This window comes from Piscinibacter sp. PDB1-1 (genome assembly GCF_056675995.1).
In genome coordinates this window covers 169606-281533 of sequence record NZ_JBWVZJ010000003.1, presented here as the reverse complement: position 1 = coordinate 281533, position 111928 = coordinate 169606, and the positions used below count along the sequence as shown (strand labels likewise).

At 66.5% G+C, this 111928-nt stretch carries 98 protein-coding genes and 2 tRNA genes (2 of these 100 running past the window's edge); 47 read left to right on the top strand and 53 right to left on the bottom strand.

Features of this window, described 5'->3' with window-relative positions; genetic code table 11:
* Positions 1-997: the 5' portion of a glycosyltransferase gene (locus tag AC1KAR_RS17250; protein ID WP_480319921.1), read on the bottom strand. Its footprint begins 266 nt before the window's first position; only the first 997 of its 1263 coding nucleotides appear in the window; it begins with the start codon at positions 995-997; the stop codon falls past the left edge of the window.
* 96 nt (positions 998-1093) lie between these two features.
* Between AC1KAR_RS17250 and AC1KAR_RS17245 the strand changes: the two genes are divergently transcribed.
* A complete protein-coding gene (locus AC1KAR_RS17245; RefSeq protein WP_480319919.1) occupies positions 1094-1630 on the top strand; it encodes a TetR/AcrR family transcriptional regulator in 537 nt (178 codons plus the stop codon).
* A gap of 8 nt (positions 1631-1638) precedes the next feature.
* On the opposite strand, the gene AC1KAR_RS17240 is transcribed toward AC1KAR_RS17245, so the two are convergent.
* Positions 1639-2565 carry an AAA family ATPase gene (locus AC1KAR_RS17240; RefSeq protein ID WP_480319917.1) on the bottom strand — a complete coding sequence of 309 codons (927 nt, stop codon included), beginning with the start codon at positions 2563-2565 and terminating at the stop codon, positions 1639-1641.
* Positions 2566-2604: 39 nt separating this feature from the next.
* Between AC1KAR_RS17240 and AC1KAR_RS17235 the strand changes: the two genes are divergently transcribed.
* Together AC1KAR_RS17235 and AC1KAR_RS17230 are read left to right on the top strand one after the other, a co-directional pair.
* A complete protein-coding gene (locus AC1KAR_RS17235; protein ID WP_480319915.1) occupies positions 2605-3540 on the top strand; it encodes a histone deacetylase family protein in 936 nt (311 codons plus the stop codon).
* 82 nt (positions 3541-3622) lie between these two features.
* Positions 3623-4963, top strand: a complete 1341-nt coding sequence (locus tag AC1KAR_RS17230; protein ID WP_480319913.1) for a mechanosensitive ion channel family protein — start codon at positions 3623-3625, stop codon at positions 4961-4963.
* Here AC1KAR_RS17230 and AC1KAR_RS17225 read toward each other — a convergent pair.
* Together AC1KAR_RS17225 and AC1KAR_RS17220 are read right to left on the bottom strand one after the other, a co-directional pair.
* A complete protein-coding gene (locus AC1KAR_RS17225) occupies positions 4960-5706 on the bottom strand; it encodes a phytochelatin synthase family protein (RefSeq protein ID WP_480319911.1) in 747 nt (248 codons plus the stop codon). The two genes, AC1KAR_RS17230 and AC1KAR_RS17225, sit on opposite strands and share 4 nt — an antisense overlap.
* 16 nt (positions 5707-5722) lie before the next feature.
* Positions 5723-7246, bottom strand: coding sequence for a fumarate hydratase (locus AC1KAR_RS17220; RefSeq protein WP_480319909.1), 1524 nt, complete (start codon positions 7244-7246; stop codon positions 5723-5725).
* 47 nt (positions 7247-7293) lie between these two features.
* Between AC1KAR_RS17220 and nhaA the strand changes: the two genes are divergently transcribed.
* Complete coding sequence (nhaA, locus tag AC1KAR_RS17215; RefSeq protein WP_480319907.1) at positions 7294-8499, top strand: Na+/H+ antiporter NhaA; 1206 nt, start codon at positions 7294-7296, stop codon at positions 8497-8499.
* Here the strand turns inward: nhaA and AC1KAR_RS17210 are convergent.
* Positions 8493-9101, bottom strand: a complete 609-nt coding sequence (locus AC1KAR_RS17210) for a TIGR00645 family protein (RefSeq protein WP_480319905.1) — start codon at positions 9099-9101, stop codon at positions 8493-8495. The genes nhaA and AC1KAR_RS17210 overlap by 7 nt on opposite strands.
* A 151-nt stretch (positions 9102-9252) precedes the next feature.
* On the opposite strand from AC1KAR_RS17210, the gene acs reads away from it, so the two are divergent.
* Positions 9253-11220 (top strand): acetate--CoA ligase, encoded by a 1968-nt coding sequence (gene acs / locus AC1KAR_RS17205; RefSeq protein WP_480319903.1) that lies wholly within the window; start codon positions 9253-9255, stop codon positions 11218-11220.
* A gap of 6 nt (positions 11221-11226) precedes the next feature.
* On the opposite strand, the gene AC1KAR_RS17200 is transcribed toward acs, so the two are convergent.
* Together AC1KAR_RS17200 and AC1KAR_RS17195 are read right to left on the bottom strand one after the other, a co-directional pair.
* A complete protein-coding gene (locus AC1KAR_RS17200) occupies positions 11227-11994 on the bottom strand; it encodes a metallophosphoesterase family protein (protein WP_480319901.1) in 768 nt (255 codons plus the stop codon).
* A 108-nt stretch (positions 11995-12102) separates the two neighbouring features.
* Positions 12103-12411 carry a c-type cytochrome gene (locus AC1KAR_RS17195; RefSeq protein ID WP_480319899.1) on the bottom strand — a complete coding sequence of 103 codons (309 nt, stop codon included), beginning with the start codon at positions 12409-12411 and terminating at the stop codon, positions 12103-12105.
* Between the two features lie 126 nt (positions 12412-12537).
* Here AC1KAR_RS17195 and AC1KAR_RS17190 point away from each other — a divergent pair, with 126 nt between their 5' ends.
* Positions 12538-12795: a TIGR04438 family Trp-rich protein gene (locus AC1KAR_RS17190; protein WP_480319897.1), complete on the top strand. Its 258-nt coding sequence runs from the start codon at positions 12538-12540 to the stop codon at positions 12793-12795.
* A 63-nt stretch (positions 12796-12858) separates the two neighbouring features.
* Here AC1KAR_RS17190 and ilvD read toward each other — a convergent pair whose 3' ends face one another.
* Complete coding sequence (ilvD, locus tag AC1KAR_RS17185; protein WP_480319895.1) at positions 12859-14541, bottom strand: dihydroxy-acid dehydratase; 1683 nt, start codon at positions 14539-14541, stop codon at positions 12859-12861.
* 96 nt (positions 14542-14637) lie between these two features.
* On the opposite strand from ilvD, the gene AC1KAR_RS17180 reads away from it, so the two are divergent.
* The 5 genes from AC1KAR_RS17180 to AC1KAR_RS17160 all read left to right on the top strand — a co-directional run bounded on the left by AC1KAR_RS17180 (position 14638) and on the right by AC1KAR_RS17160 (position 20415).
* Entirely contained in the window at positions 14638-15576 is a 939-nt protein-coding gene (locus tag AC1KAR_RS17180; protein WP_480319893.1) for a LysR family transcriptional regulator, read from the top strand.
* A gap of 73 nt (positions 15577-15649) precedes the next feature.
* Entirely contained in the window at positions 15650-16459 is an 810-nt protein-coding gene (gene lgt, locus AC1KAR_RS17175) for a prolipoprotein diacylglyceryl transferase (protein WP_480319891.1), read from the top strand.
* Positions 16456-17160: a DNA polymerase III subunit epsilon gene (gene dnaQ / locus AC1KAR_RS17170; RefSeq protein WP_480319889.1), complete on the top strand. Its 705-nt coding sequence runs from the start codon at positions 16456-16458 to the stop codon at positions 17158-17160. Before lgt ends, dnaQ begins: the two co-directional genes overlap by 4 nt.
* Before the next feature lie 22 nt (positions 17161-17182).
* Positions 17183-17257 (top strand) — tRNA-Val (locus AC1KAR_RS17165).
* A 341-nt stretch (positions 17258-17598) separates the two neighbouring features.
* Positions 17599-20415, top strand: a complete 2817-nt coding sequence (locus tag AC1KAR_RS17160) for a hypothetical protein (protein WP_480319887.1) — start codon at positions 17599-17601, stop codon at positions 20413-20415.
* A 17-nt stretch (positions 20416-20432) separates the two neighbouring features.
* Here the strand turns inward: AC1KAR_RS17160 and AC1KAR_RS17155 are convergent, their stop codons facing one another.
* The gene (locus AC1KAR_RS17155; RefSeq protein WP_480319885.1) at positions 20433-20735 is read right to left on the bottom strand and encodes a hypothetical protein; all 303 of its coding nucleotides are present in this window, start codon (positions 20733-20735) and stop codon (positions 20433-20435) included.
* 101 nt (positions 20736-20836) lie between these two features.
* On the opposite strand from AC1KAR_RS17155, the gene AC1KAR_RS17150 reads away from it, so the two are divergent.
* Positions 20837-21961: an NAD(P)/FAD-dependent oxidoreductase gene (locus AC1KAR_RS17150; RefSeq protein ID WP_480319883.1), complete on the top strand. Its 1125-nt coding sequence runs from the start codon at positions 20837-20839 to the stop codon at positions 21959-21961.
* A gap of 26 nt (positions 21962-21987) precedes the next feature.
* Here the strand turns inward: AC1KAR_RS17150 and AC1KAR_RS17145 are convergent, their stop codons facing one another.
* From AC1KAR_RS17145 to AC1KAR_RS17125, 5 genes are all read right to left on the bottom strand, one after another.
* Positions 21988-24753: a carboxypeptidase regulatory-like domain-containing protein gene (locus AC1KAR_RS17145; protein WP_480319881.1), complete on the bottom strand. Its 2766-nt coding sequence runs from the start codon at positions 24751-24753 to the stop codon at positions 21988-21990.
* A gap of 38 nt (positions 24754-24791) precedes the next feature.
* On the bottom strand, positions 24792-25190 hold the full coding sequence (locus tag AC1KAR_RS17140) for a hypothetical protein (protein ID WP_480319879.1): 399 nt from the start codon (positions 25188-25190) through the stop codon (positions 24792-24794).
* A 38-nt stretch (positions 25191-25228) separates the two neighbouring features.
* On the bottom strand, positions 25229-26134 hold the full coding sequence (locus tag AC1KAR_RS17135; protein ID WP_480319877.1) for a c-type cytochrome: 906 nt from the start codon (positions 26132-26134) through the stop codon (positions 25229-25231).
* 31 nt (positions 26135-26165) lie between these two features.
* Positions 26166-26930, bottom strand: a complete 765-nt coding sequence (locus AC1KAR_RS17130) for a hemerythrin domain-containing protein (RefSeq protein WP_480319875.1) — start codon at positions 26928-26930, stop codon at positions 26166-26168.
* A gap of 179 nt (positions 26931-27109) precedes the next feature.
* Complete coding sequence (locus AC1KAR_RS17125; RefSeq protein WP_480319874.1) at positions 27110-27448, bottom strand: cupin domain-containing protein; 339 nt, start codon at positions 27446-27448, stop codon at positions 27110-27112.
* Positions 27449-27560: 112 nt separating this feature from the next.
* On the opposite strand from AC1KAR_RS17125, the gene AC1KAR_RS17120 reads away from it, so the two are divergent.
* From AC1KAR_RS17120 to AC1KAR_RS17110, 3 genes are all read left to right on the top strand, one after another.
* Positions 27561-28094, top strand: coding sequence for a sigma-70 family RNA polymerase sigma factor (locus AC1KAR_RS17120; RefSeq protein ID WP_480319873.1), 534 nt, complete (start codon positions 27561-27563; stop codon positions 28092-28094).
* Positions 28067-29083, top strand: coding sequence for a FecR family protein (locus tag AC1KAR_RS17115; protein WP_480319871.1), 1017 nt, complete (start codon positions 28067-28069; stop codon positions 29081-29083). The genes AC1KAR_RS17120 and AC1KAR_RS17115 overlap by 28 nt, the downstream gene beginning before the upstream one ends.
* Positions 29084-29165: 82 nt before the next feature.
* A complete protein-coding gene (locus AC1KAR_RS17110; protein WP_480319869.1) occupies positions 29166-31577 on the top strand; it encodes a TonB-dependent siderophore receptor in 2412 nt (803 codons plus the stop codon).
* 9 nt (positions 31578-31586) lie between these two features.
* Here AC1KAR_RS17110 and AC1KAR_RS17105 read toward each other — a convergent pair whose 3' ends face one another.
* On the bottom strand, positions 31587-34238 hold the full coding sequence (locus tag AC1KAR_RS17105; protein WP_480319867.1) for a helix-turn-helix transcriptional regulator: 2652 nt from the start codon (positions 34236-34238) through the stop codon (positions 31587-31589).
* Positions 34239-34280: 42 nt separating this feature from the next.
* Between AC1KAR_RS17105 and AC1KAR_RS17100 the strand changes: the two genes are divergently transcribed.
* Positions 34281-36956 carry a winged helix-turn-helix domain-containing protein gene (locus tag AC1KAR_RS17100; protein ID WP_480319866.1) on the top strand — a complete coding sequence of 892 codons (2676 nt, stop codon included), beginning with the start codon at positions 34281-34283 and terminating at the stop codon, positions 36954-36956.
* A 45-nt stretch (positions 36957-37001) separates the two neighbouring features.
* Here AC1KAR_RS17100 and AC1KAR_RS17095 read toward each other — a convergent pair whose 3' ends face one another.
* Positions 37002-37976, bottom strand: coding sequence for an inositol monophosphatase family protein (locus tag AC1KAR_RS17095; RefSeq protein WP_480319865.1), 975 nt, complete (start codon positions 37974-37976; stop codon positions 37002-37004).
* A gap of 93 nt (positions 37977-38069) precedes the next feature.
* On the opposite strand from AC1KAR_RS17095, the gene AC1KAR_RS17090 reads away from it, so the two are divergent.
* Together AC1KAR_RS17090 and cysE are read left to right on the top strand one after the other, a co-directional pair.
* Positions 38070-38804 (top strand): RNA methyltransferase, encoded by a 735-nt coding sequence (locus tag AC1KAR_RS17090; RefSeq protein WP_480319863.1) that lies wholly within the window; start codon positions 38070-38072, stop codon positions 38802-38804.
* Positions 38805-38859: 55 nt separating this feature from the next.
* Positions 38860-39627, top strand: a complete 768-nt coding sequence (gene cysE / locus AC1KAR_RS17085) for a serine O-acetyltransferase (protein WP_480319861.1) — start codon at positions 38860-38862, stop codon at positions 39625-39627.
* 17 nt (positions 39628-39644) lie between these two features.
* Here cysE and mog read toward each other — a convergent pair whose 3' ends face one another.
* Together mog and yjgA are read right to left on the bottom strand one after the other, a co-directional pair.
* On the bottom strand, positions 39645-40244 hold the full coding sequence (gene mog, locus AC1KAR_RS17080; RefSeq protein WP_480319860.1) for a molybdopterin adenylyltransferase: 600 nt from the start codon (positions 40242-40244) through the stop codon (positions 39645-39647).
* Positions 40237-40776 (bottom strand): ribosome biogenesis factor YjgA, encoded by a 540-nt coding sequence (yjgA, locus tag AC1KAR_RS17075; RefSeq protein WP_480319858.1) that lies wholly within the window; start codon positions 40774-40776, stop codon positions 40237-40239. Before yjgA ends, mog begins: the two co-directional genes overlap by 8 nt.
* 91 nt (positions 40777-40867) lie before the next feature.
* Here yjgA and pmbA point away from each other — a divergent pair, with 91 nt between their 5' ends.
* The 3 genes from pmbA (at position 40868) to AC1KAR_RS17060 (ending at position 44854) form a co-directional block, all read left to right on the top strand.
* Positions 40868-42256: a metalloprotease PmbA gene (gene pmbA, locus AC1KAR_RS17070; protein WP_480319856.1), complete on the top strand. Its 1389-nt coding sequence runs from the start codon at positions 40868-40870 to the stop codon at positions 42254-42256.
* 147 nt (positions 42257-42403) lie between these two features.
* The gene (locus tag AC1KAR_RS17065; protein ID WP_480319854.1) at positions 42404-43486 is read left to right on the top strand and encodes a TRAP transporter substrate-binding protein; all 1083 of its coding nucleotides are present in this window, start codon (positions 42404-42406) and stop codon (positions 43484-43486) included.
* A gap of 108 nt (positions 43487-43594) precedes the next feature.
* Positions 43595-44854 carry a putative Na+/H+ antiporter gene (locus tag AC1KAR_RS17060; RefSeq protein ID WP_480319852.1) on the top strand — a complete coding sequence of 420 codons (1260 nt, stop codon included), beginning with the start codon at positions 43595-43597 and terminating at the stop codon, positions 44852-44854.
* Positions 44855-44983: 129 nt separating this feature from the next.
* On the opposite strand, the gene AC1KAR_RS17055 is transcribed toward AC1KAR_RS17060, so the two are convergent.
* From AC1KAR_RS17055 to AC1KAR_RS17010, 10 genes are all read right to left on the bottom strand, one after another.
* Complete coding sequence (locus AC1KAR_RS17055) at positions 44984-46756, bottom strand: TRAP transporter large permease (protein ID WP_480319851.1); 1773 nt, start codon at positions 46754-46756, stop codon at positions 44984-44986.
* Entirely contained in the window at positions 46753-47367 is a 615-nt protein-coding gene (locus tag AC1KAR_RS17050; protein ID WP_480319849.1) for a TRAP transporter small permease subunit, read from the bottom strand. Before AC1KAR_RS17050 ends, AC1KAR_RS17055 begins: the two co-directional genes overlap by 4 nt.
* A gap of 183 nt (positions 47368-47550) precedes the next feature.
* The gene (locus tag AC1KAR_RS17045; RefSeq protein ID WP_480319847.1) at positions 47551-47898 is read right to left on the bottom strand and encodes a protein tyrosine phosphatase family protein; all 348 of its coding nucleotides are present in this window, start codon (positions 47896-47898) and stop codon (positions 47551-47553) included.
* Positions 47899-47907: 9 nt separating this feature from the next.
* Complete coding sequence (locus tag AC1KAR_RS17040; RefSeq protein WP_480319845.1) at positions 47908-48354, bottom strand: GatB/YqeY domain-containing protein; 447 nt, start codon at positions 48352-48354, stop codon at positions 47908-47910.
* Positions 48355-48428: 74 nt separating this feature from the next.
* Positions 48429-48641 carry a 30S ribosomal protein S21 gene (gene rpsU, locus AC1KAR_RS17035; RefSeq protein ID WP_047503026.1) on the bottom strand — a complete coding sequence of 71 codons (213 nt, stop codon included), beginning with the start codon at positions 48639-48641 and terminating at the stop codon, positions 48429-48431.
* A gap of 175 nt (positions 48642-48816) precedes the next feature.
* Positions 48817-50031: a BaiN/RdsA family NAD(P)/FAD-dependent oxidoreductase gene (locus tag AC1KAR_RS17030; RefSeq protein WP_480319843.1), complete on the bottom strand. Its 1215-nt coding sequence runs from the start codon at positions 50029-50031 to the stop codon at positions 48817-48819.
* A gap of 20 nt (positions 50032-50051) precedes the next feature.
* Positions 50052-51032, bottom strand: coding sequence for an NAD(P)H-dependent flavin oxidoreductase (locus tag AC1KAR_RS17025; RefSeq protein WP_480319841.1), 981 nt, complete (start codon positions 51030-51032; stop codon positions 50052-50054).
* A complete protein-coding gene (locus tag AC1KAR_RS17020) occupies positions 51029-52720 on the bottom strand; it encodes a class I adenylate-forming enzyme family protein (RefSeq protein ID WP_480319839.1) in 1692 nt (563 codons plus the stop codon). The genes AC1KAR_RS17025 and AC1KAR_RS17020 overlap by 4 nt, the downstream gene beginning before the upstream one ends.
* 4 nt (positions 52721-52724) lie before the next feature.
* Entirely contained in the window at positions 52725-53549 is an 825-nt protein-coding gene (locus tag AC1KAR_RS17015; protein WP_480319837.1) for an enoyl-CoA hydratase, read from the bottom strand.
* Positions 53550-53566: 17 nt separating this feature from the next.
* Entirely contained in the window at positions 53567-54517 is a 951-nt protein-coding gene (locus tag AC1KAR_RS17010; protein WP_480319835.1) for a hypothetical protein, read from the bottom strand.
* A 136-nt stretch (positions 54518-54653) separates the two neighbouring features.
* Here AC1KAR_RS17010 and AC1KAR_RS17005 point away from each other — a divergent pair, with 136 nt between their 5' ends.
* On the top strand, positions 54654-55472 hold the full coding sequence (locus tag AC1KAR_RS17005) for a crotonase/enoyl-CoA hydratase family protein (protein ID WP_480319834.1): 819 nt from the start codon (positions 54654-54656) through the stop codon (positions 55470-55472).
* 18 nt (positions 55473-55490) lie between these two features.
* Here the strand turns inward: AC1KAR_RS17005 and nadC are convergent, their stop codons facing one another.
* The 3 genes from nadC to AC1KAR_RS16990 all read right to left on the bottom strand — a co-directional run bounded on the left by nadC (position 55491) and on the right by AC1KAR_RS16990 (position 58864).
* Positions 55491-56357 (bottom strand): carboxylating nicotinate-nucleotide diphosphorylase, encoded by an 867-nt coding sequence (gene nadC / locus AC1KAR_RS17000; protein ID WP_480319832.1) that lies wholly within the window; start codon positions 56355-56357, stop codon positions 55491-55493.
* 15 nt (positions 56358-56372) lie between these two features.
* The gene (nadA, locus tag AC1KAR_RS16995) at positions 56373-57479 is read right to left on the bottom strand and encodes a quinolinate synthase NadA (protein ID WP_480319830.1); all 1107 of its coding nucleotides are present in this window, start codon (positions 57477-57479) and stop codon (positions 56373-56375) included.
* Positions 57480-57580: 101 nt separating this feature from the next.
* Positions 57581-58864 carry a roadblock/LC7 domain-containing protein gene (locus AC1KAR_RS16990; RefSeq protein WP_480319828.1) on the bottom strand — a complete coding sequence of 428 codons (1284 nt, stop codon included), beginning with the start codon at positions 58862-58864 and terminating at the stop codon, positions 57581-57583.
* Between the two features lie 642 nt (positions 58865-59506).
* Here AC1KAR_RS16990 and AC1KAR_RS16985 point away from each other — a divergent pair.
* Positions 59507-59956, top strand: coding sequence for a cache domain-containing protein (locus AC1KAR_RS16985; protein WP_480319826.1), 450 nt, complete (start codon positions 59507-59509; stop codon positions 59954-59956).
* A gap of 44 nt (positions 59957-60000) precedes the next feature.
* Here the strand turns inward: AC1KAR_RS16985 and AC1KAR_RS16980 are convergent, their stop codons facing one another.
* Both AC1KAR_RS16980 and AC1KAR_RS16975 read right to left on the bottom strand, forming a co-directional pair.
* Complete coding sequence (locus tag AC1KAR_RS16980; protein ID WP_480319824.1) at positions 60001-61827, bottom strand: bifunctional helix-turn-helix transcriptional regulator/alpha/beta hydrolase; 1827 nt, start codon at positions 61825-61827, stop codon at positions 60001-60003.
* Positions 61824-62933 (bottom strand): helix-turn-helix transcriptional regulator, encoded by a 1110-nt coding sequence (locus AC1KAR_RS16975; RefSeq protein ID WP_480319822.1) that lies wholly within the window; start codon positions 62931-62933, stop codon positions 61824-61826. Before AC1KAR_RS16975 ends, AC1KAR_RS16980 begins: the two co-directional genes overlap by 4 nt.
* A gap of 177 nt (positions 62934-63110) precedes the next feature.
* Between AC1KAR_RS16975 and AC1KAR_RS16970 the strand changes: the two genes are divergently transcribed.
* Positions 63111-64091: a hypothetical protein gene (locus tag AC1KAR_RS16970; RefSeq protein ID WP_480319820.1), complete on the top strand. Its 981-nt coding sequence runs from the start codon at positions 63111-63113 to the stop codon at positions 64089-64091.
* A gap of 16 nt (positions 64092-64107) precedes the next feature.
* On the opposite strand, the gene AC1KAR_RS16965 is transcribed toward AC1KAR_RS16970, so the two are convergent.
* Positions 64108-64962, bottom strand: a complete 855-nt coding sequence (locus AC1KAR_RS16965) for an AraC family transcriptional regulator (RefSeq protein WP_480319818.1) — start codon at positions 64960-64962, stop codon at positions 64108-64110.
* 102 nt (positions 64963-65064) lie between these two features.
* Between AC1KAR_RS16965 and AC1KAR_RS16960 the strand changes: the two genes are divergently transcribed.
* Positions 65065-66321 carry an MFS transporter gene (locus AC1KAR_RS16960; RefSeq protein ID WP_480319816.1) on the top strand — a complete coding sequence of 419 codons (1257 nt, stop codon included), beginning with the start codon at positions 65065-65067 and terminating at the stop codon, positions 66319-66321.
* 90 nt (positions 66322-66411) lie between these two features.
* Positions 66412-68145 (top strand): thiamine pyrophosphate-binding protein, encoded by a 1734-nt coding sequence (locus tag AC1KAR_RS16955; protein WP_480319814.1) that lies wholly within the window; start codon positions 66412-66414, stop codon positions 68143-68145.
* Here the strand turns inward: AC1KAR_RS16955 and sorU are convergent, their stop codons facing one another.
* On the bottom strand, positions 68146-68466 hold the full coding sequence (sorU, locus tag AC1KAR_RS16950) for a SorU family sulfite dehydrogenase c-type cytochrome subunit (protein ID WP_480319812.1): 321 nt from the start codon (positions 68464-68466) through the stop codon (positions 68146-68148).
* Positions 68463-69701 (bottom strand): SorT family sulfite dehydrogenase catalytic subunit, encoded by a 1239-nt coding sequence (gene sorT / locus AC1KAR_RS16945; protein WP_480319810.1) that lies wholly within the window; start codon positions 69699-69701, stop codon positions 68463-68465. Before sorT ends, sorU begins: the two co-directional genes overlap by 4 nt.
* A gap of 244 nt (positions 69702-69945) precedes the next feature.
* Here sorT and AC1KAR_RS16940 point away from each other — a divergent pair, with 244 nt between their 5' ends.
* The 3 genes from AC1KAR_RS16940 to pcp all read left to right on the top strand — a co-directional run bounded on the left by AC1KAR_RS16940 (position 69946) and on the right by pcp (position 72362).
* The gene (locus tag AC1KAR_RS16940; protein ID WP_480319808.1) at positions 69946-71103 is read left to right on the top strand and encodes a rhodanese-like domain-containing protein; all 1158 of its coding nucleotides are present in this window, start codon (positions 69946-69948) and stop codon (positions 71101-71103) included.
* Positions 71104-71198: 95 nt separating this feature from the next.
* Positions 71199-71702: a ribonuclease E activity regulator RraA gene (gene rraA, locus AC1KAR_RS16935; protein ID WP_480319806.1), complete on the top strand. Its 504-nt coding sequence runs from the start codon at positions 71199-71201 to the stop codon at positions 71700-71702.
* Between the two features lie 30 nt (positions 71703-71732).
* Positions 71733-72362 (top strand): pyroglutamyl-peptidase I, encoded by a 630-nt coding sequence (gene pcp / locus AC1KAR_RS16930; RefSeq protein ID WP_480319804.1) that lies wholly within the window; start codon positions 71733-71735, stop codon positions 72360-72362.
* A 21-nt stretch (positions 72363-72383) separates the two neighbouring features.
* Here the strand turns inward: pcp and serB are convergent, their stop codons facing one another.
* A complete protein-coding gene (serB, locus tag AC1KAR_RS16925) occupies positions 72384-73082 on the bottom strand; it encodes a phosphoserine phosphatase SerB (RefSeq protein ID WP_480319802.1) in 699 nt (232 codons plus the stop codon).
* A gap of 2 nt (positions 73083-73084) precedes the next feature.
* The gene (gene mfd / locus AC1KAR_RS16920; RefSeq protein WP_480319800.1) at positions 73085-76540 is read right to left on the bottom strand and encodes a transcription-repair coupling factor; all 3456 of its coding nucleotides are present in this window, start codon (positions 76538-76540) and stop codon (positions 73085-73087) included.
* 109 nt (positions 76541-76649) lie between these two features.
* Between mfd and ispD the strand changes: the two genes are divergently transcribed.
* A complete protein-coding gene (ispD, locus tag AC1KAR_RS16915; RefSeq protein ID WP_480319798.1) occupies positions 76650-77345 on the top strand; it encodes a 2-C-methyl-D-erythritol 4-phosphate cytidylyltransferase in 696 nt (231 codons plus the stop codon).
* Positions 77342-77842 carry a 2-C-methyl-D-erythritol 2,4-cyclodiphosphate synthase gene (gene ispF / locus AC1KAR_RS16910; protein WP_480319796.1) on the top strand — a complete coding sequence of 167 codons (501 nt, stop codon included), beginning with the start codon at positions 77342-77344 and terminating at the stop codon, positions 77840-77842. Before ispD ends, ispF begins: the two co-directional genes overlap by 4 nt.
* Positions 77843-77916: 74 nt before the next feature.
* Here ispF and AC1KAR_RS16905 read toward each other — a convergent pair whose 3' ends face one another.
* The gene (locus tag AC1KAR_RS16905; RefSeq protein ID WP_480319794.1) at positions 77917-79272 is read right to left on the bottom strand and encodes a sensor histidine kinase; all 1356 of its coding nucleotides are present in this window, start codon (positions 79270-79272) and stop codon (positions 77917-77919) included.
* Positions 79273-79324: 52 nt separating this feature from the next.
* Complete coding sequence (gene ompR / locus AC1KAR_RS16900) at positions 79325-80059, bottom strand: osmolarity response regulator transcription factor OmpR (RefSeq protein ID WP_480319792.1); 735 nt, start codon at positions 80057-80059, stop codon at positions 79325-79327.
* Between the two features lie 202 nt (positions 80060-80261).
* Here ompR and AC1KAR_RS16895 point away from each other — a divergent pair, with 202 nt between their 5' ends.
* Positions 80262-80960: an SIMPL domain-containing protein gene (locus AC1KAR_RS16895; RefSeq protein ID WP_480319791.1), complete on the top strand. Its 699-nt coding sequence runs from the start codon at positions 80262-80264 to the stop codon at positions 80958-80960.
* Between the two features lie 15 nt (positions 80961-80975).
* On the opposite strand, the gene AC1KAR_RS16890 is transcribed toward AC1KAR_RS16895, so the two are convergent.
* Positions 80976-81746, bottom strand: a complete 771-nt coding sequence (locus AC1KAR_RS16890) for a 3-hydroxybutyrate dehydrogenase (protein WP_480319789.1) — start codon at positions 81744-81746, stop codon at positions 80976-80978.
* 49 nt (positions 81747-81795) lie between these two features.
* On the opposite strand from AC1KAR_RS16890, the gene AC1KAR_RS16885 reads away from it, so the two are divergent.
* From AC1KAR_RS16885 to phaR, 5 genes are all read left to right on the top strand, one after another.
* Positions 81796-82662, top strand: coding sequence for an alpha/beta fold hydrolase (locus AC1KAR_RS16885; protein WP_480319787.1), 867 nt, complete (start codon positions 81796-81798; stop codon positions 82660-82662).
* Complete coding sequence (locus tag AC1KAR_RS16880; protein WP_480319785.1) at positions 82659-84914, top strand: RelA/SpoT family protein; 2256 nt, start codon at positions 82659-82661, stop codon at positions 84912-84914. The genes AC1KAR_RS16885 and AC1KAR_RS16880 overlap by 4 nt, the downstream gene beginning before the upstream one ends.
* Before the next feature lie 37 nt (positions 84915-84951).
* Positions 84952-85026: transfer RNA gene (locus tag AC1KAR_RS16875), tRNA-Val, on the top strand.
* A gap of 121 nt (positions 85027-85147) precedes the next feature.
* Entirely contained in the window at positions 85148-85441 is a 294-nt protein-coding gene (locus AC1KAR_RS16870; RefSeq protein ID WP_480319783.1) for a hypothetical protein, read from the top strand.
* Between the two features lie 85 nt (positions 85442-85526).
* Entirely contained in the window at positions 85527-86111 is a 585-nt protein-coding gene (gene phaR / locus AC1KAR_RS16865; RefSeq protein WP_480319781.1) for a polyhydroxyalkanoate synthesis repressor PhaR, read from the top strand.
* 53 nt (positions 86112-86164) lie between these two features.
* Here phaR and AC1KAR_RS16860 read toward each other — a convergent pair whose 3' ends face one another.
* The 4 genes from AC1KAR_RS16860 to AC1KAR_RS16845 all read right to left on the bottom strand — a co-directional run bounded on the left by AC1KAR_RS16860 (position 86165) and on the right by AC1KAR_RS16845 (position 93459).
* Positions 86165-87163: a Bug family tripartite tricarboxylate transporter substrate binding protein gene (locus AC1KAR_RS16860; RefSeq protein ID WP_480319778.1), complete on the bottom strand. Its 999-nt coding sequence runs from the start codon at positions 87161-87163 to the stop codon at positions 86165-86167.
* Positions 87160-89604: a CaiB/BaiF CoA transferase family protein gene (locus AC1KAR_RS16855; RefSeq protein ID WP_480319776.1), complete on the bottom strand. Its 2445-nt coding sequence runs from the start codon at positions 89602-89604 to the stop codon at positions 87160-87162. Before AC1KAR_RS16855 ends, AC1KAR_RS16860 begins: the two co-directional genes overlap by 4 nt.
* A 10-nt stretch (positions 89605-89614) precedes the next feature.
* Positions 89615-92932, bottom strand: a complete 3318-nt coding sequence (locus tag AC1KAR_RS16850; protein WP_480319775.1) for a carboxyl transferase domain-containing protein — start codon at positions 92930-92932, stop codon at positions 89615-89617.
* A 101-nt stretch (positions 92933-93033) separates the two neighbouring features.
* Positions 93034-93459, bottom strand: coding sequence for a PaaI family thioesterase (locus AC1KAR_RS16845; protein ID WP_480319774.1), 426 nt, complete (start codon positions 93457-93459; stop codon positions 93034-93036).
* 102 nt (positions 93460-93561) lie between these two features.
* Here AC1KAR_RS16845 and AC1KAR_RS16840 point away from each other — a divergent pair, with 102 nt between their 5' ends.
* The 3 genes from AC1KAR_RS16840 to AC1KAR_RS16830 are packed head-to-tail and all read left to right on the top strand — an operon-like array spanning position 93562 to position 97836.
* A complete protein-coding gene (locus AC1KAR_RS16840; protein WP_480319773.1) occupies positions 93562-95205 on the top strand; it encodes a sigma-54 interaction domain-containing protein in 1644 nt (547 codons plus the stop codon).
* A 52-nt stretch (positions 95206-95257) separates the two neighbouring features.
* A complete protein-coding gene (gene rimO / locus AC1KAR_RS16835) occupies positions 95258-96637 on the top strand; it encodes a 30S ribosomal protein S12 methylthiotransferase RimO (protein ID WP_480319771.1) in 1380 nt (459 codons plus the stop codon).
* A complete protein-coding gene (locus AC1KAR_RS16830) occupies positions 96634-97836 on the top strand; it encodes a PLP-dependent transferase (RefSeq protein ID WP_480319769.1) in 1203 nt (400 codons plus the stop codon). The genes rimO and AC1KAR_RS16830 overlap by 4 nt, the downstream gene beginning before the upstream one ends.
* 35 nt (positions 97837-97871) lie before the next feature.
* Here the strand turns inward: AC1KAR_RS16830 and smpB are convergent, their stop codons facing one another.
* Positions 97872-98336, bottom strand: a complete 465-nt coding sequence (smpB, locus tag AC1KAR_RS16825) for an SsrA-binding protein SmpB (protein WP_480319767.1) — start codon at positions 98334-98336, stop codon at positions 97872-97874.
* 46 nt (positions 98337-98382) lie between these two features.
* On the opposite strand from smpB, the gene AC1KAR_RS16820 reads away from it, so the two are divergent.
* Together AC1KAR_RS16820 and AC1KAR_RS16815 are read left to right on the top strand one after the other, a co-directional pair.
* The gene (locus AC1KAR_RS16820) at positions 98383-98832 is read left to right on the top strand and encodes a type II toxin-antitoxin system RatA family toxin (protein ID WP_480319765.1); all 450 of its coding nucleotides are present in this window, start codon (positions 98383-98385) and stop codon (positions 98830-98832) included.
* On the top strand, positions 98819-99112 hold the full coding sequence (locus AC1KAR_RS16815; protein WP_480319763.1) for an RnfH family protein: 294 nt from the start codon (positions 98819-98821) through the stop codon (positions 99110-99112). Before AC1KAR_RS16820 ends, AC1KAR_RS16815 begins: the two co-directional genes overlap by 14 nt.
* A 12-nt stretch (positions 99113-99124) precedes the next feature.
* On the opposite strand, the gene AC1KAR_RS16810 is transcribed toward AC1KAR_RS16815, so the two are convergent.
* A complete protein-coding gene (locus AC1KAR_RS16810; RefSeq protein ID WP_480319761.1) occupies positions 99125-99679 on the bottom strand; it encodes a DUF4124 domain-containing protein in 555 nt (184 codons plus the stop codon).
* 209 nt (positions 99680-99888) lie between these two features.
* Here AC1KAR_RS16810 and guaB point away from each other — a divergent pair, with 209 nt between their 5' ends.
* The 5 genes from guaB (at position 99889) to AC1KAR_RS16785 (ending at position 106228) form a co-directional block, all read left to right on the top strand.
* Positions 99889-101358: an IMP dehydrogenase gene (gene guaB, locus AC1KAR_RS16805; protein ID WP_480319759.1), complete on the top strand. Its 1470-nt coding sequence runs from the start codon at positions 99889-99891 to the stop codon at positions 101356-101358.
* A 188-nt stretch (positions 101359-101546) separates the two neighbouring features.
* Entirely contained in the window at positions 101547-102758 is a 1212-nt protein-coding gene (locus AC1KAR_RS16800; protein WP_480319757.1) for an MFS transporter, read from the top strand.
* Positions 102759-102780: 22 nt separating this feature from the next.
* The gene (gene guaA / locus AC1KAR_RS16795; RefSeq protein ID WP_480319755.1) at positions 102781-104397 is read left to right on the top strand and encodes a glutamine-hydrolyzing GMP synthase; all 1617 of its coding nucleotides are present in this window, start codon (positions 102781-102783) and stop codon (positions 104395-104397) included.
* A 91-nt stretch (positions 104398-104488) separates the two neighbouring features.
* Positions 104489-105049 (top strand): 2'-5' RNA ligase family protein, encoded by a 561-nt coding sequence (locus AC1KAR_RS16790; RefSeq protein WP_480319753.1) that lies wholly within the window; start codon positions 104489-104491, stop codon positions 105047-105049.
* A gap of 216 nt (positions 105050-105265) precedes the next feature.
* Positions 105266-106228, top strand: a complete 963-nt coding sequence (locus tag AC1KAR_RS16785) for an SDR family oxidoreductase (protein ID WP_480320764.1) — start codon at positions 105266-105268, stop codon at positions 106226-106228.
* Positions 106229-106249: 21 nt separating this feature from the next.
* Here the strand turns inward: AC1KAR_RS16785 and AC1KAR_RS16780 are convergent, their stop codons facing one another.
* The 6 genes from AC1KAR_RS16780 to cyoD form a co-directional block, all read right to left on the bottom strand.
* Positions 106250-108307 (bottom strand): TonB-dependent receptor family protein, encoded by a 2058-nt coding sequence (locus AC1KAR_RS16780; protein WP_480319751.1) that lies wholly within the window; start codon positions 108305-108307, stop codon positions 106250-106252.
* Between the two features lie 156 nt (positions 108308-108463).
* A complete protein-coding gene (locus AC1KAR_RS16775) occupies positions 108464-108871 on the bottom strand; it encodes a hypothetical protein (RefSeq protein WP_480319749.1) in 408 nt (135 codons plus the stop codon).
* A 74-nt stretch (positions 108872-108945) separates the two neighbouring features.
* Positions 108946-109482: a response regulator transcription factor gene (locus AC1KAR_RS16770; protein WP_480319747.1), complete on the bottom strand. Its 537-nt coding sequence runs from the start codon at positions 109480-109482 to the stop codon at positions 108946-108948.
* Positions 109472-110809, bottom strand: a complete 1338-nt coding sequence (locus AC1KAR_RS16765) for an ATP-binding protein (protein ID WP_480319745.1) — start codon at positions 110807-110809, stop codon at positions 109472-109474. Before AC1KAR_RS16765 ends, AC1KAR_RS16770 begins: the two co-directional genes overlap by 11 nt.
* Positions 110793-111551, bottom strand: coding sequence for an SURF1 family protein (locus AC1KAR_RS16760; RefSeq protein ID WP_480319743.1), 759 nt, complete (start codon positions 111549-111551; stop codon positions 110793-110795). Before AC1KAR_RS16760 ends, AC1KAR_RS16765 begins: the two co-directional genes overlap by 17 nt.
* A 7-nt stretch (positions 111552-111558) precedes the next feature.
* Positions 111559-111928 carry the 3' portion of a cytochrome o ubiquinol oxidase subunit IV gene (cyoD, locus tag AC1KAR_RS16755; protein WP_480319741.1) on the bottom strand. 47 nt of this gene lie beyond the right edge of the window, so 370 of the gene's 417 nt are visible here — the last part of the coding sequence; its start codon lies beyond the right edge, outside the window — the gene reads right to left on this strand; its stop codon occupies positions 111559-111561.

Genomic DNA, 111928 nt, shown 5'->3' with positions numbered 1-111928 from the left:
CCAGCAGCGCCTGGCTGGTGGTACCGATGCCGCCGTGATGCACGAACGCCGCCAGCCGCGGCAGCAGGGCCTTGAACGGCACGTAGCTGACATGCGCTACACCCGGCGGGAGCGAAGCGGGTAGTTGCCGTGCATCCTGGGTGATCAGCAGGCCGCGCCGGCCGCTCAGCGCGCAGGCACGCGCCGAGGCTTCGAAGAAGGCATGCGACGAGGTGTTGGCGGTACCGGCCGTAAAGGCCACCGGCGCCTCGCCCGCACGCAGAAAGCTCTCGACCGCCGGTGGCAACGCGTCGTCCTGCCCATGGTCGTAGAGCGGGAAACCGGTGAGCGGAACACTCGGTGGCCAGTCGGGTTGCGGAGCCGCGAACCACTCCGGGAACATGCCCAGCGTCAGCGCGGCTTCGTGGATCCATGCGTGGTACATGCGCTGCACCGGCGGCAGGCCCAGTTCGGCGCGCAGTTCGTTGAACGGCTTGGTGAAGAGCGGGTCCAGGAAGCGGTGGTCCATCAGCTTCCACAACCAATGCTTCACGAAGCGCGGCGCATGCTCCAGGTGACCGAGCGGCCCGAAGGCCGGCGCAAGGTAGTCAGACCTGAACCACGTGGGCGCGAGATGCACGGTAGCAACCGGTGTTCGCTCCAGTTCGCCCAGCAGGCGTGTGGCCCAGGCCAGCGACGAACCGACGACAAGCGTGCGCCCCGGCTCGAACTCGCGCCGCAGGGCCTCGAGGCAGGGGCGCAGCGCGCCCGTCACCGCGCGCGCCAACAGCGGGATTCCCTTGATGGGGTCGGTGGCGTCGCTGTCGGCCAGGAAGCTCGTGTACTCCGCGGCCGGAATCACCTCGACGAAGGGCACGCCTGCCTCGGCCGCGAGGGTCGAGAAGCTGCCACTCGCAAAGAGCACAGGCGGATGCCCGCGGCGCTGGAACTCGCGTGCCAGCGCCACGAAGGGCAGCACGTCGCCGTGCGTTCCGGCTGCGGTGATCAAGATCTTCATGGCTCCCTCATCTATGTGAACACTGTTTACTTCAAAGGATAGCAGACAATGTGAACGGTGAAAACATCAAGGCGCAACACCTATCACCACGGAGACTTGCGTGCCGCTCTGCTGGCCTGTGCACACGAACTGCTCGACGAGGGCGGTGTGCCAGCCGTGAGCGTGCGCGAGACGGCGCGCCGGGCGGGCGTCACACCCGCGGCAACCTACCGCCATTTCGCTGATAAGGACGCGCTTCTCGTCGCCCTTGCCGTGAGTGGTTTCGACGACTTTGCCGAGGCGATGCGTCAAGCAGCTGCCGGATCGAGCGAGCCCTTCGCTGCGATGGGGGCTGCCTATGTACGCTTCGCGGTGGCGCGACCAGGCATGTTCCGCTTGATGTTCGGCCCTTCAGTGGCCGACCGCGGCAAGAGTCCCGAGCTGTTGGCCGCGATCGCCAAGGCGACGCAGCTTTTCGATCAAGGCATGAAGACACGCACCGACGTGACCGGCGACGCCGGTGCAGCCGGCTTGCGTTCGTGGGCGCTGGTACATGGCCTGTCGATGCTGATCCTCGACGACATGCTGCCCGGCTACGACCCTGAGGAGTTGGCCTGGGCGGTCACCAAGTTGCCCAAGTCGCGCGCAAGCTGAGAGTTTTCTCAGACCAGCGGCACGGCGGCCACCATGGCGCGCACCTGCTCGCGCGCGCCACGGCCGGCGCCGGCCACCGGCACCAGGCGGTGGGCGACGGTCTGCACGAGGATGGCCTGCACGTCGTCGGGCGCCACATAGTCGCGTTGGTCGAGCAGCGCGTGCGCTTTCGCGGCGCGCAAGACGCCGATGCCCGCGCGCGGGCTGAGCCCGTCGACGAACCAGGCGCCACTGCGGGTGGCAGCGATCAAGGCCTGCAGGTAGTCGAGCAAGGCATCCGATGCATGCACCTTCAGTACCTCCTGCTGCGCCGCCAGCAGGTCGTCCGGTGTCATCACGGCGCTCAGCCCGGCAATGGCTTCACGGCGGTCGACACCCGCCAGCAGCGCGCGCTCGCTGGCCTTGTCGGGATAGCCAAGGGTCAGGCACATCAAGAAGCGATCGAGCTGCGATTCCGGCAGCGGGTAGGTGCCGAGCTGGTCGGTCGGGTTCTGCGTGGCGATCACGAAGAAGGGGCGCGGCAGGGCGCGGGTTTCGCCTTCTACCGTGACCTGATGTTCTTCCATCGCTTCGAGCAGCGCGCTTTGCGTCTTGGGGCCGGCGCGATTGATCTCGTCGGCCAGCAGCACTTGTGCGAAAACGGGGCCCGGGTGAAAGACGAAGGCCTCTTTGCTGCGCTCGTAGACGCTGACGCCGATGAGGTCGGTGGGCATCAGGTCGGCAGTGAATTGGGTGCGTGAAAAGCGCAGCCCGAGCGAAACGGCCAAGGCGTGTGACAGCGTGGTTTTCCCGACGCCAGGGACGTCTTCGATCAGCAGGTGACCGCCGGCCAGCAGGCAGGCGACACAGTCTCGAACCTGCGGTCGTTTGCCGACGATGATCGTGCTAATCTGGTCAATCAAGCGGGTGAGCTGCGACGCAAGGCTTTGATTCATGCGAAACACGATACCCGAAACGCCGTCGCGCAGCCTGCCATGCCAACCGCCATCTACACCCACCCTGACTGCCACGCCCACGACATGGGCGCAGGGCACCCCGAATGCCCGCAGCGGCTCGACGCGATTCACGATCACCTCATCGCACAAGGGCTCGACGCTGCTCTGGTGCAGCGTGAAGCACCCTTGGTCGACCTGCGCGACGTGGCGCTTGCCCACACGAGCGCTTATGTCGCTTCTTTGAAGAGCCGCCTGGAAGAGATCGCCGTGAGCGGGCAGCCGGCGGCCTTCGACCCCGACACCAGCGCCAACGCCGGCACCTGGAAGGCTGCGCAGCGCGCGGCGGGTGCGGCCGTCGCGGCCACCGATGCCGTGATCGACGGCGAGGTCGACAACGCCTTCTGTGCCATCCGCCCGCCTGGCCATCACGCCACGCGCGACGAGACCATGGGCTTTTGCTTCTTCAACAATGTGGCCATCGCGGCGCGTCACGCGCTCGACGTGCGCGGCCTGAAGCGCGTGGCCATCGTCGATTTCGATGTGCATCACGGCAATGGCACCGAAGACATCGTGGCCGGCGACGACCGCATCCTGATGGTGAGCTTCTTCCAGCATCCGCTGTACCCCTACAGCGGCGGCGTGCCCAAGGGCAGCAACATGATCAACCTTCCGATCCCGCCGTACACCCGCGGCATGGAGATCCGCGAGATGGTCGAGGCGATGTGGATGCCGCGGCTCGAAGAGTTCAAACCGCAGATGGTGTTCTTCTCTGCCGGCTTCGACGCCCACCGCGAAGACGAACTGGGCCAGCTCGGCCTGATCGAGGCCGACTACGAATGGATCACCATGCGCGTGAAGCAGGTGGCCGATCGCCATGCCCAGGGCCGCATCGTCTCGTGCCTCGAAGGCGGCTACGCGTTGAGCGCCCTCGCGCGCAGCGTGGCCGCGCACCTGCGCGTGCTGGCCGACATCTGAGCTGCCCTGACACTGATCGGCCCTGACGCCCGGCTGAGCGTCGGCTGCCCATTGGCCTGACCTGCCATTCGAATCATCAGAAATGAAACCGACGTTCGACATCAAGGAACTCCAGGTCCTCTTGCACAACCTGGGCTCGCCGAGTGCGCTGACCGAACTGGGCCTCCTGCTGGCCTGCCTGGGTGTCTCGTGGCTCGTGACGGCTGCGCTGCGGCGCGCCTTCAAGATGCCAGGGTCGATCCTCTTCGGCGACCGGGTCTACGACGGCGTGCTGTTCCCCGTGCTGGCTCTGCTGCTCGCGCTGCTTGCGCGACACGTGCTGATCGATGACGGCAAGGTGGCGGTGTTCAAGCTGGCCATCCCGATCCTCACGTCGCTGGTGCTGATTCGCCTCGCCGTGCGGGTTCTCTCGGCGTCGTTCCCGGAGAGCAAGTGGGTGAGGGCGATCGAGCGCACGGTGTCGTGGCTCGCATGGATCGCGGCCATCCTGTGGATCACGGGGGTGCTTCCGGTCGTGATGCAAGGGCTCGACGAAGTGAGCTGGCAGATCGGCAAGGCGCACATCTCCGCGCGCACCTTTGTGGAGGGGAGTATCACCACGGCGCTCGTGATGGTGCTTGCGTTGTGGCTCTCGGCAGCGCTCGAACGCAAGATCATCCATGGCACCGGCAATGACCTGTCGATGCGCAAGATGGTGGCCAACATCCTGCGCGCCGTGCTGCTTTTCATCGGCATGCTGGTGGCGATGTCGGCGCTGGGCATCGACCTCACGGCGCTGAGCGTGCTCGGTGGCGCACTGGGTGTCGGCCTGGGCTTCGGCCTGCAGAAGATCGCCGCCAACTACGTGAGCGGCTTCGTCGTGCTCGCCGAGCGTTCACTTCGGATCGGCGACATCGTGAAGGTCGACAACTTCGAGGGCCGCGTGATCGACATCCGCACGCGCTACACCGTGATTCGCGCACTGGGTGGCCGCGAGGCCATTGTGCCGAACGAAATGCTGATCACCCAGCGCGTGGAGAACCTGTCTCTCGACAGCTCGCGGATCGTGGTGTCGAGCATGGTGCAGGTGGCCTACGGCACGGACGTGCGCGCCTTGCAGCCGAAGCTGATCGCCGCCATGGCAGCGGTGCCGCGCGTGCTTCAGGATCCCGGGCCGAGCGCCAATCTCTCCGCCTTCGCCGCGGATGGCATGAACATTTCGCTCTCGTTCTGGATTGCGGACCCGGAGAACGGGCAAGGCGGCGTGACGTCAGAGGTGCATCTGGCCGTGCTCGACGTGCTCCAGGCCGAAGGCATCGAGATACCGTTCCCGCAGCGTGTCATGCACAGCAAGGCCGGGAACGACGAGGCACCGGCAGAGCCGTCAAAACCCCAGCGTGAAGAACCAAGCCGTGGCCAGTCGAGCCCGGCCAGCGATACCTAGCGCTGCGACACCAGCACGTAGCCCCGCGTGCGCCCTTCGTTGGAGGCGTCGGGGGTATTCATCGCGGCGAACAGGTCGGCAGCCTGGACCCACACCGGCGGGTACTTGTAGCGCGCCACGTCCATCAGCAGAAAGCGGTCGCTGCGAGCGTCGTAGGCCGCCAGCGGTGAGATGTGTCCGCCGCGCTCCTGCCCGAGTGTGCGTCTCAGGTAGTTCACGACGACATGGTGGCCCGCCGTGCCCAGCGCCTTGGCGGCAGCGGTGCGAAAGCCATCGAGGCTGCTGTCGGCCGCGTGCGTGACCGACACCTGTACGCCATGGCTCGCGACGAGCTGACCGAACTGGTCGAGCGTCATGCCTTGCTTGAGCAGCACGGCCTGCGGCAGGATGCGTTCGGTGCCTGCATTGAGCGCGTTGTCTTGCGTGAACATCGCGTAGGCATCTATGCCCGGGACGGCCGGCGCCGGCACGGCCAGCGCGTTGAGCACCATGACCATCGAGGCGACACCGCAATAACTTTGCGTGGCCTGCGTGACGAAGTGGATGCTGAGCGGCCAGTAGGCCTCGCGCGCTGCGCTCTCGAGAAAGAGCCGCGTGCCCGCAGCTTCGTCTAGCCGTATAAGTTCGACAGCGGACTGCTGGGCTGATGCAGGCCGGGTGTCGGCGGGCGGCAACCCGCACGACACCCCCGAGAGCCCGGCCAGCAGCGACAGTGTCGCAATTGCGAGTCGGCCGGGCTTCATGGGGAGGTGGCGCCGGTCAGGCCACGGCCACGGGGATCTTCCCGATCTTGGCCTGCCATTCCTTCGGGCCGGTCTCGTGAACGGAGGTGCCGTTCGCATCGACCGCCACGGTGACGGGCATGTCCTGCACCTCGAACTCGTAGATGGCTTCCATGCCCAGGTCGGCAAAGCCCAGCACCTTCGATTTCTTGATCGCCTTGGACACCAGGTAGGCCGCACCCCCGACCGCCATCAGGTACGCCACCTTGTGTTTCTTGATGGCTTCGATGCCGCTCGGGCCACGCTCGCTCTTGCCGATCATGCCGATCAGGCCGGTGTTGGCCAGCATCATCTCGGTGAACTTGTCCATGCGCGTGGCGGTGGTGGGGCCGGCGGGGCCGACCACTTCGTCTCGCACCGGGTCGACCGGGCCCACGTAGTAGATGACGCGGTCGGTGAAGTCGACCGGCAGCTTCTCGCCCTTGGCCAGCATGTCCTGGATGCGTTTGTGCGCTGCGTCGCGGCCGGTCAGCATCTTGCCGCTGAGCAGCAGCGTGTCGCCGGGCTTCCAGCTCTGCACTTCTGCGCGGGTGAGGGTGTCGAGGTTGACCTTCTTGCTCTTGTTGTAGTCGGGGGCCCAGTGCACGTCGGGCCACAGGTCGAGGCTCGGCGGGTCGATGTAGGCGGGGCCCGAGCCGTCCATCACGAAGTGGGCGTGGCGGGTGGCGGCGCAGTTGGGGATCATGGCGATCGCCTTCCCGGCCGCGTGCGACGGGTACATCGAGATCTTCACGTCGAGCACGGTGGTCAGGCCGCCCAGGCCCTGCGCGCCGATGCCCAGCGCATTGATCTTGTCGCACAGCTCGATGCGCAGCTCTTCGGTCTTGTTCTGCGGGCCGCGCTGCTTGAGTTCGTACATGTCGATGGGCTCCATCAACACTTCCTTGGCCATGAGCATGGCCTTCTCGGCGGTGCCGCCGATGCCGATGCCCAGCATGCCGGGCGGGCACCAGCCGGCACCCATGGTGGGCACAGTCTTCATGATCCAGTCGACCACCGAGTCGCTCGGGTTGAGCATCGCGAACTTGCTCTTGTTTTCGCTGCCACCCCCCTTGGCGGCCACTTGCACGTCGAGCGTATTGCCGGGCACCACGGTCATGTGGATCACCGCCGGCGTGTTGTCGTTGGTGTTCTTGCGCTCGAATTGCGGGTCGGCCACGATGGAGGCGCGCAGCACGTTGTCGGGGTGGAGGTAGCCCTTGCGCACGCCTTCGTTCACGGCATCTTCGATGCTGCCGGGGAAGCCCTCGAATCGCACGTCCATGCCGATCTTCAGGAACACATTGACGATGCCCGTGTCCTGACAGATCGGGCGGCGCCCTTCGGCGCACATCTTCGAGTTGGTCAGGATCTGCGCAATCGCGTCCTTGGCGGCTGGGCTTTGCTCCGACGCGTAGGCGCGTGCGAGATGGGAAATATAGTCGGCAGGGTGGTAGTAGCTGATGTACTGCAATGCTGCGGCGACGCTCTCGACGAGGTCTGCGTGGCGGATGGTGGTCATGGCGGCTCTCTCAGGCGGAAAGGCAAATTTTACTCAAGGGGTAGCCAGTGATCAGTGCGGCATTCAAGCGGTTTTTCGCGGCGGGTTCGGCAGGTGGGGTCGTGCTCGCGCTTGCGACCGTATTGGCCCTGGTCATCAGCAATTCCCCGTTCGGGGCCGACTACGAGGCCTTTCGCAACATCCCGGGCCAGGTACGCATCGGCGAAGACTGGCTCGAACTGTCCAAGCCGCTGATCCTGTGGGTGAACGACCTCTGGATGGCGGTGTTCTTTCTGCTGGTCGGGTTGGAGATCAAGCGAGAACTGATCAAAGGTGAACTCTCGACGCCCCGCCAGGCCATGCTGCCGGCCGTGGCCGCCCTGGGTGGCATGGTGGTGCCGGCCTGCATCTACGCCGCCATCAACATGAACGACCCGGTGGCCCTGCGCGGCTGGGCGATCCCCGCGGCGACCGACATTGCGTTTGCGCTGGGCATCCTGCTGCTGCTGGGCTCGCGGGTGCCGGCGTCGCTCAAGGTGTTCCTCACGGCGGTGGCGATCATCGACGACCTGGGGGCGATCGTCGTCATCGCGCTCTTCTACACGGCCAACCTGTCGCCCGCCATGCTGGGCATTGCGGCAGTCGGCCTGGTCGCCTTGTTCGCGCTCAACCGCATCGGAGTTCGCAGCGTGCTGCCGTACCTCTTCGTCGGCGTGATCATCTGGGTGTGCGTGCTGAAGTCGGGCGTGCATGCCACCCTGGCTGGCGTGGCGACGGCGTTTGCCATCCCGCTGGGCGACGAAGACGATTCGCCCCTCGAGACGCTCGAGCACGCGCTGCACCCCTGGGTGGCGTTCCTGGTGCTGCCCGTGTTCGCCTTCTCGAACGCCGGCGTGGCGTTGCAGGGCATCACGCTGCAGACCCTGGCCGAGCCCGTGCCGCTGGGCATTGCCTGCGGCCTGCTGTTCGGCAAGGCCATCGGCGTGTTCGGATCGTCCTTGCTGCTGACGCGTCTGGCGGGCGCGCAACTGCCCGACGGCGCCAACCGATGGCAGTTCTTCGGCGTGTGCGTGCTCTGCGGTGTCGGCTTCACGATGAGCCTGTTCATCGGCGGGCTGGCCTTCGAAGGCCAGGGAGCGGGCTATGACACGGCCGTCAAGCTGGGCGTGCTGGGCGGCTCACTGATCGCCGGAGTGCTCGGCACCGCGATCCTGCTGCTCGCCGAGCGGCGCGGTCCGTCGCGCCGCCGCAAGCAGCACATCGAGATTCAGTGATCGGCGCCGGCGTGGTTGCCGGTCAGGATGCGATCGGTCCACGCAATGGCCAGTGCCGAAAGCAAGAAGGTCAGGTGAATGAGCGTCTGCGCAATCAATACCCGGTCGGTCAGCGCACCGGCGTTGATGAAGGTCTTGAGCAGGTGGATCGATGAGATCCCGATGATCGCCATCGCTAGCTTCACCTTGAGCACCGACGCATTCACGTGGCTCAGCCACTCCGGCTGATCGGGGTGGCCTTCGAGGTCCATGCGCGAGACGAACGTCTCGTAGCCGCCAACGATGACCATGATCAGGAGGTTGGAGATCATCACCACGTCGATCAGGCCGAGCACGACCAGCATGATGATGGTTTCGGTCAGCTTGCCGTTCTGGACCTCCACCGGGGTCGCTCCGACGGCGGCAAAGATGGCCTTCAAGGCCGGTTCGCTGCCCAAGGCGGCCTGGATCAGGTGGGTCAGTTCCACCCAGAAGTGAAACACGTACACCGCCTGGGCGAGGATCAAGCCGAGATACAGCGGCAATTGCAGCCAGCGGCTTGCAAAGATCAGGGTCGGCAGGGGGCGCAGTTTGCGCGCTGGGGGGGTGAGGGGCGTCGTCATGACGAGGGTCAGGGTTCAGGGATTGTCCGATTGCCCGCGATCTTAATTGGCTCAAGCTGCTGGTTCATGACTTGCTGCGTGAAGTAAGCCGTTCGTAAGAGCTCCCGCATATGGTGCGGGCCAGTGAACACAACCACGCCAGGAGACGCCAATGACCGAAGCCGCCAAGCTTTATCCGCCCCCCGCCGAACTCGCCCGGGCAGCGCATGTCAGCGGCATGGCCGCCTACGACAGGCTGTGCGCTGAGGCCGAGGCGGACTACGAAGGCTACTGGTCGCGCCTCGCACGCGAATTCGTCACCTGGAAGACGCCCTTCACCAAGGCGCTCGACAGCAGTGATGCGCCGTTCTTCAAGTGGTTCGAGGACGGCACGCTGAACGTCTCGTACAACTGCCTGGACAAGCAGGTCGAGGCGGGCCTGGGCGACAAGGTCGCGCTGATCTTCGAGGCCGACGATGGCCAATCCACCCGGGTGACCTACAGCGAGTTGCTCGCCAAGACCTGCCGCATGGCCAATGCGCTGAAGGCGCAGGGCGTCAAGAAGGGCGACCGTGTCGTTATCTACATGTCGATGTCTGTCGAGGGCGTGGTGGCCATGCAGGCTTGCGCGCGCGTCGGTGCGACCCACTCGGTGGTGTTCGGCGGCTTCTCGGCCCAAAGCCTGCGCGACCGCATTCAGGATGCCGGCGCCGTCATGGTCATCACGGCCGACGAACAACTGCGCGGCGGCAAGCAGCTGGCGCTGAAAGCGATCGTCGACGAAGCCTTCGGGCTCGGCGGTTGCGAGACGGTCGAAAGCGTGATCGTCTACAAGCGGACTGGCGGCAGCATCGCCTGGGAGCCCTCGCGCGACAAGTGGATGCACGAGCTCACCGCGAGCCAGCCCGAGACCTGCGAGCCCGAATGGGTGGGCGCGGAACACCCGCTCTTCCTGCTGTACACCTCGGGCTCCACCGGCAAGCCCAAAGGCGTGCAGCATTCGACGGGCGGCTACCTGCTGCACGCGGCGCTCACCACCAAGTGGACTTTCGACCTCAAGCCCGACGACATCTTCTGGTGCACCGCCGACATTGGCTGGGTGACCGGCCACACGTACATCGCCTATGGGCCCCTGGCGCTCGGCGGCACGCAGATCGTCTTCGAGGGCGTGCCGACCTACCCTGACGCCGGGCGCTTCTGGAAGGTCATCGAGACGCACAAGGTCAACATCTTCTACACGGCGCCCACGGCGATCCGCTCGCTGATCAAGGCGGCCGAGAGCAATGAAGCCGTGCACCCGAAGAAGTACGACCTGAGCAGCCTGCGCATCCTCGGCTCGGTGGGCGAGCCGATCAACCCGGCCGCCTGGGAGTGGTACCACCAACACGTGGGTGGCGGCCGCTGCCCGATCGTCGACACCTTCTGGCAGACCGAGACCGGCGGCCATGTGATCACGCCGCTGCCGGGTGCTACGCCCTTGGTGCCCGGCTCGTGCACGCTGCCTTTCCCGGGCATCCAGGCGGCCGTCGTCGACGAGACCGGCAAGGACGTTCCCAACGGCCAGGGCGGCATCCTCGTGATCAAGAAGCCGTGGCCGTCGATGATCCGCACGATCTACGGCGACCCCGAGCGCTTCAAGAAGAGCTACTACCCCGAGGACTTCAAGGGCAAGTACTACCTGGCCGGCGACGGCGCGATCCGCGACGAAAGGACGGGCTACTTCACGATCACCGGCCGCATCGACGACGTGCTGAACGTCAGCGGCCATCGCATGGGCACGATGGAGATCGAATCGGCGCTCGTCTCCTGCACCGAGCTGGTGGCTGAGGCCGCCGTGGTCGGCCGGCCGGATGAGACCACCGGCGAGGCGATCTGCGCCTTCGTGGTGCTCAAGCGGCCCCGCCCCACGGGCGACGAGGCCAAGGCCATAGCCAAGCAGTTGCGAGATTGGGTCGGCAAGGAGATCGGCCCTATCGCCAAGCCCAAGGACATCCGCTTCGGCGACAACCTGCCCAAGACCCGCAGCGGCAAGATCATGCGCCGCCTGCTGCGCTCGGTGGCCAAGGGCGAGGCCGTGACGCAGGACACCTCGACGCTCGAGAACCCGGCCATCCTGGAGCAGTTGGGCCAGGCCTACTGAAGCGACTCAAGCGTTCGTCTCGTACACGCACACCAGCTCCTTGGCGGTGATGCGTGTCTCGTGCGGGTAACCGAAGGCGTTGTTGATGTACCAGGTGCCGTCGAGTTGGACCCGGCGGTTCACGTGGCTGTGCCCATACACGTGCACCTTCGGACGCAGCGCGCGCACCTGCTCGCCGAGGGCCGTGCTGCCGAGGATCGGGTAGATGAAGCGCCGATCCAGCGGGATGCGCTCGGGCATCACGTCGATTCGCGGCAGAAAGTGCGAGTACGACACGATCACTTCTGATTCCGAACGGCGGCGGTAGGTGTTCATCGCGAGAAATCGATCGGTGATCTCGCGCTGGCCGAAGCCCGGTGGCCAGCGGCACGCCCGGTAGTCGACCCAGGCGGCGCGCAGGTCTGCGCCCGGTGTGCCGAACGAGTCGTCGTACCAGCCCAGCAAAGGCACGATGCTCAGGTTGCCGTGATGGACGACCTCGGTGCTCGCGCCGGCCGAGCGGGCCAGAGCCTGAACCCGTTCGAACTTTCCGAATGAATCGAGCTCCGCCTCGTCGCGCCGCACCCAGAGGTCGTGATTGCCTGGCACAAACAAGACCTGGCGAAAGCAGCGTGCGAGCGCCTCCAGGCAGATGCGGACCCGGTCCGCCACATCGGACACATCGCCCGCGACGATGAGCACGTCGTCCACATACTCGCTGCGCGAAAGCTGCTGCACCCAGAGCGCATTGGGCTCGTAGTCGACGTGCAGGTCAGAGATGGCGAAGACGCGCATGGCGGGTGATTTGGCGAGCTGCCTGGTAGAAAAAGAGCGGGAAGAAGAAGAGCCAAAAACGAGAAGGCCCCGCAGGGGCGGGGCCTCAGGTGCCGGAGATCGCTGCGATCACTTGATCGTCAGGATCCACTGCACGAGCTGCTTGGCTTCGGCATCGCTCACGGCCGTGTTGGCCGGCATCGGGACCGGGCCCCAGACGCCTGCGCCGCCCTTGATGACCTTTTGCGACAGCTTGTCCACGGCGTCCTTCTGGCCGGCGTACTTGGCTGCCACGTCCTTGTACGAGGGGCCGACCAGCTTCTTGTCGGTGGCATGGCAGGCCATGCAGTTCTTCTTCTGCGCCAACTCGGCGTTGGCGAAGGCCGGGCCTGCGACCAGTGCGGATGCGGCAAAAATCAGTGAAAGCGACGACTTCATGGGTTCCTTTCGGTGCCTGACCGTGTACTGTGAATTACATTGCAGCACAGTTGCTTCAACGCATTCTATGGCCCGGGGTTGACCCAGGGCTTCTAGCGAGGCAACGTGTTTGAGGCTTTCTGCACCATGTACTTCGTCATCCTGGGTGTCTTGTTGCTGGTCATGAAGATGGCCGAGTTCGGGCCGGTGGCCTTGTGGTCGTGGCCTGCGGTGCTGTGGCCCTTCCTGGCGGCCGTGGTCTGGTGGGCGTGGGCCGACGGCACCGGTTACACCAAGCGCCGCGAAATGGACAAGATGGACGACCGCGTCGCCAAACGTCGCGAAGAAAATCTCGCGAACCTGGGCATGGACGTCAAGGGGCGGCGTTTCAAGCGCAAGCGTTGAATCGCGGCAAGCGCCAAAGAAAAAGCGGCCCGCGGGCCGCTTTTTTCATGGGTGCAGCAGAAATCACTCGAACTTGTCGAGCACCGCGCCCGAGCTGGCGCTCGCCGCATTGCGCATGAACTTGGCCAGCACGCCACGTGTGTAGCGGGGCGGGGGGGCCTTCCACTCGGCGCGGCGCTTCGCCAGGTCGGCATCGCTCACGTTGAGTTGCAGGGTCAGCGAGTGGGCGTCGATGGTGATCGAGTCGCCCTCGTGCACGAGCGCAATGTTGCCGCCCGCGTACGCCTCGGGTGCGACGTGGCCGACGACCATGCCCCAGGTGCCGCCGGAAAAGCGGCCATCAGTGATCAGGCCCACCGATTCGCCCAGACCCTGGCCGATCAGCGCACCCGTGGGGGCCAGCATCTCGGGCATGCCGGGGCCGCCCTTGGGGCCGAGGTAGCGCAGCACCATCACGTCGCCGGCCTTGATCTTCTGCGCCATGATCGCTTCGAGCGCCGATTGCTCGTCGTCAAAGACGCGCGCCGGCCCGGTGATCACCGGGTTCTTCAGGCCGGTGATCTTGGCCACGCAGCCTTCGGGCGAGAGGTTGCCCTTCAGGATGGCCAGGTGGCCCTGCTCGTACATCGGCTTGTCGATCGGGCGGATGACGCTCTGCTCGGTGCTGGGCACATCGGCGATCTCGGCGAGGTTCTCGGCAACGGTCTTGCCGGTGATGGTCATGCAGTCGCCGTGCAGCAGCCCGGCTTTCAGCAGCGTCTTCATCACCTGCGGGATGCCGCCGGCGCGGTGCAGATCGACGGCGAGGAACTGGCCCGAGGGCTTTAGGTCGCACAGCACGGGGATCCTCTTGCGAACGCGCTCGAAGTCATCGATCGTCCATTCGACCTCGGCCGCATGGGCGATCGCCAGGAAATGCAGCACCGCGTTGGTCGAGCCGCCGGTTGCCATGATCACGGCCACCGCGTTCTCGATCGACTTGCGCGTGACGATGTCGCGCGGCTTGAGGTCCTTCTTGACCGCTTCGACCAGCACGGCGGCGGCCTTCTTGGTGCTCTCGACGATCTCGTCGTGCACGTTGGCCATGGTGCTGGAGAAAGGCAGGCTCATGCCCAGCGCCTCGAACGACGAGCTCATCGTGTTGGCGGTGTACATGCCGCCGCAGGAGCCCGTGCCCGGGATGGCACGCCGCTCGATCTGGCAGAAGTCTTCTTCGTTCATGTTGCCGGCGCTGAACTGGCCGACCGCTTCGAAGACGCTGACGATGTTGAGGTCCTGGCCCTTGTACTTGCCCGGCAGGATGGTGCCGCCGTACACGTAGATTGCGGGCACGTTGGCGCGCAGCATGCCCATCATGCCGCCCGGCATGTTCTTGTCGCAGCCGCCGACGACCAGAACGCCGTCCATCCACTGGCCGCCCACGCAGGTCTCGATGCAGTCGGAAATGACTTCGCGCGACACCAGGCTGTACTTCATGCCTTCGGTGCCCATGGCCATGCCATCGCTGATGGTGGGCGTGCCGAAGATCTGGGCATTGCCGCCGGCAGCCTCGATGCCGGCCACGGCGGCATCGGCCAGCTTTTGCAGGCCGGCATTGCAAGGCGTGATCGTCGAGTGCCCGTTGGCCACGCCGATCATCGGCTTCTTGAAGTCGCCCTCTTCGTAGCCCAGGGCGTAGTACATCGAGCGGTTGGGGGCGCGGGCAACGCCTTCGGTGATGTTCTTGGAGCGGCGGTTGGAGCTCATGTCGGTTCCTGGCGGTTTGCGGGGAGGGCGCCAGTATTCCGCGGCGGGCTACTTGCGTCCAATATATCTACCTGTTGGCATTAATATGTGCGGCGTATGAGCGATGTGACTTTGCAGATCGAGTTGCGGGTATGGCGGCAGTTTCTGGTGCTGGCCGAGACGCTGCATTTCGGGCGCGCCGCGCAGAAGCTGCACATCACGCAGCCGCCGCTGACGCTGGCGATCCAGCAGCTCGAATCCCGCCTGGGCGTACCCCTGTTCGAGCGCACGCGGCGCCAGGTGGCGCTCACGCCGGCCGGGCGGGCGCTCGTCGAGCCGGTGCGCCAGTTGCTTCTGCAGGCCGCGTCGCTCCCGGGGATTGCCCTGTCGGCCGGTCACGGGGCGGTGGGGCGGCTTCGCCTTGGGTTCGTGTCGACCGTGGGCTTCGGGCCGCTTCCGGGGTGGCTGCGCGGGTTCCGGGAGGCCGAGCCCGGCGTGGAGATCGTTCTGCGCGAAGCCACCACCGACGTTCAATTGCGCGCCTTCGAGCAAGGCGAGGCCGATGCGGGCTTCGTGCTGCACGCGCCCAACATGGCCCCCGAGGGCGCGGCTCAACCGCTGTCGCGCCTGTCGGTGAGCGTCGAGCCCATGGTGCTGGCCGTGCCCGAGGCGTCCGCCTTGAACAGCGCCCGCCGGTTGACCTTGGCGCAGATCCTGTCTGAGCCGCTCATCATCTTTCCTCGCGGCATCGCGCCTTCGCTGTATGACGCTGTGCTGGCGTTCTATCACCGCCACAGCGCATCGCTGGTCATTGCGCAAGAGGCGATCCAGATGCAGACGATCGTCAACCTGGTGTCTGCCGGCCTCGGCCTCGCCTGGGTGCCGGAATCGGTGACCACGCTCCAGCGCCCCGGCGTGGTGTACCGGCGCCTGCCCACCGCGCTGGTGGCCGCGGCGCCGCGGGCCGAGACCAGCCTGGTGTGGCCTGCCGACGCCGGTCCGGTGGTGGCGCGCTTCGTGGAGTACGTCAAGCGTTCGACGACCGAGCTGGAGTGACGCTCAGCCGCTTGCGGGGGGTAAGCAGGGCGGTGCGGTATCGTTCGCGCTGCTCACGATTGCCCCCTTGCCCATGCTTGTTCATCCCCAGTTCAACCCCATCGCCCTGCAGGTCGGCCCCGTGGCCATCCACTGGTATGGGCTGACCTATCTGGTGGCCTTCGGCCTCTTCCTGTGGCTGGCGTCAATCCGGGTCAAGAAGCCGTGGTTCGCCGAGGCCGGCTGGACGCGCCGCGATATCGAAGACATGCTCTTCTACGGCGTGCTGGGCGTGGTGATCGGCGGCCGTCTGGGCTTCGTGCTGTTCTACAACCTTGATCACTACCTGCGCAATCCGCTCGAAGTGTTCGCCGTCTGGAAAGGCGGCATGTCGTTCCACGGGGGCTTGTTGGGCGTGATGGTGGCTATCGGCCTGTTTGCCCGCTTGCGCAAGCGCCCGGTGTTGCAGGCGCTCGATCTCGTGGCCCCGTGCGTGCCGCTGGGCCTTGCGTCCGGGCGCATCGGCAACTTCATCAATGGCGAACTCTACGGGCGCTTCGCCGACCCGAGCCTGCCCTGGGCGATGGTGTTCCCGCAATCGGGCAGTGACGAGCCGCGCCACCCGTCGCAGCTCTATCAGTTCGGCCTTGAAGGTGTGCTGCTCTTCGTGCTGTTGTGGATCTACGCGCGCAAGGAGCGCCCGATTGGCCAGGTGGGTGCGGCCTTCGTGTTCGGCTATGGGGTGTGCCGCTTCACGGCCGAGTACTTCCGCCAACCCGACAAGGGCCTGGAGCACCTGCCGCTGGGCCTGAGCATGGGGCAGTGGCTGTGCATCCCGATGATCCTGGGCGGCATCGGCCTGTGGTTGTGGGCGGGGCGCCGTCAGGCCAAGGTGGGCGCATGAGGCAGATCTTCTTCGATACCGAAACAACGGGCCTGAGCCCCGAGTCGGGCGACCGCATCATCGAGATCGGTTGCGTGGAGATGGTGAACCGTCGCCTTACCGGCAACAACAAGCACTTCTATCTCAACCCCGAGCGGCCGAACCACGAAGACGCGGTGCGGATCCACGGCCTGACCGACGAGTTCCTGGCCGACAAGCCGCTGTTCGCGGCCGTGGCCGAGGAACTGCTCGAGTACCTGGCCGGGGCGGAAGTCATTGCGCACAACGCGAGCTTCGACGTTGGCTTCTTCAACGAAGAGCTTCGCCGCCTGGGCAAGCCCAAGTTCCCGAGCTTCGTCAGCCAGGTCACCGACACCCTGGTGATGGCGCGCGAGATGTTCCCGGGCAAGTCGAACTCGCTCGATGCGCTGTGCAAGCGCCTGGAGGTCGACAACTCCAACCGCACGCTGCATGGCGCCTTGCTCGACGCGGGCCTGCTGGCGGAGGTCTATATCCGGCTGACCCGAGGTCAGGACTCGCTCGTCATCGACGCCAGCGAGGCGGCAGGCGGTGAAGTGGTTCTGGCGGTGGTCGATTTCAGCCAGTTCGAGCTGCAGGTGGTCGCCGCGAACGAGGCCGAGCTCGCGGCCCACGAGGGCGTGCTGGCCGAACTGGACAAGGCTTCAGGCGGCAAGACGACTTGGCGCGAGCTTGTGGCATAATCTGCGGCTTCCCGAATATTTCGGGCGGTTAGCTCAGTGGTAGAGCACTGCCTTCACACGGCAGGGGTCGCAGGTTCGAACCCTGCACCGCCCACCAAGCACAAGGCCTTGCAGGTTTGAACACCTGCAAGGCTTTTTTGCTTGTGCGGGGTACGAAGGGGCGCGCCGCAGCGTGCCCATGCAACTCAGGCTTGCTCTTCGTGCCAACTCCTCCTCGCTCTGGCGAACCGCACGCTGCGCGCCTGCCCCTGCCGCCATCTGGCGGTGGATGATCGCGCGCGCCGATGCGCAGGTTTGCCTGCGGGCGCTCCATAGCGCACCCGTTCGCGACAACCTGCGGGTTTTCAAGGGTGCAGCTGCTTCTATTTGTTGCAGGTGCAACTGGCATGCTCCTGTACGCTTGCGGCCCTCTTTGTCCGCCGTTCCCCGCCGTTCCTCATGCTGTCGATCCGGACCCTGGTTTTCCTCACGTGTTGTTGGCTTGCAGGCGCGGCATCGGCGCAGAGCATCGAACCCGCTTCCGATTGGCAGTCCGCCGAGACGGCACACTTTCGCGTCAACTACCGCTCCGCATGGCGCTCGCAGGCCGAGCGCGTGGCGCAGGCTGCGGAGCGGGCCTATCCGCGGATCACGCGGGCACTGGAGTGGGAGCCGCGCGGGCGCACCGAGATCCTGCTGATCAACCAGTTCGACCTGCCGAACGGCTACTCCACGCCGATCCCATACAACGTGATCGGCGTCTACCTGTCGCCCCCCGACGATGGCGAACTGCTCGACAACAGCGACTGGCTCGATCTGCTGCTCACACACGAGCTCACTCACACGGTGCATCTCGACAAGGTGCGCGGATCGCAGGGCGTGCTGCAACACATCTTCGGGCGCATTCCCTTGTTCTTCCCCAACCTCTACGAGCCGGGCTGGGCGATCGAGGGGTTGGCCGTCTATCAGGAAAGCGACCCCTCGCGCGGGCGAGGGCGCCTGCGTGGCGAGTCGTTCGAGGCCTGGCTGCGCGCGGAGTCGCAGACCGGGTTCCTGTCCTTGCGCGAGATCAATGCGGACGGCCGCGCCTTGCCGGTCTCCAAGATGTACCTCTACGGTGCCTACTTCTACGAGTACCTGGCGCGCGTGTACGGCACGCAGTCCATCTACAAACTTGTCGATGGCTACAGCGGCAACCCGCCGCTCTGGCCGCGCCTGCATTCCAACCCCGTGCAGGCCACCGGCAAGACGATGGATGTGTTGTGGGAGGAGTTCCTGGCCGACCTGAAGCAACAGGTCGCGCAGCGCGCCGAACCCCTGGCGCGCGCGCCCCAGGCGGTGGGTGACTCCCTGCTCGGCCCGGTCTTCGGCCTGGGCTCGGTTGCCGGCCTCCCAGGCGGCGCCGCGCTGGCCGTGGTGGACAACGGCCTCAACCATCCCAAGCTCGTGAAGCTCGCGGTTGACGGAAGCCGCACCGAACTGGCCGATGTGCACCGCGAGGCTCGTCTCGATGTGTCGGCCAACGGCGGCGTACTGCTCACGCAGCCCGACTTCTGCAACGACTGGCGCTTCATGGTCTTCGACCTGTACCGCGTGCAGGCCGATGGCGCGATCACGCAGCTCACGCAGTGCGCCCGGTTGCGTCGCGCGGTGCAGGCGGGCGATGCGATCGCCGCCTTGCAGCAGGGCGAGGGTCGCACGCGGCTCGTGATGCTCGATGCCGAAGGCCGGTTGCAGCGCACGCTCTGGGAGCCACCGGCTGATGTGACCCTGATCGACCTCGCTGCGTCGCCCGATGGCCGCCAGCTCAGCGTCATCAGCAAACGCGGTGGCGACTGGCGTGTGCAGGCCTTCGACCTCGCGCAGCCCGATGCCGCGCCGCGCCTGCTGTTCACGCACGACGCGCCACTGGTCGACATGAGCCATGGGCCCACCGGGTTGGAGTTCATTGCGGCGCGCGATGGCGTGTTCAATGTGTGGCGGCTTGAGGGTGATACCTGGGTGCGCCTCACCCACAGCCACACTGGTGTGATGGCGCAAGGCGGCAGTCAAGCCGACGGGTCGCTGGCGCTCGTGACGGTGGCGTCCGGCGGATACGAGCTGCGCCGCATGGCCGCCGCCGGGCCGCTGCAGCGTGTGCCGGTGGTACGTGCCGTCGCGAGTGTTGCAGCGCCGCCGCAGCCCGATGCGCCCGCCCAACTCGGTGAAGGCGAGGCGTACAGCCCCTGGCGTACCTTGGCGCCGCGCTCCTGGTTCCCGGTGGCGATCGCAGACGAAGGTCTGTTCTCGGCCGGCGCCACCACCTTCGGCTCCGACGCTCTGGGTTGGCATGTTTATGCGGCCGCCTTGCAGTACGAAGTCACGCAGGGCGAACTGCTCGGCGACCTGCAGTACCTGTTTCAGGATCAGCATCTCTTCTCGCTGCGCCGCGACCTGACCGCACGCGCCTGGAAGCCCGGCACGAACAGCGACGAAGTCACGGCCTACGACCGCAACACCCGGGCGCAGTGGTTGAGCCTGTTCCCCTGGGCGCGTGTGGACCGCACCGTCGCCTTCGGCGTCGGGGCCTCCATCAAGGACACGGACCGCGTGCACCCGGAGCTCGTGCGCGGCGCACCGCCGCGCGATGAGCGCCTGCTCGCCGCCTTGCTCAGCTACAACAGCAGCGGGAGCAACTGGTGGTCGGAGGGGCGCAACCGCGGCCAGCATGCGCAATTGCTCTTCGAGAGCTACAAGCCCTTCGCGCGCAGCGGCCGAGACGACTACGACGGCAACGTGTTGCGGCTCGACTGGCGCGGCTACGTGCCGCTGGGTCGCACCGTGCTGGGCCTGCGCTACACCGAGGCGTATGCCAACGGGAGCACCGAACGCTTCCAGCTCGGTGGCGCGATCGACCCGCAGCTTCAGTTGGGCATCGCCCTCGATGACCGCGACATCATGCTGCGCGGCTATCGCGGCGACGAGGCCAACCTGCGTGGCGCGAATGCACGCGCGGCGAGCATCGAGTGGCGCGCCCCCATTGCCGACATCGACCAGCACTTCATGGTGCCTGCGGTCGGCATCAACCGCTTGTCGGGTGCGGCCTACTTCGACGTGGGTGGCGCGTGGGACGACGGCCACGGCCCGCAGAACTACCAGCGAGGCGTGGGTGTCGAACTGCTCGGAGAACTCAAGTTCCTGTACGCGATGGGCCTGCAAGTGCGCCTGGGCGTGGCGCGCGGGCTGGACGAACCCAAGGGCACCCGCGGCTACTTCGGGCTGGGCCACGCCTTCTGAGGCGCGGGGGCCGGGCCTCAGTGCATCTTGTCGCGCGGCGGCTTGCGGAACGACTTCGGCTTGTAGACGTTGCCTTCCCAGGTGCCGTCGCGGTCGTCCCGAGCGCGGCGGATCGCGTCGTCGGTCACCTGCCTGGCCAGCTTGCGCGAGGTGCGCCAGTGGTACAGCCGCAGCGCCGCCAGGCGCGCGGCGGCGTAGGCCTTGCGAGCTCGGGCGTCGATGGCGTGGCGGCGGCGCGTGCCCACCAGCAGCCGCAACATCAGGGCGACGCAAACCACGAGGATCGCGATGGACAACATGGTGCTGAACATGGCTGCCATGGTAGCCGCGGGCTGATCTTCGTTGGCTGAGAATTGGCCGATCTCCCTGGCGTAGTACGGGCTGGGGAGGGCACAACGACAAGGCACGCGGAGCAGAAGCGATGGATCGAGTCGAGGCAGTGGTGGTCGGGGCGGGCGTGGTCGGGCTGGCCGTGGGCCGGGCGCTGGCGCAGCGGGGCCTGGAGACGCTGGTGCTGGAGTGCGAGACCGCCATCGGCATGGGGGTCAGCTCGCGCAACAGCGAGGTGATGCATGCCGGCCTCTACTACGCGGCAGGATCGCTGAAGGCGAGGCTGTGCGTGCAGGGCAAGCAGCTGCTCTATGCGTTCTGTGAATCGCATGGCGTGCCGCACAGTCGTTGCGGCAAGTTGGTGGTGGCGACCGACGGCAGCCAGCTTGGCGGGCTGGAGGTGCTGATGAAGAAGGCCGCGGCCAACGGTGTGCGCGACCTCAGGCGCTTGACGGCGGCCGAAGCCATCGCGATGGAGCCGCAGCTTGCCTGCAGCGGGGCCATCCTCTCGCCCTCGACCGGCATCGTCGACAGCCATGCCCTGATGCTCGCGCTGCTGGGTGATCTGCAGGCGGCCGGCGGCGACGTGGCGCTTTCTTCTCCGGTCGAGCGCATCCGCTGTGGGGCTGGCGAGCATGTGCTGTACGTGGGTGGCAGCGAACCAATGGAGCTGGGTGCGCGCATCGTGGTCAATGCCGCAGGGCTGTGGGCGCCGAAGCTCGCCGCTGCCACGCAAGGGCTTGGCTCCGTCTACGTGCCAACGCCCCACTTCAGCCGTGGCTGCTACTTCTCGCTCGCAGGCCGAGCCCCGTTCTCACGTCTGGTCTACCCGTTGCCGCAAGACGCCTGGCTCGGGGTTCATCTCACGCTGGACATGGGCGGTCAGGCGCGCTTCGGCCCCGACGTGGAGTGGCTGCCGGACGGCGTCACCGAGCCACTCGACTACCGCGTCGACCCGGCGCGCTCGGCCGGGTTCTATGACGACGTGCGCCGCTACTGGCCCGGCCTGCCCGACGGCTCGCTGCAAGCGGCCTACAGCGGCATCCGGCCGAAGATCCATGCACGCGACGAGCCGGCGCCCGATTTCCGCATCGACGGCCCGGCGCTGCATGGCATTGCAGGCCTGGCCAACCTGTTCGGCATCGAGTCGCCGGGCCTCACCTCATCGCTCGCGCTGGCCGACGAGGTCATCGCGCGACTCGGCCTCCCGGCTTAGCGGCGCGGCCAGGTCGTCGCGCTTCATCACCGCGCCAACGCAGGTGGCTTGCTGGCGCCGACCCGCGAGCGCAGCGGCGTTGCCCGGCCCAGGCCTTGCGGGGCGCTCAACACCTCGATCGCATAGCCGCCGCTGCTGCCGCTCACGCGGGCGATGGTCTGCCCATCGGCGGTGATGATCACCGTGCCGCTGCCGCTGGCAAGGCGGCCCTGAGTATCGAACTCGAGCTGCACATGGCCATCGAGCACGTACCGAACATTGCCGCGCGTGAAGCTCAGCTGCGCGTACTCCTGCCGCGAGAGCTGCGGCCTCGGACCCGCGGCGGTTTCGAGTGTGACGTGGTGGCTGCGCACCGAGCCACCGTTGATCGTGGTTGCGACGCCAGTGCCGGCATCGGTGAGCGACATGTCCGTGCCCGGCACGAAGCGCAGCGACACGGTCTCCTGGTTGCCGTTGACGCTGCCATCGAGTTCGATACGCGCGCTCCCGTTCACGCGCGTCGAGAAGAGGTCGCCATTGATGTCGGTGTCGGAGACCACGAGGTCGGTGATGGTGGCCTGCGCGTTGCCTGCGCGTCGCGCGGTGTCGCTGAAGGTGTAGGCCAGGCTGCTGCTGCCTGCAAAGCCATTGCCGAACTCGCCGGTGCAGGCGTCGAAGCGTGCCCCCAACGTGTGTTGGCCCAGCGGGTAGCTCTGGCCGGCGGCAGGAGCGGCCGCTCCATCGAGCGTGAGCGCCGCGTTGCCGCCGATGCACACATCGCCGATCGGCTTGGCGCGGAAGTCGCCGTCGATGAAGAGCATGGGCGCGCTGGCGGCGGTGAGGCCCTCGCTCCACGACATCATTAGCCTGAGCACGCGCGCCTGCTCGTCGGCCGTGCCGGTGCTGAGCACGAGCATGGCCGTTGCGCTGGTGACACTGCCTTGGCCGTTGCTCACGACCACGCGGTACGGCACGCCGATGTCGCCTGCGGCGACGCTCGGGATCGTCAGCACATTGCCGGTGGCGCCAGCGACGTCGACGCCGTTGCGTTGCCATTGGTAGCTGAGCGTGCCGCTGCTTGCGGCGTTGACGGCAAAACTCGCGCTACCGCCAATGGTGGTGACCATGCTGAACGGCTGCGTGATGATCACCGGCGCGGCACCGACGGGCAGCACGGTCAGGACGCCGGCGTTGCTCTCGGCCGTGCCGGCGTCGTTGCTCACTCGAACGCTGAACTCGGCGCCGTTGTCGGCCATGGTCGTCACGAGTTGGTAGGTGGCCTGCGTGGCACCGGCGATCGGTGAGCCGTTGCGCAGCCACTGGTAGCTGAAGGGGCCGCTACCTTGGGCCGCGACCGAGAAGGCCGCGGGCTGGCCGGCCAGTGCGGTGGCGTTACCGGGTGATGCGGTTACGCGCGGGGCAATGCCGGAGCCGAAGACCGTCAGGCGCGCGGCCGGGCTCGTGATGCTGCCGGCGACGTTGGTCACCGTCACGGTGTAGGTGGCGCCATCGTCGGCCGGTGTGGTGTCGAACACCCACAGCGTGGCAGTGTTGCTGTTGGGGATGGGCTGGCCATTGCGGCTCCAGCTGTAGCTCATGGGTTGCGAGCCTTCGGCCACGGCCATCATCAGCGCGGCTTCGCCAGCCTGCACCGAGGTGCTGCGCGGGTTTTGCATCATGCGCGGCGCCAGGCGGCCGGGGATGGGCGATGTGGCAGTCTCCAAGCGCAGGCAGGGGCCGCTGATGGCACCACCGGTGTCGCCGACCGTCACTTCGTTGATCGGAGTGATCTGCGACTCGGTGGCGGCCCACACGCTGGTGATGGCGCTCTTGCGCACCGACATCGTGAAGCGGCCCTCGTTGTTGGTGATGGCCGACGTGCGGCCGGAGTAGTCGCTGCCGCTGCCGTTGACGATCACGCCCGCCGCGGGCGAGCCGTCGGCGCGCTGCACGCAGCCTTCGATCTGCACCGTCTCGGCTTCGATGTCGGCGTTCCAGTAGCTGTAGTGGGTGACGTCACCCTGGTAGTAGCGCTCGCCGTTGGCGGCGGTACGCAGCAGGGCCACGCCTTCTTTCACCCAGCGGCCGCTGGCTTCGTCGAAGTGGAAGAGCGGCACCTCGCTCGGCGGGTTGGGCGATCGCGTGGACAAGGGGATGCGGATGCGTGCATCGGTGCCGGGTGCGAGTTGCAGGCGACGTCCGGCGCTGTCGCGCAGGTCGACCTTGATGGCGCCGAAGCTCTCGATCGCGCGCACTTGCCCGCCTTCGAGCGTGGTGTAGCCGCCGGGCATGCGCTCGGGGTCGCGGGCCGGGTCGACGTTGGTCACGCTGGCCGTCACCGGGCCGAGCACGGGTGCGCCGGTCTGGGCGTCGACCAGCGAGCCGGCCGGCACCTGGGCCTGGGCCGCCGTGCCCGGGATGGCGAGCATGGCGCCGGTCTCGGCGTTGAAGGTCTGCGCTGGCGCGAGTTTGAGCAGCCGCACGCGGATGCTGGCGCTGCTGTCGGCGGGCAGGTTGACCAGCGCGGTGTTGCTGCCGTGGTCGGCGGCTTCAACCTGCACCGGCAGGCGTTCGCTCGCGGCCAGGCCGGCAAGCGTGAAACGACCGTCGGACTGCGTTTGTGTACTGACGCCGCCTGCGCTCACGCGGGCGCCGGGCACGGGCTCGTCGCTGTCCATGTCGACCACGATGCCCGTCACGCTGGCGGTGTGCGGGGCGGGTGTGGCGGGTGCCGTGCTGGTGTCGTCGCCGCCGCAGGCGACGAGTACGGTGGTGGCGGCCAGGGCGGCCAGCCAGGTGGAGAAGGTTCTCATGTGTATTGCTCCCTGATGGGGTGTGTCTTGGGGCTTGTTCAGGCGCGCAGGCAGGCGCTCAGCGAGACCGTGTGGCGGCCGGTCATCAGCTCGATGCCCTCGGCTGCCTCGATGGGAGTGGCGAGGCCTAGGCGAATGGTTTGATCGGCGGGCACGCGCAGCGTGAACACGCCTTGCGGGTTGCTGCTGGTGCTGGCCAGCAGGTGCCCGTCGCCGTCGAAGGCGTGCACGCGTGTGGCGTGCGCTTGGTCGTGCGGGTCGACGACACAGCCTTCGATCTGCACCTGCGTGACATCAGTCGTGATGTCAGCCGTGGCAGAAGCGGCAATCGGGGTCTCGGTGGGCGTGGCGCCGGATTCGCTGCCATCGCCGCCGCCGCAGGCGGTGACGAGGCAAAGCGAGGCCAGCGCCGCCACGGTGTGGCGGACGGGGCTCATGGGTTTCCTTGAAGTCGGGTTGTTGAGCGGCCGCGCGTTCAGCGATTGCCGAAGGCCTGCGGGCGCAGCGTCTTGAGGTGCAGGTACAGGGCCTGCACGTCGGTATCGTTCAGCTCCTTGAGCGACAGGAAGGGCATCACCTTGCTGATCTCGGAGCCGTCGGGGCGCTTGCCGGTCTTGAACATGGCGGCAAATGCGTCGGCGCTCGGATAGTGGTGCATCGCGCTGCCTTCGCCGGGCGTCAGGTTGGCGGCGGCCGGCCACTCGGGCGGTGCACCGGGGATCTTGCCGCCGGAGAGTTGCCCGCCATGGCAGCCGATGCAGCTGTTGGCCACATACGCGCCGTGCTGGGCGGTCACGGCATCGGGCACGGGCGCCGATGGCGGCAGCGTGTGGTCGATGACCTCGGCGGCGTCGTGCACGATGCCCACTGCATACAGCGCCTTCACCATGGCCGGCAGCTGCAGGATTGCGCCGCTGCCTTGCGCCGGCGGCATGCTGCGCACGTAGGCCACGAGCGACGCCAGGTCGTCGTCGGTCAGCCGTGCGTAGTCTTCGCTCGGCATCACCATCGCCGGCTTGCCATTCGGCTTGACCCCGTGGCGCAGCGTGCGCACCCAGTCGAGCGGCGTGTAGGCCGCGACCACGCTGCCTGCGCCGGGGGTGATGTTCGGCGCGTGCACATGCATGCCTTGGTCGTTCTTGACCACGTCGCCGCCTGCGCCGTTCACGCCGTGACACTCGGTGCAGCCGCGCGACAGGTACAGGTAGCGGCCGCGTTCGACGCCTGCGGCGTCGCTGCGGAACGCAACTGCCTGCACGGTCACATCGACCGTGCGGTTCATCTTGCGCTCACCGATGTTGGCTCCGGCAAAGAGCGCCGCGGCGCTCAATGCCAGCATGCCGAGTACGGCGATTCCACCTCGCTTGACCCACTTGTTCATTGTTCTGCTCCTCTGGTCGATGGGTGTGCGTTCAAACCGGGCTCGACAGGCCGGCTTGCATCGGCACGCCGACAGCGCGCGAGAGCTTCAGCCAGTCGCGGATGTCGAGGTGCGGGCGCAACATGTCGATGACGGCATCGAACACCGACGCGGGCGCTTGGGCCTTCATGCCGCCGAGCATCCCGGCGCGTTGAATTGGGCTGAGTGCGGGCAAGATCCAGCGCACGCTCAACATGTTGTCGGCCGGGTCGATGCTTGCCAGCAGGCGGTCGTGGATGGCGACCAGTTCCTCGTCGGTGTAGTGCGCCCAGAGCAGCGCGTTGTTGTGCGTTTCCTCGTGATGCATGTGCTGCAGGTTCTCGGCCACGAACAGCGCCAGATGCCTGTACAGGCGAAGCGCCAGCGTCATGCGCTCGCCATCGCTGGCAGCCTGGAGTGCGCGAGACTCCAGGCGCAGCGCCTCGATGCCGTGGATGTGCTCGACGTGGTCGTCGACCGTGCGGCCGGCGCCGCCGGGCACGCGCGCCGCGATCGCGCTGTGCAGGAACTCGTTCTCATGGCCGAGATGGCTCAGGCAGAAGTTGAGCAGCGATTCGAGTTGCGCCATGGTGCGGGCCATGTCTTCGACATCGAACACGTCGACACGACCGACGCGGGCCAGCGTGTCGTTCATGAACGCGCGCAGCCCCTTGTGGATGGGTTCGTACATGTCGAAGCGGGGTGGGGTGGGGACGGCACCGGGCGAGGCCTGCAGGGGCGAGGCGGCGACAGAGGCGGCGAGTGCGGCAGTGTTCATGGTTTATTCCTTGGCGGTTGGCTCGTGGCTGCCGAAACCAGCTTCGGCATGGGACGGCAGTGTTCCGCCTGAGGGAAAACCAGGCATCGCCTGAAGGAGCCATGGCCCGGCGCCCGATGGGCCACCCCCGATGGGGGCGTCTGCAAGGGCGCATGGCCCGCGTTCTCGATGCAGATGCTTCACACGGCAGCGGGCGCGGCGGTGAAGACCGTCACCACGACCAGCGGCGAGGCGGTGTTGTTCACGAGCTGGAAGTCGTCGTGCGGCGGAACGACCAGCGTGCAGGGAGATTGGAATCGCAGCGGTCCGCCATTGATGAGCAGCTTGCCTCCGCCGGCGAGGGCCAGCGCCGCGAAGCTTCCTGCGTGCTGCTGGATCGGCGTTTGCGCCCCCGGCGGCAAGGTGTGCATCCAGATCTGGAAGTCATGGACCCCGCACGCCGGCCCCGCTGCACAGACGAGTCGTTCGCCCGGACGGCAGCCGATGTCGCTCAGGTGGCTGTGGTGGATGACGTACATGCTGGCCAGTGTGGGTGGCCGGCATGTCGCAGGCATCGCCCGAAAGAGCCATCTGGGAAAGCAGGGGTCGTGTATAGAATGAGAACTATTCTTATTTGATGCGCACACCACCATGCGAGCCGCCCGGATCGCCCTCCCAGCCCCACAAGCGCCCAGCGCCAGTCTGGAGCTGCTCTACAACGAGCATCACGGCTGGTTGGTCGGTTGGCTGCGGCACAAGCTGGGCTGTGCGCACCGCGCTGCCGATCTCGCGCACGACACCTTCGTGCGCATCCTCGTGTCGCGCGACGCCCTGTGCGGCATGCAAGAGCCACGCGCCTACCTCACCACCACTGCCAAGCGCCTGCTGATCGACCGTGCCCGCCGCCAGGCGATCGAGGACGCGTACCGCGCCGAGTTGGCGCGCGCCCCCGTGGGGTGGCATGCCTCGCCAGAAGAGACACTGATGGCCGTGCAGGCGCTGGTGCAGATCGGCGAGGCGCTGGCCTCGCTGTCACCCAAGGCGCGGCAGGCCTTCCTGATGCACTACCTTGACGAGCAGCCGCAATCAAGCATCGCTGCTGAACTGGGCTGCTCCGTCCGCATGGTGCAGAAGCATTTGGTTCAGGCACTGCTGCAGTGCCGCCGCGTTCTGCCCTGCGCGTGATGACGGCCAGGGACGCCACCGACGCGATTGCCGAACAGGCAGCGCGCTGGATCGTGCAGCTCAGTAGCGATGACGAGGCTGAACGTGAGCGCGCGCGCTCGGGGTTCGACGCCTGGCGGCATGCCGACCCGCGCCACGCCGAGGCGGCCGCGGGCATGCAGGGCTTGATCGCCCAGGTGCGCACCCGCGGTCCGGCTGGCCACTCGGCCTTGCGCGCTGTGTTCGCGCCGGGTGCTACCGCGCCGAGGCGGGCGCGACGAATCGCGGCTGTGCTGGGGCTGGCGCTGGCCATGGCGCTGCCGGGCTGGCTGGCGCTGCGCACGCAGTCCGTGTCCTACCTGATGGCCGATCTGCGCAGCGCGCCGGGCCAGTGGGATGAGCACACGTTGCCCGATGGCACGCGCATCACGCTCGCTGGCCACAGCGCCGTCAATCTGCGCTACGACGCGACTCTGCGCCGCATCGAGTTGGTGCAGGGTGAGGTGCTCATCGACGTCGCCAAGGACGCCGCCCGCCCACTTGTTGTCGAGACACCGCATGGGCGCATGCGCGCGCTGGGCACCCGCTTCGTGGCGGGCCGCAGCGAAGAGCGAACCGAGCTCAGTGTGCTGGAGTCGCTCGTGGAGGCGAGCGCGTCGTCCGTCCCTGCGCAGCCGGTGCTGGTGCAACCCGGCCAGCGCGTGCAGATCCGTGCCGATGGGGTGGGGCCTCTTGACGCCATCGACGTGCGCAGCGTGAGCGACGCGTGGCAGCACCCTCAACTGCTGGTAAGCAACCGGCCCCTGACGGAGGTGTTGGATGAGCTGGCCCGCCACCGCAGCGGCTTCATCCACTACGACCGAGGGCAACTGGCAGGCTTGCGTGTGTCGGCGGTGCTTCCGCTCGATGACACCGAGCGCGCGCTGCGTTTGCTGGGTCACAGCTTCCCGCAGCTGAGGGTGCGGAAGGTTTCGCCGTACCTGGTGCTCGTCGACGTCCCGGGCAGCTGAAATTTTTCATCGCGGCGGTTCGTGTTCAGGGGTTTCGTCCGTCAAGACGGATGAGATCAACCCCTCCGAAGCCTTCGTACCCATGCGCAACCACCGCCTGAATCCCTCCCTCGCCCCACTCGCCCTGGCTGTGCAGCTCGCCTGCATCGGTGTGCCCGTGGCGACCGCCCCACGCATTGCGTTCGCCCAGCCGGCTGCCGTGCAGGCGCGCGACTATGACATTCCCGCCGGCCTGCTGGGTGAGGCGCTGAACCGATTCGCCCAACAGTCGGGTGTGTCGATCGCAGTCGACGCCGACAAGCTGCAGGGGCTGCGGACACAAGGATTGAAGGGCAGCTACGAGGTCGATGAAGGGTTTCACCTGCTGCTACGCGGCAGCGGATACGCCGCTGGCAAGACGGCCGAAGGCTACGTGCTGATCGCCGCCCCTTTGGCCACGACCGATGCGCCAACCCTGCCCCCTGTGACGGTGAAGGCCACCGCCGAGAAGGAGTTGGCCTCGGGCCCCGTGAACGGCTACGTGGCCGGTCGCAGCGCCACCGGCACCAAGACCGACGCACCGATCATCGAGATTCCGCAGTCGATCTCCGTGATCGGCCGCGAGGAGCTCGACGATCGCGCCGTCACCAACCTCGCAGAAGCCGCCCGCTACGTGCCCGGCCTGCAGGCCGAGCAGTACGGCAGCGACCCGACGGACTTCACCTGGTTCAGCCTGCGCGGCTTCAACGACACCTACAACTTCCTCTACATCGACGGCCTGCGTGCACCCGGCGGTGGCTACGCGATCCGCCGCGCCGACACCTATGGGCTCGAGCGGCTCGAGGTGCTGCGAGGCCCGGCGTCCATGCTGTTCGGCCAGGGTGATGCAGGCGGCATCGTCAACGCCACCAGCAAGCGTCCGCAGACCGATGCCAAGCGCGAGATCGAGTTGCAGCTCGGCAACTTCGAGCGCAGACAGCTGGGTGCCGACCTCGGTGGCGCTTTCGATGAAGACAAGCGCGTGAACTGGCGCCTGGTCGGCACCTACCTCGAAGTCGACGACCAGGACAGCTACCCTGGACACAGCGCACTCACCACACGCCGCAGCTTCATCGCGCCATCGCTCGCGTGGAACATCTCGCCCGACACCTCGCTCACGCTGCTCGGCACCTACGTCGAGCAGAAGGGGCCGGGCAACCCCTTCGAATACATCGGCGCTGATCTCCAGCGCACGGGCCTTCTGATGGGCCAACCGGGGTTCAACAAGCACGACCAGACCCAGTGGGAGCTGGGCTACGCGTTCGAGCACCGATTGAGCTCGGTGTGGTCATTCAGGCAAAACCTGCGCACCTCCGGCAACAAGGTCGATATGGATGCCGTGTACGGCCCGGCCTTCGACTCGGCCGACCCCGACACCGGCGAGATCCGCCAGCGCGCCGTGGCCAACCAGCAATCGGTTCGCTACACCGCGGTGGATACGCAGTTCGTGGGCGAGTTCGACACCGGCGCCGCCCACCACACGGCTTTGCTGGGCCTGGACCTCATGGACTCGCGCTTCGACAACCAGCGCTGGCGCGAATGGGGGCCGAGCCTCAACCTCTATCTTCCGCCACTGGGCCAGTACGACCAGACCGTGACGCCGCCGACCACGCCCTGGCAGAGCGAGCTATACAAGCAGCAGCAGATTGGCGTGTACGCGCAAGACCAGATCAAGTTCGATCGCTGGTTGCTGACGCTCGGGGGGCGCTTTGACCGCGCCAAGTCCGACACGCAGGACCGCATCGATGACCTTCGCTCCGTCACCACGGACCGTGTCTTCTCCGGCCGAGCCGGGGTGGGCTACCTCCTGCCCAGCGGCGTCGCACCGTATGCGAGCTACACCGAATCCTTCCTGCCGCAAAGCGGCAGCGATGCCGATGGCAATGCCTTCGTGCCCACGCGAGGCAAGCAGGTCGAGATCGGCGTGAAGTACGAACCGGCGGGCAGCGACATCCTGCTCACGGCGGCGCTGTTCGACCTGCGCAAGACGAACGTGCCGACCACCGACCCCACTGACCCGGACTACCAGCGGCTCAACGGAGAGATCCGCTCCCGTGGCCTGGAACTCGAAGCCAAGGCGGCGCTGACGCGTCAACTGAAGCTGACGGCGCAGTACACGTACAACGATGTGGTGGTCACGGAGAGCAACGACGCCAATCTCGGCAAGCACCCCGTCAACGTGCCCCAGCACATGGCGTCGGGCTGGCTCGACCATGCCTTCTCAGGCCCCATCGAAGGCTTGAGCGCTGGCTTCGGCGTGCGCTACGTGGGCCAGCGCTATGGCGACGATGCAAACACCATCGTCACGCCCGCCTACACCCTGCTGGACGCAGCCGTGCGGTACGACACTGGGCCGTGGCACCTGGCACTGAACATCAACAACCTGTTCGACAAGGACTACGTCGCGTCTTACGCCTACGGCTACTACCGTGGCGTTGAGCGCACCGCCGTTCTGACGGCGCGCTACCGCTTCTAGGAGAGGAGCTCAACCCCTGGCCACATGCTCCCGGTACCAGGCGGCGGCTTGGCCGCGCGAGGCGAGGTCGAGTTTGTCGAGCACGTTGGCCACGTGGCGCTTGACGGTGTGCGGGCTCAGGTCGAAGGCCCGGGCGATGAGCTTGTTGCTGTCGCCCGCGGCAATCCGTTGCAGAACCTCCATCTCGCGCTCGCTGAGCTTGTCGTGCAGGGGTGGCGCGGAGGCCGCCACTGTGGGTCGGGGGGCCTGAGCCTGCGGCTCTCCTCGGAGCGAGAGCGCGCGCTGCTGCCACTGCGCCAGGCTCTGGCGCAAGCCGGTGGGCAGGGCAGGGCCCAGGCGCAGCAGGTCGTTCAGCACCTCGGGGCCGGCCATGAGCGGTGCGCAGGCCTGGTCGGCTTGAACGGAGTGCGCGAGCGGCAGGAGGCACTGCACGGCGGCCTCGGTGTGGTCGAGCGCGAGCTCCGCTCTCGCAAGGCGCAGGCGCAGCTCGATGTGCTGGCCGAAGATCATGAGCAGGCCTTCGTGCTGCAGCGCGGCGGCGTAGGCATCGCGCGCTTCCTGCCAGCGGCCGTCGAGCGCGGCCACGTGTGCGCCGAGCGTCATGCGCTGGTAGGCGAGCAGCTTGAGCTCCAGCGTGCCGCGCTGCGCCGGAATGCGCTGCTGGAACAGGCGCACGGTGTCGGCGTCGCCCACCAGAAGCGCGATGCGCGCGTGGAACATCTGGAAGTGGCCGCGCCAGAGCAGGCGGCGGTCACGGCTGCGCGGGTCGTCGAGGTCGTCCAGCAGCCCTTGCGACGCCCTGAGCGCAGCGTCGCGCTCACCGCGCCACGCGTGCCACAGCGCCCGCGCGGTGCGGGTGAACGCGGCCACCGAGAGCGGCGTGCCGAGCCAGCGCTGGTCCTGCTCGGCCGCCTCCAGGGCACGCAGGGCATGATCGACCCGGCCTTCCCACAGGAGCAGGCAGGCCTCGATGGCCTGCGTGGCGGCACGTAGCGTGGAGGGCTGGTCGCCAAGGTGCTGCTGGGCGCCACGCAGGTAGCGGTGGAGTACCGCGTTCATCCCCGGCACATTCACGAAGGGCAACAGGGTCTGGCAGCGGCTCCACAGGTCGGCACGATCGGCGTCTTCGAGCAGGTCGATAGTCTTGCCGTAGATCGATGGCAACTCGCCCAGCTGGCAGTTGTCGAGCACGTGCCAGGTGCGCAGCAGGCTGGCCAAGGAGCGCAGTTCAGCGTCCCGCGCCAGGGGCTCCAGCCGATCGAGCTGCGCGGCCGACTCCTGCACGTGGCCCTGGCCGCACAAGGCCGCCGTGTGATAGATGCGGCAGCGCAGCTCGCTGTGTTCGTCTCCGATGCGGCGGCTGCTTTCGGCGCCGCGCAGCATGGATTCGGCCATGCGCGAGAAGCTCCAGCGTGCCCAGGCTGCGATGCCGTCCACGAAATCCAGCCCCGGCGCCTGCGCACGCCACGCGGGCGGAAACTGCTCGATCAGGCGCAACACGCCCTCCACGGCGCCTTCGCCCACGAGGCGGGGTGCCTGCTCCTCGAGCACCGCCTGGGCCTGTGCCCACAGGCCGCCGCGCAGAAGAAAGCCGATGCGACGCTGCGCATCGGGCTCGGTGGCCGCGGCGCGTTCGAGCAACTGCGCAAGCTCGCTCGCGCGTTCTCGCACGAGCCTGTCTTCGAGGCAATCGCGGAACAGGTCGTGCAGCTTGAGCAGCGGCTCGTTGCCTTGCAGCACTGAGACGAACAGGCCCCGGGCTTCGGTCTCTTCGAGCAGTGCCGCGGCATTGGCGTGGCCGGTGACTTGCGCCGAGCGTTTGGCGGAGAGCTCGGACAGCACCGACGAGCGCAGCAGGAAGAGGCGCAGCTCCTCGGGCAGGGCGTCGAGCACCTCGCTCGCCAGGTAGTCGAAGGCGTGACGATCGAACACCGCGCTTGCCGCAGGCCGCTCGCGCGTGCCGGCATTGAGTGCAAGGCGCAGCCCGGCGGCCCAGCCCTGGGTGCGTTGCCACAGCGGGCCGGGGTCGATGCCTTCGGCATGGTGCTGCACCAAAAGTGCCGCCTCGCTTTCGGTCAGGCGCAGGTCTTCGGTGCGGAACTCGACCAACTCGTCGCGCGCACGCAGGCGGGGCAGGGCGATCGGCGGGTCGACGCGGCTGCTGATGGCCAGCGTCCAGTGAACCGGCAGCCGCTCCAGGAGCAGGTCGCAGCAGGCGAAGACGGCGGGATCGGTGAGCCGGTGGGCATCGTCGAGAACGATCACGCCGCCCTGTTGGCTGCCGGCCAGCGCGTTGAGCAGGTTGTCGGCGGTGCGCCGCAGCGCATCGCGCTCGCCGGAGGCGCCTGCAACCAGAGCGTCGGGCTGCATGCGCCAGGGCAGGTCGAATGGATCGAGGGCCGCGCACAGGCAATCGAGCACTCGGTGCAGGTCGTCGTCTTCGTCACAGGCAACCCAAGCCACGCCTTGGTTCGGTGGCAATGCAGCGAGCGCTCGTGTGAGCAAGACCGTCTTGCCGAAGCCCGCGGGCGCGCACATCAGGATCAGGCGCGCTTGACCGAGCGCACCGACCAATCGCTGCTCAAGTGCCGAGCGCGCGATCAGCCCCGGCCGCGGCGTCGGCGGCTGGATCTTGGTGAGCGCGAAGCGTGTGGACTGCATGGCCGGCGGCAGTTTAGGGCGGGTTCGGCACAATCCGAACCCATGCAAATCCCGCTCCAGACCAGCTCGTTTGCGCTGGCCAAGATCCAGCCTCCGCGTCCGCGCGCCGGGCTGGTGCCTCGGCCGCACCTGGAGCAGGCGCTGGGGCAGGCCTTGCATCAATGTCGGCTCACGCTGATTCTGGCGCCGGCCGGGTATGGCAAGACATCGGCCCTGGCGCGCCAGATCCACCAGCTACCGCCGGGTTGCGTGCTGGCCTGGGTGTCGGCCGACGAAGACGACGAACTGCAGCGTTTCTTGGCCTGCCTGGCCGCTGCCCTCGAGCCCTTCGATCTGCCATGGCGAGTGGCCCCCGACGCGCTCGCCCTGCTCACCGAGCGGGAGCAGGGCTTGCGCGAGGTGGTCGCGGAACTCGTCAACGCGCTGGCCGGCGTGGAGGCGCAGCGCGGCCTGATCGTGATCGACGACGCCCATCGGCTGGGCGATCCGCGCGTACTCTCGCTGCTGCAGGCTCTTCTCGAGCGTCTTCCCGCACCCTGGGGCATGGTGATCGCGAGTCGAGTGGAGCCGGCACTCTCGCTGAGCCGGCTGCGGGCGGCCGACGAGCTTGCAGAGCTGCGCCAGTTCGATCTGCGATTCAACGAGGGTGAGGTCGAAGCCTTGCTGGCCGCACGGCTCGAAGGTGCGAGCGCGCCACAGGTCTCGGCCGGTGAACTGATGGCGCGCACGGATGGCTGGGCGGCTGGCCTGCGGCTGAGCCTGGCGGCCCGGCCCGGCGCGGCACGCGCGCATGCCCCCACACAGCGTCACATGTTCGACTACCTCGCGAGCGAAGTGCTCGACGACCTGCCCGAGCCACTGCGTGTGTTCTTGCTGCGTTGCTCGGTCCTGCCCGAATTGAGTGCGGTGCGCTGCGCATACGTGACGGGCGAACCTGGCGCGGCGCAGTGGCTGGACGAGATCGAGCGCCGCGGCCTGTTCGCGAGCGTGGTCGAGGCCGACGAGTTCACCCTGCGGCTGCACGATCTGTTCCGGGATTTCCTCGAAGACCGCCTGCAGCGTGAGCACGGCGATGAGCTGCCGCGCCTGCTGCGCCGCGCCGCAGAGCACGAAAGCGATTTGGCGCGTGGCGTGGGCTACCTCGCCCGCGCCGGTGCCTGGGACGAGGCCACGGCATTGCTGGTCAGGCGTGCGCCGGAGCAGTTGAGCATCGGTGCGGGGGCGACGATCGAGCGCTTGTTGACGGTGTTCCCGCCGGCCGAGTTCGACCAGCGGCCCGATCTTCACCTGGTGCGCGGCCTCACCGCCTGGCCGCACTTCGACTGGGCCACCTTGCTCGGCAGCATGCAAGCTGCCGCCCATGGATTCGCGGCAGTCGGGCGCGTTCGCGATGCGGCGCTTGCCCGCGCCAATGTGTGTTCGGGGCTGCACCACTCGGGGCGGCTGGAGGAAGCGGCACGCGAACTGGCCGCCCTGCGTGCGTTGAAGCTCGACGACGCGGCCCGCGCCTTCGTGGCGTTCACCGCGGCGTGGGATGCGTTCGCATCTGCACGCACTGAGGAGGTGGCGCCAGCGTTCGCCGAGATGCTCGCAGCGCTGGAGCGCACGCCGGTACCTGCCTTGTGGATGCAGTTCGCAAGCCACTGTGTGTTTGTCGGCCTGCCGGGCATGCAGCCTTTGCTGGAGCGCTTTGCCCAGGGCGCGATGCGGGTCTGTGGCGATGTGCCGACCCAGTTGCGCGCGGCCGTCATGCACATCCGCGCCTGGCTCGCCTTGTCTGCGGGCCGGCTCGACGACGCGGGGCAGTGGCTTGCGCACGGGCAGGAAGACTGCCGCTGGCTGGGGATGCCCCGCCTCGTGGTCACTGAGCACCGACTGGCGCGCGTGATATGGCTCGCGATGCGCGGTGAGAAGGCCGAATGCCATGCCACCGCGCGCGCACTGCTCGATGACCTGCGAGAGCGCAGCCCGCTCACGCACCGGCGTGTGCATGAATCGGAAGTCCTCTTCGTGTACGCGAGGGCAGCGTGGATTCTTCAAGACGCCGAAGCACTGCGCCAGATCGATGGTGATCTTCAGCGCGCGGCCAACGAGTTCGAGTGGCCCGCCGCCAAGCTCAACCGAGCCATGAGCCGTGCATTCGTCGCGCTCGTTGAAGGGCGCCTGGACGAGGCTCAGGCCTTGCTCACGCCGCTCGCTCATGACATCAACCGCTCGCTGTTCTTCCCGGCCACGCAGGCGCGGGTCATGCTGGCCGACGTGCTCGCGCAGCGCGGGTTCATGGCAGAAGCGTCAGCCACCTTGCGCCCCTGGCTAGACGAGATGCGAGAGCACGGTACGCTTGCCGGCGCGTTGCTGGCGGGCCCGCAGGTGCTTGCACGCCTCGCTCGCGCCGCATGGGGTACGCAACTGGGAGCAGTGGATGCTGCTGTACTCGGGCAGCTCTCGGCGTTGCTGTCGTTGCCCGCCGCGCCCGCCGACATGGAACGGGCGGTGACGCCAGCCGCTGCGCGCGGTGGTGCCGAAGCCTCAGGCCTGAGCGAGCGAGAGACCGAAGTGCTTGCGCGCATCGCGGCCGGTGACAGCAACAAGCTGATCGCCCGCGCCTTCGAACTCAGCCCGCATACCGTGAAGCGGCACGTCGCCAACATCCTCGGCAAGCTCGGTGTCGATACGCGCGGCCAAGCGGCCGCCCGTTGGCGCGAGCTGCAGGGCTGAGCGTTTCAGCTCCGTGCTCACGTGCGCCATGCACGTGGCGCTACCTCACGCCTTGCCGCTCTCCACGTCGGCCTTGCGGATGCGAATGGCCTTCTTCTTGGGCGCCTCGGTGGCCGGTGCCGTCGCGGTCGCGATGAAGGTGTCTTCTGCGGACGGCGCTTCGGCGCCGAGTGAAGCATCTGCCGACGAGTCTCCCGTCGGCGATTTGTCGCTGATCGCGCGGCTGTATGGCGCCAGGATGCTCACCATCTGAGCGTAGATCTTGGGGTTGCCTGCCAAAACTTCGCGCTGGTACATGAAGTCGGACTCACCCGTGAAGTTGCCGATCAGGCCACCGGCCTCCGTGATGATGAGCGAGGCCGCAGCGATGTCCCAGGGGTTGAGCCCGGTCTCGAAGAACCCGTCGTACGACCCGGCGGCCACGTAGCAGAGGTCGAGCGCGGCAGCACCCGGGCGGCGCACGCCGGCGCAGGCCTGCATGACTTCGCTGAACATCTTCACGTAGCGCTGGAAGTTGTCGCCCTTGCGGAAGGGGAAGCCGGTGCCGATCAGCGAATCGGCCATGCGCGTGCGCTTGGACACGCGCAGGCGCTTGTCGTTGAGGAACGCGCCGCGGCCTTTGGAGGCGTAGAACAGGTCGTTGCGGGTCGGGTCATAGACGACTGCTTGCTGGATCTGGTCGCGGAAGGCGAGTGCAATCGATACCGCGTAGAACGGGAAGCCGTGGATGAAGTTGGTCGTGCCGTCGAGCGGGTCGATGATCCACACGTACTCGCTGTTCTTCGCGCCATGCGTGCGGCCCGACTCCTCGGCCAGGATGCCGTGACCGGGGTAGGCCGTGAGCAGGGTCTCGATGATGACTTCCTCTGCCTTGTGATCCACCTCGGTCACGAAGTCATTGGCTGACTTGGTGCTCACCTTGACCTGGTCTACGTCGAGCGAAGCGCGGTTGATGAGGCTCCCCGCTTTTCGGGCCGCGGAGACGGCGACATTGAGCATGGGATGAAGCGCTTGAGACATGGAGAGCCCTGCGAAGGAAGAGGTAGACGGCGATGAGGAAAGAGCGGGTGCGACCGAAGGCCGCACGGATAATCGAATTTTAACCGCCTGGCCATGGATCCGACCCGCTTCATCCTGCTCAATACCAGCCACCCGGGCAATGTGGGCGCGGCGGCACGGGCCATGAAGGTGATGGGTTTCTCGGATCTCGTGCTGGTCGCTCCGCGGTTCGCCGATGTGCTGATCCAGGAGGAGACCGTGGCGCTCGCCAGCGGTGCTGCGGACATCCTCACCCGTGCACGTGTGGTGGGCAGCCTGACCGAGGCCCTGGAAGGCGTGACTTACGCCTGCGCCACGGCCATGACGCCACGCGACTTCGGCCCGCCCACCCATGCGCCACGCGAACTCTTCACGCGGCTTGCGGCAAGCGAGCATCGGGTCGGGATCGTCTTCGGCTCCGAGCGCTATGGCATGAGCAACGAAGACGTCTACCGTTGCCACGCATGCTTGAGCATCCCCACCGACCCGGCCTATGGTTCGCTCAATCTTGCGCAGGCCGTGCAACTGATCGCCTACGATTGGCGGCAGGCGCTCGGCGGCTTTTCGGTCGCACCCCGGACCGTGGGACCCGAACTGGCTGAGGCCGCATCGGTGCAGGGGCTGCTCGCGCACTGGGAGGAGTCTCTGGTGCAGGTCGGCTTCCTGGACCCGGCGGCACCGAAGAAGCTCATGGCGCGCCTGAACCAGCTGTTCAACCGCGCCGAACTCACGCAGGACGAGGTGCACATCCTGCGTGGCGTGGCCAGAGCCATGCAAAAGCCCCAGCCTCCGCGCGGCCAGCAGGAATGAGGGGCCGCCGCTAAACTGCGGCGCATAACTCAAGGGTCAGTGAGACGGTTGGACCATGTTCGAGCGCATTCGAGAAGACATTGCCTGCATCCTGGAGCGCGACCCTGCCGCGCATTCCAAGTTCGAGGTGCTGACGTGTTATCCCGGTCTGCACGCGCTGGCCATGCACCGCTGGGCGCACGCCTGCTGGAGCAAGGGCTGGCGTTGGGCGGCGCGCTTCATCTCGCACCTCTCGCGCTTCTTGACGGGCATCGAGATCCACCCGGGCGCGAAGGTGGGTCGTCGCGTCTTCATCGACCACGGCATGGGCGTCGTGGTGGGCGAAACGGCGGAGATAGGTGATGACTGCACCATCTACCAGGGCGTGACGCTCGGTGGGACAAGCCTCTACAAGGGCAGCAAGCGCCACCCCACGCTCGGGCGCGGTGTCGTGGTGAGTGCGGGCGCGAAGGTGCTGGGCGGGTTCACCGTGGGCGATGGCGCGACCGTGGGCTCGAACGCGGTGCTCCTGAAACCCGTGCCTGCGGGCGCCACGGCGGTTGGCATTCCCGCGCGCATCATCGAGAAGAGCGCCGATGCCACGCGCGAGGCACTCTCGGCGCAGATGGGCTTTTCGGCCTACGGGGTGACGCAGGGTGACGACCCCGTGTCGATGGCCATGCGAGGCCTGATCGACAACGCGGCCGGTAACGCGCACCAGATCGCCCTGTTGTGGGCCGCGATCGAAAAACTCTCGACCACCGACCGCAGAGACTGCGTACCCACCGACGCCCAGACCACCGAGACCTTCGATGCTGAAGGCCTGAGCCAGCTGGTGAAGTAGCTCAGCGGGTGAAGTGGTCAGCCCTGGGAAGGGCGTTGTGCTGACTTGGGCCGGAAGGCCTTGCACACGCTCTCGTCGGTTTCGAGATAAGGCCCGCCGATGAGGTCGATGCAGTAGGGCACGGCAGCGAAGATGCCCGGCGCCGGCGGCTGCGCCAGGGGCAGCCCTTCGAGCGTTTCCGCAATCGCCTTGGGTTGGCCGGGCAGGTTGATGATGAGCGCCTTGCCACGGATCACCGCGACCTGACGCGACAGGATCGCCGTGGGAACGAAGCGCAGGCTGATCTGCCGCATCTGCTCCCCGAAACCCGGCATCTCCTTGTCGGCCACGGCCAGCGTGGCCTCGGGTGTGACGTCGCGCGGGGCGGGCCCGGTGCCGCCCGTGGTCAACACCAGGTCGCAGCGGCCCGTGTCGACCAGCTCGCGCAAGGTGTTGCTGATGACCGCCTGTTCATCGGGAATGAGGCGCGTCTCCCAGTCGATGGGGTTGCGCAGTGCGCGCCCGAGCCAGTCTTGCAGCGCAGGGATACCTTTGTCTTCGTAGACACCGGTCGATGCGCGGTCGCTGATGGACACGACGCCGATTCGCACGCGATCGCGCTGGCCGGGCTCATTCACCGAGGTGGCCCTTGATGAACTGGAACAGCTCGCGGAACGCACGACCGCTGCGCTGCTCGGGTGCTGCCGCGGCATCCTTGCGCGCGGCGCGGATCAGGCTGCGCAGTTGCTGCAGGTCGGAGGCAGGGTGATCGGTGGTCCAACGCGTCAGGGCGTTGTCGTCCGCCAGGAGTTCGACGCGCCAGCGCTCTGCTTCATGCAATGCGAGGGAATCCTTGGCACGCCCGAGCTGCATTGCGGCCACTGCTTCGCGAATCGGTTCGACGTCGGCCTTGCGCATCAGCTTGCCGATGTACTGCATCTGACGGCGCTTGCCTTCGAAGGACTTGGTGCGCTTGTACTCGGCCACCGCATCGCGCAGGCCTTCGGAGAGATCGAGATCGGCAACGCGGTTGTCGGGGAGGGCCACCAGCGCCTCGCCCAGAGCCTGCAACTCGTGCATCTCTTTCTTGAGCTGGGTCTTGCTGGGGCGGTCGTAGCCGTTGGCGTCAAGCTCGGGCGCGTCAGGGCGATCGGAAGGGGTGCTGGTCATAGGTCGCCGTTATGATAGCCGCGGCCCTTGTCAGCAACGGCCGCGCACGGGTCGCCGACCCGCACACAGCATCATTCCTAAGCGGCCGCGCATGACCACATCCCTGTCTTCCCACCATGGTTTCTCGTACACGCGCGAGACCTTCCAGCAGCTGGTCGAAGACGCGCTGGCCATGGCCAAGTCGATGGGAGCCAGCGATGCCGGTGTCGAGGTGTCCGAGGGTGCGGGTTTGTCGGTGTCGGTTCGCAAGGGCGAGATCGAGAACGTCGAGCGCAATCGCGACAAATCGATGGGCGTGACGGTCTACATCGGCCAGCGCCGCGGCAACGCAAGTACGTCCGACTTCTCTCGCGCGGCGCTCGAACAGACCGTGCGTGCGGCCTACGACATCGCACGCTTCACCGCCGAAGACCCGGCCGCCGGCTTGCCCGACGAGGCCGATCTGGCGATGGGGGCCGATGCCACGCGCGATCTCGATCTCTTCCATCCCTGGGCGATCAACGCGGAAGCGGCCACCGAGATTGCCACGCGCTGCGAAGCCGCGGCGCTTGGCGTTGATGCGCGCATCACCAATTCCGAAGGCGCAGGAGTCTCTGCGCAGCAATCGCACTTCTTCGCTGGCAACAGCCGAGGCTTTCGCGGCGGCTACGCCAGTTCGCGGCATTCGTTGTCGGTGGCGCCGATTGCATCGCTGCCTGGCAAGGGCGGCGACGACATGCAGCGCGATGCCTGGTATTGCTCCATGCGCTCGCCCGAGGAGTTGTCTGCCCCCGAAGCCGTGGGCCGCTACGCGGCCGAACGCGCGCTGTCGCGCCTGCGGTCGCGCAAGATCAAGACGTGCGAAGTGCCGGTGCTGTTCGAGTCGACTCTCGCCGCTGGGCTGCTGGGTGCCTATGTACAGGCGACGAGTGGTGGGTCGCTGTACCGCAAGTCGTCGTTCCTGATCGACAGCCTGGGCAAGCAGGTGCTCCCGGATCACATTGACATCCACGAGGACCCGCACACCTTGCGAGCAAAGGGTAGCGCTCCGTTTGATGACGAAGGTGTAGTCACGCGCGTGCGCGACGTCGTGACGGCAGGCGTCGTGCAGGGCTACTTTCTCTCCAGTTACTCCGCACGCAAGCTCGGCATGCGCACCACCGGCCACGCAGGCGGGTCGCAGAACCTCACGTTCAAGAGCCGGCTCACGCAACCCGGTGACGACCTCGATGCGATGCTCAGGAAGCTGGGGCGTGGTCTCTTCGTGATCGAGTTGATGGGCCAGGGTGTGAACTACGTCACCGGTGACTACTCGCGCGGGGCTGCAGGCTTCTGGGTGGAGAACGGCCGGATCGCCTATCCCGTTCACGAGATCACCATCGCGGGCAACCTGCGCACGATGCTGAAAGGCATCGTCGGCGTGGGTGCCGATGCCTACACCATGGGCACCAAGACGATCGGTTCCGTACTGGTCGACCGCATGAAGATCGCGGGCCTGTAAGCCCTGCGAAAGACTCGTCGCTGCACTGCCATTTCGAGGCCGCGATACGCGGTTTTGCGCACGGGTAAATCCCGGTCATGGTGCAGGGGGGCGCTCCTAGAATCCGGCGCCATCGGCCTGGTGCAGGCCTTCTGAGGAGACTATTCCATGCAACGTCGTTCGTTTGTCCACGGTGCGGGTCTGGCCGGCGTTCTGGCTGCAGGCGCGGCCCCGGCCATCGTCCATGCACAGACCAGCATTCGTTGGCGTCTGACTTCCAGCTTCCCCAAGTCGCTGGACACCATCTACGGCGCTGCCGAAACCTTCTCGAAGAAGGTGCGCGACATGTCGGGCGGCAAGTTCGAGATCTCGGTCCACGCCGCAGGCGAAGTGATGCCGTCGCCGGCACTGATCGACGGCGTGCAGAACGGCACTGTCGAGATGGGCCACACCGCGCCGTATTACTACTTCGGCAAGGATGAGACCTTCGCACTCGGCTGCGCCATTCCCTTCGGCCTGAACTCGCGTCAGATGAGCGCGTGGATGTACGAAGGCAACGGCCTGAAGCTGATGCGCGAGTTCTACGCCAAGTACAGCATGATCAGCTTCCCGATGGGCAACACCGGTGCCCAGATGGGCGGCTGGTACCGCAAGGAGATCAAGACTGTCGCCGACATGAAGGGCTTGAAGTTCCGCGTGGGCGGCTTTGCCGGCCGCGTGTGCGAACGCCTCGGTGTGGTGCCCCAGAACATCCCCGGTGGCGAGATCTATCAAGCCCTCGAAAAGGGCACGATCGACGCGGCCGAGTGGGTGGGCCCGTACGACGACCAGAAGCTTGGCTTCAACAAGGTTGCCAAGTTCTATCACTACCCGGGTTGGTGGGAAGGCGGCCCGCAGCTCGACCTGCTGGTCAACCAGAAGGCCTATGACGGCCTGAGCGCCGAGTACAAGGCCATCATCGAATCGGCCGCGGCCTACGCCCACACCGAGATGCAGGCCAAGTACGACGCCAAGAACCCGGCGGCCCTGCGCCAGCTCGTGGCCAACAACACCAAGCTCGTGTCGTTCCCGAAGCCGGTCCTCGATGCTGCATTCAAGGCGTCGATGGAGCTCTACAGCGAGATTTCCGAGAAGAACCCGAACTGGCGCAAGGTCTACACCGACTACGCCAACTTCCGTCGGGAAGCCAACTTGTGGTTCCGCTTCACCGAAGCGCGCTTCGACAGCTACATGCAGAGCGTCAAGCTCTGAGCGAGGCCAACCCCTCGCACACCAGCCCCGCCTTGGCGGGGCTTTCTTCTTTTTGCGGCACCATCGGCACCTTGGCCCCGCGCGCTCATTTCACCCTGCATTGCCACCATGAATCCATCGGTCGTCCAGATAGTCGGAACAGTCATCTTCGCCATTGCGGTGCTGCACACCTTTTCGACCACGATGTTTGCGACGCTGGCCAAGGTGTACCCGCGTCACGAGGGCGTGTTCCACCTGCTGTCCGAGGTCGAGGTGGTGTTCGGCTTCTGGGCCATGGTGCTGATGCTTTTCCTGTTTGCAGCGGAAGGCAAAGAGAACGCGACCCACTACATCGACTCGCGTGACTTCACCGAGGCGCTGTTCGTTTTCTCGATCATGGTGGTGGCCGGTAGCCGGCCGATCCTGGCATTGGTCGGGCGGTGCGTCGACGTGCTGGCGCGGCTGCTGCCCATACCCAATTCGATCGCGGTCTACTTCCTGTCGTTGTCGCTCATCCCGCTGTTCGGCTCTTTCATCACCGAGCCTGCTGCCATGACGCTCGGCGCGTTGATGCTGCGCGACCGAATCTTCACCAGGCCGCTGCCCGAGCGCTTGAAGTACGCCACGGTCGGCGTCCTGTTTGTCAACGTGTCAATCGGCGGCACTCTGACAGCCTTTGCTGCGCCACCGGTGCTGATGGTCGCCACGCAGTGGAAGTGGGACTCGATGTTCATGCTCCAACAATTCGGTTGGAAAGCCGCCATCGCCGTGCTTGTGAACGCCATCGTGCTCACGACGCTGTTCTACCGGCCGATCGTGAACTCGGTCAAGTTGGAGATCAACCACGAACGCGGCGGAACCCCGTTCAGTGCCATGCTCGCCTCGAGCCTCTTCTTGCTGGGCATCGTGATGTTCTCGCACCATCCGGCTGTGTTCCTGGGTCTGCTTCTGTTCTTCCTGGGTTACAGCGCCGCCTATCCGCGTCACCACGACACGTTGATCCTGCGCGAGGCGCTGCTGGTGGCCTTCTTTCTCGCGGGTCTCGTGGTTCTCGGTGGTCAACAGCAGTGGTGGCTGCAAAGCGTGCTCTCGTTCATGAGCGCCGATGCGGTCTACTACGGCGCTACGGCGCTGACGGCCGTCACCGACAACGCGGCCTTGACCTACTTGGGCTCGTTGGTCCAGGGGCTGACGGACGAGTTCAAGTACTCTTTGGTGGCTGGTGCTGTCACTGGTGGTGGGCTCACGGTGATTGCCAATGCGCCAAACCCTGCTGGCAACTCGATCCTGCGTGGTGTCTTCCAGCATGGCGCCATCCGCGCCAGTGGCTTGTTCCTGGCGGCACTGCCACCCACCTTGGTCGCCATCGCCGCCTTCCGCTGGCTCTGATCGCGGCCCGCGAGTAGACCCTCAGGCGCAGCACCGCGTTCGAGCGGCACATGTGACAAGGGCCAGCCGGGTGATCCGGGCTGGCCCTTCGTGCGAATGTCGCCGGCTTGTGCGGCGGACCACGCAGCGCTACTTCTTCTTGTCGTCCTTCATGGCGTCTTCGAGCGCCTTCATCGGGTCGTCGTCTGCGCTGCTCGGCGCAGCTTCGGGCTCGGATGCCGAGGGATCTGCGGGCTCCGCCGATGGGGCTTCCGGCGCACCCATCTCTTCCTTGAACTGGGCGTCATCGTGCATGCGCAGCTCCTGGAACGCCTTGTCGGCGTCGATCGTCGCCTCTTTCGTCAGCCCGCTGGAGACCATGCCAGGGAAGGCGATGATCAGGCCGACCATGATGATCTGAATCACCACGAACGGCACGGCACCCCAGTAGATCTGGCCGGTGGTGACCTTTGCGATCGGCTTGTTGGTGACCTTGTCGACGTAGTCTGCGTTGGGCGCGACGCTGCGCAGGTAGAAGAGCGCGAACCCGAACGGTGGATGCATGAACGATGTCTGCATGTTCACGGCCATCAGGATGCCGAACCACACCAGATCGATGCCCAGCTTCTCGGCCACGGGGGCGAGCAGCGGTATCACGATGAACGACAGCTCGAAGAAGTCGAGGAAAAACGCCAGCACGAAGATCAGGATGTTCACCACGATCAAGAAGCCGAGCTGGCCGCCGGGCAGGCTGGTCAGCAGGTGCTCGACCCACCTCGGGCCGTCCACACCCTGGAACGACAGGCTGAAAACGGTGGAGCCGATCAGGATGAACAGCACGAAGCACGAGAGCTTCATGGTGGTGTCCATCGCCTGGCGCAACAGTTTCAGGTCGATGCGCTTGCGCGCGAGGGCCATGATCAGAGCGCCGGTCGCGCCCATCGCACCGCCTTCGGTCGGCGTGGCGATGCCAAGGAAGATCGTGCCGAGCACCAGGAAGATCAGCGCCAGCGGCGGAATCAAGACGAACGTCACGCGCTCGGCCATGCGCGAGAGCAGATTGAGGCGCGTGACCTTGTTGATGACGGCCAGGACAAAGGCGATGCCCACGCCAACGCACATCGACACCACGATCAGCTCGTCGGTTGGCGTTTCTGCCGGGCGCGACTTGGCGAACGCCAGCGCGCTGCCCACAGAAAGGATCGCGAGCACGATGAGCGAACGCATGCCGGACGAGCCGTCCGGCTCGCGGATCGTGCGGGCCTCTGGCGGCAGGGCCGGAGCCCACTGAGGGCGCAGCACGGCGATGCCCACCACATACAGCAGGTACAGACCCGTCAGGACGAAGCCAGGGATGAACGCGCCTTTGTAGAGGTCGCCCACGCTGCGACCGAGCTGGTCGGCCATGACGATCAGCACCAGCGAGGGCGGAATGATCTGTGCGAGCGTGCCCGACGCAGCGATCACGCCGCTCGCAAGGCGGCGGTCGTAGCCGTAGCGCATCATGATGGGCAGCGAAATCAGGCCCATCGAAATCACCGAGGCGGCCACCACCCCCGTGGTGGCCGCCAGCATGGCACCCACCAGAACGACGGCAATGGCGAGCCCGCCACGAATGGGGCCGAACAGCTGGCCGACGGTGTCGAGCAAGTCTTCGGCCATGCCGGATCGCTCAAGCACGAGGCCCATGAAGGTGAAGAACGGGATCGCCAGCAGGGTGTCGTTCTGCATGATCCCGAAGATGCGCAATGGCAGCGCATTCATCAGCGAGGCCATGCCCGGCACGCCGATCTCGATGGCGATGAACCCGAAGAACAAGCCGCAGGCGGCGAGCGAGAACGCGACGGAGTAGCCGAACAGCAGAAAGACCACCAGGCTCGCGAACATGATCGGCGCCATGTTGGCGCTCAGGAACTCGATCATTTCGTGCTCCCTTCGGCCTGCGTGCGCGCAGCAAGGTCCTGCTTCTGCAGGAACTCGGCGAGCTCCTCTTCAGCACTCTTCGCGCCGGCCTTCTGGGTCGGGTCTGGGATCAGGCCTTTCAAGAAGGCCACGCGCTTGATCAGTTCGCTGATGGCTTGCAGACCCAGCAACGCCAGGCCGGCGGGGAGCAATGCGTAGACCGGCCAGCGGATCAGGCCGCCCGCGTTCGACGACACCTCACCGCTTTGGTAGGCGCGAACGACGAGCGGGATCACCATGTCGAACACGATCACAACGAAGGGCAGCAGGAAGACGGCCAGACCGACGATCTCGATCCAGATCTGCGTGCGCTTGGAGAAGCGCCCGGCAATGACGTCGATCTTCACGTGCTCCTGGCGAAGCAGGGTGTAGCCGGCGGCCAGCAGAAACACCGCGGCGAAGAGATACCACTGGATCTCGAGGAAGGCGTTCGAGCTGAGGTTGAAGGCTTTGCGCATGACTGCGTTGCCTGCGCTGATGAGTACGGCCACAAGGACGAGCCAGGCCAACCAGCGGCCGATGAACTCACTGCAGCGATCTATCCATCTCGATAGAGAAAGGAGAGGGGACACGGGGTAGGGTCTCCGAGTTTTCTTCTGGGTTGACGTGGAGCCGGACAGCCTTTTGGGCTGCGTACGGCACGCAGGATCAGACCCGAATCGGCGTGCCGCCGCTACGGGTCTTTCCGCTACGTGGTTTTACGTCATGAGGCTTGCTGGAGCCTGTCATCGGCGGCCCTTGCGGCCGCCGTGAAATCACGCGGTGCCGGTGGCGGCGCGATACAGCTTGCCCGAGCGGGCGCCCGAGCGACAGAAGGCGAGGATGGGGCGCGGCATGCTGCTCAACAGCTGCGCGAAACGAGCGATCTCCTCAGGCGACTGGAAGGCGCCGTTCACGGGGAGAAAGGCGTACTCGAGGCCCGCTTCGCGCGCTGCCGCCTCGATCGAAGCGCTGGTGGGTTGCGTGGGTCCGCCCTCGAAGTCGGGCCGGTTGTTGATCACGCTCTTGAAGCCATTCTGTGCGGCCCACGCCATGGCGGCAGGTTCAAGCTGAGGGGCGACACAGACATCCGGTGCCACGGGCATGACTTGCGTTGCGTCCATCGGGTCACCTCAGCGTGAAAGGGCTTGTTTGACGGCTGCGGACACCAGGCCCATGTCCGCCTTGCCGGCGAGTTGCGCCTTGACGGCGCCCATCACCTTGCCCATGTCGGCGGGGCCGGTCGCTCCGACGCTCGCGACGATCTTGGCCACTTCGGCGTTGATCTCTTCGGCGCTCAGGCGTTGCGGCAAATAGGTCTCGAGCACGGCCAGTTCAGCGCCTTCCTTCTCGACCAGATCGGTGCGGCCGGCGGTCGTGAACTGGGCGATCGAATCCTTGCGTTGCTTGATGAGCTTGTCGACGATCGCGATCACGTCTGCGTCAGTGAGCACCACGCGTTCGTCCACTTCTTTCTGCTTGAGCGCAGCGAGGAGGCCGCGAATGGTCAGCAGGCGCGCGGAATCCTTGGCGCGCATGGCGGTCTTCATGTCTTCGGTGATCTGGTCTTTGAGGCTCATGGTGGGTTCCGCAGGAGGTAGAAACGACAAAGCCCGCGAGGCGCGGGCTTTTGCTGCTTGAGCGCCGAGGGCGATCAGTACAGGCGCTTGGGCAGCTGCATGCTGCGAATGCGCTTGAAGTGGCGCTTGACTGCAGCAGCCTTCTTGCGCTTGCGCTCGGCCGTGGGCTTCTCGTAGAACTCACGAGCGCGCAGGTCGGTCAACAGGCCCAGCTTTTCAATCGTGCGCTTGAAACGGCGCAGAGCCACGTCGAACGGCTCATTCTCTTTGACGCGAATAGAAGTCATAGATCCAGATGTTGATGCGCTCGGTGCTCACCCTCGATGTTCGCCCGGTGTCTCTGAATGGAGGTTCCGGAATCCAGGCCAGAGCTTGGACGAATCGTGGGGCAAATCGCAGCGCGGGTTTTGCCAGCAAAGACCGCGATTATATGCAGACTCCGAGGGGCCTGCAAGCACAACGTTAGTGGGTGCTCTGCGGCGGACGCGAGGCACCTAAGGCCTGCGCGCACGCATGGCCACTGGCCCACGCCCACTGGAAGTTGTAACCGCCGAGCCACCCCGTCACGTCGACCACCTCGCCGATGAAGTGCAGGCCCGGTACGCGGTTGCTTTCCAGGGTTTGGGAGCTGAGTTCCCGGGTGCTGACCCCGCCGGCGGTGACTTCGGCCTTGCGGTAGCCCTCGGTGCCCGAGGGAGTCAGCTTCCAGGCCTGCAGGCCTTCAGCGAGATCGCGCAGATCGCGGTCTCGCATGTCGGCCAGGAGTTTGTCGGCGCGGTCGGCCAGCCAGGCGTCGGCCAACCGGGTCGGCACCAGGGCGCCCAGTTCGTTGCCCAGCTTGCGTCGCGAGCCCTGCTTGCTGCGGGCGAGCTGATTGGCCAGGTCCAGCCCCGGTGCCAGGTCGATGTCCAACGGCTCGCCGGGCTTCCAGAAGCTGGAGATCTGCAGCACGGCCGGGCCGCTCAAGCCACGGTGAGTGAAGAGCAGGTCTTCGAGAAACTGACCGCCACCTTTGGCAGGGCCTGTGCGGATGCCGACCGGCAAGGACAGCCCGGCCAGAGCGGCGAACGGTGCCCAGGCCGCCGCATCGAAGGTCAGCGGCACCAGGGCGGGACGTGTGTCGACCAGCGTGTGCCCGAACTGCTTGGCGATGCGGTAGCCAAAGTCCGACGCGCCGATCTTGGGGATCGACAGTCCGCCGGTGGCGATGACGAGGCGCGCAGACCGCACCGTGCCGCGATCGGTGTCGATCTCGAAGCCTTGGGCACTCTGGCGCACGCCCTGTACACCGCAGGGCTGCCAGCGCTGCACGCCACCTTGGTCGCACTCGCGCAGGAGCATGCCGATGATGTCTTCGGCCGACTCGTCGCAGAAGAGTTGGCCCTTGTGCTTCTCGTGCCACGGGATGCGGTGGCGTTGCACGAGGGCGATGAAGTCCTGCGGTGTGTAGCGGGCCAGCGCCGAGCGGCAGAAGTGCGGGTTGGCCGACAGGAAGTTGGCGGGCCCGGCATCACGGTTGGTGAAATTGCAGCGCCCGCCGCCGGAGATGCGGATCTTCTCGGCCACCTTGGCGGCGTGGTCGATCAGCAAGACCTTGCGGCCGAGCTGTCCGGCGATGCCTGAGCAGAAGAGGCCGGCCGCGCCGGCGCCGATCACGGTGACGTCAAAGGAGTGCATGGACTCCCGAGGCTATCAGTTCAGGCCGCAGCGTCGAATCGGGCGAGGCGTTGCGCGATGATGGCGTGGGCCTCGGCCATGATGCGGTCGATCAGCTCCTTGACGGTCGGCACGTCGCGGATCAGGCCGGCGACCATGCCGCACGACCAGGCGCCGAGGTCCATGTCGCCTTCTTTCATGATGCGCGGGTAGACGCCGGCCACCTCGGTGGCAATGTCTTCGAACTTGATCGATGCGCCGAGCTCACGCTCTTTCTGAAGCAGGCGCTCGACGGCCGCATTCTTGAGAACGCGCTCGGTATTGCGCAATGGGCGCATCACGAGGCGCGTATCGAGTTCGCTGGCGGCCACGATCGCGTCCTTCACGTTCTGGTGCACCGGCGCCTCCTTGGTGGCGATGAAGCGCGTGCCCATGTTCATGCCGTCGGCGCCGAGCGCCAGCGCTGCCACGAGAGAGCGGCCGTCGGCCATGCCACCCGAGGCGACGAACGGGATCTTCAACTCTTCGGCTGCTCGCGGCAGCAGGATGAAGTTGGGCACGTCGTCTTCACCGGGGTGGCCGCCGCACTCGAAGCCGTCCACGCTCACCGCATCGCAGCCGATTGCCTCGGCCTTCAGCGCGTGGCGAACCGCGGTGCATTTGTGGATCACCTTGACGCCCGCTTCCTTCAGCGCGGGCAGGTACTTCTGCGGGTTGTTGCCGGCGGTCTCGACGGCCTTCACGCCCCCGTCGATGAGGGCCTTGATGTAGCCCGGGTAGTCGGGCGTATTGACCGAAGGCAGGAAGGTGAGGTTCACGCCGAAGGGCTTGTCGGTCATCTCGCGGCAACGCGCAATCTCGTTCGCCAGCAGTTCGGGGCTGCGCTGCGTGAGGCCGGTGATGATGCCGAGCCCGCCCGCGTTCGACACGGCGGCCGCCATCTCGGCGAAGCCCACGTAGTGCATGCCGCCCTGGATGATGGGGTGCTGGATGCCGAAGAGTTCAGTGATGCGGGTCTTCATGAAAGGTCCTTGGAACTGGGATGGGTGTTTGCGAGTTGTGCGAGCGCTGCCGCGCGGATCTCGCGCTTGAAGATCTTGCCCGAGGGCGTGCGCGGAAGCGGCGTGTCGGAGGTGATGATGTAGCGGGGCTGCTCGAAGCGGGCGAGCTGCCCTTCCAGGAATTGGCGCAGCGCGGTCAGGTCCAGCGAGGTGCTGCCGTGTACGGTGGCGCCCACCTCCTCGCCGAGCCGTTCGTCGGGCACCGCGTAGACCGAGGCCTCGTGCACATCGGGGTGCTTGAGCAAGGCGGCCTCGACGGCACCGCAGCCGATGTTCTCGCCGCCGCGGATGATGAGGTCCTTCAAGCGGTCGACGATGTACAGGTAGCCCTCGTTGTCGATGATGGCGCCGTCGCCGGTGCGAAACCAGTCGCCATCGAAGGCCTGCGCGTTGGCGTCGGGCTGATTCCAGTAGCCGGTGAACACCGAGGTGCCGCGCACCCACAGTTCACCGCGCTCGCCGCGGGGTAGCACCCGACCCGATTCGTCGGTGACTCGAAGTTCGAGCACCTGCGAGCAGTGGCCCGAGCTGCTGGGGTGGGCGACGTAATCGGCGCCCACGATGCCGGCGCCGATGGCGTTGGTCTCGGTCATGCCCCAGCCGAGGTTGGGGGCGCACTGGGCGAAGGTGTCGTCGATCTGCCGCACCTGCTCGGGCGCGCGTGGGGCGCCACCACCACCCAGGGAGGCGAGCGTGGCCAGGCTGTAGCGGCCGCTCTGCGCCACGCGCACGAGGTCGCCGGTGACGGCGGCCGGGCCGGTGAGCGAAGTCAGCAGCTCGCTATCGATCAATTGGGCAGCCTTGTCCGCATCCCAGCGGTACATGCTGACGAGGCGGCGCTGCAGGCGGTAGCTGCCAAGGAAGGACGAGTGCAGTCCCGTCACATGAAACAGCGGTACCGCCAGCAGCGTGCCCGGCTGCTCGGTGGGGACCGGTCGCTCGACGCCGGCCACCTTGTCGAGGATGGCGTAGTCGAGTTCCCACGAGAGCAGCGCCGACAGCACCATGCGGTGGGTCGACGGCACGCCCTTGGGGCGGCCACTCGAACCCGACGTGTACAGCATGATCGCCAGGTCGTCGGGCTGCATGGCCACGGCTGGCATCGGCACCGCGCCGACCGGTGCAAGCAGCGTGGTCAGGTCGCGCACGCCCGGCGGCAGGCGGTCGGCGCGCACCGAAAGCACCTGCAGGCCGTCGACGGGTCGCTGTGCGAGGCGGTCGAGCCGCTCCTGGTCGGCCAGCAGCACCTTGGCGCCGCAATCGACCAAGGCATAGGCCATCTCGTCCGATTGCCAGTGAGCGTTCATCGCCACCGCAATGGCGCCGATGGACGTGATGGCGCTGAAGGCGATCATCCACTCGGGGTAGTTGCGCATCGAGATCGCGACGCGATCGCCCGCCTTGATGCCGCAATCGTGCACGAGCACGTGGCCGACGCGCGAAGCCTCTTGCCAGGCCTCGCGGAAGGTGAAGCGCTCTTGCTCGTAGGCCAGGAAGGGCAGGTCGGACAGGTAGGTCTCGTAGTAGTCGCGCAGCGTGGGCGGGGCGTTCTTGAACGCACGCACCTTGCGGCCGTTGGCGACGATGTCGATGAGCTCACCGGGTTGCCCCGGTGCGGTGAGTTCGGCGATCGCTTCTGCGCGCAGCATGGCTTCAGCGCCCGTTGAAGACCGGCTCTCGCTTCTCGACAAAGGCCCGCGCCGCTTCCTTGTGGTCGTCGGTCTGGCCGCAATGGATGTGGTGCGTGGCTTCGAGGTCCAGGCATTCATCGACCTCGCCGCCCATGGCGCGGTTGAGGTTCTCCTTCATGTAGCGGTACGCCACCGACGGGCCCTTGGCGAGCCGCTGCGCGATCTCGTTCGTGCGTTCGGCCAGCTTCTCGGGCTCGCTCACCCAGTTGGCGAGGCCCAGGCGCAGGGCTTCGTCCGGCGTGACGCGGTCGCTCAGCATGTAGAGCTCACGCGCCTTGGCCGCGCCGATGAGTTGCGTCATGAAGTAGGTGCCGCCGTAGTCGCCGGCGAAACCGACCTTGGCAAAGGCCGTGGTCATGAAGGCGCTGCTGCTCATCAGGCGCAGGTCGCAGGCCATGGCGAGCGACAGGCCGGCCCCTGCGGCGGCGCCAGGCAGCACGGCCAGGGTCGGCTTGGGCATCTTGAAGAGGCGGCCTGCCGTTTCGCGCTGGCTGTAGCGCTGCTGGTGGATGGCTTCGTCGATCGTGCGCTGGCCCACGGTGCCATCGCCGGCTGCGGCCATGCCTTTCACGTCGCCGCCGGCGCAGAACGCCTTGCCGGCGCCGGTGAGTACGACCACGCGTACGTCGCGGTTGAACTCGGCCGCGACGAGCTGATCCTTCATCGCCTGCAGCATGGGCCGCGACAGCGCATTGCGCGCATCGGGGCGGTTCATCGTCAGCGTGAGCACGCCGGCTTCGAGCGTGGCCTGCAGGTCCGGGGTGCCGGTGTCGAGTGTTGTCGTCATGAGCGGTGTCTCCAGAGTCACTTCACGAGGCCCAGTTCGCGGGCGTCCTTGTCGTAGTCGGCGTACGAGGCCTTGAGGGTTGCGCTGTTGAGAATCATCTCTGCAGCCAGGGTGCGCGTGCCGGCCACATACACCTGGGTGCGGATCCAGCACGATTCGGTGCGGGCACTCTCGCTGAGCGCGATGATCTCGCGTTCAAGGTCGTAGGCTTGATCGACGAACAGCGGGCCGTTGACGAGGCGGATCTGCTGGCCCGCGAACAGGCCCACTGCCGGCTGCTTGCCCTTGAAGCCTGCCAGGTTGGATGTGCTGCCCAGCAGCACACTGATCATCTCGATCGGGATGATGGCGCGGCCCCAGGGCGACGACGCACCACCTTCGCGGGTGTACCAGGGCGAAGGCTCGGTGATGACCTTGAGCTTGCTGGCCAGCGTGAAGGGGTAGTAGTCGCCCATGTGCTGCTCGAACCCCATGGTGATGGTTTCCTTCGCGGCGCCGCGCTGGCCCACCTTGAGGTCGCGGTTGATGACGAGCCCGGTCGCGGGGCGCAGCTTGCCGATGCGTTGCGGGATCTCGTGCTGCGATTCGGGCACGTCGCCGACCGAGGCGGTTCCGGTCAACACGGGCGTGCCGTCCTTCTTCTCGGCCCAGATGCGTGCGAGCTTCTCGTTGCCCTGGGGCGGTTGCACGAAGGCGCGAACCTCTTCGCCTTCGACCACCATGTTCTGGTAATGCGCGCTGATGCAGCCTTGCTCGAACCACGCTTGCCCGAACAGCTTGAACAGCAACGGGTCGAACTGGCTGAAGTGCGTGGGGCCCTCAATCGGGCCGGCCTTCAGGCCGAGCTCGCCGGCGGTCTTGTCGTCATGGATCGAGAGGTGTCCGCCGTAAGTTTGCTCGGCGAGCATCTGGCGGGGGTGGCGCAGCGGGCCGCACAATGCGGTGACGGTCTCGAACGGTGCGGACATGGTTCGCCTCTCCTGATTTTTTGTGAGAAACCGGCAGCATAGGTCGCCGGTGTGGCTGCAACAGTCACGCGGGCGTCAACACGCAGGCCTTGATTGCAGGAAGATGCAGGCCCCCCGCACAAACCCGAAGCGAAAAATGGAACTGAACGTCACCACGCCTGTGCCGCCCGAAGGGTGCATCGACACGCAAGTCGTCGGCAATGTCCTCCTGATCGGCATCAACCGCCCGGCCAAGCGCAACGGCTGGACGCCGCAGATGTTTCGCCAGTTGGGCGAGGCCTACACGCGCCTCGATGATGACCCCGAACTTCGCGTGGGGGTATTGCACGCGACGGGCGACCACTTCACCGCCGGTCTCGACATGCCTGCCGTGCAGTCGCACCTGGAGCGCGGCGAGAAGCTGATTCCCGAGGGGCTGGTCGAGCCTCACGACTTCGGCAAGCCTGGGTACCGCCGTCGCACCAAGCCCGTCATCGCTGCGGTGAAGGGCATCTGCTTCACGGTGGGCATCGAGCTGATGCTGGGCGCCGACATCGTCGTGGCGGGCGAAGACTGCCGCTTCTGCCAGAAGGAAGTGCAGCGCGGCCTGATGCCGGGCGGTGGAGCCACGCTGCGCATGTCGGAGCGCGCGGGCCTGGGTAACGCGATGCTCTACCTGCTCACGGGCGATGAGTTCGACACCCCCACGGCTTACCGCCTCAACTTCGTGCAGAAGGTGGTGCCGAATGCGCGGGTCCTCGATGAAGCCGTGGCGATCGCGCAGCGCATCGCCGAGCAGGCACCGCTTGCGGTGCAGGCCACGCGCCTGAACGCCATCAAGGCGGTGGAAGAGGGCCCGGCCGCTGCCGTGGCCGACTTCGGCGCTCTGCAGCGCAAGATCTTCGCGAGCGAAGACTGGGCCGAGGGCGTGCGCTCCTTTGTCGAGAAGCGGCCCGCCCGGTTCAAGGGGCGCTGAGGCCGGCGCCTCGGGTGCTCAGAGTCGTTCGAGCACGCGCATCGAGTAATCAGTCGCCTTCACGTCTTTCGTGAGGCGGCCGATGGAGATGCGGTCGACGCCGGTGGCGGCGATCTCGCGCATCTGACCGAGCTGCACGTTGCCCGAGACTTCGAGCAGGGCGCGGCCCGCGTTGAGCGCAACGGCCTCCCGCATGAACGGCTCGGTGAAGTTGTCGAGCAGCACGCTCGTCGCGCCCGCGTCGAGGGCTTCGCGCAGTTGCGCAAGGTCTTCGACTTCGATCTGGATGTCCACGCCCGACTGAAGCGCTTGTGCGTTGCGCAGGGCCTGGGCCACGCCGCCGGCTGCGGCGATGTGGTTCTCCTTGATCAGGATGCCGTCCCACAGCGCGATGCGCTGGTTCTGCCCGCCGCCGGCTCTCACGGCGTACTTCTGCGCCTGGCGCAGCCCGGGGAGGGTCTTGCGCGTGTCGAGCACGGCGCAGCCTCGCGGGTTGGGCGAGGCGCCCCCGATTGCATCCACGTGGCGGCGCGTTGCAGTGGCTGTGGCCGACAGCAGTTGCAGGAAGTTGAGCGCCGGCCGCTCGGCGGTGAGCAGGGCACGGGCGTTGGATTCGATGTGGCAGACCAGCGTGTCGGCGGCCATCTTGTCGCCTTCGCCTGCATGCCAGTCGATGCGCGCCTGCGGGTCCATGGCCAGAACGCAGCCGTCGAACCAGTCGCGACCACACAGCACGGCCTCTTCGCGCACCAGCACGCGGGCCTTTACGCGCTGCGTCGCCGGCACGAGCTGGGCCGTCCAGTCGTTGCGGCCCATGTCTTCCATCAGGGCGTCGCGGATGTTGCGGGTGCGCGCCTGTTCCAGTGTCTCGTTGTAGTCAAACATGTGTGAGAAGAGTAATCAGGCTGCGCCGACGTTGGGCACGAAGCCGGGTTTCTGAGTCGCGGTGGGGTTGCGCTTGACGAAATCGAGCATTCGGTCGATGCAACCCAGCGCCTGAGAGCGCACGGGTTCATCGACATGGATCTCGCCCACACCTTGCTCCAGGCAGGCCACCACGCCTTGCAGCGCGTTCATCGCCATCCACGGGCAGTGCGCACAGCTCTTGCAGGTGGCGCTGTTGCCGGCGGTGGGCGCCTCGATCAGCGTCTTGCCCGGCGCCATCTGGCGCATGCGGTGCAGGATGCCGTTGTCGGTGGCGACGATGAAGGTCTGCGCGTCCATGCTGACCACCGCATTGAGCATTTGCGAGGTGGAGCCCACCACGTCGGCCTGTTCCACCACGCTCTTGGGCGACTCGGGATGCACCAGCACCTTGGCGCCGGGGTGCTGGGCCTTGAGCAGATCAAGCTCCAGGCCCTTGAACTCATCGTGGACGATGCAGGCGCCGTTCCACATCAGCATGTCGGCGCCCGTCTGCTCCTGGATGTAGCGGCCGAGGTGGCGGTCGGGGGCCCAGAGGATCTTTTCGCCCTGGTCCTTGAGGTGCTTGACGATGGACAGCGCGCAGGAGCTCGTCACCATCCAGTCGGCCCGGGCCTTCACTGCCGCGCTGGTGTTGGCGTAGACGACGACCTTGCGGTCGGGGTGGGCGTCGCAGAAGGCCGCAAAGTCTTCGGCCGGGCAGCCGAGGTCGAGCGAGCAGGTGGCGTCGAGATCGGGCATCAGCACGCGCTTCTCGGGGCTCAGGATCTTGGCGCTTTCGCCCATGAAGCGCACACCCGCCACCACCAGGGTCTTGGCCCCGTGATCACGGCCGAACCGGGCCATCTCGAGTGAATCGGAGACGCAGCCGCCGGTTTCGAGCGCCAGGTCTTGCAGGTCGCCATCGACGTAGTAGTGCGCGACCAGCACGGCGTTGTGACGGGCCAGCAGCTCCTTGGCTCGGGCCTTCCAGTCCTGGCGTTGGGCGGGGGTGAGGGGCTCGGGCACCTTGGCCCAGGCATGCGCGGTGCAGGTGGCACCGCTGGCATCTTGCAAGGGGAAGTCGTACTGCACTTGGCTCATGGCTGGGTGTATGGCAGGCCCCGGGGGCACGGGGCAGTCATGGTACCCGCACGCTGCGCAGCGCATCGGTGCGGCACACCAAGCCATGAGGCACGGCGTGGCTACACGAGGCTCTGCTCGGCTTCCATGAGTTTGTAGCGAGCCAGGGCCAGGTTGGTGCGGTGTTTGTCGAGAACCGCGAACACGAACAGGCCCGGGTGGCGCGAGAGCATCCGCATCACGTGGTGACGCGGGCCGGCGCTTGTCATCACCTCGTCGATGTCCTTGGTGAGCCCCATGTCGCGTGCGGCCTGCTGGTGGGCGCGCATGACCTGGGTGCTGGCCGCGGCGGCAAGGCCGAGCGCGATGGATTGATCGGGCAGTGAACGTTTGGCGAGGATCAGCCCCGTGCTGCCGTCGACGACGGCGCAGGCGAAGACGCCATCCAGACTGGCGAGCGTGTCCAGCGCTTGAGTAGCTGTATCGGCGTCGAGCGCCGGGCGGCGCACCGGCTGCGTGGGCGGCTGCGCGCTGATCACCGGGTTGTCGAGCGCGGCGGGGCGCGCTGCGGCGGCCGCGAGGTCTGCCACCTTGATCTGGAAGCCCTCGAGCCCGGTGGCCGCGGGCGCCTGTTGCGGTGCGAGGACCGGGTCTTTCTTGACGCGGTTCCACATGCCCAGCAACGAGTTCCAGACGGCCGACGCACTCGTGAGGGCCTCGTTGAGCACTTGCACCTTGAGACGTGCGGGCCACTCGATCATGCCGATCTTGTTGGCGATCCATACCGCGTTGGGGGGCAGCATGAAGAGCAGGGTGGGGCAACGCCAGTTCGGCTGGCTCACCGCCTGCTGCAAGGTGTCGAGCATCTCGTCGATGGCGTGCGGCTGCATGGCGCCGACGATCACGGCCGTCATGTGGCTGCGCTCCATCAACGCCAGCGGGATGGCAGCGTTGTCGTTGCCGGGCGCGCGCACTTCGGCGTGGTAGATGCGCAGCGAGTCTTCGTTGCGGCGTTCGAGAGTCGTGCGCGAGATCATGGCCAGCGTGCGCAGCGTGCCTTGTTCGCGCAGGTGCAGTCGCTCGATCGGGCGGCCGCTGGCGTCGGACAAAGCCTTGATGACAGCGGCTGCCCAGACCCCGGTGGGGTCGTACAGGGCAATCATGCGGCTCGCGGTCTCGAGGTCGGCGCGCGTGGCATTGAAGTGCTCGCGCATGGCCTGCGCGGGCGAGCCCGTGACGACCAGGTCGCTCAGGTGGCTGTCGACCATCTGGCCGCGGTCGTTCACCTCGGTGGCGACACTTTCCAGCAGCGTGGTGGCGGCGAACCCCTGGTCCGGTGGGTCTTCCGAAGAAGGCTGCGCTGCGCCGCGGATGCTTCTGAGGTCGCCGAAGAGTGAGCTCAGCATGTTGTCTTCTCCCTCCAACGCATCGAACGGCATTGGTGGCGAAAGTCTAGGCGGGCGGCCCGGCGGCTGCAGCGTGACGCGTGCAACCATTCGTTGGAAATGGGCATTGATATGTGGGGGTGCCCCTCCAAGGGGTGGCGCGCTTTCCCCCATGTGCGGGATGCGTGCTGCCGAAACATCGGAGTGGGCTGCCGCACCGCGCCAGCAGCCCTTGGCCAGCGGCTGATGCGGTGCGCCGATCCCTGCTGCGCGCTGGCCGTCAGAAAAACCACGGTCATGTCGCGGCAGAGTATCTCTTTCCCCTCAGATGTATCGATGTGAAAAACTGATCTGGCGTGCGAAAAGTGCCCGCTAACATCCTATTCCTGTACTGCAACAAGAGTATTGCGTGCTCGTTCACACGAGGTTTGTCACATGTCTCGTCGATATTGCTGATCTCTCGCCAAACCTGAGAAGGTGAGGCTCGTGCCACGGAGGCGATAGCCCCGTCGTACGCCCAACAAAACCAGTCGTACTGAATGCATCGATTGCCACACGCGCGGCAAGCGATACATAACCTCGCTCTCGAATATGTCGAGAGTGGAGGATTGCTGTTGCCGTTAATCTATTCGGCAATATTTTCATCACTGAAGGAGGATAACCATGAAGAAGATTATTGGAATCTTGACTGCCATCGTCGCCGCTGTCGCTGTCTGGGCTACCCCGGCGGGTGCGGCAACCCAGGGTTCGGCTGCCGAGGCCAAGGCCATGCTGCAGAAGGTGGCTACGTCGCTGAAGACCGACAAGGCCAAGACGCTCAACCAGATCGCCACTGGCGAGAACGGGTTCCGCGACCGCGACCTGTACCCGTTCTGCGGCGGCCCCGACGGCAATTTCACCGCGCACCCGCAACTCAACGGCAAAAGCATGAAGTCGATCAAGGCGCAGGACGGCGAGCCACTGGGCATGCGCCTGTACGACTCCGCCAAGGAAGGCGAGATCAACGAGATCGAATACCAATGGCCGAAGCCGGGCAGCAAGGACCCGGTCACGAAGATCAGCTACGTGACCAAGGTGGGCGACCAGGTGTGCGCTGTCGGCTACTACAAGTAAGGCGGTTCGCATGACGCGGCGCCGCGTGCGCCGGTCGAGAGCTCTCAGGCCACCGCGGCTTCTTGCTGCGGTGGCCTTGTCGTTTGTGAGCGCATCTCGCCGACGATGCGATCGATGTTGTTGAACACCAGCAGGTGCGTGTCGTGGTCGAGCAGGCGCAGGTTGGGGCGCGGCAGGTCGCGCGCGAACAGGCTGACCATCTCGTGGGGCACGAGGCCGTCATTGCAGCCGTGCCACAAGTGAACCGGCACCTGCACATGCGCCGGGTCGATCGACCACTTGCGATTGACCATCGCGCTCTCCATCGCCCACGTGCGTGCGCCCTGGCGAAGCGACTCGATCATCGAGGTGGTGAAGTAGGGCAGGTTGCGCGGATCCTTGATGAAGGCGAGGTCGGTGTCGCCGAGGCTGAAGGTGTGGCGGTTGCGGCCCGAACTCATCATCGCGAGCAGCGACTCCACCGTCTGCCCGAACAGCGCGAGTTCCATCGCCGGCCGCATCAGACTGGGCACGACGCGAAAGAACTGGTTCATCAGCCCGTTCAACGTGGAGGGCGCGTCGGACGCGAGGATGTAGTCGATCGGCGGGACCACCGCCGTGCAGTGAACGCTATGCACACGGTCTGGCATGGCCCACGCCGCGTGCAAGGCGTGCGCGGTGCCGGCCGACGCGCTGAGCAGCACGGCGCGTTCGATGCCCAAGGTGTCGAGCAGCACCCGCACATCGTCGGTGTATTCCCGATAGTCATGCCGCTCGACGAAGCTGCTGTGGCCGTAGCCCGGGCGGTCGCAGGCGATCAGGCGCACGCCAAGATCGCGCAAGCGGTCGGCATGCATCAGCAGTTCGAGGCGTGAGGCATTCAGGGCGTGAAAGTACAGCACAGGCAAGCCCTGCGGCGCTCCGTATTCGGCGTAGCTGAGTTGCCGCCCATCGGGTAGCTGCAGCAGGCGCGAGTGGGCCAGCCCGGTGATGTGCGGCAGGAGCTTGGCGTTGTGGCTGCTGCCGGCCTGGGCGAGCACGATGTTCTGCAACACGAGCGCGAAGAGGGCGTTCTGGTTATGCACGCCGGTCTTGTCGTAGATGTTCTTGATGTGCTGGCGAACCGTGTGCAGCGAGATCTGCTCGCGCGCGGCGATCGTCTCGAGGCTCATGCCTTGCAGCGACAACTCGATGACTTCGGCCTCGCGCGGGGTGAGTCCCACGCGCAGGCCCAGCGAGTGGATAGAGTCGCGCACGTGGCGCTGGCGGGCGATGAGCACCAGCGAGTAGGCCTGCGGCCCTGAACCGACAGTCGGGTTCTTGTACAGGTACGCCAGCAGGCTGGCAGCGGAATCGGTCTGTGCGCCGTGGGTTGCTGCGTCGAACCGCGCGCTGGCACAGGATTGCTCATCGGCCTGCTTGAGCATCTCTGTCAGGCGCCGCGGCTCGAGGCAGTGCAGTCGCCCCTGTTCGATGCGCAGCGGCGATGCTGGCGTTGAAAGCAGAGCCTCGGCTTCGTGGTTCAACCCGATCACCCGCAGGGCTTCGTCGAACACCACCACGGGCGGAGCGACGGCGTCGATGACGGCCTGCGCCTGCTGCTCCTGGTGCGCCATGGCGGCGCGCGCAGCGCCAAGGCGCAGGGCGCGCTGGATGTGGCGAAGGATGGCGCGGGTGTGTGGCGTGTCGTCGCGGCTGCGGTCTTCGCGAAACTGCGCGAGCAGGTGGGTTTGCAGCCGCCAGTGGGGGTCAGGCCTCACGGCCGAACGGTAGATCGCGTCCATCAAGGCGTCGGTCGACGCGACCGGCCGCGTGGTATCGCGAGTGGCTCCCTCCTCGTGGGCTGTCTCGGGATCGAAGGCAGGGCTGAGTGCGAGGGGCGTTCGCGTCATTGCGGCCGCCTTGCGGGCGCGAGGCGAGCAGCCTGCACCTGGTCGGCGGCTAGCTGCTCGACAGCCTGGGCGGCCAGGCGTTCGCCCATGGATCGCCACGCGACGGATTGCATCAGCTCATACACCGTTTCGCCGATTCCCTTTTGATCTGCCACACCGAGCTTGCGAAAGACGGCCTTGAGTTGCGCGCGCACGGTCTCGACGGAGCGGCCGGACAGCTGGGCGTACTGCTTCAGCGACATGCCGCGCGCCAGATTCCAGGCGAGCAGATGCTCTTTGGGCGTGAGCGCGTGCAGATGGCGCAGGCGCTCGGCGAGGGGCGCTGGGGGTGGTGCGATGGCGCTCAAGTCGGCTGGGTTGGTGCGCTCGTGAGCTGACACGAGTACGCGGCGCGGCGCCGTCGCTCGCTGTTGATCGAGCATCGCAAGCGGCCAGTCGCCGGCGGCGAGCCTGCTTAGGCGGATGTCGATGCCATCCAGGTGCAGGTGCTGGTGTGTACTGAGGTCTGCCAGTGCCGATTCGAAAGCGGCGTGGTGAGCTGCAGCCAGCCCCAGCCTCCGTTCGTGGATGACGAACCGCTCGCCTTGAGCGCACCAGTCACGCGCGCGTCGGTTGAGCAAGAGCACGTGTCGCTGGTCGTCGATCAAGGCCAGCGCAACCGGCAGCGCGTCGATCGCGGCGTGCATGGCGGCGATGCGCTCGTGCGACGCGGCGAATGACGCCTGGATGTCGAGCGCCTTGTGGATCTGGGTGCACAGGCGCTTGAAGTCGCCCTCCTGGCGCGCAGAGAACCCCTCGGTTGATTTGCTATGCGCCCAGAGCGCGCCGCCGTTTGTGGAGCGATCCACAAGCCACTGCGGGCGAGTAGCCCAGCTCGGCGCCCGGGTGCCGATGTGGATGGCCCGTGCGCCGATCAAGCGTGCGCAGCGCGACAGCAGCGGGTGCGCCGGGTCCGCCAGGCCCAGCATGGCGCGCGAGCCTTCGGCCTCGAGCAGCGTGTAGATCTCGTCGAACAGCTCCAACCACGCCAACTCGCGCGCATGTGGCGGCTCCACCGCAGTGGCGAGAGGCAACGAGTTGTGGGGTGGAGAGACGCGCGGATTCATGAGTCGACAAGTGTGGTCAGCCGTCGCGCGTGCGTCATTCGGTGAATCCACCTGGGGGTTGTATCGGCTTGCTGACTCAGCGCGCTTAACCCGTTTTCGGTATTCAGCGTGCGCGGTGGGCTGCCTACGCTGCAGGCTCCTCATAACCAAACCAGGAGACTCACCGTGCAACATTTCATGTCCAGACTGCTGTGGTCTGCATGCGCCCTTGTGGCCAGCGGCGCCTTGATGTCCAACGCCGCTCATGCGGAGCAGATCGTGTCGTCGTCGACGCTCAAATCGACGGAAAACGGTGTGTTCATGCCGAACGGCCGCTACTTCGTCGCCGGCAACGACGGTATCCACGAAATCAAGCGCACGGCCGACAATAGCCCTGGCTGCCAGATCGAACCGAGTTCGGGGTTCACGCAGTGCAGGCTGATGGCGCCGCAGTTCAACGGCGACACCTGCTTCTACTCGGGCATGACGACCGACGGCACCTACCTCTACGCGGTGTGCACGGTGTGGGCTGGCGATTCGGTCCTGAGCCAGGTCGTGCCCCCCAAGAAGGCGCACCTCATCCGACTGAAGCCCGGCACGGGCGCGCAGGCCGAGATCAAGACCAAGCAGTTCGCGAGCCCCACTTGGTACAACGGCATGACCATGCTCGACAGCAAGACGATCCTGATGACGCCGTCGGGCCCGCTCGGCACCAAGCCGGCGATCGTCAAGCTGAAGATCACGAACACCGCAACGCTCGACCACAGCATCAGCGAATGGCTGCCTGCCTCGCCGCTGTACCTGATGAACAACGGCCTCACGGTCGATGGCGACTACGTGTACTTCGTGGGTGGCCAGAACCTCTTCCGCATCCGCGTGAACAGCAACGGGACGGCGGGCGTGCCGGTGCTGATCTACCAGACCACCGTGAACCAGTTGATGGATGACCTGACGGTCAAGGGCGACTGGCTGGCAGTGGCCGAGATCGGCATCGTCAATGGCCTGGGGCTCAACTCGGTGACGCTCATCCACAAGACCGGCCTGGCGCCGGCAGTGAAGATATGGACTGGCCTGACCCAGCTCAGCAGTCTCGCCGTCGACCCGGGCAGCTTCGGCACGCCGGGGGCGCTGGTCGGAACGAGCTACTTTCAGGGCGGCATCTACCGCTACTTCTACTGAAGCGGCTCGACCAGGTTCAGCTGAAGAACACGCTCGGTGGCACGCCCACCGAGCGCCGCACCATGGCCGTGAAGGCGCTCGGGCTGGCGTAGCCGAGTTCTGCCGAGATTACGGCCATGGGCACCTTGCGGGCTGCCATCGACAGGGCCTTGGCAAGCAGCACCTGTTGGCGCCACTGCAGGAAGGTCGTGCCCAGCTCGCTGCGGAACAGGCGCGCCACCGTGCGCGGGCTCGCCCCGGAGCCGCGTGCGCAGGTCTCGAGCGTCGACCAGCGCGTCGGGTCGTCGAGCACGGCTTCGCACAGGGCCCGAAGGCGCTTGTCCTGGGGCAGGTCGACACCGATAGGCACCGGCTGCGCACGGCGCAGCTCGTCGAGGATCAACTCGCTCAGGTGGCGCTCGCGCTCGGTGGGCAGCCGCACGCCGGGTGAATCGGGCATGTGGACGACCAGCTCGCGCAGCAGGATCGATACCTCGAGCACACGGCATGCGCGCCACGGCGATTCCGCTGGGGATGCATCGGGCAGGGCGGTGGCGTTGTACTCCGGCCCGCAGTGCTTGTGGTCCTGGTACAGGTAGAGCGTGCGCAGGTCGGCGTCTTCGACCACGGTCACCACATGCTCCACCTCGGGCGGGATCCACACCGCCCGCGAAGGCGGCACGATGTAAGTGCTGTTCGCCGCCGTCATCCGCATGACACCGGTCACCGAGAACGCGAGCTGGCCCCAGGCGTGGCTGTGGGGGTCGATGTGGGTGTCGGCCGCCAGGTGGCGCGCCTTGGCCCGCACCGGGTTGTCGAGCGTGGGCACGTAGCGGGTCGGGTCGACAGGGGGGACGCTGGTGTGGCGCCGAGGCGGAGCGGCGGTGGTCATGGCAAGAACTCGATAGATATTGTCAAACTATCGTAACTCGGCCGAATGCTGCACGACTAGAGTGCGGCTTCTCGAATCTGCCGCTCGACCGTGCCTTCCCCCATGACTGCTGCCACCGCATCCGTTCCGCTCCGGCAAGACGCCAAGACCATCGGCCTCATCGGCCTGGCTCATGGCACCTCGCACTTCTTCCACATGCTGCTGGCGCCGCTGTTCCCGGTGTTCATCAAGGACTTCGGCTTCACCTACTCGGAGCTGGGGCTCCTGGTGACGACCTTCTTCGTGATATCCGGCGTGGGGCAGGCGCTGGCCGGCTTTCTGGTCGACCGCGTCGGCGCGCGGCCGGTGCTGTTCGCGGCGCTGAGCTGCTTCGTACTGGCGGCGCTGGCCACGGCCACCGCGCAGGGGTACGCCGGCTTGATGGCCGCGGCGGCCTTGGCGGGCCTGGGCAACTCGCCCTTCCACCCAGTGGACTTCACCATCCTCAACAAGCGTGTGTCGCAGCCGCGCCTGGGCCATGCGTTCTCGGTGCACGGCATCACCGGCAACCTGGGTTGGGCGGCGGCGCCGGTGTTCCTGATCGGGCTGACCTCGGCCACTGGTTCCTGGCGCATCGCTTCTGCCTCAATGGGGGCGTGGGCGCTGTTCGTGATCGTGGTGCTGTGGTTCAACCGCGACGCCATCGACGACAAGGCCGGCAGCTGGGGTCACGCTGCGCCCGCGGCGAAGGCCGGGCAGACCGCACCGGAACACCCGCTCGCCTTCTTGCGCCTGCCGTCGGTGTGGCTGTGCTTCTCGTTCTTCTTCTGGTCGACCTGCGCGTTGAGCGCTATGCAGAGCTTCGCCAGCCCGGCCCTGCATCAGATGTACGCGGAGCTGCCGCTATCCATCACCGCCTTCGTCGTCACGGGCTACATGCTCTTCGGCGCCGTGGGCATGGTGGTGGGTGGGTTTCTGGCGTCCAGGGCCGAACGGCTCGAACGCATCATCGGTAGCTGCCTGATGGGGGCGGCCGTCCTGTTGTGCCTGGTGGCCACCGGTGTGCTGCCGGGGTTGCTCGCGGCGGGTGTGGCGGCGATCTCGGGCTTTGGTGCAGGGCTCGCCGGCCCGTCGCGCGACATGCTCATCAAGCAAGCCGCACCCCCGGGGGCCACGGGCCGCGTGTACGGCACGGTGTACTCGGGGCTGGATCTGGGCTTTGCCGTCGCGGCCCCAGTGTTCGGTGCGCTGCTCGACCACGGGTCGGCACAAGGTGTGTTCTATGGGGCGGCGCTAACGCTTGCGCTCGGCGTGGCATCGGCCTCGCTGGTGGGGGCTGGCGTGGCGCAGCTGCGGATGACGCGCAAGTTGGCCGCCTGAGTTCGAGCGCACGGGGCCGAGCGCTGTTCCCCGTGGCATGCGGCCTCCATCTCACCTTGCCGCGAGAGGCGCTGCGCTAAAGTCTTCCGAATGAGCAGTGCCCTCGAACGATCCGCCCGGCGCATGGCCGGTCATGCCCTCGTGGAGGCCCTGATCGCACAGGGCGTCGACACGGCGTTCGGCGTACCCGGCGAAAGCTACCTTGCCGTGCTCGACGGCTTTCACGAGCATCGCGATCGCATCCGTTTCATCGCCTGCCGACAGGAGGGCGGCGCGGCCTTCATGGCCGAAGCGCAGGGCAAGCTGACCGGGCGGCCCGGGGTGTGTTTTGTGACCCGCGGGCCGGGTGCGACGAACGCGAGCATCGGGCTGCACACGGCTTTCCAGGACAGCACGCCGATGGTTCTATTCATCGGCCAGGTCGCGAGTGACCAGCGCGACCGCGAAGCGTTCCAGGAACTTGACTACCGCCAGGTGTTCGGCCCCGGCACGCTCGGTTTTGCCAAATGGGTGGGCGAGGTGCACGACGCCGATCGCTTGCCCGAGTACGTGTCTCGCGCCTTTCACACGGCCATGCAGGGCCGGCCCGGGCCCGTGGTGCTGGTGCTGCCCGAGGACATGCTCACACGCGTGACCGCGTCACCCGTCTTGCGGCGCGCCGAGCCCGCGCACGCCTGGCCGGCGCCTGGCGGTCTGCGCGACGTTCGCTCGCTGCTGCTGGCCGCGCAAAGGCCGTTCGTGATCGTGGGGGGCGGCGGTTGGGATGCCGCAGCCTGCGCGGCCATGCAGCGCTTTGCCGAGAACTGGAAGCTGCCCGTCGGCTGCGCCTTCCGCTTTCAGGACGTCTTCGACAACCGCCACCCGCAGTACGCGGGCGACGTCGGCATCGCCATCAATCCCAAGCTTGCCGAGCGCGTCAGAAGCGCCGACCTCGTGCTTGCCATCGGCCCGCGCCTGGGCGAGATGACGACCAGCGGCTACACCTTGCTGCAGGCGCCGCGCCCCGCTCAGAAGCTGATCCACATCCATGCCGGGCCGGAAGAGCTGGGCCGCGTCTATGCCGCCGACCTGCTGCTGCAATCGTCGATGGCCAGCGCCGCGAAGGCGCTCGAAGGGCTGGCGGCTCCCCCCGAGCTGCCCTGGGCCGACTGGACCGCACAGGCTCATGCAGACTACGAAGCCAACCATGTGGCGCAAGCGGTGGAGCCGCTCGACATGGCGGTCGTCATCAAGACCATCCAGCGCCTCGCGCCTGAAGACACGGTCTACACCAACGGGGCCGGCAACTACGCCGGATGGTTGCACCGCTACTGCCGTTACTTCGGCCTGCAGCACCATGGCCGCACGCAACTCGCGCCCACGTCGGGCGCCATGGGCTATGGCGTGCCGGCGGCCGTGGCGGCAGCGCTTCTGTACCCCGAGCGCACCGTGGTCAACATCGCGGGTGACGGCGACTTCCTGATGACCGGGCAAGAGCTTGCGACTGCCACGGGCTACGGAGCCAAGCGCCTGATCAGTGTGGTGGTCGACAACGGCACCTACGGCACCATTCGCATGCACCAGGAACGGGAGTACCCCGGCCGCGTGAGCGGGAGTGACTTATTCAACCCTGATTTCGCAGCGCTCGCGCATGCATACGGCTGGCGCGCGACTCGCGTGGACAGCACCGAACAGTTCGAACCGGCGTTTGCCGAGGCACTTGCTTCACAGCAACCGGCCTTGCTGCACCTCAGGCTCGATGCGGACGTGAGCACCACGCGAAGCACGCTGAGTGCGATGCGTGCTGCGGCGCTCGATAAATTGAACGCGCAGGGCGGCGCTTGATCAGCGTGCGGCGCCCGTGGCGCCTGCCACGTAGCGCGCGAGCAAGGCGATGTCGGTCGGCGACAGCTTGTCACGGAACGCCGGCATCACGCCCAGACCGTTGCGCACGGCATTGGCCACACGTTCGGCGTCGGGCTTGATCTCATCGAGCGGCGGGCCGATCTCGCCGCTCGAACCGGCGTCGCGCAAGGTGTGGCAGACCGCGCAACTGGGCGCGGTGCCGCTCATGAACAGCTTGCGGCCGGCTGCAGCGTCGTCGGCCTGGGCGGCCGAGCCCGACACCGCAAGCCCGGCCAGAAGCAGGGCTTGCGAGAGTTTCACGCCGCCACGACCGTCACAGCGTGGTCGGACCAGCTGTTGTTGCCGTAGCCGGAGAGGTTCTCTTCGCGCTGTTGCGGCTGCACGTTGCCGGCTGCGTCGGTCGCGCGACTGGCAAGCACATGCTGGCCGGCTGCCAGGTTGGCACCGATTGCGAACTGGCGCCAGGCGAACGGGCCCAGATCCGGGCCGACGAGCTTGGCGTCACGCCAGGTCTTGCCGCCGTCGACAGAGACTTCAACGCGCTTGATGGGCGAGCCGCCGCTGAACGCCACGCCCACGATCTGGTTCGCGCCTGCCTTGACCTTGCCGCCGGCCTCGCCCGATGGCGTGTTGATCCACGACTTGACCGTTTGCAGCAGTACCGAAGGCTGCGACGGATCGGCCTTGCCGCCGAGCGGCGTCATGCGGTAGCCATGGGCCATGATCTTGGCCTTGCTTTCCACCGGCGTGAGCGAGACGCGCTTCACGTACTTGATGTTGTTGACACCCTGGTAGCCCGGAAACACCAGGCGAAGCGGGCCACCGTGGGCGATGGACAGCGGTGCGCCGTTCATTTCCCAGGCGAGCATGGCGTCCTTCAACGCTGCCATCGGCACCGAGCGCTCGACCACCACGCTCAGCGGGTCGATGCCGTCCGGCAGCTTCTCGCCACCGGTGCCGGTGATATAGAGCATGCCGCTCTTGGCGCCACCCAGGCGTTCGATCACCGTGGCCAGTGGCACACCGGCCCACAGCACGCACCCTGCGGCGCCCACTTTCCAGGGCGTGCCGCTCGGCTTGTGCGGGAAGAAGCCGCGGCCGTTGCCGCTGCACTGGAGCACGGTGGCCACGGTGGTGAAGTCGATGGCCTTGAGTTGACCGATCGTTAGAGTGCCGGGGTTGGCCACGCCGTCGAACTCGACCTGCCAGGCATCGCGGTCGGCCACGATGCTGTCAGGCGGCGAGGGCAGGTTGTTGCGGACGTAGAGGCGTTCCGCCGGGGTGATGATGCTGGAGCCGATCGCGCTGCGCTTGGTCTCGAGGGTGTTGCTCGAATGGATGATGAGCGCGTCAGCCTCTTTCCAGGCGGCGTAGGCCGGCAGTGTCTTGGGGGCGCCCGCGGCCGGAGGCGTGGCGGGGGCCGGTGCAGCAGGTGCTCCCGTGCCGGTGGCACAGCCTGCGAGTGGCACGGCCACGAGTGCGCTCGCACTGGTGGCAAGCAATTGGCGGCGGCGAACATCGGTGGGCAAAGACATGGCGGGCTATCGCTCCAAGTGAGTGGGTGAGACAAAAGCTCTAACGCGTTAGAGCCTGGGTGTATCGGGCGAGAAGCATAACGGTTGCCTTCGCGCCACTTTGATTCTGTTGCTTACAACTTTGCGATGACTGGGTCATCCAGAGTTGGCTAGGGCGTGCCGACAATGCAATAGATCCATTTGCATGGGTTCGCGCTACGCGCATCGTCGTTGGCAAAACAAAACTACGCCATTGGGAGTAATCATGTATTCACAGTCTTCACTGCGTCTTGCATTCGCTGCGGCCGGCCTCGTGTTCTCGGGGCTCGCAAGCGCACAACAACTCCTCGCGATGATCGCGGTGGAGCCCACATCGCGCAAGGAATCGCTCACCGTGATGACCTCGGTCGCCGAATCGGCGCTGACCAAGGTGACACGGCAGCCGACCAAGGTTGTGATCAATGAAGACATGACCGACGTGATGCGGGCCACCCGCACCGGAGAGGTCGACATCTATATCGCGCCTGCACAGGTGGCGGCATCTGCGTTGTCGCGCGGTTATGAACTGCTCGGCTCCACGTTGCCGATCGAGCAGTACGTGCTCGTCACGCGGCGCGAGCGCGTCAAAGTCGAGACGCTGGACGGCACCCGCATGTACCTGCCGCAGCAGGACTCGATCTACACCTACGTGGCGCGCGGCATGCTTAACGCTGCAGGCCTGTCGATGAAGAACCTGTCGGTCGAGTTCGCGCGGTGGCCGAGCGCTGGGCTGGTTGCCGTGAACCTGGGCGTGTTCGACGCCACGGTGGTGCGCCAGAGCGAGTGGGACGACTGGAGCAAGTCGCAAGGACAGACGATGCATGCGGTGGCCAAGTCCATCCCGGTGCCCGGTGGCCTGTCGGTGGTGGTCAAGAAGGACATGCCGGCCCAGTCACGCGAGCGATTGGCGCAGTGGTTCGCCAGCGCGTCGAACCCGACGGGCCTGAAGCCGGTGACCGAACGGGCCGAGCCGTCGCTCTACAAGGCCGTGGCTGAACTCGGTTACTTCACACCAAAGGGATTGCCTGGCGCCACGGTGGTGGCTGCTCAGGACGTGAGCAAGCTCGTGGCCTCGGGCGCGGTGATCGTCGATACGCGCTCGGAGAAGGAATACAAGACCAAGCACATCCCGAAGGCGGTTTTCATCCCGTATCACGAGAAGAGCTTGAAGGACGTCGCGTTCGACCCCGCCAAGGACGACTTCCGCGACCTCTCCAAGCTCGACAAGGACACGCCCACCATCTTCTCGTGCAACGGTGCCGAGTGCTGGAAGTCATACAAGGCCAGCAAGGCCGCGATCGCGGCCGGCTTCAAGCAGGTGTATTGGTTCCGTGGGGGCTTGCCCGAGTGGGAGGCTTCCGGCCTTCAGGTGGCCAGCAACTGATCGCGGCCTGGCGGGGGGTGAGGCGGCGGCAGATCGGGTGGCAAACTCAAGGGAAGCCTTGATCAACTCCCACTCTTTCGGAAAGCGACCGACTCATGAGCTCCACGCCTGATTTCGCCACCTGCGATCTTTGCGACGCACACAAGAACGATACCGACGGCGCCTTCCGTGTGCTGCCGCCTGTGTTCAAGGACTACGGCAAGCGCCTCAAGTTCGCGGGGCCAGTGGTCACGATCAAGTGCTTCGAGGACAACTCCCTGGTGAAAGCCGCGCTCGACACGCCGGGGCAGGGCCGCGTGCTCGTGGTCGACGGCGGCTCATCCCTGCGGCGAGCGCTTGTCGGCGGCAATCTGGGCGCGGCAGGTGCCAAGAACGGTTGGGCGGGCATCGTGGTCGATGGCTGCGTGCGCGACAGTGCCGAACTGGCTGTCTGCGATCTCGGCATCCGTGCGCTTGGCCTGATGCCGCTGCCCACCGAGAAGCGCAACGAGGGCCAGCGTGACGTGGCGGTCCAGATCCAGGGCGTGTGGGTGCGACCAGGCGATTGGCTCTATGCCGACGAAGATGGCATCGTTGTGATGCCCACTGAGGCAGCCTGATCTGTCGAGCGCATCGTGGTTGCACATGGCTTGAGCGGGCCGACTGTCCTGCTCACGGGTTTCGACGCCTTCGGCGGCGCATCGGTCAACCCGAGTTGGTTGGCCGCGCAGGCGCTGCATGGACGGCAGATTGCGGGACATCGCGTGGTGGCAGCGCAGTTGCCCACGGTGTTCGATCGTTCACTGAACGCCTTGCTCGACCTGTTGCCGCAGCACCGCCCGTCGATGGTCATCTGCCTGGGTCTGGCAAGTGGCCGCGCGGCGCTGTCCATTGAGCGCGTGGCCATCAACATCAACGACGCCAGCCTGGCCGACAACCAAGGTGCCCGGCCCGTGGACACACCGGTCGTGGCGCAGGGGCCGGCGGCGTATTTCAGCAGCCTGCCGGTGAAGTCGATGCTGCAAGCGCTGCGGCGGCACGGCGTGCCGGTGGAGCTCTCACAGACAGCTGGCACTTTTGTGTGCAACCACGTCTTCTATGGGCTCATGCACGCGCTGGCAACGCGGCCCGCGTTGCGGGGCACGCGCGGCGGTTTCGTGCATGTCCCCGATCTTGCGGTGCTTGCCTTGCCCGAACTCGTGGGTGGCCTGCACCTGATGATCGAGACGGCGCTCGCCACTGGCGCCGACGCGCGTTTCTCGGCAGGCTCAGTCAGCTGACGCGGCCGCGGCCGGCCACCGTCAGCGCTGCAGTTCGAGCAGGCGGTCGAGCCCGCCGGTATTGATCGCCACCATGGCCTGTTCGCGCACTTTCGGCTTGGCGTGATACGCCACCGACAGCCCGGCTGCGGCCATCATCGGGAGATCGTTTGCGCCGTCGCCCACCGCAATCGCCTGGGCTGACGTGCAGCCGGCTCGCTCGCAGGCGAGCAAAAGTTGCCGCTTCTTTTCTTCGCCGTCGACGATATCGCCGACGACCTCGCCCGTGAGCAGCCCATCGTCGATGCCCAGCACATTGGAACGGGCGACGTGGATCTGCAATCGCTCACGCACGCGGTCGGCAAAGAAAGTGAAGCCACCCGAGACCAGCAGGCTTTGCAGCCCGGCGGCATGCACGGCTGCGAGCAGCGCCTCGGCGCCCGGGTTCAGCCGCAGGCGCTCGGCCCATACCTGTTCCAGGAAGCTGGCATCCACGCCCTTGAGAAGCGCAACGCGGCGGCGCAGGCTGTCCTTGAAGTCGGTGATCTCGCCTCGCATCGCAGCCTCGGTGATCGCCGCCACCTCGGCCTTCTTGCCGGCCGCATCGGCGATCTCGTCGATGCACTCGATGTTGATCAGCGTCGAATCCATGTCGAACGCGATGAGCTTGAAGTCTGCAAGGTGCAGCGGCGGCGTGACACGCTGGATGACGAGGCCCGGGGCGAATTCAGTGGCAGACATGGTCAGGCGACTTGGGTTGCGGTAGGGGTGCCGAGCGAGCGCAGTACATCGCGGATGAGCTGCGCACGGTCTTTCGGGTCTTTGGTCTCGCGCTCGATGCGCAGCTTCTCGTTGCCTGCGAGCTTGATGTGGCGGTTCTTCTGTACGAGTTCGATGATGCGCATCGCATCCACTGGCGGGTTGGGGCGAAAGCTAATCACCATCAACGCCGGCGCGGCGTCGATCTTGGTCACCCCATACGGCTTGGCGAGCACGCGCAGGCGGTGCACGTCGAACAACGTTTGGCCCTGCGCTGGGAGTTTGCCGAAGCGGTCGGTGATCTCCTCGAGCATGGCGTCGATCTGCTCCGCCTTGTCGGCCGTTGCCAGGCGCTTGTAGAGCGACAGGCGCGTGTGCACGTCGCCGCAGTAGTCGTCGGGCAGAAGCGCGGGTGCGTGCAGGTTGATCTCGGTGGTGGCAGAAAGCGGCGAGAGCAGATCCGGCTCCTTGCCTGCCTTGAGCGAGCGCACGGCCTCGGAGAGCATGTCGTTGTAGAGCTGGAAGCCCACTTCCATCATGTTGCCGCTCTGGTTCTCGCCCAGCACCTCGCCGGCGCCGCGGATCTCCAGGTCGTGCATGGCGAGATAGAAGCCCGAACCCAGCTCTTCCATGTTCTGGATGGCTTCGAGCCGCTGCGCAGCCTGTTTGGTGAGGCCCTCGACATCGGGCACCAAAAGGTAGGCGTAGGCCTGGTGGTGCGATCGACCGACACGGCCGCGCAACTGGTGCAACTGTGCGAGGCCGAACTTGTCGGCACGGCTCATGACGATGGTGTTGGCGCTCGGCACGTCGATGCCGGTTTCGATGATGGTCGAGCACAGCAGCACGTTGTGACGCTGGGCCACGAAATCGCGCATCACCGATTCGAGCTGGCGCTCGGGCATCTGGCCATGGGCCACGGCGATGCGCGCTTCGGGCAGCAGCTCCTGCAGCTTCTGGCGCCGGTTCTCGATGGTTTCGACCTCGTTGTGCAGGAAGTAGACCTGCCCGCCGCGCTTCAACTCGCGCAGCACGGCCTCGCGGATCACGCTCGTGCCTTCAGTGCGAACGAAGGTCTTGATGGCCAGGCGGCGTTGCGGCGCGGTGGCGATCACGCTCAGGTCGCGCAGCCCTTCGAGTGCCATGCCCAGGGTGCGCGGGATCGGCGTGGCGGTCAGGGTGAGCACGTCGACCTCGGCCCGCATGGCCTTGATGGCCTCCTTGTGGCGCACGCCGAAGCGATGCTCCTCGTCGATCACGAGCAGGCCCAGGCGCTTGAACTTGACCGTCTGGCTGATCAGCTTGTGTGTGCCGACCACGATGTCGATGGTGCCGTCCTCGATGCCTTCGAGCGCGGCCTTGATCTCCTTGGCGGAGCGGAAGCGCGACAGCTCGGCCACCTTCACCGGCCACTTGCCAAAGCGGTCGGCGATGTTCTGGTAGTGCTGCTCGGCCAGCAGCGTGGTCGGTGCCAGGATGGCCACCTGCTTGCCACCGGTGACCGCCACGAACGCGGCTCGCAGGGCAACCTCGGTCTTGCCGAAGCCCACGTCACCGCAGACCAGGCGGTCCATGGGCTTGGGGCTGATCATGTCCTGGATGACCGCGTGGATCGCCGCTTTCTGGTCGGGCGTCTCTTCGAAGCCGAAGCTGGCGGCGAAGGCTTCGTAGTCGTGCGGCGTGAAGCGGAACGCGAAACCCTCGCGCGCCGCGCGGCGCGCGTAGAGGTTGAGCAGCTCGGCGGCGGTGTCGCGCACCTGTTCGGCGGCACGGCGCTTGGCCTTGTCCCACTGGCCGGAGCCGAGCTTGTGCAGCGGTGCCTCTTCGGCGCTCACGCCGGTGTAGCGGCTGATCAGGTGAAGCTGCGCGACCGGCACGTAGAGCGTCGCCTTGTCTGCGTACTCCAGGTGCAGGAACTCGCTGGGGCCCCCTTCGTCATTCCCCAGGTCGATGTTGATCAGGCCCACGTAGCGGCCGATGCCGTGGTTGGTATGCACCACCGGGTCGCCGACCTTCAGCTCCGAAAGGTCCTTGATCAGCGAGTTGACGTCGCTGACCTGCTCCTGCTTGCGCTTGCGCCGCGCGGTCGGGCTGGTGGCGAAGAGCTCGGTCTCGGTGATGAACTGGATGGCTCGGCCAGCCTCGGGTTCGTGCCAGAAGAAGCCCTCGGCCATCGGAGCCACGGCGATCGCATAGGGCTCGTCACCGGCCTCGAACTCGGCCAGGCTCGCGACCGAAGGCGGCTCGATTCGGTTGTCGCGGAGCAGCTCCAACAGGCTTTCGCGGCGGCCCTGGCTCTCGGCCACGACCAGCACGCGGTGCGGCGTGGCGCTGAGGTGCGCTTGAAGGCGGTTGAGCGGCTCGGGCGCCCCGCGATCCACACTCAGGTCGGGCAGTGGCCGGGCCCACTCCACCGGCTCCTTGCCGCGCACGGCGAGCACGGCATGCGCGTTGGCCAGCGTGAAGAAGTCTTCCGAGCGCAGGAAGATGTCTTCGGGCGGCAGGATCGGCCGCTCCTTGTCGTGCTGAAGGAAGCGGTGGCGCTCGCGGGTGTCGGCCCAGAAGCGCTTGAGCGATTCGTCGATCTCGCCGTGCAGGGCGACGGCCGCGTTGGCGCCGAGGTACTCGAAGATCGTGGCCGTGCTGTCGAAGAACAGCGGCAGGTAGAACTCGATGCCGGCGGTCGCGATGCCGTTGCCGATGTCCTTGTACAGCCGCACCTTGGTCGGGTCGCCTTCCATCTTCTCGCGCCAGCGGGCACGGAAGGCGGCGCGCGATTCCTCGTCCATCGGGAACTCGCGGCCAGGCAACAGCCGCACCTCGGGGACGGGGTACAGGCTGCGCTGGCTGTCGGGGTCGAAGGTGCGGATGCTGTCGACCTCGTCGCCGAACAGGTCCACGCGATAGGGCACCAGTGAGCCCATCGGAAAGAGATCGATCAACCCGCCACGCACGGCGTACTCACCGGGCGACACCACCTGGCTCACATGCGTGTAGCCAGCCAAGGTGAGTTGCGCCTTGAGCGCTGCTTCGTCGAGCTTGGCCTTCTGCTTGAAGTGAAAGGTGTACCCCGCCAGGAAGCTCGGCGGAGCGAGCCGCACGAGCGCTGTCGATGCGGGCATGAGCACGACGTCGACCTCGCCCTGCTGAATGCGCCAGAGCGTGGCCAGCCGCTCGGAGATCAGATCCTGGTGCGGGGAAAAGGTGTCGTAGGGCAGCGTCTCCCAATCGGGGAAGACGGCCACGCGCAACTCGGGCGCGAAGAACTGCAACTCGCCTTCAAGCCGCTGCGTGTCCGCAGGCTCGGCGGTCACGATGGCCGTGATGCGCCCCTCGCCCTTTTGTGCCAAAGCGAAGCGCGCCAGCAGCAAGGCGTCGGCCGAGCCGATGGGGCGGGGCAGGGTGTAGCGTTTACCGGGGGCGAGCGAGGGCAACTGCATGCGGGCTGACGCGGGAGCGTGCGACAAAACAAAGACGCCCCGGTTGGGCGGTCCCCCGGGGCGATGAAGACGCGAATTATAGAATTCGCCCCTCTTTGACTGCCTGACGATGCACCCAACTCCCGCCGACTTCTATGCCCTGGTCCCTTGTGCCGGTGTGGGTGAGCGTGCGGGAGCGGGCGGGCCCAAGCAGTACGCGCTGGTTGCCGGCAAACCGATGGTTCAGCACACGTTGGAGGCACTCTCGAAGGTGCAGCGATTGCGCCAGACACTGGTGGTGTTGGGCCCGCAGGATGTCCAATTCACACGCTGCGTGACACCGTCGAGTGCCTGGCTTGCGCATGTGGGCGGTGCAAGCCGCGCGCAATCGGTGAACAACGGCCTGGCCGAACTGCGTGCGCGCGGTGCACGAGACGACGATTGGGTCCTGGTGCACGACGCCGCGCGCTGCCTGATCCAGCCGGGCTGGGTCGATGCGCTGATCGATGCCTGCGTGAATGACGCCGTCGGCGGGTTGCTCGCGCTGCCGTTGGCCGACACCCTGAAGGCCGAGACCGATGGCCGGGTGAGCTCAACGGTCGACCGCGCCCGCAAATGGCAGGCGCAGACGCCGCAGATGTTCCGCATCGGCTTGCTGCAAGAGGCGCTCGCGCGCGCTGGCGATGCCATCACGGACGAGGCCAGCGCCATCGAGGCGCTGGGTCACGCGCCGCTGCTCGTGCCGTGCTCGATGGAGAACTTCAAGATCACCTGGCCAGCCGATTTCGCGCTGGCCGAACGCCTGTTGAGGACACGCACACCATGACGCTCAAACCCCAAGTGCCGCGTTGGCGCATCGGCGAAGGCTGGGACACCCATGCGCTCATCACCGGCCGCAAGCTGATCCTGGGTGGCGTCGAGATCCCTCATACCCATGGCCTGAAGGGGCACTCCGACGCCGATGCCTTGTGCCATGCCATCACCGACGCCTTGTTCGGCGCTGCGGCCTTGGGCGACATCGGCCGTCACTTCCCGGATACCGATCCGCAGTTCCAGGGCGCCGACTCGCTCGCGCTGCTGACCGAAGCCGGGCGGCGCGTGAAGGCCGCCGGCTGGATCATCGGCAATGTCGACAGCACGATCATTGCGCAGGCGCCCAAGATGGCACCGCACATTGCGGCCATGCGCCAGCGCATCGGCATTGCGCTGGGTATCCCGATCGAGCAGGTGAATGTGAAGGCCAAGACGGCCGAGAACATGGGGCCGGTGGGGCGCCTTGAATCGATCGAAGCGCGAGCCGTCTGTTTGCTGGTGAAGGCGTGAGCGGGCCTTCGATACCCTAGGCTGAGCGGCTATAGGCCGGTGCGAGTCAAAGACGCGCGCCCATGCCACTCAGCTCAAGGTGCCTTCTTGAGGCGCACGTGCGCCACGAGTCCGCCGTCCATCGCATTGGCCAATTCGAAGCTGCCGCCCATGCGGGCGACGGCTTTCTCCACGATTGCCAGGCCCAGGCCGGCACCGGTGGCAGCGGTGCGGGCCGCGTCGCCGCGGAAGAAGGGCGTGGTGAGTTGCTTGAGCTTCTCGGGCGCCACGCCGGGGCCGTTGTCGCGCACGCTCAAGATCACCCACGGCCCGGTGCGCGCGTAGCTCACCTGCACCCGCGCAATGCCGGTGTCGGTGGAGCGGCCATAGCGGCGGGCGTTCTCGAACAGGTTCTGGAACACGCGCCCCAGCTCGACCTCGTCGGCCATGACCTTGGTGTCGATCGCCACCCGCGAGCTGATGCGGATCTGCGACGGGTCGCGAAAGCCCTGCATCTCTCTCTCGACCAGGCTGCTCACGTGTACCGGAACCAGCCTCGTTTCGCCGGGGCGGGCGTAGTCCATGAACTTGTCGATGATGGCGTCGAGCTGGTCGATGTCGAGCGCCATGTTCTTCTTGGCTTCGTCGTCCTGCACGCTCATCTCGGCTTCGAGCCGCAGGCGTGCAAGCGGCGTGCGCAGGTCGTGCGAGATGCCGGCCAGCATCACGGCTCGGTCTTCCTCCACCTTGGCCAACTCGCGTGCCATTCGGTTGAAGCCCATGTTGACCTGCCGGATCTCGCTGGTGAGCGTGTTCTCGTCGAGCTGCGATTCGTACTCGCCGTCGCGGATGCGGCTGGCGGCGAACGACAGGTCGCGCAATGGCTGGTTGATCAGGCGCGCAATGGCCGCCGAGCCGAGCACCGTGGCCAGCAGCGCAATGGTGACCCACAGCAACCAGCTGCTGCCGGCCATGGGGCGCACGCGGGTCGGGTCGGCCTGCAGCCAGTAGGCGTCGTTCTCGATGGAAAAGCCCACCCACAGGCCGGGCACGCCATTCACGGCCGACGCGACCACGGTGTCGACGCCGAGGCGCGAGTGGATCTCGTCCGAGATCGCGCGCGAGAAGCGGTCGGATTCGAAAGGCTCCCACTTGTCGCCTGGCTCGCGGGGCAGCACCTTCACCGCCTCCTGGTTCGACATCGTCTTGACCAGTGTGACGCGGTTGATGTCGTCCACGTACTTCATCGCCGCACGGGCGAGATTCACGAGGCTTGCGATCTGCTGCGCCGACTGCACGGCGCGCGGCTCGAACTCGAGCGCACGAAAGGTTTGCACCCAGGCGAACACGCCCCCCACGAGCAGCACGGCCAGCAGGAAGAACGTGCGCCAGAACAGGCTGAGAGCAAGCGCGCCTTTGCGCGGCACGGGTGTCGGGATCGGATCCGGCACGGTCGGCGCAAAAAAAGGCCCCGATCTGGGGCCCTGGCGCTGCTGTTTTGGATCAGGCCGCGCCATCGGGTACGAACACGTAGCCCACGCCCCATACCGTCTGGATGTAGCGCGGCTGAGCCGGATCGGGCTCGATCATCTTGCGCAGGCGCGAGATCTGCACGTCGAGGCTGCGGTCGAAGGGCTCGAACTCCCGGCCGCGTGCCAGCTGGGCGAGCTTGTCGCGCGAGAGCGGTTGGCGCGGGTGACGCACCAGCGCCTTGAGCATCGAGAACTCGCCGGTGGTGAGCGCGATCTGTTCGCCGTCCTTCGAGAGGCGGCGCAGGGCCAGGTCGAATTCGAAGGGGCCGAAGGTCACGGTTTGCGCGTCCTTGGCAGGCGCGCCCGGGGCTTCCATGGCCGGGCGGCGGCGCAGCACGGCGTGGATGCGGGCGAGCAGTTCGCGCGGGTTGAATGGCTTGGGCAGGTAGTCGTCGGCGCCGACCTCGAGGCCGACGATGCGGTCGACGTCTTCCACCTTGGCCGTGAGCATGATGATCGGCGTGACATCGTTCGCCGCGCGCAGGCGCCGGCAGATCGACAGGCCGTCTTCACCGGGGAGCATGAGGTCGAGCACGATCAGGTCGACCGTTTCTCGGGTCAGGACGCGGTTGAGCGCCTTCGAGTCCTCGGCGAGCAGCACCTCGAAGCCTTCTTGCGTGAGATACCGGCGCAGCAGGTCGCGGATGCGGGCGTCGTCGTCGACGACGACGATGCGGTCGGGGCGGGCGTTGGTGGTAGGCGTCATCGATTGCCTCTCGGTCATTTGTAACAGCGGCGATTGTGCGCAGGTTCGCCAGGCGATTTCGGCATGCCTGACCACTTGTTACAAATCTATGACGTCGTGCGACGGATGCCAAGCGGCGACGCTCCAAACCCATGCCCGCATATCTGACGCGGCCGTCCGATGGCCGTTAGGCTTGCGGTCCGCTTTCAAAAGGAGAAGTCGAATGAAGCACGGATTCAAGAAGGCTGCTGCGATGTTGATGGCGTCCGCTTCGGCCATGGCGGCTGACCCGGCGCCGCAGAACGTGGTCGGGCTGTCGGCCAGCGCAAGCGTCGAGGTGACGAAAGACCTGCTCAGCGTCACCCTCTCGACGACCCGCGAGGGCACGGACGCCGCGGCCGTCCAATCCGGCCTGAAGCAGGCGCTCGATGCCGCCTTGGCCGAGGCCAAGAAGGCCGCAAAACCGGGCGAGATCGACGTGCAGACGGGCAACTTCTCGCTCGTGCCGCGCTACGCGCCCAAGGGCGGCATCACCGGTTGGCAAGGCACGGCGCAACTCGGCATCGAGGGGCGCGATGTGCCTGGTATCGCCAAACTCACCGGGCGGATCACCACCATGACCATTGCCCGGGTCGGGACTGATCTGTCACGCCAGCAACGCGAAAAGGTCGAGAGCGAGGTGGCGGCTCAGGCGATCGCACGCTACCGGGCCAAGGCGGCCGAGTACGCGAAGGAGTTCGGCTTCAGCGGCTATACGCTGCGCGAGGTGTCGATCAACGCCAACGAGCCGCATGCATATGCCGCAGCGCCGATGGTGCGCATGGCCGCAAAGGCATCGGACGGAGCCGAGAGCCTGCCGGTTGAACTTGGCAAGGGCGTCGTGACCGTCAATGTGAACGGCACCGTGCAGCTCAACAAGTAAGGGGCGCGGCAAGCGCTACTGGGCGACCCAGCCTCCGTCGACATTCCAGGCCACGCCGCGCACGTTCGCCGCGGCCGGCGAGCACAGGAACACGGCCAGCTCGCCCAGTTGCTCGGGGGTGACGAACTCGAGCGATGGCTGCTTCTCGCTCAACAGATCGACCTTTGCCTTGTCAACGGTGATGCCTTCACGCGCTGCGCGATCGTCGATCTGCTTTTGCACCAGCGGCGTGAGCACCCAGCCCGGGCAGATGGCGTTGGATGTGATGCCGGTAGTGGCCGTTTCCAGGGCAATCGATTTCGTGAAGCCGACGATGCCGTGCTTGGCTGCCACGTACGCTGATTTCTGCGCCGAGGCCACGAGCCCGTGAGCGGACGCGACATTGATGATGCGCCCCCAGTTCTTCTGGCGCATGCCAGGGATCGCCAGGCGCGTGGTGTGGAAAGCCGAACTCAGGTTGATCGCGATGATCGCGTCCCATTTGGCGGCCGGGAAGTCCTCGACATTCGCCACATGCTGAATGCCGGCGTTGTTGACCAGGATGTCGACACCGCCGAACTCGGCCTGGGCATAGGTCATCATGGCCTCGATCTCGGCCGGCTTGCTCATGTCGGCGCCGTGGTAGCCGGCCTTCACGCCGAGTGCCGCCACTTCGGCCTTCGCCGGCTCGAACTCACCGAAACCGTTGAGGATCACATTGGCGCCCTGGCGCGCCAGGCACAGCGCAATGCCGTGGCCGATACCGCTGGTGGAGCCAGTGACGAGCGCAGTTTTCCCTTTGAGCATGGTCGGACCTCCAGATTGATACAGTGCATTATCAAAGCGAAAGAAGTCCATGCACGAACCACGCCTGAACCATGTGCAATGCCTCGACGCGCAAGGCCTGCACCGCATGGCGTACTGGGAGTGGGGTGACCCTGCCAACCCGCGCGTGCTGGTGTGCGCGCATGGCCTGTCGCGCCAGGGGCGCGACTTCGACGCGTTGGCGCAGGCCATGCAGGACCACTACCGCGTGGTCTGCCCCGACGTGGTCGGGCGCGGCCAGTCCGATTGGTTGAGCGACCCGAACGGCTACCAGCTGCCAGCGTATGTGCCCGACATGGTCACGCTGCTGGCGCGCCTGAACGCGGCGACTGTGGACTGGGTGGGAACCTCGATGGGCGGGCTGATCGGGCTGGGTCTTGCGGCCCTGAAGAACTCCCCCGTGCGGCGCCTGGTGTTGAACGACGTGGGCCCGACGATCGAGCCTTCGTCGCTGGCGCGCATCGGAACCTATCTCGGCATGCCTGCGCGCTGGAAGTCACTGGACGAAGCGGCCGACGCACTCTGGGACATCTCGAAAGGCTTCGGCCCGCACACGCGAGAGCAATGGCTGGCGCTGACGCGGCCGATGATCAAGCCGGACGGCGATGGGTTCGTCCCGCACTACGACCCGCGCATCGCCGTGCCGTTTCGAGCCATCACGCCCGAAGCGGCCAGGGCGGGCGAAGTCATCATGTGGAGCATGTACGACAGCCTTCGCTGCGCAACTTTGCTCCTGCGTGGTGCCGAGTCAGACCTGCTCACCCGCGAGACGGCGCAGGCCATGACCGCGCGCGGGCCTCGGGCCGAGTTGCGCCAGTTCGATGGTGTCGGCCATGCTCCCATGCTCAATTCGGTCGAGCAGATCGCTGTGGTGCGGGAGTTCCTGCTGCGCGCATGAAGACGGGACCGCTGGACAGCCGAGCCTCGGCGGCCGCCATCGTCCAACTTGCCGACGTGGCGCCTGAAGAGTCGCGCGAAGCCGAGTTCTCGCAGTTGAGCCGCGCGCGCGCCTTCGCCGAGCCGTTGCTGGTCGGCCAGGTGCTCGATACCGGTGAAGACGCCTGGGCGCATGCGGAAGGCGTGGCCAGCATCCTTCTCGGTATCGGTGCGGCGCCGTCGATGGGGGCGGCTGCCTACCTGGTCTACGCCGGCGACTACCTCAGCAAGCCTGACGAAGTCGTCAACAAGGCTTTCGGGCCCTCGTACGCCGGGCTCGTGGCACATACGCGCAAGCTGGTTCAGATCCAGCGCGCCGCGCGCGAGGCCGAGGTCCATGACCAGAAGCGCGCAGAGCAGACCGAGCGTGTGCGCAAGATGCTGCTGGCGTTCTCGCGCGACCTGCGCGTGGTGCTGCTTCGCCTGGCGTCGAGGCTGCAGACGCTGCGATTCTTTGCGTCCAGCAAGCAGCCTTGCCCACCCTCGATCGCACGCGAGTCGATGCAGGTGTTCGCGCCACTCGCCAACCGCCTGGGCATCTGGCAGATCAAGTGGGAGTTGGAGGACCTGGCCTTCCGTTTCCTGGAGCCCGAGCAGTACAAGAATGTCGCACGCTTGCTCGACGAGAAGCGCGTGGAGCGCGAGCAAGGGATCGAGGCCTTTCGTCGGCAACTCGGTGACGACCTTGCGCGCGTGGGCCTGCGCGCCGAAGTGCAGGGCAGGCCGAAGCACCTGTACAGCATCTGGAAGAAGATGCGCGGCAAGGGCATCGATATCGAGCACGTGTTCGACGTACGTGCCGTGCGCGTGATCGTGGGCGATGTGTCGGAGTGCTACTCCGTGCTCAGCCGGGTGCACGAATTGTGGCCTCAGGTGCCCGGCGAGTTCGATGACTACATCGCCCGCCCCAAGCCCAACGGGTACCAGTCTTTGCACACCGTGGTGCGCGACGCCCAGGACCGGCCTGTCGAAGTGCAGATCCGCACGCGGGCCATGCACGAGCACGCCGAACACGGCGTCGCCGCGCACTGGGCCTACAAGGAAGCCGGCGCCAAGGGGTACGCCGGGGTGAGCGCCAGTGGCGACTTCGACGCGCAGGTGGCCGAGGCCCGCAAGGCGGTGCTTCGCCAGTTGCTCGCCTGGGAGCGCGACTTCGCGCAGGGCGAGGCCGCCAGTACACCGCCCGAGGAGGCGCCCGGTGCCGTATTCGATGACCGGATCTATGTGTTCACGCCGCAGGCTGCGGTGATCGAGCTTCCGAGCGGCGCCACGCCGATCGACTTTGCGTACAACCTGCACACCACGCTCGGCCATCGCTGCCGGGGCGCCAAGGTCGATGGGGCCATGGTGCCGCTGAACACGGCGCTTCAGAGCGGGCAGACCGTCGAGATCACCACGGTGAAGGAGGGTGGACCCTCGCTCGACTGGCTAAACCCTGAGCTCGGCTATTTGCAGAGCCCGCGCTCGAAGGCCAAGGTGCGGGCTTGGTTCAACGCGCTGGCGCAGCAGCACACCATCGCGCGCGGGCGTGAGGCGGTGGAGAAGCTGCTGCAGCGCGAAGGCAAGACGGCGCTGAAGCTCGACGATCTGGCGTCGCGGCTGGGCTTTCGCAACGCCGACGCACTGTTCGAGGTCGTGGGCAAGGACGAGTTCTCGCTACGCAACATCGAGGTGATGCTGCGCCCGGCCGAGCCGCCGGTGCCAGAGGAAGAACTCATCCCCCTTCGCCGCTCGCGCGCCGAGACGGCACCGAAAGGCGGCGTGCTGGTGGTGGGGGTGGAGTCGTTGCTGACCAGCCTGGCGAGATGCTGCCGGCCCGCACCGCCCGACGCGATCGGCGGGTATGTGACGCGGGGCAAGGGTGTGGCCATCCATCGCGCCGATTGCATCAACTTCACCCAGATGGCGCGCCGCACACCGGAGCGGGTGATTGCGGTGGCCTGGGGCGCGGCCAGCAAGGACAGGTCGGCGCTGTACCCGGTGGACGTGCTCGTCGAGGCCGCAGACCGGCCGGGGCTCCTGCGCGACATCACCGAGGTGTTCGCCAAGGAAAAGATGAACGTGACTGGCGTCAACACACAAACCGTGAAGGACATGCGGGGCGGCACGGCCTGGATGACGTTCACTGTGGAGGTGGCCGACTCCGCCCGAGTCGCCCAGGTGCTGCTGGCGGTGGCGCGTATCGACGGCGTGCGAAGCGCACGGCGGAAATAGTGAACCCGCTCGTGAGGCGTGCTATAGTCGCGGGCTCGGGCGGTTAGCTCAGTGGTAGAGCGCCTCTTTGACGTGGAGGATGTCGGGAGTTCGACCCTCTCACCGCCCACCAAACATGTTTTGCACGTCAGCGATCAAGAGCTTGTTCCGTAAGGAGCAAGCTCTTTTTCTTTGGCGGCGCGGTTGTTGCTGCTACTTTCGATCTGCATCTGCCCTTGCCCTCGGGAGACCCCATGGAGATGACGCCGCGCCGCCAACAACTGATCGACACTCACGTCGATGAGACCCATTCGCGCATGGCCGACTACGCGTTCGAGCTCAATGACCTCGTGCGCTTTGCGCTCTCTGCCGCCAAGGAGAAGGGCAACAAGGTTTACTACCCGATGGACCCCGTGAACGAGTGCATCCGCAATTGGCAAGGGCTGAGCAAGCGCGTATCGAGGCTCGCGGCTGAACTGGAGCGAGATGCTCAACGCCTGGGTGTTCCGCCTTTCGATCCCGAATCGCCGGCCGCTGCGGACAACTGATACCGCAGGCGGGAAAACCCTTCGCGGCCCGCAGGGGCGGGCTTCTAGAATCGTTTTTGAACGCCTATTTTTTTGGAGCTTTTGAATGGCACAAACCCGCCGCGCCGCGAGTTCCGACGAGGGCAGTACCGAGAGCAGCGGCCAGCGCGTCCTCAAGAAGTACCCCAACCGCCGCCTGTACGACACGCAAACCAGCAGCTACATCACGCTGGCCGACGTGAAGAAGATGGTTCTCGAGGGGCAGGACTTCATCGTGCGCGATGCCAAGACCAGCGACGACCTCACGCGCAGCATCCTTCTGCAGATCATTCTTGAAGAAGAGACCGGCGGAGTGCCGATGTTCTCGTCCCAGATGCTGGCGCAGATCATCCGCTTTTACGGCCACGCCATGCAAGGGATGATGGGTTCGTATCTCGAGAAGAACCTCCAGACCTTCACCGACATCCAGACGCGTCTGGCCGAACAGTCCAAGGGGCTGCTCGACCCCGCCATGATGAACCCCGAACTCTGGTCGCAGTTCCTGAACGGTCAAGCCCCGGCTGTGCAGGGCCTGATGGGCAACTACCTCGAACAGTCGCGCAACATGTTCGCGCAGATGCAGGAACAGATGGCCAAGCAGGCCGAGACGCTGTTCCCCGGTATGCCCGGATTCGGGCAGAACAAGCGCTGATTGCCTGGTGCCCCGGTTGGGAAACCAGGGCACCACTTCGATCGCTCGGTCACTCACTCCAACGAGATCGCCTCGCGCTGAATCACGGCGCCCCAGGTCGCAACCTCGCGCTCGATGCGCTTGGCGAAGGTCGCCGGGTCTGACATCACCGGATCACCGTTGGCGCTGATCACGGCGCGGGCCTTCTCGTCTTTCAGAACCGCCTGTGCGACGGCGTGCACCTTCTGCACGATTTGCGGTGGTGTGCCCGCGGGAGCGAACATGCCGGTCCAGAAGGTGACCACGGTGTCGGGGTAGCCCGCCTCTCCCACGGTGGGCACCTCGGGGATCTGCGCCATGCGCTTCGAGGCTGTCACGGCCAATGGCTTGAGCTTGCCGGCCTTGATGTGCGGCAGCGCGGCCCAGGTGTCGAAGAGCAGGTCGATCTCTCCGCTCATTGTGGCCATCTGCGCAGCGGCGGCGCTCTTGTAGGGGATGTGCGTGGTCTTGATCTCCGTCTTGTTGGAGAGCATCGCCATCGACAGGTGGCCGATGTTGCCGGGGCCGGCGGAGCCATAGCTCAGCTTGCCGGCGTTGCGCTGCGAGTAGCTCACAACGTCCTTCAGCGACTGCACGTTGTTCTTCTGAGCCCAGTCGGGGTTGGCGACGATGATGAAGGGCGCGTCGAGCACCATCGTGACGGGCGTGAAGTCGCTCGTTTTGTACGAGACCTTCTTGTAGATCTGCGGGTTGATCGTGATGCTGCTGGAGTTGGTGATGACGAAGGTGTAGCCATCGCCCGGCAGCCGCGCGGCTTCAGACAGGCCCAGCACGCCGTTGGCACCGGCCTTGTTGTCCACGATCACCGTCTGGTTGAGTGCCTTGGCCATGTGGTCGGAGACGACGCGGGCCACCGTGTCGGTGAACGAACCGGCTGGGAAAGGCACGATGATCTTGATGGGCTTGCTCGGCCAGGTGTCTTGCGCGAATGCCGGCACGTAGGCGAGGGCACCCAGTGCAAGCGGCATCGCGATGGCAGCGGCACGGCGGGTGATCGAAGGGGCTTGTCTCATCTCGGTTCCTTCTCGGTGGTGGGATGGGGAATGGCGGGCTTCGGGCTGCCCAGCTTGGGTCGTGCGGCAGTGCCCGTGATGCCCTGTTGTTCAAGTTCGTTGATCCGGTCGGCGCTCAAGCCCAGCACGCGACCGAGCACCTCACGGCTGTGCTCGCCGAGAGTGGGTGAAACGCGGCGCAGCGGCATGGCCTGCGTGTCGGGGCGGAAGTAGCTCGAGGTGGCGAGGTACTCGCCGACGAATGCGCGCTCCACGGGCTGGAAGAAGCCGCGCGAGCGCAGGTGCGGGTCGTGCAGCACGTCGGCCATGGGCTTGACGACACCGGCGCTCACGCCTGCGTGCTGCAGCGTGTGCATGGCGTCGGTGGCGCTACGGGAGCGCGTCCAGGCAGTGATCGCCTCGTCGAGCAGGTCGTGTTGCGCGCGTCGGCCCGCCACCGAGGCCAGCCGGGAGTCGGCGGCGAGGTCGGCGCGGCCCATGGCGCGGCACAGTGCGCGCCACATGGCATCGTCACCCACATCGATAAGCAACCACGCATCGGTGCCGGCGCAGAGGTACACGCCGTGTGGCGCGTGCAGTGGGTGCCGGTTGTCCTGGCGGGGCGATACGCGGCCCGATGCCGATTGCTCCAGCATGAAGGGCGCGGTCATCGTCAGCATGGCCTCCACCTGCGAGAGGTTCAGGTGGCGCCCGAGGCCGGTGCGTTGCTGCTCCCACAGCGCGAGCAGCAGGGCCGCACCGGCGTTGAAACCGCCGGTCGGGTCGCCGTAGGCGTAGGAAGTCATGGCTGGCGGGCCGTTCGGATGGCCGGTGTAGAGCGGCAGGCCGCTCGCCTGCTCGAGCGTGCCGCCGTAGGCACGCACGTCGCTCCAGGCGTTGTGCAATCCGAAGGCCGGCATCGACACCATCACCAGCCGCTCGTTGACCTTCTTCAGCGCGTCGTAGTCCAGCCCCAGCTTGGGCAGCACCTCGGCCGAGTAGTTCTCGACCACCGCATCGGCGCCGGCCACCAGCTGCAGCAGCAGGGCCTTGCCCTCTGGGCGGGTCAAGTCCAGCGTGATGCCGAGCTTGTTGCGGTTCATCAGGTTGAAGTTCGAGTTTTTCTCGTACAGGCGATCGCGGTAGAACTCTTCGGTGAAGTGCGTGCCGCGCCACCAGTCGGGGTAGCCGCAGCTCTCCACCTTGATGACCTCGGCGCCCAGGTCGGCCGCGGTGCGCGAGGCCAGCGGGCCGGCCCAGCCCATGGTGAGGTCGACGATGCGCTTGCCTTCGAGCGGCAGGCGATCCTTCGCGGCCGGCGTGAGCCGGCGTTGCGGCTGTGGGGCGCTGCGGTACTGCGCGTCGTGTTCGCCGAGCGCGGGTGCCCGGCCACCGAGCAGCGGGCCGGCCGCGCCGAGCCGCAACGGCACCACCGGGCCTTCGACCTGGTGATCGCCGATGGCGACGGGCACGAAGGCGTCACGTTCGCGGTGCACCGACTGCTTCAGCAACTCCTCCATCGTCGGAACGAACACGGCGGGATGCTTTTGCGCACCAAGCAGGTCGAACCAGGCCCGCGCGGTGCGCGTGCGCAGCGCGTCGACCAGCCAGGCGTCGATTTCGTCGGCGGCGGCCATGCGCAGCGGCCCGCTGGCGAAGCGCGGGTCGCGCGCCCACTCGGGGCGGCCGAGCGTCTCGCACAGCGAGATCCACTGCGGCAGCGTGTGGGTGAAGATGCCGAGCCAGCCATCGGCCGTTTCGAAGATGCCGGTCGGGTGCGTGCTGCAGAAGCGGTTCACGCCCAGGCGGCCGGGGTGGCGCTTGTCCTGCTGGATGCCAGCTTCCATCTCCACCGTCCCGAAGGCGGCCTCGTGCAGGCTGATGGCGTAGCGGCGGCTCCCGGTGGCCGTGCCGAGCAGGGCGCCCAGCGCGGCAGAGAAGGCGATGAGGCCACCGACGATGCCGGTCTGCACGTCGTGCGGCAGGTGGGGCGGCCCTGCGCGCGGGCCGCTGGCGTGGGCGGCACCCGAGAGCGCGCGGCAGGTGGCTTCGCTGCCGCTGAAGTGCGCGTAGGGGCCGCTCTCGCCGAACCAGGTGATGTCGATCGCGATCGGCGTGTGGTCGCCGGCCGCTGCGGCCCACACCGGTCGGGCGAGCACGCCCACGCCTTCGGTGAGGGCGCGTGCGTCGAGCACCACATCGCAGCCACGGGCGAGCTCGCCGAGGCGAGCGCTGTCGCTCGCGATCACGCTGCGCTTGTTGGTGTTCAGCCAGGCGAAGAGGGCGCTTTCACCACCGACGAGCGGCGGCATCCTTCGCCAGGCATCGCCTTCGGGCGCTTCGGCCTTGATGACCTCGGCGCCGAAGTCGGCGAAGAGCTTGCCGGCGTAGGCGAGCGCGGGCCCGGTGCCGACCTCGAGCACGCGCAGGCCGTGCAGGGCGAGTTGGGTGACGTCGGTCATCGGTGCTCCTTCACCACGCGTCCACGAAGCCGCGGCGTGGCCGCTGCGCGCGCAGGGCGCTGGCGGCGATGCCTTGCGCGATCCACTGGCGCGTCTGTGCCGGGTCGATCACGGCGTCGACCTCGGCCGCGTGGCCCACGCTCAGCGCGTGGCCGCGTTGGTAGGCCTCGCCGACCAGCTTGTCGTAGAGCGCGCGGCGCTCGGGGCCATCGGGCAGGGCTTCGAGCTCTTTCTTGAAGCCGAGGCGGACCGCGCCTTCCAGCCCCATCGGCCCGAACTCGCCGGTGGGCCACGAGATGCTGAAGTTGGCCGATCGGAAGCCGCCGCCTGCCATCGCCATCGCACCCAGGCCGTAGCCCTTGCGCAGCGCCACCGCCAGGAGCGCCACCCGCAGCTTGGCCGCCACGAGGAACATGCGCGAGACGTGCCGCACCTGGGCTTGGGCTTCGCACTCGGGGCCGACCATGAACCCCGGGGTGTCGATCAGCGAGACGATGGGCAGCGCATGCGCGTCGCACAACTGCATGAAGCGCGCGGCCTTGTCGGCCGCGTCGGCATCGATGGCGCCGCCCAGGTGGTGCGGGTTGTTGGCGAGGATGCCCACCGGCTGGCCCTCGATGCGCGCGAGCGCGGTGTGGATGCCGGCACCGAAGCCGCCGCGCAGCATCAGCACGCTGCCCACGTCGGCGATGCCTTCGATGGCGCGTCGGGTGTCGTAGACGCGCAGCCGGTTCTCCGGCACCACGTGGCGCAGGGCGCGCACGTCGGGGGCCGTCCACTCGCTCACCGGGCCCTGGAACATCGACAGGTAGTGCTTGGCCGCGTGCACGGCCTGCGCTTCGTTGTCGACCAGGATGTCGATCACGCCATTGGCGTACTGCACCGAGGCCGGGCCCACGTCTTCAGGGCGGAAGACGCCGAGGCCGCCGCCTTCGATCATGGCCGGGCCGGCCATGCCGATGTTGGCACTCTTGTCCGAGATGATCACGTCGCAGCAGCCGACGAAAGCGGCATTGCCTGCGAAGCAGCGGCCCGAGACGATGCCCACCACCGGCACCTCGCCACTCAGCTCGGCAAACGCCGCGAAGGAGGGTTGGATCAGACCCGAGATCGACGGGATGTCGACATCGCCCGGCCGCCCGCCGCCGCCTTCGGCGAACAGCACCAAAGGCAGCTGGTCGCGCAGCGCCACCTCGACGATGCGGTCTGTCTTCACGTGGTTGCGCTTGCCTTGGGTGCCGGCGAGCACGGTCGCGTCGTAGGCCATCACGGCGCTGCGCGCGCGGCCCTTGTCGACGATCGTGCCGTTGACGTTGCCGATGCCGGTGACGAGGCCATCGGCCGGCGTGTTGGCGATCAGGTCAGACAGGCTGCGTCGGCTCGCCTGCGCGGCGATGGCCAGGCCGCCGTACTCGACGAAGGTGCCGGCATCGCAGAGGTCGGCCACGTTCTCGCGGGCGGTGCGCTGGCCGCGCTGGTGGCGGCGCGCCACGGCGTCGGGGCGGTTCTCGTCGTAGAGGAAGGCATGGCGGTCGAGCACGCGCTGCAGGTCGGGGCGGATGGCATCCAGGTCGTGTGACTGCGCGGCGCTCTGTGCGGCCGCATCGCCATCGGTGGGTTCGAGCACGATCAGGATCTGGTTCTCCTGGGCCTGCTCGCCCACCGTGAGGCGCAGGTCGATGACTCGGCCACCCTGCTCGGCCGAGATGGTGTGCTCCATCTTCATGGCATCGAGCACGGCGATGGTCTGGCCGGGCTGCACGAGGTCGTCGACCTGCACCGACAGCTCGACCACGCGGCCGGCGAGCGGCGTGCGCACGGCGACGGCACCTTCGCCCACCGTCTCGTCGAGGTCGGCGGCACGCGGGGCCGGGGGTACAGCGTGGCGGACCGAATCGCCGAGCAAGGCGTCGCGCGCATGCTCGGTGGCGGCGATCTCTGCAGCCGCCGCCACGAGCGCCGGAACGATGGCCTCGAAGTGGCGGGTGTGCACGTCTTGCGCGGCGAAGTCCTCCCGCGCGGCCAGCGCGCGCAGCAGATCGAGGTTGCTCGGCACGCCGACGATGCGGAACTCGCCCAGCGCGCGCTGCAAGCGGCGCACCGCGTCGCCGAAGCGCGGCGTGGTGCTGGTGACGATCAGCTTGGCCAGCAGCGTGTCGAAGTTGGGCGAGGGCGCGTAGCCGGTGTAGCCGTGGGTGTCGACGCGCACGTCCGGGCCGGTGGGCGGGTCGAAGCGTTCGAGGCGGCCCTGGGCGGGGCGGGCAAGTCCTTGCGCGTCCATCGACTCGGCGTTGATGCGCGCCTGGATGGCAAATCCGCGCACGGCTGGGGGCCAGGTCGGGTCGAGGCCGAGCGCCTGCAGGTCGCGCCCGGCGGCGAGGCCGAGTTGCAAGGCCACGAGATCCACGCCCGTCACCTGCTCGGTGATGGTGTGCTCGACCTGCAGGCGCGGGTTGGCTTCGATGAAGACGAAGCTCTTCTGCTCGCCGCTGGCCGTCTCTTCGACCAGGAACTCGAAGGTGCCGAGGCTCTTGTAGTTGACCTTCTGGGCGAGTTTGCGCGCGGCGGCGAGGATGCGTTCGCGCAGCTCGGGCTTCAGCACCGGGCTGGGCGCGATCTCGATCAGCTTCTGGAAGCGGCGCTGCAGCGTGCAGTCGCGCTCGCCGAGTGCGATGACCTGCTGCCCATCGCCGGCGATCTGCACTTCGATGTGGCGGGCGCGGGCGACCAGCCGCTCCGCGTAGACGGCATCCACGCCGAAGGCGCTCGCCGCCTCGGAGCGGCAGCGGGCGTAGGCCTCGGCGATGTCGTCGCGCTGGCGCACCACGCGCATGCCGCGGCCGCCGCCGCCGCCCACGGCCTTGATGACGATGCCGGCCTCGCCTTGTTCATCGAAGAAGCGCGTGATCGTGTCGAGCGAGGCGTCGCCCGGCGTGGAGGGCATCACCGGCACCTGGCACTCGATGGCGAGCTTGAGCGCGCGCCCCTTGTCGCCGAAGAGAGCGAGCTGCTCGACGCTCGGGCCGACGAAGGTGATGCCGGCCTCAGCGCAGGCCTGGGCGAAGTCGGCGCGCTCGCTCAGGAAGCCGTAGCCGGGGTGGACTGCGTCGCAACTGGTGGCCTGGGCCGCCCCGATGACGGCCGCGATGTCGATGTAGGCGGCCGGGCCGCTGGCGTTGAGCGCGTGCGCTTCGTCGGCGAGCAGGCGGTGGCGCGAGTTCGCATCGTCTTGCGAATACACCGCCACGGTGGCGATGCCGAGGTCTCGGGCAGCGCGCATGACGCGCAGTGCGATCTCACCTCGGTTGGCGATCAGCAGCTTCTTCAATGCATGTCTCCAGGTTCTGGTCTGGGCGGGGCTTCGAGACCCCAGCCCGAACGGTAGGTGTTGGGTCGAACAACCGATGTCATCGCGGTGTCACGGCGAAGCTAGGGCGTCGAGGATTCGCGCAGTACGAGCTTGAAGACACCGCGTGCCACGGCGACGACCGTGCCGTCGGGCTTCACGATCTCGCCGTCGCAGAAGGCCATCGACTTGCCGCGCTTGGAACAGCGGCCGATCACCGTCAGCTCGCAGCGCGAGGCTTCGAGAAAGTGCGTGGTCAGGTCGACAGTGATCGCGCCGTAGCGCAGCGGGTCGTGGGCGCGCGCGGCGGCGCTGAGCGTGAAATCGAAAGCACTCATCAGGGTGCCGCCGTGGATGTCGCCGCGGCTGTTCACGAGCCTCGGGGTCCAGGCGAGTCGCGTCTTGCAGCTGGTCTCGTCGAGTGACAGTGGCACAAGGCCGATGTGTTCCATGAAGGGCACGTCGATGCCGAAGTACGGGCCGGCGGAGGGCAGGGGCGCGGTGTTCATGCGCCATGACAGTGCATCGACCGTGCCAAGGATTTCACGGCCCAAACTCCGGTATTTGTTGTCGATGACTACACTGTTTGTCTTCTTCGGTACGTCTTGTGTATGTCAGAACGACAACTCTCTGCGGCTCACGATGTGATCGGCTTGCTCGCCCGACGCGGAGGCGAGGTGATCGCGGCGTTGGGCTTGGCCGCCGATTTGCAGGCGCAGCAAGCCCTCTCGACGGCGCTGCAGCATGCTCCTGAGCGCGGCCTGTTCGAGGCCCAGCTCCCCGAGGGGCCGGTGGTGGGCGTGGCCGTGCGCGCGGCCGGGACCGAGATCGCGATCGTGCGCCCGGTGGGCACCGAAGGCAGCACGCTGCTCGACTTCGTGGTCGCCGTGCCCTTCGCCTTCGACATCCTGGAGCAGATCCTCAACGACCCCTACCAGGGCATCACGGTGGCCGACCACACCGGCACCATCCGCTACATCAGCCCGGTGCACGAGAAGTTCCTCGGGCTGCCGCGCGGTGGTGGCATCGGCATGTCGGCCGAAGAGGCGATCCCGAACTCGCGGCTGCGTGCGGTGATCGAGTCGGGCAAGGCCGAAATCGGCAAGCCGCAGAACTTTGGCGAGAGCGTGACGCGGGTGGTCAACCGCCGGCCGATCCGCCGCAACGGCGAGATCGTCGGTGCGGTGGGGCAGGTGATGTTCCGTGATGCCGAGGCCGTGAAAAAGATGGCGGCCGAGATGAACCAGTTGCGCTCGCAGCTCGAGTTCTATCGCCGCGAGCTCGACGGCCTGCGCGAGACGCGCGAGGCCACCGCCGAGTTGGTGGGCGACAGCCAGGCCATGCAGCGCCTGCGGCACGAGGTGGCGACCGTGGCCCGGCTCGACGTGCCGGTGCTGATCCTCGGCGAGAGCGGCACCGGCAAGGAGCTGGTGGCGCGAGCCATCCACAAGCTCGGCCGCGGCGCGCACGAGATGGTGAGCCTCAACCTCGCCGCACTGCCGGCCAGCCTGATCGAATCGGAGCTCTTCGGCCACACCGCGGGCGCTTTCACCGGCAGCGCGAAGCAGGGTCGTGCCGGCAAGTTCGAGATGGCCAACGACGGCACGCTTTTTCTCGACGAGGTGGGTGACATCCCGATGGACGTGCAGATCAAGCTGCTGCGCGTGCTCGAAGAGCGCGTGGTCGAGCGCCTCGGCAGCCATGCGGGCAAACGCATGACGTTCCGGCTCGTCTCCGCCACGCACCGAGACATCGACGTGCTCATCGCAGGCGGAGCCTTCCGTCACGATTTGTTTTACCGCATCAGCGGCGTGACGCTGCGGGTGCCGCCGCTGCGCCAGCGGCTGGAAGACATCCCGGCGCTGCTGGCCCATTTCGTCAAGGGATTCTGTCAGCGCAACGGCTTGCCTACGCCCCGGATCGACCTCGGCGTGGCCCGCTACCTGGCCGACCAGCCGTGGCCCGGCAACCTGAGGCAACTGCGCCACCGCATCGAAGAGGCGCTGGTGTTTTCGTCTCCTGAGCTGCTGACGCTGGAGGCCTTTACGCGCAACGATGCTGCGCGCAGTGAATCGCGGGCCGTGCCCCGTGCGACGGGCGGTTCGGCCGCAGCTGCGCCGGCCGGCGCCGCGCGACTAAAGGACCACGAGCGGGCCGCCGCCCAGCGGGTTCTCGGCGAATGCGGAGGCAACAAGAAGCGTGCAGCCGAGCAACTCGGCATTTCGCGCTCCTACCTCTACAAGCTGCTGGCCTGAGGCGCCCTCGGGCCAGGAATCGGGATCCGGCCTTTTGAGGGAAAATCCCAGGATGACGCAAGACACACTGGCGCCCGCCGCGCCCAAGATCGGTTTCGTCTCTTTGGGCTGCCCCAAGGCGCTGACCGATTCCGAACTCATCCTCACGCAACTGCGCGCCGAGGGCTACGACACCTCGAAGACATTTGCCGGCGCCGACCTGGTGATCGTCAACACCTGCGGCTTCATCGACGATGCGGTGAAGGAGAGCCTCGACACCATCGGCGAGGCGCTGGCCGAGAACGGCAAGGTGATCGTCACTGGCTGCCTGGGCGCGAAGGTCGGCGAGAGCGGCGGAAACCTCGTGCGCCAGATGCACCCGAGCGTGCTTGCCGTAACGGGCCCGCACGCCACGAACGAGGTGATGGATGCGGTGCACACGCACGTGCCAAAGCCTCACGACCCGTTTGTGGATCTGGTGCCGGCGCAAGGCGTGAAGCTCACGCCTCGCCACTATGCCTACCTGAAGATCAGCGAAGGCTGCAACCATCGCTGCAGCTTCTGCATCATCCCCAGCATGCGCGGCGACCTGGTCTCGCGGCCGATCGGGGACGTGCTGGGCGAGGCGCAACGCCTGTTCGAATCCGGCGTCAAGGAGTTGCTCGTCATCAGCCAGGACACCAGCGCCTACGGTGTGGACGTGAAGTACCGCACCGGTTTCTGGGACGGCAAACCCGTCAAGACGCGCATGCTCGACCTGTGCGAGAAGCTGGGCGCACTGGCCTCACAGCATGGCGCCTGGGTTCGTCTGCACTATGTCTACCCCTACCCGCATGTGGACGAGATCCTGCCGCTGATGGCCGAAGGCTTGATCCTTCCGTACCTCGACGTGCCTTTCCAGCACTCGCACCCCGATGTGCTCAAACGCATGAAGCGCCCGGCCAACGGCGAGAAGAATCTCGATCGCCTGCAGCGCTGGCGTGAGATCTGCCCCGAGTTGGTGGTGCGCAGTACGTTCATCGCGGGCTTCCCGGGCGAGACCGAGGCGGAGTTCGATCACCTGTTGGGGTTCATGCGGGAAGCGCAGATCGATCGCGCCGGGTGCTTTGCGTATTCGCCTGTCGAAGGCGCGACCGCGAACGCGCTGGCCGACCCGGTAGCTCCCGAGTTGCGCGAAGAACGGCGTGCCCGGTTCATGGAGGTGGCGGAAGAGGTGTCGGCCGCCAAACTGCGCAAGCGCGTCGGCGCCACCATGCAGGTGCTCATCGATTCCGCCCCGGCCATGGGGCGTAAGGGCGGGGTGGGGCGCAGCTACGCCGATGCGCCTGAGATCGACGGCAACGTCCATCTGCTGCCGCCGGAGAAGGCCTCCAAGACCTTGAAGGTGGGCGAGTTCACCCGTGCGCGCATCGTCGGTACGCAGGGACACGACCTGGTGGCCCAACCGATATGACGCAAGGGAAGCGGCCAGACGGCAAGAGCACGGGGCTGATCCACCACCCCTACGTGCCGCCGGCCGGCTTTGGCGCCATGGCTCCTGCGGTGCACAAGGCATCGACGGTCTTCTTCCCCAACGTGGCGGCGCTACAGGCGCGCAATTGGCGCTCCAAGGCTGGCTACACCTACGGTTTGCACGGCACGCCGACGACTTTCACGCTTGAAGAGCGCATCAGCACGCTCGAAGGCGGTCTGCAGACACTGCTGGTGCCAAGCGGGCTGGCCAGCATCACGCTGGTGGACATGGCCCTGCTGAAGCAAGGCGACGAAGTCCTGATCCCTGAGAACGCTTACGGGCCCAGCAAGGAACTGGCGCGCAACGAGCTGGCGGCCTGGGGTATCACGCACCGCTTTTACGACCCGATGGATGCGCGTGGCCTGGCGGTCTTGATCACGCCGCAGACGCGCTTGATATGGATCGAGGCGGCAGGTTCGGTGACGATGGAGTTCCCCGATGTGCCGGCGCTCGTGAAGGTGGCGCGCGAGCACGGCCTTCTGACGGCGCTCGACAACACATGGGGCGCGGGACTGGCGTTCAACGCGTTTGACCTCGCGCCAGGCGGTGAAGCGCTCGGCGTCGACATATCAGTCCAGGCCCTGACCAAATACGCCTCGGGCGGCGGTGACGTGCTGATGGGCTCGGTCACCACGCGCGACGAAGCGCTGCACCTCAAGCTGAAGTTCTGTCACATGCGCATGGGCTGGGGCGTGGGGGCGAACGACGTCGAGTTGGTGCTCAGGTCGTTGCCGTCGATCCAGTTGCGCTACGACGCACAAGACACTTCCGCGCGCACCTTGGCGGCATGGTGGTCGCAGCGGCGCGAGATCACGCAGGTCCTGCACCCCGCGCTACCGGGGTCGCCGGGCCACGAATGTTGGCAGGCGCTGTGCACACGCGCTGCCGGGCTGTTTTCGGTCGTCTTCAATGAACGCTACAAGCCGGAGCAGGTGCATGCGTTTCTCGACGCGTTGCAGTTGATCAGGCTCGGCTATTCATGGGCCGGGCCGATGACCTTGGCCGTCCCCTACAACGTGGCCGGGATGCGGGAGCAATCGGCGTACAGGGGTGTTCTGGTTCGGTTCTCGACGGGACTGGAATCGGCCGCGGATCTGATCGCGGACTGCCAGCAGGCCTTGCAGGCGCTCGGGTCGTAGTCGGAACCAGGGCGCGAACGTCTCGCTCGCGCGAGTCAGCCCTTCGGGCCTGATGAGACTTTATGTCTCATCAGCCGTCCCTTTTCCCGATCCCAGTCGCGCTTCTTCTCGGTGTTGCGCTTGTCGTGCTCGGCCTTGCCCTTGGCGAGAGCGATCTCTGCTTTCACACGACCGCCTTTGTAGTGGAGGTCAAGCGGGACCAGGGTGAAGCCCTTTTGCTCCACCTTGCCGATCAGGCGCTTGATCTCTTCCTTGTGCATCAAGAGCTTCTTGGTGCGGTCGGCTTCGGGGCTGACGTGGGTGGAGGCGCTGCGCAGCGCATTGATGCGGCAGCCGATGAGGTGGAGTTCGCCATCACGGATCACCACATAGCCATCGGTGAGTTGCACCTGGCCGGCGCGGATCGCCTTGATCTCCCAGCCTTGCAGCACCATGCCCGCTTCGTAGCGTTCTTCTATGTGGTAGTCAAAGCGTGCGCGGCGGTTTTCTGCAATCGACATGGGGTCAAGATGAGGCTGAAGGCGCTCAATACAATCCGGCCATTGTATGAAGCACGTCAAGAAATCCGTTCTGCTCTCTTACTCGGCCGCCGAGATGTACGCGCTGGTGACGGCGGTGCCCGACTACCCCAAGTTCTTGCCGTGGTGCGCGAAGGCTGAAGTCCTGTCGCAAGACGAGTCGGGAATGACGGCTCGGTTGCACCTTGCCTACGGTGGGCTGAAGCACGCCTTCACGACACGCAACACCCATGTGCAAGACAGCAGCGTGCTGGTCTCGCTGGTCGATGGCCCGTTCTCCGCGCTGGAGGGCACCTGGAAGTTCGTGCCTCTGCAACTGGCTGGCGACACGCCCGCGTGCAAGATCGAATTCGAGATGCGCTACGCCTTCAGCAACACACCCCTGGAGTTGCTGGTGAGCCCGGTGTTCGACCGCATTGCGAACACCTTCGTGGATTCGTTCGTCAAACGCGCCGAAGAGGTCTATGGCAGCCGCTGAGCTGACTGTGGAGGTGGTCTACAGCCCCGAGGCCGGGGCCACGCGCCACGCGACTCTGAAGCTGCTTCAGGGCAGCACGGTTGGCGACGCGTTGCGCCAGGCGCTGCCCGAACTCTCGCTCGAAGGTCTGGGGCTGGGTGTGTGGGGCAAGTTGCGCTCGCCCACCGATGAACTGCGAGATCGCGATCGCGTGGAGGTGTATCGCGGGCTGCGCGTCGATCCAAAAGAAGCGCGCCGTCAGCGCCACCAGAGCCAGCGCGCGACCAAGGTCAGGCGCTGAGGCGGCAGAGCGCTATTTGCAGTCGCTGGCCATGACGTCGCGCGCGCGCTTGGCTTCGGCCGCGCGGGCGTTGTCGTCAAGGTATTCGCGTTCGCCCTTTTCGTTGACGCGGGCCATGCGCATACCGTCGTCGATGGAGCGCAGCTGCGCCTTGGCGCGCTGGCAGTTGTCGGCGCGAGCGGCTTTCATCTTCTCTTCTTCTGCGCTGCGCTTGGCGGCCTCCTCGTCGGCGGCCTTGCGGCGCTTGGCTTCCAGTTCGGGGTCGACCCCGCTCTTGGCGCCGCCCGCAGCCGGGGGCAGTGCGGCAGACGCTGCCGATCCGGCGGCTTCGGCGCCAGTCGGTGCGAAGGTCGGCGCAGGCTTGCGGGACACGCTGCCGCTCGGGCGCTGCAGGATGTCGGCATCGCTCACCGATTGCGGCGGCGGGATGTCGCTGTACTGGATGTGCCCGCTCTTGTCTTTCCACTTCCACTGAGCGAACGCAGGGCTGCTCAGACTGAGCGTCACGAGGGCTCCAAGTGCGAGGGCGGCGAGCCTGGCCGAGGTGTGAAAGCGGGCGAGTGTCATGGCGCGAAAGTGTAGTCGCGCACATCCGGTTACGCTGGTTCCAGGCGGGGCTTGGCGCGGCTTTAGGCACACCTTTGTGCATGCTCTTGCGCATTCCGTGAACTATTGCCAGACCTGCGCCTAAGCCGGTGATTTGGCTGCCGCCGTGGTGCCGGCTGAAGGGGTGGGCGGGCGTCCGTATAATTCGCTTTTGCGTCAGGAGCTTTCTCATGCGCCTACTCGGCAAAGCGCTCACCTTCGACGATGTGTTGTTGGTGCCGGCTTTCTCTCAGGTGTTGCCGCGCGACACCACGCTCTCCACTCAGTTCTCCCGCAACATCCGCCTGAACCTGCCGCTGGTGTCCGCTGCAATGGACACAGTGACAGAGGCCCGCCTGGCGATCGCCATCGCGCAAGAAGGCGGCATCGGGATCGTGCACAAGAACCTCTCGCCCAAGCAGCAAGCTGCAGAGGTTGCCCGGGTGAAGCGCTACGAGTCGGGCCTGCTTCGCGACCCCATCACCATCTCGCCCGGCGTGCCGGTGCGTGACGTCATCAACCTCTCGCGCCAGCACGGCATCTCCGGCTTCCCGGTGGTGGAAGAGGGCAAGGTGGTCGGCATCGTGACCGGCCGCGACCTGCGCTTCGAGACGCGCATGGACATCCCGGTTCGCGAAATCATGACGCCCCGCGAACGCCTCATCACGGTGCGCGAAGGTACCTCCCTCGCCGAGGCCAAGGCGCTGATGCACAAGCACAAGCTCGAGCGAGTGCTCGTGGTCAACGAGGCGTTCGAGCTGCGCGGTCTCTTCACGGTCAAGGACATCACCAAGCAGACCAACTTCCCCAACGCGGCACGCGACGCGCAAGGCAAGCTTCGCGTTGGCGCGGCAGTCGGTGTGGGTGAAGGCACCGAAGAACGCGTTGAGCTGCTGGTGAAGGCGGGCGTGGACGCATTGGTGGTCGATACCGCACACGGCCACAGCGCCGGTGTGATCGAGCGCGTGCGCTGGGTCAAGCAGAACTATCCGCAGGTCGACGTGATCGGCGGCAATATCGCGACGGGTGCCGCAGCCCTGGCCCTGGCCGAGGCCGGCGCCGATGGCGTGAAGGTCGGCATCGGCCCGGGCTCCATCTGTACCACGCGCATCGTGGCGGGCGTTGGTGTGCCGCAGATCACGGCCATCGACAACGTGGCCAAGGCCTTGGCGGGTACGGGTGTGCCGTTGATTGCAGATGGCGGCATCCGCTATTCCGGCGATATCGCCAAGGCCATCGCGGCCGGCGCCAACACCGTGATGATGGGCGGCATGTTCGCCGGCACCGAAGAGGCGCCGGGCGAGATCGTGCTGTTCCAGGGGCGCAGCTACAAGAGCTATCGCGGCATGGGCTCGATCGGTGCCATGCAGCAGGGCTCGGCCGACCGCTACTTCCAGGACAACACCGGCGCCAACCCCAATGCCGACAAGCTGGTTCCCGAAGGCATCGAGGGCCGCGTGCCGTACAAGGGGTCGCTGGTGAGCATCATCTTCCAGATGGCGGGTGGCATCCGTGCGTCGATGGGCTACTGCGGCTGCGCGAGCGTCGACGATATGCGAAACCAGGCCGAGTTCGTCGAGATCACGTCGGCCGGCATTCGTGAGAGCCACGTGCACGACGTGCAGATCACCAAGGAAGCGCCCAACTACCGCATGGAGTAGATGGACCCCCTCGGCCGACGGGTACGTCGGCCGATCCCCCGAGGGGATCGGGCCGGCTTGGGAGCGGCCCGGCGCTCGGCCCGGTTCGCTCCGATGTCCGCTGCTCGTCTCTGTTGCCCTGAAGTGAATCCCGCGTGAGCGACACATCCTTGAATCAGACTCAGCCGGCTGCGGTTCGCCCCGCGGCGATGCGCTTCATCCTTCTCACGGTGCTGATCGACATGGTGTCGATCGGGCTGATCATCCCCGTGCTGCCCGAACTAGTCGGGCGGTTCACGACCGATCGCAGCGAGCAGGCGTTCTGGTTCGGCGCGATCATGTTCACCTTCGGGGTCGCGAACTTCTTCTGTGCGCCGTTGCTGGGGGCGTTGTCCGATCGATACGGGCGGCGGCCGGTGCTGTTGCTGGGCTTTTGCGGCTTCGCGTTCAGTTATTTCGGGACCGCGCTCGCTTCGACCCTCTGGCAGCTTGTTTCCATTCGGGTGGTCAGCGGTGCGTTGCAGGCCAATGTGAGCGTGGCCAATGCCTACGTGGCTGACATCACCGCGCCAGAAGACCGCGCACGCCGCTTTGGCCTCATGGGCGCGATGTTCGGAGTCGGATTCATCCTCGGCCCGGTTCTGGGCGGATTGCTCGGCGCCATCGACATCCACCTGCCGTTCTATGCGTCGGGCGGGTTGGCCTTGCTGAACCTCGTCTATGGCTACTTCGTGCTGCCGGAGTCACTGCCGGTCGAGAACCGCAAGCCGGTGACCTGGGGTGCGCTCAATCCCATCCGTTCGCTCATGCAACTGACCCGGCTCGAAGGCGTGGGCCTGCTCGTGCTGGTGATTGCCTTCGGCGCATTGACCGATTCCATCTTGCGCTCCACCTGGGTTCTGTACACCGGCTTCCGGTTTGCCTGGGGCCCGATGGAGAACGGCTGGTCGCTCTTTGCCGTGGGCGTGATCTCGGTGCTGGTGCAAGGCGTCCTGCTGAAGCGCCTGCTCGCGGCCTTCGGCGCGAGGCGTCTCGCGACCATGGGGCTCATGTCCGCCGCGGTCTGCTATGTGCTCTGGGGCCTGTCGAATCAGGGTTGGATGATGTATGCCGTGATGGTGCTGAACCTGCTGGGCTTCACGGTGCAGGCGTCGATCCAGTCACTGGTCTCGAACGCGGCGGATGCCTCCACGCAAGGCCGCACGATGGGCGCGGTGGCATCGCTCACCAGCCTGATGTATGTGATCGGCCCGGTCATCGGCACCTCGTTGCTCGGTTTTGTATCACACCTGCCGCCGAGCGACTGGCGCGTCGGGGCACCGTTCTTCTTCTGCGCCATGCTCCTGGCGTCGTCCACGGCGGTTGCGCTGTGGCACTTCTCGCGTCGACCGGTCGAGTTGGCGACCGCCCCGAACGCCTGAGCCTCACCTCTGGGCCACCACCATGCACGACAAGATCCTTATCCTCGATTTCGGCTCCCAGGTCACACAACTCATCGCGCGGCGCGTGCGCGAAGCTCACGTGCTCAGCGAGGTGCACCCTTGCGACGTGAGCGATGACTGGGTTCGCGAGTACGCGAAGGACGGCCACTTGAAGGGCGTGATCCTGTCCGGCAGCCACGCGAGCGTGTACGAAGACACCACCGACAAGGCGCCGCAGGCGGTGTTCGAGCTGGGCGTGCCGGTGCTCGGCATCTGCTACGGCATGCAGACCATGGCGCACCAGCTCGGCGGCAAGGTCGAGGGCGGCCACAAGCGCGAGTTCGGTTTCGCTGCCGTGCGTGCGCGCGGCCACACGGCGCTCTTCAAGGACATTGCCGACTTCACCACGCCCGAAGGCCACGGCATGCTCAACGTGTGGATGAGCCACGGTGACAAGGTCACCGAGCTGCCGCCCGGGTTCAAGCTGATGGCTTCCACCGACAGCTGCCCGATCGCCGGCATGGCCGACGAGGAGCGCCGCTTCTACGGCGTGCAGTTCCACCCCGAGGTCACGCACACGCAGCAGGGGCGGGCGATCATCGAGCGCTTCGTGCTCGGTGTTTGCGGCGCGCAGGCCGACTGGATCATGAAGGATCACATCGCCGAGGCGGTCGAGAAGATCCGCCAACAGGTGGGCGACGAGGAAGTCATCCTCGGCCTGTCCGGCGGCGTCGATTCGAGCGTGGCCGCTGCCCTGATCCACCGTGCGATCGGCGACCAGCTCACCTGTGTGTTCGTCGACCATGGCCTCTTGCGCCTGAACGAAGGCGACATGGTGATGGACATGTTTGAAGGCAAGCTGCACGCCAAGGTGATCCGTGTCGATGCGAGCGAGCTGTTCCTGGGCAAGCTGGCTGGCGTGAGCGACCCCGAAGCCAAGCGCAAGATCATCGGCGGCGAGTTCGTCACCGTCTTCAAGCAAGAGGCCGCGAAGCTCAAGGCCAGCGGCGCCGGCCACAAGGGTGCCACCTTCCTGGCACAGGGCACGATCTACCCCGACGTCATCGAATCCGGTGGCGCCAAGAGCAAGAAGGCCGTCACGATCAAGAGCCACCACAACGTGGGCGGCTTGCCGGAGCAACTGGGGCTCAAGCTGCTTGAGCCGCTGCGCGACCTGTTCAAGGACGAGGTGCGCGAACTGGGCGTGGCCCTGGGGCTGCCGCCCGAGATGGTGTACCGCCACCCGTTCCCCGGCCCCGGCCTGGGCGTGCGTATCCTCGGCGAGGTGAAAAAGGACTACGCCGACCTGCTGCGCCGGGCCGATGCGATCTTCATCGAAGAACTGCGCAACTTCCGCGACGAGGCCACCGGCAAGACCTGGTACGACCTCACCAGCCAAGCCTTTACCGTGTTCCTGCCGGTCAAGAGCGTGGGGGTGATGGGCGATGGCCGCACCTACGACTACGTGGTGGCCCTGCGCGCGGTGCAGACCAGCGACTTCATGACGGCCGACTGGGCGGAGCTGCCGTATGCGCTGCTCAAGAAGGTGTCGGGCCGTATCATCAATGAGGTGCGCGGCATCAACCGCGTGACCTACGACGTGAGCTCCAAGCCGCCCGCCACCATCGAGTGGGAGTGAGTGCGGGGCGGCCGTGACGCTTTCAAGGCGTTGACCGCGTGTCGGCACGGGGGGCATGGCGATGACTGCAGGGCCGCTGCGAGACCTTCTCTTGCCGCTTCGCCCCACGCGCAGGCTGTTCTTTGCCCTGCGGCCGGACACCGGTGCCATCGCGCGGATCAAAGCCCTGTCGGCGCAGTGGGCTGCCGTGATGGGTCATCGAGGCAAGCTGATCCCACCGGAGCGGCTGCATGTCACGCTGTGCTTTCTGGGCGACCATGTGGGCCATCCGTTTGAAGTGATCGCCTCGGCACGGCGTGCTGCGCAGTCGTTGCAGGCGGCACCGCTGAAGGTGCGATTCGATCGGGTGGCCAGCTTCGAGACACACAGGGGGCCGAGACCGGTCGTCCTGCTGGGCGATGAAGCCGATGGTTTGGCGGCCGTGATGGGTTTTCAACGCGATCTTGCACAGGCCTTGCGGCTGCACGGCCTGGAGTCGCCGGGGCGGCGCGGCTTCACGCCGCATGTCACCCTCATGTATGCCAACCGCGACATCCCCGAGATGCCGGTGGAGCCGATTGAATGGCTGGCCGACGAGTTCGTGCTGACCGTGAGCGCGATCGGCGAGGGCCGGCATACGGTACTGGCCCGCTGGCCGTTGAGCGCCACCTGATCGCACAAGGCGACGTGCAGGGCGAAGGTCAGGCCTTGGGTATGCCACTTGCCCACCCTCGATGAGCCCCACGCGGGGCCGAGGAGACGTGACATGGCCAAGCAAGCAACCCGTGCTGCCGCACGACGCGCAGACGCACCCAGCCGCGCCGAGGCAACCCGGTCGCGCTCGGGTGACGCCCGGCGAGCCGACGCCACCGCGGCGCGCCATCGCGAGATGCAAACCCTGCAAGATCAGAAGGATCGGCGCACGGGCAAGGCCGGCGAGGCGCCTGCCGGCAAGGGTGCCGGCACGGCAGAGCGCCGGGGCGTCCAGGCGGGCGCGCGCACGCACCCGCGCAAGCTGCCCGCACAGCACCTGGCCAAACCCGGGCGCGAAGCCGATCTCGCGCTGCAACCGCAATTCCTCGCGCCCGGTTACCTCGGCAGCGCCAAGCTGAAAGGCATGGTGGCGCTCATCACCGGTGGCGATTCGGGCATCGGCCGCGCTGTCGCGGTGCTGTACGCCCGCGAAGGTGCGGACGTCGCCATCGTCTACCTGAGCGAGGACGAAGACGCCGCACACACCGCGAGCTGCGTGGAGCGCGAGGGCGGGCGTTGCCTGTTGATCCCGGGCGACGTGAAGGACTCCGCCTTCTGCCAGTCTGCCGTGGAGCAGGTGGTGGCGGCGTACGGGCGGCTCGACATCCTCGTCAACAACGCCGCGTTCCAGGAGCATGCCGGCTCGTTGCTCGACATCTCGGACGAGCGATTCGACGAGACCATGCGCACGAACGTGTACGGCTACTTCCACATGGCCAGGGCGGCGGTGCCGCACCTCAAGGAGGGTGGCAGCATCATCAACACGGGCTCGGTGGTCGGTCTGCGTGGCAGTGCCGAGTTGCTTGATTACTCGACGACCAAGGGCGCGATTCATGCCTTCACGAAGTCGCTCGCGCAGAACCTGATGCCGCGCGGAATCCGCGTGAATGCCGTGGCCCCGGGGCCGGTGTGGACGCCGCTGAACCCGGCCGACCGGCCGGCCCGAAGCGTCAAGGACTTCGGCAAGAAGACCGACATGAAGCGCGTGGCGCAACCCGAGGAGTTGTCGCCCGCGTATGTGTTTCTCGCCGCACCCTGCTGCGCGAGCTATATCAGCGGCATCGTGCTTCCGGTGACGGGCAGCGTAGGCGCGAATTGACCCGCGGCTGCCCGCGATCCCTCAGAACTGGTAGCGCGCGCCGACGTACAGCGAGCGGGGCTCGCCCGGCGACAGCACGGCGGCATCCGGGAGCGCCACGTCCCTCACGCTGGTGCGTGCAACGTAGTTCTTGTTGGACAGGTTGCGCGCCTCGGCGTAGAGCTCCCAGCTCTTTTGCGAATAGCCGGCCCGCAAGCCCCACAGCGCGTAGCTGTCGACTTCATAGGTGTTGGCGAAGTCGGCATAGCGGCTGCCTTGCCAGTCGAAGGTGGGGCCGGCGAAGAAGCCGCTGGCGTGGCGGTACAGGATCTCGGCGCGCGCCGAGTAGTCGGGCGCGGCGGGGAGCTTGTTGTTGCCGTAGATCGCGTCGCTGTCGAAGCGAAAGTGGTTCAGCGTCAGGTTCAGCAGCGGTTCGATGCGGCCCTCCCCGGCGGTGATGCTGGCGCCGACAAGTGCCTCCAGCCCTGCGTGGACGGTGCTGTCGACGTTGGTGGAGGTGGTGGTGCCCGGTGCGTTGGGGTTGTCGCGCGAGAGGATCTCGTTCCTGAGCTTGCCGTAAAAAAGCGAGACGTCCCAGTGCAGGCGCGCTGCCCCGGCGAAGTGCTCCCCGCGCGTGCCGATCTCGAAAACGGTGCCGTGCATTGCATCGAGCGGCCTGTCGTTGGCCAGATCGTCGAGCTGGTACAGCGTGGGCGCTTCATACGTGCGGCTCAGGTTGGTGTAGAGCTGGGCCTGCGGCGCGACCTGGTAGATGAGGCCGGCGCGAGGGTTGATGCTGTCATAGGTGGCGTCGGTGCCGTCGGTCTGCATGCCTGTGGCGGGGTCGATGCTGCGTGTGGTGCGGCCGCCGCGGACGGCCTGGGCACCGAACACGGCTGTCCAGTCGGGTGTGAAGGTCCAGCGATCGACGGCGAACGCGGAGATGCTGTCGGCATCGTTGTCGGTGCCGGCCCACATGCCCGCGGGCGCGACCGTGCCGTAGTTGTAGTTGCCGCCGTCGACCCACGTGCGGCCATAGTCGATGCCGGCCAGCAGGTCGTGGTTGCCGAACCGTGTGTCGTAGCGCAATGCGAGACCGGCGTTGCGTTGGCGGTTGTCGATCAGCAAGCTGAAAAAGGGTGGCGCGTAGACGATCGGGTGGAAGAGCTTCTGCTCCTCGAACGAGACGCCGACGCTGAGGCTGCTGCCCACACCGAGTTCCCAGCTGGTCTTGTTCGCCAGGCGCCAGGTCTCGACATTCCATCGATAGTCGCCCGTCACGTTGGCCGCATTCGCCTGCCGGGGGTCGCTCTGCCACTGCTCGCGGGTGAGCGCACCGGGGAGTTGCTCATCGTTCTTCACATAGGTGGCATAGAAACGCGAGCTGGCCGCGCCGGACTGCCACCCTGCATTGGCGTAGAGGCCCTGGCGCTCCTGCTCGCTGTGCGCGCGGTAGCCCTCGCGGCGCTTGGCCTCGACGGTGAGCAGCCCGTCGAACTCTTCGGCAACGAGGCCGGCGCTGAAGCGCCCCTGGATTTGCCCGAAGCTGCCGCCATTGAGTGACACCTCGAACGGCGAACGCTCGCGCGCGGTGGGTGTGATGAAGTTGATGGCGCCGCCGAGCGTGGCGGCCCCGAAGCTCATGGCGTTGGCGCCGCGCGCAACAACGGCGTAGCCGGCGCTCAGCGGGTCGACGAAGCGGTTGTGGTTATTGCCGTCGGCCGCCGTCACGGGCAGGCCGTCTTGCAGCAGCTTGATGCCGTTGCCGTCATAGTCGACCGCATCGAGATTGGAGCCGCGTGCCGAGATGAACACGCCATCGGAACCGGTGGCGCTCTCTGCCAGCATGCCGGGCACGTAGCGAAGCATGTCGGCGAGATTGGCGGTGCTGCGCTGGTACAGCTCCTTCGCGTCGAAGACGCTCACGCCGCCGGGGTTGAGCGCCTGTTCGGCTTCGAGCTTCTGTTTGGTCTCTTCGGCAGTCTTGCCGGTGACGACGACGGCAGGCATCTGCGTGGGCTGGGCGGCGGTTTGCGCCAGGGCGATCGAAAGCGGCGCCACCTGGAGGGCGGACAGCAGGGCGATGGGGTAGCGGTTCATGGGTCGATTCGAAGGGAATCCGCAGCCAGGCGCGTACGTACGCGGGCGCGGAGAAGTGCAGCAAGCGTTGCCAGGGCGCGTGGGGAGGCCGTGGCGGACGCGACGTCGGCGCTGGTCAGTGCGTGCAAGGGCACGCGCCTCCAGCGTGGGCGAAGGTCAGTGCGCTGGGGGCGGCCCGTGGGCGGGCGGGGGGGCCGCGCGCCGGACGACACGGGCGGGTTGCGCCGCCGGAGCGGGCGGCTCTTGCAAGGCAGCGCGCAGTGCCGCGGCCTCGGCGCCACGAGGTGGGGGTGCGGCGCTCGCACCGGCAACGCAAAGCTGCGCGCAGCTTGCGAGGTGATCGGCGGCCGCCGGGTTGTCATCGCCGCCGGTCACTGCTTCGCGCAGTTCGGGAGGCAACTGCGCGATCGCCAGTGTGGCTGCGGCACTGGGTTGGCCGCACCAGCCAGGCATGCCACCCGAGGGCGACGCCATGGTCACGGCATGGGCCACGGGCGCGCACAACTGCGCGACCCAGGCCAGCACGGCCCAGGCCCAGAGCCGGAGAAGCCGTGTGCGAGACATGGGGCGGGATTGTAAGTGTGGCGCGCCGCCGATCGCGGCAGGCTGGCGGGTGCGCGCCAGCGGGATTCCGTGCACTACTTGACTCGCTGCTTCTCCAGCTTGCGTGCCAGCGTGCGGCGGTGCATGCCCAGGCGGCGGGCGGTCTCGGAGATGTTGAAACCCGTGTCGGCCAGGGTCTCGTGGATGCGCTCCCACTCGAGCGTCTTGATGGATGTGGCGCGTGGCGTGAGCTCGACGTCGGTGCTGCCCGAGGCGCGGCCGAACGCGGCTTCGATGTCGTCGGTGTTCGAGGGCTTGGCCAGGTAGTGGCACGCCCCCAGCTTGATGGCCTCGACGGCGGTCGCGATGCTGGCGTAGCCTGTCAGCACCACGATCACGGCGGCAGGCGTGTGCGCCTTGATCGCCTGCACGCAGGCCAGGCCCGAGGCCTCGCCGCTGATCTTGAGGTCGACCACGGCATGCGTGGGCGCGATTGCATCCAGCAGATCGAGCACCTGCGGCAGCGTGCGCGCTACGGTCACGGTGTAGCCGCGGCGCTCGAACGAGCGGCCCAGCGTGCGTGCAAAGGCTTCGTCGTCTTCGACGAGCAGCAGGTGGCGCTCAGTCTCCATCGGTGATCTTGTCCTCCAGGGCAACGGCTGAGAGCGGCACGGAGATACGCACCTGCGCACCGCCACCCGCCCGATTCTCGGCGACGACCTGGCCGCCCAGCGTGCGGGCCACGTTCACCACCAGGAAGAGGCCGAGTCCACCACCGGGGCGGCCCTTGCTCGATTGATAGGGCTTGCCGAGCTTTTCCAGCATCTGGGCAGGAAAACCGGGGCCGTTGTCGACGACAGTGAGCAGCAGCGAGTCTTTGTCACGCGACACCTCGAGCCGCAGCCACTTGTTCGACGCTTCCAGTGCGTTGTCGAGCACGTTGAAGATCATTTGCTTCATGGCCGAATCGGAGACGATGGCCAGGTCTTGCTCGACCAGGTTCTCGTAGTGCAGGTCGGCCACCGGGCGGGTGCGTTGCCACTCGGTGACGAGCGCGTCCATGAAGGTATGCAGCGTCGTTTCTTCGGATGATTCCCCGCGCGCCTCGCCGGCCGACATGAGAATTCCGCTGACGATGGCTTTGCAGCGTTCGAGTTGCGTCTGCATCTCGGCCACCTCAAGCGAAAGCTCGGGGTCGGAGCTGAAGTGGGGCAGGCGCCGCCAGTCGCCGAGGATCACCGCCAGCGTGGCGAGTGGTGTGCCCAACTCGTGCGCCGCACCCGAGGCGAGCAGGCCCATGCGAACGATGTGCTCCTCTTCGGCCGCGCGCTGCCGCAAGTGCGCCAGTCGGGCATCGCGTGCGCGCAGGTTGAACATGATGCGTGTCATGAAGACCGCCAGCAGCGCTGCGATCAGGCAGAAGCAGATAAGCAAACCGAGCAAGAAGGGGCTTGCGAGGCCGCTGCCGTGCTCGAGCGGAATGGCCAGCGGGCGATACAAGACCGCGAGCCCCAGAAAACACGCGCCGGTGATCCCCACCAGCGCCCACGTGAACGCAGGTTGCAGCAGCAACGCACCGAGCGCCACCTGCAGCAGGAAGAGAAAGATGAAGGGGTTGGTGACGCCGCCGCTCAGATAGAGCTGAACTGTGAGCGTGGCCACGTCGATCAACATGGCGACGAAAAGCTCGGTCTCGGAGACCACCCGCGCACGGCCCAGCCGCCAGACGCTGAAGAGGTTGAAAAGCACCAAAACGCTCAGCGCCCCCGCCATCTCGGGGAGCGGCAGCGCAATGCCGAGAGCGAACCGCGCCACCACGATCGTGAACACCTGCCCGACGACCGCCATCCAGCGCAGCTGGATCAACTGCTGCATGTTGCGCCGCCCGGCGTCCACCTCCGCGGTGTGGGAGCGTTCGCGAAGGCGCGGTTCGATGATCGGGTCAGTCGCTGGGGGCATGGGTGGGAGAGGTCGGGTCGCTGTTGCGGCTGCGCCGTTCGGTGCGCGCCACGAACACACCCGCGGCCAGCACCATGACGGCCAGGCCAAACCACGTCAGAGCGTAAACCAGGTGATTGTTGTGGAAGGCGATGACCGTGAGGCCGCCCACAGGGTCGGCTGGCGTGGCATCTGCCACGCGATCGGCATCGATGAAGAACGGCGCCACCGGCCCCAGCCCGCGCGCGGCGGCGATGGCGGACAGGTCGCGCGAGTACCAACGGTCGGCGGCCGGGTCGTTGCGGCGCGGGAAGCGGCCTTCGCCTTCGCTCAGGCGCAGCAGCCCGGTGACGTCGACGCGTTCGCCAGTGCTGGCCACCTCGCGCCCGACTTTCGGCACGAAGCCGCGGTTGATGAGCACCGTGCCGCCCTCCGGGGTGCGCAGCGGCGTCAGGAGCCAGTAGCCGCTGCCCAGATCGGTGGTGGCCTGCACCCAGGTGCTCCGGCCGATGATCCATTCCCCCGAGATGTGCACTCGGCGGTACTCGTCTGCTGCTGTCGTGACCGCTGGCCAGTTCACCATGGCCGGGGCGGCCACGGGCGCTGCATGAACACGTTGATCCACCCGGTCGATCAGCGCGAGCTTCCAGGTGCGCCGCTCGAGTTGCCACCAGCCGAGGGCGATGAAGAGCGCAAACAGCGCGATGCCTGCAGCGCTGAGTGCCACGAAGAAGAGCCGGGAGCGCGGCCGGCTTCGGGTCATGTGCGCGTCAGGACATGCCAGGCATCTGGTGCACCGGCATCATGTTGGTGTTGAGGTGGTACATCACCCACAGCGAGCCGCTCAGCGTGATGACGACCAGCACCACGGTGAAGATCAGCGCCAGCATGATCCAGCCGCCCTGCGCCTTCGCGTTCATGTGCAGGAAGTACACCATGTGCACCACGATCTGCACCGCTGCGAAGCCCAGGATCACCAGCGCCGTGGTGTTGGTGTTCTCGAACACCTTGCCCATGACCAGCCAGAACGGGATGGCTGTGAGGATGACCGCCAGCACGAAGCCGGTGGCGTAGCCCTTGAAGGTGACGTGCTCGATCTCGTCGTGATCGTCGCCATGGCCGTGGCCATGTTCGTGGTCA

Excerpts from the sequence above, each read along its gene's own strand:
- AC1KAR_RS17240 (WP_480319917.1), bottom strand. The coding sequence starts at position 2,565 with ATGAATCAAAGCCTTGCGTCGCAGCTCACCCGCTTGATTGACCAGATT.
- AC1KAR_RS17235 (WP_480319915.1), top strand. The coding sequence starts at position 2,605 with ATGCCAACCGCCATCTACACCCACCCTGACTGCCACGCCCACGACATG.
- AC1KAR_RS17230 (WP_480319913.1), top strand. The coding sequence starts at position 3,623 with ATGAAACCGACGTTCGACATCAAGGAACTCCAGGTCCTCTTGCACAAC.
- AC1KAR_RS17225 (WP_480319911.1), bottom strand. The coding sequence starts at position 5,706 with ATGAAGCCCGGCCGACTCGCAATTGCGACACTGTCGCTGCTGGCCGGG.
- AC1KAR_RS17220 (WP_480319909.1), bottom strand. The coding sequence starts at position 7,246 with ATGACCACCATCCGCCACGCAGACCTCGTCGAGAGCGTCGCCGCAGCA.
- AC1KAR_RS17210 (WP_480319905.1), bottom strand. The coding sequence starts at position 9,101 with ATGACGACGCCCCTCACCCCCCCAGCGCGCAAACTGCGCCCCCTGCCG.
- acs (WP_480319903.1), top strand. The coding sequence starts at position 9,253 with ATGACCGAAGCCGCCAAGCTTTATCCGCCCCCCGCCGAACTCGCCCGG.
- AC1KAR_RS17200 (WP_480319901.1), bottom strand. The coding sequence starts at position 11,994 with ATGCGCGTCTTCGCCATCTCTGACCTGCACGTCGACTACGAGCCCAAT.
- AC1KAR_RS17195 (WP_480319899.1), bottom strand. The coding sequence starts at position 12,411 with ATGAAGTCGTCGCTTTCACTGATTTTTGCCGCATCCGCACTGGTCGCA.
- AC1KAR_RS17190 (WP_480319897.1), top strand. The coding sequence starts at position 12,538 with ATGTACTTCGTCATCCTGGGTGTCTTGTTGCTGGTCATGAAGATGGCC.
- ilvD (WP_480319895.1), bottom strand. The coding sequence starts at position 14,541 with ATGAGCTCCAACCGCCGCTCCAAGAACATCACCGAAGGCGTTGCCCGC.
- AC1KAR_RS17180 (WP_480319893.1), top strand. The coding sequence starts at position 14,638 with ATGAGCGATGTGACTTTGCAGATCGAGTTGCGGGTATGGCGGCAGTTT.
- lgt (WP_480319891.1), top strand. The coding sequence starts at position 15,650 with ATGCTTGTTCATCCCCAGTTCAACCCCATCGCCCTGCAGGTCGGCCCC.
- dnaQ (WP_480319889.1), top strand. The coding sequence starts at position 16,456 with ATGAGGCAGATCTTCTTCGATACCGAAACAACGGGCCTGAGCCCCGAG.
- AC1KAR_RS17160 (WP_480319887.1), top strand. The coding sequence starts at position 17,599 with ATGCTGTCGATCCGGACCCTGGTTTTCCTCACGTGTTGTTGGCTTGCA.
- AC1KAR_RS17155 (WP_480319885.1), bottom strand. The coding sequence starts at position 20,735 with ATGGCAGCCATGTTCAGCACCATGTTGTCCATCGCGATCCTCGTGGTT.
- AC1KAR_RS17150 (WP_480319883.1), top strand. The coding sequence starts at position 20,837 with ATGGATCGAGTCGAGGCAGTGGTGGTCGGGGCGGGCGTGGTCGGGCTG.
- AC1KAR_RS17145 (WP_480319881.1), bottom strand. The coding sequence starts at position 24,753 with ATGAGAACCTTCTCCACCTGGCTGGCCGCCCTGGCCGCCACCACCGTA.
- AC1KAR_RS17140 (WP_480319879.1), bottom strand. The coding sequence starts at position 25,190 with ATGAGCCCCGTCCGCCACACCGTGGCGGCGCTGGCCTCGCTTTGCCTC.
- AC1KAR_RS17135 (WP_480319877.1), bottom strand. The coding sequence starts at position 26,134 with ATGAACAAGTGGGTCAAGCGAGGTGGAATCGCCGTACTCGGCATGCTG.
- AC1KAR_RS17130 (WP_480319875.1), bottom strand. The coding sequence starts at position 26,930 with ATGAACACTGCCGCACTCGCCGCCTCTGTCGCCGCCTCGCCCCTGCAG.
- AC1KAR_RS17125 (WP_480319874.1), bottom strand. The coding sequence starts at position 27,448 with ATGTACGTCATCCACCACAGCCACCTGAGCGACATCGGCTGCCGTCCG.
- AC1KAR_RS17120 (WP_480319873.1), top strand. The coding sequence starts at position 27,561 with ATGCGAGCCGCCCGGATCGCCCTCCCAGCCCCACAAGCGCCCAGCGCC.
- AC1KAR_RS17110 (WP_480319869.1), top strand. The coding sequence starts at position 29,166 with ATGCGCAACCACCGCCTGAATCCCTCCCTCGCCCCACTCGCCCTGGCT.
- AC1KAR_RS17105 (WP_480319867.1), bottom strand. The coding sequence starts at position 34,238 with ATGCAGTCCACACGCTTCGCGCTCACCAAGATCCAGCCGCCGACGCCG.
- AC1KAR_RS17100 (WP_480319866.1), top strand. The coding sequence starts at position 34,281 with ATGCAAATCCCGCTCCAGACCAGCTCGTTTGCGCTGGCCAAGATCCAG.
- AC1KAR_RS17095 (WP_480319865.1), bottom strand. The coding sequence starts at position 37,976 with ATGTCTCAAGCGCTTCATCCCATGCTCAATGTCGCCGTCTCCGCGGCC.
- AC1KAR_RS17090 (WP_480319863.1), top strand. The coding sequence starts at position 38,070 with ATGGATCCGACCCGCTTCATCCTGCTCAATACCAGCCACCCGGGCAAT.
- cysE (WP_480319861.1), top strand. The coding sequence starts at position 38,860 with ATGTTCGAGCGCATTCGAGAAGACATTGCCTGCATCCTGGAGCGCGAC.
- yjgA (WP_480319858.1), bottom strand. The coding sequence starts at position 40,776 with ATGACCAGCACCCCTTCCGATCGCCCTGACGCGCCCGAGCTTGACGCC.
- pmbA (WP_480319856.1), top strand. The coding sequence starts at position 40,868 with ATGACCACATCCCTGTCTTCCCACCATGGTTTCTCGTACACGCGCGAG.
- AC1KAR_RS17065 (WP_480319854.1), top strand. The coding sequence starts at position 42,404 with ATGCAACGTCGTTCGTTTGTCCACGGTGCGGGTCTGGCCGGCGTTCTG.
- AC1KAR_RS17060 (WP_480319852.1), top strand. The coding sequence starts at position 43,595 with ATGAATCCATCGGTCGTCCAGATAGTCGGAACAGTCATCTTCGCCATT.
- AC1KAR_RS17055 (WP_480319851.1), bottom strand. The coding sequence starts at position 46,756 with ATGATCGAGTTCCTGAGCGCCAACATGGCGCCGATCATGTTCGCGAGC.
- AC1KAR_RS17045 (WP_480319847.1), bottom strand. The coding sequence starts at position 47,898 with ATGGACGCAACGCAAGTCATGCCCGTGGCACCGGATGTCTGTGTCGCC.
- AC1KAR_RS17040 (WP_480319845.1), bottom strand. The coding sequence starts at position 48,354 with ATGAGCCTCAAAGACCAGATCACCGAAGACATGAAGACCGCCATGCGC.
- rpsU (WP_047503026.1), bottom strand. The coding sequence starts at position 48,641 with ATGACTTCTATTCGCGTCAAAGAGAATGAGCCGTTCGACGTGGCTCTG.
- AC1KAR_RS17030 (WP_480319843.1), bottom strand. The coding sequence starts at position 50,031 with ATGCACTCCTTTGACGTCACCGTGATCGGCGCCGGCGCGGCCGGCCTC.
- AC1KAR_RS17025 (WP_480319841.1), bottom strand. The coding sequence starts at position 51,032 with ATGAAGACCCGCATCACTGAACTCTTCGGCATCCAGCACCCCATCATC.
- AC1KAR_RS17020 (WP_480319839.1), bottom strand. The coding sequence starts at position 52,720 with ATGCTGCGCGCAGAAGCGATCGCCGAACTCACCGCACCGGGGCAACCC.
- AC1KAR_RS17015 (WP_480319837.1), bottom strand. The coding sequence starts at position 53,549 with ATGACGACAACACTCGACACCGGCACCCCGGACCTGCAGGCCACGCTC.
- AC1KAR_RS17010 (WP_480319835.1), bottom strand. The coding sequence starts at position 54,517 with ATGTCCGCACCGTTCGAGACCGTCACCGCATTGTGCGGCCCGCTGCGC.
- AC1KAR_RS17005 (WP_480319834.1), top strand. The coding sequence starts at position 54,654 with ATGGAACTGAACGTCACCACGCCTGTGCCGCCCGAAGGGTGCATCGAC.
- nadC (WP_480319832.1), bottom strand. The coding sequence starts at position 56,357 with ATGTTTGACTACAACGAGACACTGGAACAGGCGCGCACCCGCAACATC.
- nadA (WP_480319830.1), bottom strand. The coding sequence starts at position 57,479 with ATGAGCCAAGTGCAGTACGACTTCCCCTTGCAAGATGCCAGCGGTGCC.
- AC1KAR_RS16990 (WP_480319828.1), bottom strand. The coding sequence starts at position 58,864 with ATGCTGAGCTCACTCTTCGGCGACCTCAGAAGCATCCGCGGCGCAGCG.
- AC1KAR_RS16985 (WP_480319826.1), top strand. The coding sequence starts at position 59,507 with ATGAAGAAGATTATTGGAATCTTGACTGCCATCGTCGCCGCTGTCGCT.
- AC1KAR_RS16980 (WP_480319824.1), bottom strand. The coding sequence starts at position 61,827 with ATGACGCGAACGCCCCTCGCACTCAGCCCTGCCTTCGATCCCGAGACA.
- AC1KAR_RS16975 (WP_480319822.1), bottom strand. The coding sequence starts at position 62,933 with ATGAATCCGCGCGTCTCTCCACCCCACAACTCGTTGCCTCTCGCCACT.
- AC1KAR_RS16970 (WP_480319820.1), top strand. The coding sequence starts at position 63,111 with ATGTCCAGACTGCTGTGGTCTGCATGCGCCCTTGTGGCCAGCGGCGCC.
- AC1KAR_RS16965 (WP_480319818.1), bottom strand. The coding sequence starts at position 64,962 with ATGACCACCGCCGCTCCGCCTCGGCGCCACACCAGCGTCCCCCCTGTC.
- AC1KAR_RS16960 (WP_480319816.1), top strand. The coding sequence starts at position 65,065 with ATGACTGCTGCCACCGCATCCGTTCCGCTCCGGCAAGACGCCAAGACC.
- AC1KAR_RS16955 (WP_480319814.1), top strand. The coding sequence starts at position 66,412 with ATGAGCAGTGCCCTCGAACGATCCGCCCGGCGCATGGCCGGTCATGCC.
- sorT (WP_480319810.1), bottom strand. The coding sequence starts at position 69,701 with ATGTCTTTGCCCACCGATGTTCGCCGCCGCCAATTGCTTGCCACCAGT.
- AC1KAR_RS16940 (WP_480319808.1), top strand. The coding sequence starts at position 69,946 with ATGTATTCACAGTCTTCACTGCGTCTTGCATTCGCTGCGGCCGGCCTC.
- rraA (WP_480319806.1), top strand. The coding sequence starts at position 71,199 with ATGAGCTCCACGCCTGATTTCGCCACCTGCGATCTTTGCGACGCACAC.
- serB (WP_480319802.1), bottom strand. The coding sequence starts at position 73,082 with ATGTCTGCCACTGAATTCGCCCCGGGCCTCGTCATCCAGCGTGTCACG.
- mfd (WP_480319800.1), bottom strand. The coding sequence starts at position 76,540 with ATGCAGTTGCCCTCGCTCGCCCCCGGTAAACGCTACACCCTGCCCCGC.
- ispD (WP_480319798.1), top strand. The coding sequence starts at position 76,650 with ATGCACCCAACTCCCGCCGACTTCTATGCCCTGGTCCCTTGTGCCGGT.
- ispF (WP_480319796.1), top strand. The coding sequence starts at position 77,342 with ATGACGCTCAAACCCCAAGTGCCGCGTTGGCGCATCGGCGAAGGCTGG.
- ompR (WP_480319792.1), bottom strand. The coding sequence starts at position 80,059 with ATGACGCCTACCACCAACGCCCGCCCCGACCGCATCGTCGTCGTCGAC.
- AC1KAR_RS16895 (WP_480319791.1), top strand. The coding sequence starts at position 80,262 with ATGAAGCACGGATTCAAGAAGGCTGCTGCGATGTTGATGGCGTCCGCT.
- AC1KAR_RS16890 (WP_480319789.1), bottom strand. The coding sequence starts at position 81,746 with ATGCTCAAAGGGAAAACTGCGCTCGTCACTGGCTCCACCAGCGGTATC.
- AC1KAR_RS16885 (WP_480319787.1), top strand. The coding sequence starts at position 81,796 with ATGCACGAACCACGCCTGAACCATGTGCAATGCCTCGACGCGCAAGGC.
- AC1KAR_RS16880 (WP_480319785.1), top strand. The coding sequence starts at position 82,659 with ATGAAGACGGGACCGCTGGACAGCCGAGCCTCGGCGGCCGCCATCGTC.
- AC1KAR_RS16870 (WP_480319783.1), top strand. The coding sequence starts at position 85,148 with ATGGAGATGACGCCGCGCCGCCAACAACTGATCGACACTCACGTCGAT.
- phaR (WP_480319781.1), top strand. The coding sequence starts at position 85,527 with ATGGCACAAACCCGCCGCGCCGCGAGTTCCGACGAGGGCAGTACCGAG.
- AC1KAR_RS16860 (WP_480319778.1), bottom strand. The coding sequence starts at position 87,163 with ATGAGACAAGCCCCTTCGATCACCCGCCGTGCCGCTGCCATCGCGATG.
- AC1KAR_RS16855 (WP_480319776.1), bottom strand. The coding sequence starts at position 89,604 with ATGACCGACGTCACCCAACTCGCCCTGCACGGCCTGCGCGTGCTCGAG.
- AC1KAR_RS16845 (WP_480319774.1), bottom strand. The coding sequence starts at position 93,459 with ATGAACACCGCGCCCCTGCCCTCCGCCGGCCCGTACTTCGGCATCGAC.
- AC1KAR_RS16840 (WP_480319773.1), top strand. The coding sequence starts at position 93,562 with ATGTCAGAACGACAACTCTCTGCGGCTCACGATGTGATCGGCTTGCTC.
- rimO (WP_480319771.1), top strand. The coding sequence starts at position 95,258 with ATGACGCAAGACACACTGGCGCCCGCCGCGCCCAAGATCGGTTTCGTC.
- AC1KAR_RS16830 (WP_480319769.1), top strand. The coding sequence starts at position 96,634 with ATGACGCAAGGGAAGCGGCCAGACGGCAAGAGCACGGGGCTGATCCAC.
- smpB (WP_480319767.1), bottom strand. The coding sequence starts at position 98,336 with ATGTCGATTGCAGAAAACCGCCGCGCACGCTTTGACTACCACATAGAA.
- AC1KAR_RS16820 (WP_480319765.1), top strand. The coding sequence starts at position 98,383 with ATGAAGCACGTCAAGAAATCCGTTCTGCTCTCTTACTCGGCCGCCGAG.
- AC1KAR_RS16815 (WP_480319763.1), top strand. The coding sequence starts at position 98,819 with ATGGCAGCCGCTGAGCTGACTGTGGAGGTGGTCTACAGCCCCGAGGCC.
- AC1KAR_RS16810 (WP_480319761.1), bottom strand. The coding sequence starts at position 99,679 with ATGACACTCGCCCGCTTTCACACCTCGGCCAGGCTCGCCGCCCTCGCA.
- guaB (WP_480319759.1), top strand. The coding sequence starts at position 99,889 with ATGCGCCTACTCGGCAAAGCGCTCACCTTCGACGATGTGTTGTTGGTG.
- AC1KAR_RS16800 (WP_480319757.1), top strand. The coding sequence starts at position 101,547 with ATGCGCTTCATCCTTCTCACGGTGCTGATCGACATGGTGTCGATCGGG.
- guaA (WP_480319755.1), top strand. The coding sequence starts at position 102,781 with ATGCACGACAAGATCCTTATCCTCGATTTCGGCTCCCAGGTCACACAA.
- AC1KAR_RS16785 (WP_480320764.1), top strand. The coding sequence starts at position 105,266 with ATGCAAACCCTGCAAGATCAGAAGGATCGGCGCACGGGCAAGGCCGGC.
- AC1KAR_RS16780 (WP_480319751.1), bottom strand. The coding sequence starts at position 108,307 with ATGAACCGCTACCCCATCGCCCTGCTGTCCGCCCTCCAGGTGGCGCCG.
- AC1KAR_RS16775 (WP_480319749.1), bottom strand. The coding sequence starts at position 108,871 with ATGTCTCGCACACGGCTTCTCCGGCTCTGGGCCTGGGCCGTGCTGGCC.
- AC1KAR_RS16770 (WP_480319747.1), bottom strand. The coding sequence starts at position 109,482 with ATGGAGACTGAGCGCCACCTGCTGCTCGTCGAAGACGACGAAGCCTTT.
- AC1KAR_RS16765 (WP_480319745.1), bottom strand. The coding sequence starts at position 110,809 with ATGCCCCCAGCGACTGACCCGATCATCGAACCGCGCCTTCGCGAACGC.
- AC1KAR_RS16760 (WP_480319743.1), bottom strand. The coding sequence starts at position 111,551 with ATGACCCGAAGCCGGCCGCGCTCCCGGCTCTTCTTCGTGGCACTCAGC.